Genomic DNA, 114,844 nt, shown 5'->3' on the forward strand with positions numbered 1-114,844 from the left:
CCGCCGACAAATAGATGAAAGCGAGCATGCAAGCCAAGCTCGACCAGTTGACACAACGTCTGGTCGAGCTTGATGGCCTATTGAGCCAGGGCGATGTGACCCGCGACCTGGACAACTACCGCAAGCTCACGCGCGAACATGCCGAGCTGGCGCCTGTCGTCGCGCAATATCAGCAGTATCGTCAGGCGCAAAACGATGTGGCCGCGGCCCAGGAAATGGCGTCCGATCCGGAAATGCGCGAGTTTGCCGAGGACGAGGCAACGAACGCGCGCGCCCGCATGGAAGACATGGAAGGCACGCTGCAACGCATGCTGCTGCCCCGCGATCCCAACGACGACCGCAACATCTATCTCGAGATTCGCGCGGGCACAGGTGGCGACGAATCGGCGCTTTTCGCAGGCGATCTGCTGCGCATGTACACGCGGTACGCGGAACGCCAGCGCTGGCAGGTCGAGATCATGTCGGCGAGCGAATCGGATCTGGGCGGTTACAAGGAGGTGATTGTCCGGCTGGTCGGCCAGGGCGCGTATTCGCGCCTGAAATTCGAATCTGGCGGCCACCGGGTGCAGCGCGTGCCCGCCACGGAAACGCAGGGGCGCATCCACACGTCCGCGTGCACCGTGGCCGTCATGCCGGAAGCGGACGACGTGGCCGACGTCGAGATCAATCCGGCCGACATTCGCATCGATACCTTCCGCGCCTCGGGCGCCGGCGGCCAGCACGTCAACAAGACGGATTCGGCCGTGCGGATCACGCACCTGCCCACGGGCATCGTCGTCGAATGTCAGGATGACCGCTCGCAGCATCGCAACAAGGACAAGGCGCTCAAGGTGCTGGCGGCGCGCATCAAGGACGCTCAACTCCGCGCCCAGCAAGCCAGGGAAGCGGCCACGCGCAAGAGCCTGATCGGCTCGGGCGACCGTTCGGAGCGTATTCGCACCTACAACTTCCCGCAGGGGCGGATGACGGACCACCGCATCAACCTCACGCTCTACAAGCTCGAATACATCATGGACGGCGATCTCGACGAGATGATCAATGCGCTCGTGACCGAGCATCAGGCGGAACTGCTCGCGTCGCTGGGCGAGGCAGCCTGATGACGCCGGGCACGCCCGAAGCCCGCCCCTCGCACCGGACGAAGACGGCCGATGGGGCAGCCGGCGCGGATGCCGCAACGGTTGCCGCGCTGCTTCGCGAGCCGGGCCTGCCGCCGATGGAGTCGCGCATTCTGCTCTCGCACGTGCTCGGCTGGACCCGCACGCAACTGATTACCCGCGACCGCGAGCCGCTCGCGCCCGAGACCGTCGCCGCTTATCGGACGCTGCATGCGCGTCGCGTCGCGGGCGAGCCCATCGCCTATCTGACCGGTACCCGCGAGTTCTTCGGCCTGACGCTCAACGTCAGCCCGTCGGTGCTCATCCCCCGCCCCGAAACCGAACTGCTCGTGGAACTGGCGCTCGCGCGGATCGAAGGACGGCGCGCCCCACGTGTGCTGGATCTGGGCACAGGCAGCGGCGCGATTGCGCTGGCCATCGCACATGGCCGCGCGGACGCGCAGGTCGTCGCCCTCGACCGTTCGGCTCACGCCCTGGCCGTCGCCCGCGACAACGCCCGCCGGCTCGGACTGGACGACCGCGTTCGCTTCCTGGAGAGCGACTGGTACTCGGCGCTGCCCGCCGATTCCTCATGGACGGCCCCGTTCGACATCATCGTTTCCAACCCGCCGTACATCGTTGCCGGCGACGAACATCTCTCGCAAGGCGATCTGCGCTTCGAGCCGGTCGACGCCCTGACGGATCACGCCGACGGTCTGGCGGCATTGCGCATCATCGTGGCCGGCGCGCCCTCGCGGCTGCTGCCGGATAGCTGGCTGCTGTGCGAGCACGGCTACCATCAGGCCGCGGATGTCCGGGCGCTTTGCGTTGCGGCCGGGTTCCAGGATGTGACGTCCGAGCGCGACCTCGCGGGAATCGAGCGCACGACCGGCGGCCGGCGGGTCTGAGCGGCGTCCGACGAACACGCCCGAAAACCGCTAAAATGCCGGATACGCCGACTTCCCGGCATCCCCACGGGCTTCCGATCATGACTACCCAGCAACGTATCCAGCAAATCGTCTCCGAACATCCCGTCGTCCTGTTCATGAAGGGCAACGCGCAATTCCCGATGTGCGGCTTCTCGGGCCGTGCAGTGCAGATTCTGAAGGCATGCGAAGTGGGCGATCTGTTCACCGTCGACGTGCTGCAAGACGACGAAATCCGCCAGGGCGTGAAGGAATTCGCCAACTGGCCGACCATCCCGCAGCTCTACATCAACGGCGAATTCATCGGCGGCTCGGACATCATGATGGAGATGTACCAGAGCGGCGAACTCAAGCAGATCATCGCCGAGCTCGCCTGATTTCGCGGCCGTTCCGGCGTTCACGCCGCGCCCGATGACGGTTTCGACGGGAGCTTCCCGAACGTCGGCACCCACGCGCCTGATCGTCGCCATTACGGGGGCGACCGGCGCGGTGTACGGCGTGCGTCTGCTCGAACGCCTGCGGGCGATGGGCGGTGTCGAGACGCATCTGATGGTGTCGGGCGCGGGCTGGCTTACGCTGCGTCACGAACTCGGGATGGAGCGCGCCACCGTGCAGGCACTGGCCGATCAGTACCATAGCGTGCGCGAGATCGGCGCCAATATCGCCAGCGGCTCGTTCGCCACGGCGGGCATGATCGTCGCGCCCTGCTCGATGAAAACGCTCGCGAGCGTCGCACACGGACTCTCGGACAACCTGATCGCCCGCGCTGCCGACGTCACGCTCAAGGAGCGCCGGCGTCTTGTCCTGATGGTGCGCGAAACGCCCTTCAATCTCGCGCATCTGCGCAATATGACCGCAGTCACGGAAATGGGTGGCATCGTCTATCCGCCGCTGCCTGCCTTTTACAATCGCCCGGAATCGCTCGACGCGATGGTCGACGACACCGTCGCCCGCGTGATCGATCTGTTCGGGATCGCGCCTCCCGCCGCGTCGAGCTGGGACGGTCTCGGCAAAGACATGGAAGCCTGAGGCGCCTTCGCGTCCGCCCGGCGCCCCTCACGCTCACCTCACGCCATCCACCCAACGTTGCAACGTATCGAGCGCGCCCTGCGTTTGCCCGGCGGCCGATTCCGGCGTTTGCACGCACAGTTCCAGCATGATTTCGTTCGGATCGAGCAAGTAGACGTGCTCGCCATCGCCATGGCTTTCGATGGCAAACGGCACCTCATGGGCCTTCAGGCGCGACTTCCAGCGCTCCAGCGCCTCGCGGTCGCATACGCGCAGCGCCACATGGTGGATCTGCGTCGCCGGTGTATCGGGATGATGTTCGGGGGCGAGGCCGTCGCAATTGAAGAACGCCAGCGCTTCACCCGGCGCGATCTGATAGCTCACCAGCAGATACGGCTTGCCCCACAGACGGCTCATGCCGGTCTGTGCGCCCGCGAGCGTGAACCCCATCACCTCGACGTAGAATCGGTGGGTGAGCGTTGCGTCGTAACTGGGGTACGCTACGTGATCGATCGCCACAGGTGACACAGGGGGGACACGTGCCGGGGATTCCTCGGCAGGGCGGGTATCTAGCACGGCCTGGTTCATCACGTTCCCCCGGATTGCGAAGTGGCGACGGCATTCGGGAAACTGCGTTTGTAGTGTAGTCCTGCAACCCGCGTGGCATCAACCGAGTGTCAGGAGAGCCGCATGGACTATAGTGAAAACGCCACACTTTGCGTGCCGGGCCGCATGCCCGCACGCGTCCCCCGAGTGGTGTGACAGGTTTGCGACCGGAGTTTGTCATGGAGACCGCCCTCTTCTCCCTTTCGCCTGTTGTCGTCTACGCCGTCGTGACGCTCGTATTCGTCATGCTGATACTTGTCGTGCCCGCCGGCGCGCGGTGGCGCAACGCCGCCTGGCCGACCGCCATGCCGCCGCTCTCGCCGCATCGTCCCGGCGACTTGCTCGGTACGCCGCGCACGCCCTACTGGCGCTCGCCAAGCGACACGCAGGACCTGCGTCGTCCGTCGTACTTCGCAACGTCTGCACGACGCGGTCGCCGTCCCGCCAGCTTTCTCGCACCCCGCGATCAAGAACGTCGCTGATCGCCGCCGGTCATCCCGGAACATCCGGCGCGCAAACAACGCTGCGCGCCGCAGCCTCCACGACCTTACGCCTTGTTACATCTGTAGTGCCGCCGTAGCACCGGCAGGCACGCTTGCCCCGTAAAATTCCACGCACGGATCGCGCGCCGGCCGCGCTTGCCTACCGCCCATGCGGGCACGACGAGCAAGCCCGGACGCTGGGATGGATGCCCGTGCGCGCGGGGAGCGACAAGTCAAAAAGGAGAACAGATGCAGCGCCATTTCTGGACCGCGACGGCGGCGATTGCGGGCCTCGCAGCCGCCATCACCTCGGGCAGCGCCTTCGCCCGCACCGACGTGTCGGTGAATATCGGCATTCCCGGCCCGGCGTTCGTGGCACCGGCACCGGTCTACGCACCGCCCCCGGTCTATGCCGCGCCAGCGCCCATGGTCATCGCACCGCCGCCTGTCGTGTACGGCCCGCCGCCGCGTTACTGGCGGGGTCCGCCGCCGCGCCACTGGCATCACGATCGCGGCTGGGACCGCCGAGGCTGGGATCGTCGCGACGGACATTACCACCGGTAAGCGCTCGCACACTCGCGGCAAAAGCCCCGCAAGGTCAAACGCCCTGCGGGGTTTTTTTCGTCCCTTTCCTTTCGTTTCATTACCCATGCGATGGACGCATGAAACCTCGACGATTTATCGCGGTTTTATGCGCCCTTATACATGGCTTCCCAAATTGCGCCCGATGCATGCGGTTAAAACGGCGAATACCTTGGCATTCTCATACTTCGGTATAAAAGCCATTTCATCGGAAGCCATAACCTCCGGCATCAATAACGATAGCAGCAACGGTGTCCGTAATAGCCTCCGTAGTAAGGCCGTTCGGGAACGATGACACAACCGGCGAGAGTAACGGCAAGCAACGCGGCGACGATTAACTTCATGATCTGACTCCACAGGGACGAACGCGAATCCGTTCGCCTTCTTTATATCGTCGCGCCTGCGGCAAGCCCATCACGCGTCTGTAAGCCGTGTAAGCGAAGGTTGCCAAAAGGGCAATGTGTCGCACTTTGTTACGTAACATGGCCGGCTTGGGGCCGTAACATCGATCGCCTCCGTTCGAACGTGATCGCTAGAAACCAGTCTTCATGCGGGTTTCCATCCCTCTCATCCGCTGGCATGCCGTTTGCATAGCCTCTGGCGTCGCCCTTTCAATTGCCCCGAAGAGTGCGACTTTGACTCAAACCCTCCTCCCGTTGCAGACACGGGAGGAGGCTCTTTTTCATCCTCTCTCCGATCCGTGTCGACACTGAATTCCGACTCGCGATTGCGACACTTTTCTGCACCGAGAACGTGCACGAAATTTCGTATTCTTATTCCATCTGAGCGTTTGAAATGTATCGACGCTATAACAGCGTCGACTTCCCATGCGTTTCATTTATCTTTAAAGCCTTATTGGATGCGGCTTTCGAAGCGATTTCGTTCGTTATCGACATAAACCAGTGCGGGTAGGCACCGATCTCAAGTTGCCTGTTTCGCTGTCGTAATCGCGTCTATAGAGGACTGCGTACTCAATTGCAAGGAACGCAGCATCCCTGTCGTGACGGCCGCACGACACGTGCCGGGGCAAACGTATCAAGGGGAAAAGTCATGGAAATCGCCACGCCTGAATTCCAGATGGAACAGCAGGAACTGCAGGCGGTCACCGCCGCACTCAATCGCGTGCAGGCCGTCATCGAGTTCGACATGCACGGGCGTGTGCTTCACGCCAACGAGAACTTCCTGCAAACGCTGGGCTACCGGCTCGATGAAATCCAGGGGCAGCACCATCGCATATTTTGCGATCCGGATTACGTCGCATCCGCTGCCTATCGCGAGTTCTGGGCCAAGCTCGGACGCGGCGACTTCGACACCGGGGAGTACAAGCGCCTCGGCAAAGGCGGGCGCGAGGTGTGGATCCGCGCATCGTACAACCCGGTGTTCGACGCCAACGGCGTGCCCTACAAGGTCATCAAGTTCGCCACCGACGTCACGACGGATCGCACGCGTCAGGCCGAGTTCGAAGGCAAGGTCCGCGCGATGGATCTCGCGCAGGCCGTCATCGAATTCCACCTCGACGGCACCGTGATTACGGCCAACGACAATTTCCTGAAAACGCTCGGCTATTCGCTCGACGAAGTGCGCGGCAAACATCACCGCATGTTCTGCGAGCCGGATTATGCGATGTCCACCGCCTATCGCGAGTTCTGGGCCAAGCTCAATCGCGGCGAATTCGATGCGGGCCGCTACAAGCGACTTGGCGCCGGGGCGCGCGAAGTCTGGATTCAGGCAACATACAACCCGATTCTCGATGCGAATGGCCGCCCGTACAAAGTCGTCAAGTTCGCCACGGACATCACGCAGCAAGTCGAACTCGAAGCCAGCGTGAAACGCCGCGCGGAGGAGGACCAGCGCAAGGTGGCGCTGCTGCTCGACACCGTGAACCGCGCTGCGGCCGGTGATTTGACCGGCGACATTGCCGTCGCGGGCAACGATCCCATCGATCAACTGGCGGGCGGCATTCGTCACATGATGGACGACCTGCGCAGCGTAATCGGCAAGGTGGTCAACTCGGCAGGCGAGTTTTCGGGTGCGTCGCGCGACATTGCCGATCGCGCCAATACCGTGGCGACAGGCGCTCAGGCGCTGGGGGCCACGGTGGAAGAAATGAACGCCTCCATCGAAGAATTGACGGCATCCATCAACTCGATTGCCGACAACACCAAGGGCGCCGACCAGCTTGCCAAGTCGACGCAACAGGAAGCCGAAACCGGCTCGCGCGCCATCTCCCGTTCCATCGAGGCGATGGAACTCATCAACAAGTCGTCGGAAGACATCAGCGAGATCGTGAAGGTGATCGGCGAGATCGCCGGACAGACCAACCTCCTCGCCTTCAACGCCGCCATCGAGGCAGCGCGTGCGGGCGAGCACGGCCTGGGCTTCTCGGTCGTGGCCGACGAAGTGCGCAAGCTCGCGGAGCGTTCGTCGCAGGCGACCAAGGAAATCTCGAAGCTCATCAACGAGTCGACCAGGCGGGTGGCGCAGGGCAGCGATGTGTCGCGTCAGGCAGGCGAGGCGTTCGAGAAGATCGTGAACGGCGTGTCGCGTACCACGCAGGCGATCTCCGAGATCTCATGTGCGGCCGAGGAGCAACTCGTCGCGGCGCGCGAAGTGAGCCTCGCGATCCAGCATGTGGCCGAAGAGACCGAGAAGTCCGCCGGGGCGTGCGAGACCATTGCCCAGGCGACGACGGGCCTGAACCAGGGCGCGCAGGAACTGGATCGCACCGTGTCGCGCTTCAAGGTGTGACGCCTGCACGGCATCACCCGGCACCATCGAGTATTACCCGGCGAGCACCGAGGGCGCACCCCGACCACGCTCGCCGGCATCAACGTCCGCCGTCCGCCAAGAGGGCCCGATATGGAAATCGAAGCCGAAGCCGACGCCGTCACGCAGCAAGCACTTCTGCGCGCTGTACATCGGCATACCGGCATCTCGATGAACGAGAAGAAGTGGACGATGTTGCAGGGCCGCCTGCGCCCACGCCTGCGTACGCTGTCGTTGCGCTGCTATCGCGATTACCTCGCGCTGCTCGAAAACACGCCCGACGAAATTCGCAACTTCGTGAATCTCGTCACGACAAACGAAACCACGTTCTTTCGTACCCCGCGCGTATGGGACTACTTCGCGCAACACTATCTGCCGCGTTGGCAGTCGGCGAATCCGGGGCGAACGTTCCGCATGTGGTCGGCCGCCGCCTCCTCCGGCGAGGAGCCCTACTCCGCGGCGATGATCTGCGAGGAATTCCGCGCACGGCATCCCGGCTTCCAGTATCAGATTCATGCCACCGACATTTCGAGTCAGGTGCTGGCCCTCGCGGTGGCCGGGAACTTCGGCGGACGCAGCATCGACGGGCTCAGGCAGCAGCGCCCGGCCATGCTCGCGAAGTATTTCCGTCCCGCTGCGGGCGGCTTCACTGTCGTGCCCGGGTTGCGAGCGCACATCACGTTTGCCGAGCACAACCTGTATCAGCGACTGGCATGTCGCGAGGCGTTCGATCTTGTCATGTTGCGCAACGTGTTGATCTATTTCGAGACGACGGATCAGGAACGAGTGCTGGAGCACGTACGTCGTACGCTTACCCCCGAGGGCGTGCTGATCGTCGGCGAATCGGAGTCGCTCTCGCGGCTCTCAACCGGCTATCGGTTCGAGCAACCGCTCATTTACCGTAATCAGGGGGCATCGAATGGGGCAGTCGCATGACATTCAGGTGTTGATGGGCGAAGTGCGCATCGGGCGGGGCGAAGATGTCCTGCGCGCCACGCTCGGCTCCTGTGTCGGCATCGGTCTGATGTGGCGCGAGCGGGGCCTGTACGGGCTGGCCCACTGCCTGCTGCCCGAAGCGCCGCAGCCTACGCTCGCCATCGGTGCGAAGTACGTCACGCAGGCGGTGCCGTCGTTGCTCGCGCTGATGAAGGCGGACGGCGCGCGGCGCAACGAGATCGAGGCCGTGATTGCAGGCGGGGGCAACATGATGCCCCATCAGCCACCGGCCCGGCATGGACTGATCGGCGTGGCCAACGCCAGGATGGCGCAGGCGCTGATCGCGCAGACGGGCATACCGATCGTGCACGTCGAAGTCGGCGGCGACGTCGGCCGTCAGCTCATGATCGAGTGCGCGCATCATGCGTTCGCGGTGCGCACTATCGGCTCGAACGGGGGGGCCGCGATGCCGCGTCGCCCCGCTCTCAGACTCGTGGGACGGGAATCATGAATGCAAGGACGCCCATGGCGGCGCAAGCAGACGAACCGTTGAGTGCATCCGCCGCATCGGCAGCACAGGCACCTGCCGCCGCCTCGCCGGCGCCGCGCTCGGCCCACGCCGACGACATCGAGGTCTTCGGCTCCTTTCATCTCGGCGACGTCGAGTTTGCACTCCCCATCGCGGCGTTGCAGGAAGTGGTGAACTACCCGGAACGCGTCACGCCGGTGCCGCTCTCGCCCGGCTTTCTCCTCGGGTTATTCAACCTGCGCGGTACGCTCATCCCCATCGTCGATCTCAAGCCGTTGCTGGCGATCGCCGGGAGCGCGTCCGGCAAGCTCGCGCCGGTGGCGCAGAAGATCGCCATCGTGGATGTCGACGGCGTGCGCGTCGGGTTGTTGTTCGACAGCACGAGCGAGATCCTGCGCGTGCGGGCGTCGCAACGTACCGGGTTCGAATACGATCCATCGTATGCGCTGCCGCAGGTGGTGTCGGGGGCGATCAAACTCGATGGCGGCGACCGTATCCTTCAGATCCTGGCGCCGGCCGCGCTCGTGCATATCGAAAACATGCCGCAGTTGCTCGCGCGTCAGGCGCTCACGGCACCGCAGCACCGCCAGCAGCGTCAACGCCTGCAATGTGTGTCGTTCACCGTCGAGCATTCGCGTCTGGCGCTGCCGATGGGGGCAATTCGCGAAATCATCCGCATTCCCGACTTGCAGAATTCCGCCCTTGCGAGCGTGTTCTGCGTGGGGATGTTGAACCTGCGCGGCACGGTCGTGCCGGTGATCGACTTCGCGCACTTCCTCGGGTTGCAGGCGAATCGTCCGGATCCGGAGGTGGTAGGCACGGCATCCGATCCGAGGCGCATCCTGATCGTCAAACAGGAAGACGTGCACTTCGGCCTGCTGGTCGATGCGGTGGACAGCATCGTGACGTACTACGCGGACGAGCTGCTGGCGATGCCGTCGTTCAGTGCGTCGCATGCGCAGCTGTTCTCGGGATGCATCGCCCGCGAGCCGGCGCACGACATCGTACTGCTCAATGCCGATGCGCTTTTCACCCACGCGCAGGTGGTCGAACTCACACGGGGACATCGCGAACTGTATCGCGAGACGGATCCCGCGCAGCGCGCCCATGCCGGCGACGCAACGTCGCACAGCTTGGGAGCGAAGTCCTCGCGTGGCACGCGTCACGCTTACGTGTCGTTCCGTCTGCAACATACGCTTGCGGTGCGTCTCGACCAATTGCGCGAGATCATCCACGATTCGCCGGACGTGATCCCCGCGCCGGGCGCACCGTCTTTCGTACGTGGCATGCTGAATCTCAGACGCGAGTTGGTGACCATCGTCGATTTGCGCGCGCTGTACGGCATGCCGCCGCAGGACGACGCTCAGGCGCGCAAGATTCTGGTCATCGAGCATGGCCGGGACAAATTCGGGTTATTGGTCGATGCCATCGAGAACATTGTGACGCTCGACGATACGGACAAGCTGCCTGTGCCCGCGATGCTGCTGGGACGCGCAACGCACGAGTTGCGCAACGACATGCGCGAGGCGGTCGAACTGCCGGCCTCGGACGGCGCGGCGCGCACGGCGATGCTGCTCGATTTGCCACCGCTCAAGATGCGGCTGGAGACGGCGCTGGCGCAATGAACGAAAGGAAGTGAGGCGAGCGTTCAGGAAGTGCCGGCGGTTCGCGAGCGCCGGCCGCAGGACCCTGCGGCGTGTCGGGGGGCACGCCGCAGGGGTAGTACCGGTGCGTTATCTCGCCGGGAGAATCAGATCACTTCGTGCCGATGAATATCGTGCGTGATGAAACCGCGCGCATCGCTCGGCATCGCGAGCCACTCGGGATTTGCCAGTGTGCGGCGCACGTCGTCGAGACCGCTCGCCCAGTGATCGAGCATCGTCGACAGGCCGAACTGGTAGTCCTTGTAGTGGCCCTCGTATTCCTTGTTGCGATAAATCAACTGGATCACGTTGTAGCGCTTGCTGCACGCGATTTCTTCGGCCGCATGGCACCACGGATCCCGGGCCCGCACATCCGCGGGCACACGATCGAGTATCTCCCGCAACACGCGACGATAATGCTGTGCGCGTTGAAGGTTGTCCGTAACCAACCGCGTGCGGCTCGAGAACTGAATGTCTTTCTGCCGGCCCGCGACATCGTTCAGGTTGTCCGGCAACGGTCCGCGCGCACTCCACAAGTCGACCTGAAACGCCAGCGTGTCGCGGCGCGGCGACGTGCCCAGCACCTCCGAGAGCGGCGTATTCGACACCAGACCGCCATCCCAGAAATACTGGCCGTCGATCTCCACCGCAGGGAACCCTGGCGGCAACGCGCCCGACGCCATGAAGTGCTCCGCGCGCAACATTTCACGCGTATTGTCGAAGTACACGAAGTTGCCCGTGTGCACGTTGACGGCGCCGACCGACACGCGAATCTCACGCGCGTTGATCCGGTCGAAATCGACGAACCGCTCCAGCGTGCCGCGTAGCGCCGACGTATCGTAGTAACTCGCATGCGCCGGGTCCCCCATGGCCGTGGGCAACGGTTGCGGCCAGCGCGGCGTGAAGAAGCCCTTCTGCCCCTCCATCAACGCCCGCCATGCCTGCCACGCGCTGTAGGCGACACGCCCCGACTCGGGGCCGTTGAGAATCGCCGCTTCGAGCGGCGCCGGCAGCGGTGGAAAAACGCCCGGCTCGCAGATCGTCCGCCAGAACGCTTCGAGCTGCGCCACCCGGCGCTCGGGCGCATTGCCGGCGATGACCGCCGTGTTGAGCGCCCCAATGGAAATGCCCGCAATCCAGTTCGGCGCAATACCCGATTCGTACAGCCCGGCGTATACGCCCGCCTGATAAGCCCCGAGCGCCCCACCGCCCTGCAAGACGAGCGCAACCGTCTCGTAGGGCGGCAGCTCGATGGCGCGTTTGGGGACGTTGGGCGGGTTGGCCGTCATGACCGTTCTCCTGAAGCTGACTGCTAACTGAAAGCGCGAAAACCGCCCCGGCGCGGGCGCGATCCACATCCGGCTCATTCGATGCACCCGATGCGCCCGATGCACCCGATGCACCCGATGCACCCGATGCGTCCAATGCGTCCGGTACGACAGTGGCCGGGGGCGGTGAGCGGCGCGTTACCGTCCGCGACGGCCGCGTCACTGCATGAACCAGCCGTGGCTCACCACGAACGACTGCCCGGTGAAGGCCGCGCTCGGGAAAGTGGCGAGAAACAGCGCCGTTTGCGCCACGTCTTCCACGGTCGTGAACACGCCATCGACCGTGCCGCCGAGCATCACCTTCTTGACGACCTCGTCTTCCGGGATGCCCAATTCCTTCGCCTGTTCGGGGATCTGCTTGTCGACGAGCGGCGTGCGCACGAAGCCCGGGCAAATGACGTGCGAGCGTACATTGTGCTTCGCGCCCTCCTTCGCCAGCACCCGCGCCAGCCCCAGCAGCGCATGTTTGGCCGCGACATAGGCCGACTTCAGTGGCGACGCCTCATGCGAATGCACCGACCCCATGTAGATGACGATGCCGCCACGGTCGTCCTTGTACATGTGCTTGAGCGCCGCCTTGGTCGTGAGGAACGCGCCGTCCACGTGAATCGCCTGCATCTTCTTCCAGTCGGAGAACGCGTAATTCTCGATGGGGTTGACGATCTGGATGCCCGCGTTCGAAATCAGAATGTCGATGGAACCGAACGTATCCGCCACCTTGTCGATGCCGCTGTTGACCGCGTCCTCGCTGGTGACGTCCATCGCCACACCGATGGCCTTGCCACCCGCCGCCCGGATTTCTTCCGCAACGGCGTCCGCGCCCTGCTGATTCAGATCGGCAATCGCAATGGCCGCACCGGCACGTGCCAGCGTCAGCGCTATCTCCTTGCCGATCCCGCTCGCGGCACCCGTCACCACGGCGACTTTTCCATTCAACTGATTCACTGACTGGCTCATTTGCACACTCCTGATTCGTCAAGATGGCGAGACATGCGACGCGCATGGACTTGCGCATGGCTTGCCGGACACTGGCTGAGGCCGCCGGGCGAACTGCCTGGGTCCGCCCCTGCCGCCGCACAAACAGAAAAGGCGCCTTGCGGCGCCTTTTCCTGCATTACCGCGCGATCGGCTTGTAGCGGATTCGCTTCGGTTTTGCTGCCTCCTCGCCGAGGCGTTTCTTCTTGTCGGCCTCGTACTCCTGATAGTTGCCCGGGAAGAACTCGACGTGCGAGTCACCTTCGAAGGCCAGAATGTGCGTGGCGATACGATCGAGGAACCAGCGATCGTGCGAGATGACCATCACACAACCGGCGAACTCGAGCAGCGCGTCCTCGAGTGCACGCAGCGTTTCGACGTCCAGATCGTTCGACGGTTCGTCGAGCAGCAACACGTTGCCGCCGGAGATCAGCGTCTTGGCCATGTGCAGACGGCCGCGCTCACCGCCGGAGAGCGATCCGACCTGCTTTTGCTGGTCCGAGCCCTTGAAGTTGAAGCGGCCGATATAGGCGCGCGACGGCGTTTCGTACTTGCCCACGGTCAGCACATCGGCCCCGCCCGAGATCTCTTCGAACACCGTCTTGGTGCCGTCGAGCGCGTCGCGGCTCTGATCGACGTAGGCCATCTTGACCGTCGGCCCGACCTTGATCTCGCCGCTGTCCGGCTGCTCGCGTCCGGTAAGCATCTTGAAAAAAGTCGACTTACCCGCCCCGTTCGGGCCGATGATGCCGACGATGGCCCCCGGGGGCACCGTGAAGCTCAGGTCGTCGATCAGCAGACGGTCGCCGAAGGCCTTCGACACGTTCTTGAACTCGATGACCTCGTTACCCAGACGCTCACCCACCGGGATGAAGATTTCCTGGGTTTCGTTGCGCTTCTGGTATTCCTGGCTGTTCAGCTCGTCGAAACGGGCAAGGCGCGCCTTCGACTTGGCCTGGCGGCCCTTGGGGTTCTGGCGTACCCACTCCAGTTCCTTCTTGAGCGCCTTCTGGCGGGCAGACTCGCTCGCCTCTTCCTGCTTCAGACGCTGCTCCTTCTGGTCCAGCCACGAACTGTAGTTGCCCTTCCAGGGAATGCCATGGCCGCGGTCGAGTTCGAGAATCCACTCGGCGGCGTTATCGAGGAAGTAGCGATCGTGGGTGACGGCCACGACGGTGCCCGGGAAACGCGTGAGGAACTGTTCGAGCCAGTCGACGGATTCGGCGTCGAGGTGGTTGGTCGGTTCGTCGAGCAGGAGCATGTCCGGCTTGGAGAGCAGCAAACGGGCCAGCGCCACGCGACGCTTCTCGCCGCCCGAGAGTACGCCGATCCTGGCGTCCCACGCGGGCAGACGCAGCGCGTCGGCGGCGACTTCCAGCGTTTGTTCGATGTTGTTGCCGTCGCTCGCGGCGAGAATGGCTTCGTACTTGGCCTGTTCGGCGGCCAGCGCGTCGAAGTCGGCGTCCGGCTCGGCGTAAGCTGCATAGATTTCGTCGAGCTTCGCACGGGCTTCCATGATCTCGCCCATGCCGCCTTCGACGGCTTCGCGCACGGTCTGCTCGGGATCGAGTTGCGGCTCCTGCGGCAGATAACCGATATTCAGGTTCGCCATCGGGATCGCTTCGCCCTCGATCTCCTTGTCGACGCCCGCCATGATCTTGAGCAACGTCGATTTGCCCGAACCGTTCAGACCCAGCACGCCGATCTTGGCGCCCGGGAAGAACGACAGGGAGATGTCCTTGAGGATGTGGCGCTTGGGCGGCACGATCTTGCCCACGCGGTTCATGCTGAATACGTACTGTGCCATTCGGCTTTCCTGATCCTGAAACGGTTATGACGGCTCACGCGCGAGCCAGATAGCGGCAAGTTTATCAAAGCCCCGCACGCACGGCATCGGGCACGTCGATGACGAGGTCCGCCCCCGCGTACGCACAACACGGCAATAGCCAACCTTCGCGCTTCTCGTCGCGCGACAGCCCGGGCCACTCGATCCGATACGTCACCGCGGCGCCCGTGCCCCCTGTGTTGCCCGTGCTGCCTGCGTTCGCCCGGCACAGACAGGCACGGCACGTTCCGTTGCGGCACAGACTCGGCAGCTTGATGCCCGCCGCCTGCGCGGCGAGCAGGATCGGCATGTCGGCCGGTGCGTCGAACTGCCAGCCGGCGGGCATCAACGTCACGCGGTGCGGCTTGCGCTCGGGGCGATCGCCGCCGCCATCGCGGCCTTCGACGGCGGGTGTTGTCTGGGGAGCGGCTGAAATGGAACTGTCCAAGGAAAAAGGCCCTAAAGACGAGGGGGCTGCGGTGATCGAAGCGCTATGCGGCGCGTGCGGCGCCAACGCGCTACCATAACCCACTTTCGAGTCCCGAAACCCATGTCCGACGCTGCCAACGACGCCCCCGCCAACACTATCGACGCCAAGCCCCATTCGACCGGCCGCCTGATCGATACGGCAGGGCTCGAAGCTGAGTTGCACAAGTTTGCCGATGCCCGCGACTGGCATCAGTACCACACGCCCAAGAACCTCGCGATGGCGCTGTCGGTCGAAGTGGCGGAGCTCGTCGAGATTTTCCAGTGGCACACGCCGGCGCAGGCCAACGCGGTCATGCGGTCGGACGAAGCGCGTCACGTCGAACAGGAACTGGCCGACATCGCGATGTATCTCGTGCGCCTGTCAATGGTGCTTGGTGTCGATCTCAATCGTGCGGTCGCCGAAAAACTTGTCATGAACGCGCAAAAGTATCCCGCGCCGCAGGCGTGACCGGGCGAAGCGCCGTCCCACACCCCGAATTCCCATCAGACAACGCTATGTCTCCATCTTCTCAAGCTTCGCAGGCCCCCACGACGCCCTCCGGCGCGGGGCACACGCACGGCAAGCCGTCGAAGCGCACGCTACCCGCACGTCCGCGCTGGCTGATGCTGGCGATCATCGCGTTGCTGCATGCCTATATCGGCTGGCGTCTGCTCACACCGCTGCCGGTCGCCGTGGGCTGGAAAGTGCTCGGCGGCCTGTGGCTCGCCGCCTCGACCGTGCTGATCCCGCTGGGATTGATGAGCCGCGCGATTCAGAAGGAACCGCTCGCGACATTGCTGACATGGGCCGGCATGACTGCCATCGGTGTGTTCTCGTCGCTTTTCGTTCTGACGCTGCTGCGCGACATCGTGCTCGGCGTGGCGATGGCCTTCTCCGCCCTCGACGCGCAGCTCGTCGCGCGCTCGGCGGTGATCGTGCTGATCCTCACGGCGGCGTCGACGATACTCGGCTTCTACAACGCGCGGCGCCTCGCGCGCGTGGTCGAGATCGACGTTCCCATCGCGGACCTGCCACCGGCGCTCTCAGGCTTCACCATCGTGCAGTTGAGCGACATTCACGTCAGTTCGACGATTCGACGCCGCTACATCGAAGCCATCGTCGAAGCATCGAATGCGCTCAAGCCCGACCTCGTCGCCATCACGGGCGATCTGGTCGACGGCGGCGTGCCGGCGTTGCGCGACCATATCGCACCGCTCGGACAGCTCGCTTCGCGCCACGGTACGTACGTCTGCACCGGCAATCACGAGTATTACTCGGGCGCGCCGGCCTGGGTGGCGGAGTTGCGGCGCATCGGCCTCACCGTGCTCGAAAACGAGCATGTGGTGCTCGACCATGAAGGCGCGTCGCTCACGGTGGCGGGGGTGACGGATTTCACCGCGCATCATTTCGATCCGGAAAAGCGCAGCGACCCGCTGGCGGCGGTCGCGGGCGCCCCGCAGGGTGTGCCGCGCGTGCTGCTCGCCCACCAACCGCGCAGCGCGCCGGCAGCCCAGGCGGCCGGATTCGATCTGCAACTCTCCGGACACACGCACGGCGGACAATTCTGGCCATGGATGTATTTCGTGCCGCTGCAACAGCCGTTCGTGCACGGGTTGCACCGGCTCGGCCGGCTCGCTATCTACGTCAGCCGGGGTACCGGCTACTGGGGGCCGCCGAAGCGGTTCGGCGCGCCATCGGAAATCACTCGTATCCGGCTGGTGCCGGGCAAGGCCTGACCCCATGAAGTCTCTTACGACCGGCACACCGCTGGAAACCGTGTCCGTGCGTTTGCGCGGCAAGATTCAGGGCGTGGGCTACCGTCAGGCGGCCGTTCGCGAAGGGCACCTGATCGGCGTGCGCGGCTGGGTGCAGGCGTTGCCTGAGGGCGACATCCTGGCCATGGTGCAAGGCACACCCGATCAGGTCGACAAAATGCTCGAATGGATGCGCCATGGCCCGCCGGGTGCGCGTGTCACGGAATTCGAGAGCGAAGTGGAGTACACGGGACGCCGTTTCGACCGTTTCGAACAACTTTGAACCCAGCGCCGGAGCCCTCGGACATGACAACGCCCATGCCCAGCACACGTCGTGCCATCGAGGACGATGCGCCGCGCATCGTCGCCCTGCTCGCGCAACTGGGCTACGAAACACCGCTCGACATCGTTCGCCGCAATATCGCGCTATCGGCGCTGGAGGGCGACGACGCCGCCTTCGTCGCCATCGACGAGAATGCTGAAATCGTGGGATGTATCGGATTGCACGCGCTTACCATGTTCCATCTGGCAGGGCGGCTGGGGCGCATCACTGCGCTGGTGGTGGAGGAAAGTGTACGGGGCTCGGGCGTCGGGCACGCGCTGATGGCGGCCGCTCACGCGTGGTTCAACGAGCGGGGATGCGAGAAACTGGAAGTGACGAGCGGCGACCACCGGGTCGCCGCGCATCGCTTCTATGCGCGCCATGGCTATGCCCGCGATGGGCAGCGCCTGACGCGCAAAAGCCAGACTTTGCCGCTGACTTAATTCTTGTGACGGTAGTTGATGCGGCCCTTGCTCAGGTCGTAGGGCGACATCTCCAGCGTCACGCGGTCACCCGCCAGTATGCGGATGCGGTTCTTCTGCATGCGGCCGCTCGCATATGCCACCACTTCCACGCCGTTTTCGAGCGTGACGCGAAAGCGATTGTCCGGCAGCACATCCGAGACGTGTCCGCTGAATTCGATCAGTTCTTCCTTGGCCAATATCGTGTCCTCTTGAAGGTGCCGCTCGCGAGGGGCGCAGCACCGGTGTTACTGTAAGTTCGTTCGCCAATACCGTCCCCGCACCCTGAATGTGGCGGGGGTGCACATCGAACGCCAAAAGGAGCCTACCCGGTGGACCGGCCCAGAAGGCATGCGGCGCACCGAAAAGCGGCGATGGTTCGAAGGAGCAAGGCACATTGCGGCAGTGCCGCAACGACGAGCAGTGCGTGTCGGGAGGGCGAAGACCCGATGGGTCCGCGTCATCGGCACAGCGCGTGATCCGGCTCGCAGGACAGAGCTGTCAGCGGCGCCGATAAAGCATTTCGCGATCGTCAGGCGATGATCGGCGAATTTTCGCCGATCCCGCTAGGATACGCCTTTCTCTGTCGCCCGTGTGGAAAAAATGCCTCGCGCACGCCCATTTGAGCGCTTTTGTCACCCGTTTGTGGCGCAATGCATCAATGAACGCCATTCGGCCGCGTTTGCCGGGCGCGCACGCCGTGTGAACTTGGATGTGACGCGCGGCGCGCACTCATCTATGCTGTAAGTACCCGTAGCCCGCAGGAGGAATGACCATGAAAACAGTCGCTCAGATCCTGAAGTCCAAACCGGTCGACACGGTGTACAAGGTACGCCCGACCGATTCGGTACTCGATGCCCTGACCCTGATGGCCGAAGCGCGGATTGGCGCGGTACTGGTCAGCGAAGACGACCGCGCCATCGTCGGCATCTTCACGGAGCGGGATTACGCGCGCAAGGTCGCGCTGATGGGCCGGACTTCGGTCGACACGCCGGTGCGCGATGTCATGACCTCCGCCGTGCGCTACGTCAGCCCCGAGCAGACCAATGAAGAATGCATGTCGCTCATGACTCAGCATCGCATTCGTCACCTGCCCGTCATGAAAGATGGAGAACTGGTCGGCCTGCTGTCCATCGGCGATCTGGTCAAGGCCATCATCACGGAACAGCAGTTCACCATCGATCAGCTTGAGAACTACATCATGGGCGGCAGCGCGGCGCTGGTCGGCACGTCGCCGTCCCGGCCCAGTTGAGTCGTCAATCGCCTCGACGGCGTAATCAGGGACGCGGCGCCTCATTCGAAGCGCCGTTTCTTTTTTCGCTACACGGTTCGCCCGAGATACGCCCACGGTTGCAAAACCGCAGCGCCGACGGAAAGAGAAAGAAGAGGATTTCCGTCCAACGAGGGCCTGCCTCAGAAATCTTCCGCATCGACGTCGTAGTTCGACGGTTCCCAGCGAATCGCCAGCAACGCGAGCAGGCCGATGGCGGGGGCGGCGGCGATCACCCAGAACACCTTCGTCGAGAGCGCTGCGGCCAGCACCGGGAACAGGAACAGCGAGACGGTCGAGCTCGCCCGCATGAGCGTCTGGTTGAAGCCCACGCCCACACCGCGCAGCGACGTGGGGTAGCTCAACGATGCGAACGTCATCGAGTGTGCCCCCGGGCCGAAGCCCTGACCGAGCAGGAACAACGCGAGGAAGCCGAGTGCCCAGGCGACCTGCGTCGCGCCGTCGGGCTTGCCTACGAGTGCCAGGCCGACGAGCGCCGCGAGCTGGAACGCGTAACCGGTCACCGTCAACTTCCATGCACCGACCTTCGGCACAAGACGTACCCCCAGCAAGCCCCCCGTGAAGGCGAACAGCAAATTCAGCGCCAGGGACATCAGAATCGTGGTGAGGATCGACTGTGCAAGGAAGCTGGCAATGATCACCGGTAGACCGAACGCCACTGCGTTATAGGCAAACGACGAAGCGACGGCGATCACGGTGGCGAGCGTGGTGCGGCGCAGATACACGCCCTTGAGCAGCTTGCCGTAATTGCTCCATGCCGCCGGACGCTTGGGCGCGGCGCGCTCGGCGTCGCCGGCCACCACGGCATCGATGCCATACGAACGCTTGAGAATCCTGGCCGCCGCGTCGAGATCGCCCTGATTGGCGGCCCACACCGGCGATTCGCTCATGTAACGGCTGCGAACGGCAATGATGGCCAGCGCAGGAATTGCGCCGAAGCCGAGAATGATGCGCCATAGCAGCGCGCTATGCGACGCGGGCAGTACCGAGTAGCACAGCAGCACCAGCAAATAAGACCCACATATGGCGGCGTACCAGGTCGGACACCACATGGCGACCCGCGCCGCCTTGTTGCCGCGCCCCTTGAGCTTGGAAAACTCCGCGAGAAACGCCATGGCGACGGGCAAATCGATGCCGACGCCCAGCCCCATCACGAAACGCGCCCCGGCGAGCACGTACTCGTTCGGTGCCAGCGCACAGGCGATGGCGGCAATCACGAAGCACAGCATGTCGGCCATGAACACCCGATATCGGCCGATGCGATCGGTGAAATAGCCGCCGAGGAATGCCCCCACGATCGCCCCGAACGTGATGGCCGAGGCCACCATGCCGGTGCCTGCGGGCGTAAGCTGGAATTCGCGGGACACGTCTTTGAGGCCAAAGGCGAGCGCGCCGAGATCATAGGCGTCGAGGAACACGCCGCCCAGGGCGATGGCCACGATCCAGCGGGCATTCGACACGCGCGCGCCGCCCTCGTTGACGAGCCGGGCGACATCGGCGGCGGAGCGGATGACGGCGGGACCGCTGCGCGCGGCAGCCGGGGCCGTGGCGCTCGGGAGCGCCGATGCGGCAGTAGAGAGGGAGACGTCGACTGACATGAGACTGAACGAGGAAAAAACAGGTACCAAAGGCCGCGATGTTACCGCTTGGTACTGCCAGCGCCCAAGTGCTTTGTGGTTATATGCTTAGACGATTCCACCGCCCCACACCACATTGATGTCGTTTAGCGCCAAAAATCTTCGCCAAAATCCCAAATTTCGAGAGAATCCCACTCACGAGTTAAGCAATCGCAGAGCATGACCCCACGTCTCGCCGGACGGGAATATGATCGAGGAATCCTTCAATTCGAAGGGTACCGGCGCGAAAACCCGCGTCATACGGGAGATCGCGCGGGAATCGCATCGTGACAGACGTCTTTACAGACGCTTACCTTTTCTTACAGCAAAAAGGTCTGCGGAACCCTACATTCCGCATCGTGGTCGCAACAGATGTGCCACATGGTGTACCAACCGGCGGGCGATGGCGACCGGGGCACACCGCGAAGAACTCACACCTCACGCTCACGAGGACGAAACAAAATGAAGATCAAAGCACTTACGGGAATCAGCGCGGCAATGGCCGCGGTCATGCTGGCCGGTTGCGTGGCTCCGGGCCAGCAATACGGCGGCTACCAACAGCCGGGTTACCAACAGGGCTACCAGCAAGGTTATCAACAGCCGGGCTATCAACAAGGGTATCAGCAGGGTTATCAGCAACCGCAGCAGCAAGGCGCCCTTTACGGCACCGTGCAGTCCATCGAACAACTGAACGGTCCGAACAACAGTCCGAACATTCTTGGCACGGTGCTCGGTGCGGCTGCGGGCGGTCTGCTGGGCAACACCATGGGCGGCGGACGCGGACGCACGGCGACCACCATCGCCGGTGCGGCCATCGGCGGTATCGCCGGCAACCGTATCGAGAACAGCATGGGCGAGCCGAACGTGCTCTACCGCATCACCGTGCGTCTGGACGACGGCCGTGTCGCCACGGTCACGCAAGCGCCGCCGCTGCGCGTGCAGCAAGGCCAGCGTGCCGCCATCGCCAACGACGTCGTGTATCCTTACTGAGCAGGACAGCAACACTGTCCGCCTGAAAACGAAGCGCCCGCCGGCACACTCGCCGGCGGGCGTTTTCGTTTCCGGCGCCGGAAACGATTCAGGGTTGACGGGGGACGCCCGGGGGACGGCGGCAGACCATAATTGATGCCGCGACGTGCGTCACACGCAAAGCGAAATTGACCTGCTAAGAACGTGTTTGCGATCTTCTGGTCATCCCTGATAATTCGAGGATGACGAGAAAGAAATACGCGAGTGACATAAGCCGAGAGAAGTTCTCGGAGATCGAGCCGCTGTTGCGCAGCGTGCGCCGGCGCACGAAGCCCACGACGGTGGACTTGTACGAGGTGTTTTGCGCGGTGCTGTATCTGTTGCGTACAGGTTGCCAATGGCGCTTCTTGCCCAGCGAGTTTCCCAAGTGGCAAACCGTCTACGCGTATTTCAGCAAATGGAGTCAGCCTGACCAGCACGGCGTGAGCGTGCTGGAGCAGGCACTCAAAAAATCAGGTTGGCGCGGCGCGCACAAGACAGGGACGCAGCGCCAGCACGACGTTCTTGATCGTGGACGCGCAGAGCGTGAAGAACACTGACACGGCAGCGCATAAGGGTTATGACGCGGGCAAGAAGGTGTCGGGCATCAAGCGTCATATTGCCGTAGACACGCAGGGCTTGCCGCACGCCGTGGCGGTAACCACTGCCGAGGTGACCGATCGCAAAGGAGCGTTGCTGGCGTTCGAGCACGGCAAGCCTCGCTTGGGACAGGTGCAAAGTGTGCTGGTCGATGGCGGTTACGTGGGCGAACCCTTCGCGCAGGGCGTGCGCGAGATCTTGGGCGAGCGGGTCACGGTGCAGATCGCCAAACGCAGCGAACTGCATACTTTCAAGGTCCTGCCGCAGCGTTGGGTCGTCGAGCGCAGTTTCGCCTGGCTGGAGAAGAACCGGCGCTTATGGAAGAACTGTGAGCGTTTGCTCAACACCAGCTTGCAGTTTGTCCATCTCGCCTTTTTGGCACTGCTGCTCAGGAGATCGTAAACCGGCTCTAAGATACGCGCGAAAATCGGTGCGACCATCGGAGGGCTCCCGCCGTTCCGGAACTTTGTCGAGTCCCTCAGTTACCGCTACCCTTCGAATTTCGTCATGTCGACTCAGACGACCTACCACCATCGGCTCTTCATGGCGATGGTCGGCGGCTTCAGCGCAGTGCTCAACGCGGGCGCTTTCTTCGCCGTCCTTCGGTTCAACGGTCACAACCCCGATACCCCTTATGGCCTGACGCTCATCTGCGCGCTCGGTGCCGCGGCATTCATCGTATTCGCCCGCTTCCATTTGCTCGCGAGCGCCCGCAATCTCGGCTGGATGCTCGGACGCGGCGCCATGCGCTGGTGCCGTCTGCTCATTACGGCCATCGTTCTGCTGTTCCTCACCTACGAAAGCACCGAAGACGTGCGCATGATGGTGGTCCAGTGGACGATGCTCGCGCTGCCGTTGCAGATGATCGGACTCGCGGTGCTGCGCGGCATGGCGCACAGCATCAACAACGCGCCCGGCAATCAGCGGCGCGCGGCATTCTTCGGTCTGGGACCGGAAGCGCGCAAGCTGAACCTGCGTCTGCAACGCTCGCCGATCCTCGGCATTCAGGTCACGGGTTATTACAACGACACGCCCGTCACGCCGGACGCCGGCGAAGTCCTCCCGCCATATCTGGGCCGCTACGCCGACGCCGCCGCGCACATTCAGTCGAACGCGTACGAGATCGTCTTCATCGCCATCGGTCAGCAGGACAACAAGGAACTCACCAGCGAAATCGTGCATCGTCTGTACGATTCCACGGCGTCCATCTATCTGCTGCCCGAGTTCAGCTTCCCCGGCGATATGCCGATGACGAGCACCGATATTGCAGGCGTGCCGCTGCTCGCGCTGCACGACATCACGGTGCAGGGCTTGCTGCGCATGATCAAGCGCGCCATCGACGTGGTCGGCGCATCGCTCATTCTGGTGCTGCTCAGTCCGGTCATGGTCGGAATCGCCATTGCGGTACGTCTCGATTCGCCCGGCCCGATCCTGTTTCGCCAGCGCCGTTACGGCGAGCGCGGCGAGCCCATCGTCATTCACAAATTCCGGTCAATGCGCGTGATTCAGCCCGAAGACGCCGCCGCTGCCGCAACCGGCGGGCTGCGTCAGGCGCACGCGGGCGACAGCCGCATCACGCCGATCGGCAAGCATCTTCGCCGAACGTCGCTGGATGAATTGCCGCAGTTGTTCGATGTGCTGGCCGGATCGATGAGTCTCGTCGGCCCGCGCCCGCATGCGGAGGAGCACAACGAAATGTACCGGCGCGTGATTCCCGGTTACATGCTACGTCACAGTGTGAAGCCCGGCATTACGGGATGGGCGCAGATCAACGGTCTGCGGGGCGAGACCGACACGCCGGACAAGATGCAGCGACGCGTGGAGTACGACCGTTACTACATCACGCACTGGTCGTTGTGGCTCGACATCAAGATTCTGCTCAAGACGATTCCCGCGATGGTCACCGGACGCAATGCCGTCTGAGCCACTATCGGGAAAAAGCAACTCATTCACGGCCGAGCGCACGCCACTGCCGCCAACAGATGCCGATGAACCGCCGGTCTTCGACGAGGTAACGACGCCACATGCGCCCCGGATCCTGCAAGATGCGGTACATCCATTCGCACCCGGTGCGCTGCATCCACTTCGGCGCGCGCTTCTGCACGCCCGCGGCGAACTCGATAGCCGCGCCCACGCACAGCATGACCCCGCCGGGCATGGTGCCGGCGTACGCCATCGCCCAGCGCTCCTGCTTGGGCATACCGAGACAGACGAAGATGAGGTCGGGGGCAAGCTCGCGCACACGCTGCGCGATCTCCTGTCCTTCGGCCCCCGCCGGATCGAACGTCATCGACGGGATCAGCAAGGTGAAGTCCAGGCCGGGGAAACGCTGCGAAAGTCCTGCCGACAATTGCGCTTCCTGCCCGGGACGCCCGCCGACGAAGACCGCCTTGCGGCCCGACGCTCGGGCGCGGTCGCACAGGGCGGGCAGCAGATCGGCACCGGTCACGCGCCCCGGCAACGGGCGGCCGAACAGCCGGCTCGCCCAGACGATCGGCATGCCGTCGGCGAAAAGGAAATCGGCATTGCGGTATTGCCGCTTGAATTCGGGCTGCGCGTCGAGCCGCACGATATGGTCGACGTTCGGCGTCACCACGATGCGCGAGCGCCCATCGCGAAGCGTCGCGGCATGCGCGAGCACGTCGACGGCCTGCGCAAACGGCACGGCGGCGATGTTCAGGCCGAACAAGGCGACGTTGGGCTCGAAGACTTCGCGAGCGCAGGCTTGGGGTGCGGCATTCAGTTCGGTGTCACGGCTCATGACCTATCGGGTTCCCCTAATCGAGCAAATCCATCGTTTCCCGCATGCCCTCGTCGTCCAGCCGTACCGGCGACGTTCCATGGCAGGCAAGATAGTAGCAGCGCGCAACCTGTGCGTCAGTGACGCGCGTGACGATAGGTTTCCCAACGTCTGCAAACCCGTTGCGGGTTACGATGCCCCATGATCCTCGACGCTCACGACATTCCTTCCGGCACCGGGCTGCAAGCCGATCTCTGCATTGCCGGTGCAGGTGCTGCCGGCATCACGCTGGCGCTCGCCCTCGAAGCCAGCGGGCTCGATGTGATCCTGCTCGAAAGCGGTGGCGATGCCCCGGAGCCGGCAGCCCAGCAGCTCTACGCCGGTACGGTGGAGGACGCACGCCTGCATCCGCCTGCCGAGAGCTATCGCGTGCGCCGCTTCGGCGGATCGACCACGTTGTGGGGCGGACGCTGCATGCCGCTCGATCCCATCGACTTCGAAGCGCGCGACTACATCCCGCATAGCGGCTGGCCCATGGGTATCGACGCGCTGATGCCGTGGTACGGACAGGCCAATGCGCTATGCGAAGCCGGCGAATTCGCTTACACGGCGGAGCAGGCGTTTCCCGATGCGTCGAATCCGTCACGTCCGATGATCGGCAACTTCGAAAGCGATCTGTTTTCGACGAATACGCTCGAGAGGTTCAGTTGTCCGACGAATTTCGGCGAGCGTTATCGTGCCCGTCTCGCGAAGGGACGCGTGCGTGTCGTCCAGCACGCGAATCTGTGCCATCTCCCGCAACGGGATGGCGCGGCGCGACTCGTTGGCCCGGCGCAGGTGAAGACGCTCGACGGCAAGACCTTCACGGTCGCCGCGCGCGCATACGTGCTGGCGGCAGGCGGCCTCGAAACCCCGCGCCTGCTGCTCAACAGCCCCGGTGCCAGCGGCCGCGGGCTGGGCAACGCGCATGACGTGGTCGGCCGTTACTACATGAGCCATCTGGCCGGGACCATCGGTACCGTCGACCTCTCGGGGGCCGCTTCCGTCTGGCACGGCTACGACGTCTCGGCCGAAGGCATTTACTGCCGTCGCCGGCTGGCGCTGCGGGCGCAGGCGCAACGCGCGCTTCGCGCAGGCAACTTCATCGCGCGTTTGCACCATCCGAGAATTCCCGATGCCGGGCACGGCAACGGCATCCTCTCCGCGCTCTATCTGGCGCGCCCGATCGTGCCGTACGAGTATGCCAAGCGTCTTTATGGCGATGCGCCGGGCGGCATCGGCAACTGGCTGGCCCACGCGCGCAACGTCGTCATGGACGCACCGAACACCGTGCGCTTTCTCACGCACTGGCTGACTCACCGCACGCTGGCCGCACGCAAGTTTCCATCCGTGATCGTCCGCCCTGCCAATCTTCGTTTCAGTCTCGACTTCCACGCCGAGCAGGTGCCGTACGAAAACAGCCGTGTCACGCTGGGCGACGAACGCGATACGCTCGGCATGCGACGCATTCACATCGACTGGCGCTACACGCCACACGACGTGGCGACGGTCACCCGCGCCCTCGCCGCCCTCGCGCAAGAGATCGGGCGCACCGGCGTCGGACGCTTCTCGTACGATCCGGCCGCGGTGGAAGCCGAAATGACGCGCTACGGTGCGTATGGCGGTCATCACATCGGCACGGCGCGCATGGGCAACGATCCGGCGACGAGCGTGGTCGATGCCGACGGCCGTCTGCACGAGGCAGACAATGTCTTTATCGCGGGCGCGGCCACCTTCCCGACATCGGGGCAGGCCAACCCGACACTGAGCATCGTGGCGCTCGCGTTGCGTCTGGCCGACCATTTGCGCTCGCGGGCCAACGTGACGGACCTGCCCTTGCCCGCACCCGCTGCGCCCCCTCGTTCTTCCCCTTCCTTTCCTTCCCTTTCCCGGTGATCCCCCGCGCCTCATGAAATCACGCATTCTCGTTACCGGCGCGACCGGGTTTATCGGCCGCCATATCGTCAACGCCCTTGCCGCCAGCGACTGGGCAACGCCCGTCGCCGCGTCGCGCCGCGCGAACCACGGCATGCGCGCTGTCGACGCGCTGTCGGCAGCGTCGCTGAGCGCCGCCCTCGCAGACGTCGATGGCGTGGTGAACTGTGTCGCCGGTTCGCCGGACGCCATCGTGGCGAACGCGCGTGCGTTGCGCGAAGCGCTGGACGCCCGAAGCACGCCCATCCCGGCCGTGCACTTCAGCTCGATGGCCGTCTACGGGAGCGCGGAAGGTCATGTCGACGAATCCGCCGCCCTCGCCGGCACCAGTCCTTACGGCATCGCCAAGGTCGAAGCGGAGCAGGCGCTCGCGGGATTGTCTTGCGTGACGGTGCTGCGCCCGGGCTGCGTCTACGGCGGCGGCAGCCCGCAGTGGTCCGGGCGCATTGCGGAGCTGCTGTGCGCGGGCCGCCTCGGCGACCTCGGCGCGGCGGGCGACGCGCACAGCAACCTCGTGCACGTGGACGATGTCGTGAAGGCGGCACTCGGCGCGCTGCGCCACCCCGAGGCAGGCGGACAGGCTTACAACCTCGCCATGGCCGACGCGCCGCGATGGAACGACTACTTCATCGCGTACGCCATGGCGCTGGGTGCAACACCGGTCAGGCGCATTGGCGGGCGTCGTCTGAAAATAGAAACGAAACTCGTCGCGCCCGCGCTCAAGATCGCCGAGATTCTGGGGCGCAAGATCGGTTTGAAGGGACTGCCGCCGCCGCTGCCGCCGTCGCTCGCGCGACTTTGGCAGCAGGACATCTGCCTCGATGCGAGCCGCGCCGCCACCACGTTCGGACTTGCGTGGACACCCTGGCGCGACGCCGTCAAGGCGGAAGCCGCCCGCGGCAGCGACCGGCTTAGCGCTTCACCAGACGCCCCGCCGTCCAGCGCCAGAGGACTGTGAACGGCGACACGCCCAGCAAACGGCGGGCCGCCCATGCGGCAGCGGCGCCATTTACGGCAATCGCCAGCGATGCGGCCACCGACGCCCCGGTGCTCCCGCCCATCGGCGCGAGCACCGCCAACCCCGCCAACAACACCACGACCGAAGCGGCATTGACCCGCATGAGGGCGCGCGTATGTGCCGTCATGCCGAGCAGTTCCGGCATCGCCGTAAAACAGGCCGCAGTGATCTGACCGAGTGCGAGCACGCGCAGCGCGCTTGCGCCGTCGTCGAAGCCGTGGCCGAACAGTCCGAGCAGGAACTGCGGGACGATCAGCATGCCGAGCGTCACCGGCAGCGCGAGGCACAGCACCAGTCCGATTGCCTGTGCCGCGCTGCGCTCCAAGGCCGCGATGTCCTGACGCGCGTACAGACTCGCGAATCGCGGCGCGGCCATGCCTGTCACGCCGCTGATCAGAATATTGACGACGAGTGCGAGACGCCATGCGAGCGCAAACAACCCGGTCTCGCGCGACGACGCAACGATCCCCAGCACAATGGCGGGGGCCGAGGTGATCAGCAGCTTGGTCAGTTCCAGCGAGAAGAGCGACAGGCCCGACTTCAAGAGGCCGAGCACCGCCGCATATCCCGGCTCTGCGGCGGTGTCATGCGCGCCGCGATGCGGCACCTCGCGCAGGGACCGCCGCAGCAACACCGCGCCGACGATGGCCGCGACGGTAAAACTCGCGGCTGTCAGAACCAGTGTATTGGCCACCGTCAGTCTGCCCGTCGCCGCCAACGGCGTTGCGGCCACGCAGAAGATCGCCGGCCACAGCCACGAATAAATCATCTGACTGAAGCCGACGCGCTGCAACCCTGCGAGCGCACCGGCCATGGCCGCGCCCAGGTTCTGCGGAACGAATGAGAGTGCGCCGAGCATGAGCGGCACGACCAGCGCCGGCTTGCGGAGAATGTCGTTGGCAAAGAGCGCCGCGCCGCCTGCCAGCAGAATCGAGATGGCCGCCGACGCGAGAAAGACATGCCACAGCGCGCGCCGGATCGCCGGACGCACCGCGCCGTATTGCCCGGATGCGACGTCCATCGCCAGTTGACGTGTGAGCGCCTGATCGATGCCCAGACGCCCGAAGCCCGCGAGCGCCACCATCGTGCTGAACACGATGTAGAAGTTGCCGGTCTCGACGACACCGAGCGCCGCAGCGATCAACAGGTGAAAGCCGTAGCGGCTGGGCAAGTCCAGCAGACGCACCCCGAGGCTGATCGCGCTGCCGCGGATCATGGAAGCGCCGGTCTTGCCCGACGGGGTCTGCGTCCGGTTCATTTCGATTCGCTCTACTCGTTCGACTTATTCGACTTACTCGACTCACACGGCTGGCGCACTCGTCTCGAAGGGCTCAGTTTGCCCGCCTGCGCAACACGAATAGCTTGACGCTCTGCGGCGGCAAGTCCGCATGCAGCTCGCTCCCGGCATAGGAGATGTCCGGTGCGCGTGTCAGTTCGTTCTCCACCAGTTGCCAGACTTCGCTCGTGCCTGTCCCGGCGAAGTTCGCGAGCGAGATCGTGGCTTGCGCCGCACGTTCGAGTTGCTTGTTGACGACGACCACGGTCAGCGCGCCGTCCTTGTCGCGCAGCGCCGCGAAGGCCGACACCGTGTCCGGATCGGGGACGGACGCCGACACGCTCGTCGATCCGAACTCACCGCCACGGCCGTCGTAATTGCGATACAGCTTGATCGCCTTGTAGACGGGCATCGACGGATCGAGCGTGCCCCAGCGCGTTGCCATGTCGAGTCTCTCGCGCCCGAAGATGCCCAGAATGTCGGCCTGTGCCGTCGCACCGTTCATGCGCGTGTCGGCGCCCCAGTTGTATTCGGTCAGCGCGATGGGAGTGCCCGGGTAGTAATACGTGTCGACCCATCGGCGCATCATCGGAATCAACGCCACCACGCTATTGATCCACGTCGGATCCTTGTAATTCGGGTCCCACAGATTACGTGTCGAGCGATTGCGCATGAGCGCGATGGCGGTCGAATTGCCGTCCGCCGGTTCTTCATACTCCTTGCTCTGCGGATAGAAATGCAGGCTGAAAATGTCGACCGGACGGCCGGCCTGCTTCCACTGCGTGAGCAACCACGGGATATATGGCATGCCGCCGGTTTCGTTCAACCGGTCCGGCGCCTGCGCGTAGCCGTGCGCAATCGAATGCTGCTGGTCGAAGCCGCTATACAGGTAACCGTTCCAGCCCCACTCTTCCGGCGCGAGCACTTTGGCCCCCGGATCCGCCGCTTTCACCGCACGCGAATACGCGATCACCTTGGCCGCGATCTCGCTGGCATGCGCACCGTCCGGATGCGAGTTGTTATGGATGAGTTGCCACAGACTCGGCTCGTTATCCATCGCGTAGTACTTCACCCCGCCCGCACGTGCGGGACCGAACTGCTGCACCAGTGCACTGACGCGAGCCTGCTGGCTGGCCGGATCGTCGGGTACGGTGGCGTCGTCCGGATCGTTGCGCACGGGCGTGCCGTCGCGCAGGATGCCGTTGCCCGCGTCGGTCATGCCGTCCACGTCGTGATTCTGTTGCGGACCGTACTTGGCGATGGAAAAGCTCGCCAGCCGGTCGCGCGAGCGCGAGAGCGTGGCCACGCGTCCGAGCATGGAAATGGTGATGATCGGCTGCGCACCGGCGGCCTGCGTCAGGGCGACGAAACGCTCGCCGAACTGGTCGTTGATGTCCGACGGATTGACCGGCAGGCTCTCGTAGTACCAGTCTCGCCCGGCATTGCGTGCGTCGAGCCGCCAGTTATACGCCGACGCACTGTTGCCGCCCGAGCGGTTAAGCGGCGCGCGCAGGTCCTGCAACATCGCCGTCGTACCGAAATTGATGCCGTAGATCAGCGGACTGATGGGGTGCCGATTGGCCCCCGCATCCACGGCAATAGCCACGCTCAGCGCTGCGCCGGGCGTCGCTTCGGTACAGGCCGCGGCCGACAGCAACACGGCGGCGCCCATGAGCTGGGTCAGGCGGCAAATCACACTGCGCACACTACGGCGCGGCAACACGCGCATGGAAGCTCCGGGGAACGGCACGATGGTCGAATCCGCCAGCACGCCAGATGTAGACGAAGATCGCCAGAATGACGGCCGTTTCACCGGGCGCCAGCGTGGGCGGGTAGAAGAACGACACCAGCAGTACGAAAATCAGATAGTCGTACAGCGCCCCGAGGAAATCGTCTTCGACCTGCGCGCGCAGACGGCGGAAGAAGAACAGGCCACGCAACTGGAAGCACAGAATGACGAACGCGCCGATCAAGCCGTACTCGAACACGATCCCGAGCCATGTGATGTCGGCCAGGAAGAAGAAGTGATGGAAGTACGTGGTAAGCGTGTCGCCGCTGGCCGGACTGATCGTCCCCACGCCGAACAGCCAGCGCAGCGAATCGTTGCCGAGAAAGCGTGTGGCGAGCAGCGCCGAGATGCGCCGCGTATCGAAGCCGGTCTCCGCACTCGCACTGAAAATCGTTGCCAGGTACCCCATCGAGAAAACGCTTGCCAGCACGAGCGGCGCGACGAGCATCAGCCCGATGCGGGCTCGCGGGCGCGCCCACACGAACGTGTTGATGACCAGCACCCCCATGATGCCGATGGCAAGCGCGCGGGATTTCACGATCAGCAGCGCCACCGCCAGGCAGATCAGCACGCTGACGAGATAGCCCACGTGGCGTTCGAAAAACGCGCGGCGATAGCAGAAAAACAACAGGATGAACGGGAAATACATCGACATGCGGATGCGATGTCCGCGGCTGTCGCTGGTAAAGAACGGCGCCTGTCCGAAAACGTACGTGTCCTTGTACCAGTCCGCCGGCACCAGCAGCCACATGAGAATCAGCGCGCCCACGATGACCGCGCCGAGAATCACGAAACTGCGCCCCAGCTCATGCAGCGTGGGCTTGAGCATCAGGAGCAGCGCCAGAAAGGAGAAGAAATACAGAATCGGCAGCAGCTTCACCTGCGCCGTCACACTGGTGAAGAAACTCTCATGGAAGTAAATCACCGCGGCAAAGCTCGGCACCATCACGAGCCACGCGAAGCTCACCAGCACTTGCCGCGTCATGGGAAAGCGCGGCTGAGCGCCAAGGCGCAGCACCAGCGGCAGCGTAAGAATCGGAAACGCCTTCGAGAGCGCCCACAGCGGATAGAGCGCCGTGATGTAGTGGAACGTCTGGCCGAACAACGGCAGGAGCGCCACGAGCACCGCGACAATGGCCGTGCGCGGCAAACCGCCCGAGAACACGGCCGGCAGGTCGTGCGTCTGGGCCGCGGATGAGTCGGGAGCGGCGGATTCCATTTCGAAGGCGGGCTGCGCGGCTGTCACGAAGCGGTTGAATTCGGTGGTTAGACTAGGCGAATTTGCCGGGTCGGATTCGACGGGCCGGTCGACGCGCCGGGCGGCCGCGCCTCACGTTCGGCGGCGCGGCGTCCCATCGTCGGACTGCCCGGCTGTCGGGCGATCAGAAACTGCGGGCGCCGTTGATGTCGTAGTTGACGTTCTTGTTGAACGGCAGCGCCTTGTTGATGTACTGGTCGACCCAGAGATCCACTTCGGCAATCGACGACTTCGGCACGAAGATAGTGTCGTTCGATTGCAGAACGATGTCCTGCGCCGGGTCGCCTTGCTGCGTGAGCGCCTTCACGTCGACCGTGCGAAGCATCGGACGGCCGTCCGGGCTGCGGCGAATCAGCACGATTTCGCCGGTGCGTGCGGTGTCGAGCAGGCCCTGTGCGGTGATGATCGCCTGCATGACGCTCATGCCCGGCGTAAGCGCGAGTTCGCCGGGCTTGCCGACCTCGCCCCCGACGAACACGTGCGCGGCGGTCTGCGTCACCGCGACCATGGCCATTGCGTTCGCGGTCATATGATTCGCGGCGAGGGCGCGGTTGACCGTTTCGCCGAACTGCGCGAGCGTCTGTCCGGCTGCCGGGAGATTGCCGGCAAACGGCATGGCGACGGTGCCATCGGGTGCGACACGGCCCTTGTAGTTGAGCTCGACGTTGAACGGCAGCACGACGGAAATATCGTCGCCAGCCAACAGCCGGTACGGGCTCGGTGTCGAATCGACCCAGGTCGCAAAGCGATCGGATTGCTGGTATTTGGTGTCGACCCAGGTTTGGGTGCAGGCCGTCAGCGTCATCAGCGCCAGTACGCAGGCCGGGCGGAGCATGTTCATGGGACAGATGGCACGAAGGCCGGGGTGGTTACACGGAGTTTGGACCGTACTCTAGTGCACTTCTCGCGTCTCGCCAAGCACGATGAATCGGCGCCGGATTTAGGATAATGGCGGTTTTAGGGGGACTTTACGGGGACTTTCTTGCGTAAGATATGCGCCTTGAAACCATGAAACATGGCCGGGCAACCTTTACGCTTCTTGCATCGCTATGGCAATTACGACTAGAACAAGGCCTGACCGGCACGCCGCGGTCGTCGACGTGACGATCCGGGATTATCTCAACACACTTTTTTATTACCGCAAGATCGCCACGACCGTGTTCCTCGCCATCGTGGCGCTCGGTGTGCTCGTCGCGCTGTTCGTGCCGATTCCGTATCGCGCCCAGGCCACGTTGCTCGTGCTCAACGCGGGGTACTACGACCAGACCAACAATCCGAACGGCGGCGTGTCGCTGCAACCGCCGCCCGGCCAGCTCAACGGCGTGGAAGCGCAGATTCTGTCGAGTCCGGAGCTTCACCGCGACGTCATCCTGTCGAAACTCGGCCCCGGCGCGACGGCGAGCGACATCGACCGTGAGTTGCAGAATTTCGAGAAGCGTCTGCACATCGAGCAGAACGACCTCGCGAACACCATCACGCTGACTTATTCGGATACCGACCCCAAGGCCGCTGCCGATGCACTCGCGCGCCTGCTCGACAAGTACTTCCGTCAACGCGCCTCGATCTTTACGTCGGGCCGCGTCAACCTGCTGGTGAGCCAGCGCGACGACGTGGGCAAGCAACTCGACAAGGCCGACGCCGATCTGCTCGCGTTTCAGAAAAAGCACGGCATCGTGAAGATCGACGACCAGACGTCGCGCGCCGTACTGCTCGAATCGCAGCTCGTGCAGCGCAAGCTGGAAACCGATGCGAAACTCGCGCAGGACCGCAGCGAACTGAAGTCGCTGCAAGGCTCCACCAAAGACGTGCGCTCGACGATTCCGATCTACACGGACGACTCCGAGACGAGCCGCGCGATCAACACGCTGCAAGGCTCGCTCAGCGAACTCGAGAACAAGCGTGCCGACTTCGCGTCGCGTTACATGGCGACGTCGCCGTTCGTCGTTCAGCTCGACAAGCAGATCGCCGACATGCGCGCGAACATCGCGAAGCAACGTCAGGAGATGATGACCGCAACGCGTCTGGGCCATAACAACTATTTCGACGTGGTGCAGGAACGTCTGGCCGTGCTCAACGCGAGCATCGCCGGCGGAATGGCGCAGCAAGCGGCGCTCGAAGCGCAGATCAAGGAAACGCGCGACAAGCTGCAAGGCATGAGCGACGTGTCGAGCCAGTTGAGTCAGTTGCAGGCGCGCCGCGACATTCTCGCGGACAGTTTCAAGGAACGTTCGCGCCAGGTCGAGTTGGCCCGCGTTCAGCAAGGTCAGGTCAGCCAGATCAACGGCACCAACGTGCGCGTGATTCAGGCGCCGTTCCCGCCGTCGCAGCGCAGTGTGTCGGCCAGTCTGCTGATCGCCGCGTCGATTGCCGCCGGGCTGCTGATTTCCGCGCTGACGGTGCTGATCCTTTCGAGTCTTCGTGAAACGTTCCTGAGCCCGGAACAAGTCGAGCGCGCCCTGCTGCTGCCGGTGGTGAACGCGCCGGTGATGTTGGGCGGCCAACGGGCCGGGGGTACCGGGACGTCGGGGACGTCGGGCACGGCGGCAGCGCCGGGGGTCGCGAACGCCGAAGCCGCCTATGCGCGCCCGGCGCATCTGGCCTATGGCCGGATGATTGCCGCGATCAACAGCAGCACCGACAGTCATGCCAAGGTGGTGATGGCCTTGTCGGCCGGCAAGAACGACGGCCTGGCGTCCGTCATTCAGGGGCTGACGAGCGAACTCGAACATCGCTCCGGCAAGCCGATCCTGATTCTGGACATTGCCTCCACACCGGACTCACCGATGTACGGCAAGCCGAACGCGCAGGGTCTGCTCGCGTGGCCGTCGAACGGCGGCACGGCGCTCACCGATGTCGCGGCATCCGGCATGGGCGACACGGGCGCCGACGGATCGGGCGTACTTTCGGATCTAGCGTTCACGCGCGTGGATCGCCACAACATCGTCGTGGCGCAACCGCGCAGCGGCGCGATTCCGTCGTCGTGGCAGCAGGTCACACGACTGTTCGATGCGCTGCGCGAATCGCATGATTACATCGTCGTGCACGCGCCGCCGTCGAGCCAGTCGTTCACCGGAATCGAAAACGCTTCGCTGGCCGATGCCACGGTACTCGTGGTACGCGCGGAAGCCACGCGCAAGCCGGTTATCGCGGGCCTCAAGGCACAGGTCGAAGATGCGGGCGGACGCCTCATCGGTGTGGCGCTCACGCATCGTCGCGGTTATATTCCGAGCTTCATCTACCGGTTCTTCTAGGCATCGGTTCAGACCACCATGCAACAAATCAGCGCGATCCTGCCGATCAAGACCCGGGGAAGGCACTACGCCGACAACATCGGCCGTTGTGACATTCTCTTCTCCTCGCTGCGTCACTTCACGACGCCGGACCTGTTTCATCGCTTCGTGATCGTCGTGCCGCACGACGAGGTCGAAGACGTGCGTGGCTATGCGCGCGCGTGGTCCGACTTCCCCATCGAAGTGATCGACGAATCGCAGTACATGGGCGCGTTCGACGACTTCTCACAGCGTCACCAGATTCGCAACTGGCATCGTCAGCAGATCATCAAGATCAACGCGCCGGAGTGGATCGAGACGGAATACTTCCTGATCTTCGATCCGGACTGTTTCGCGACACATCGCTTCGACTACGACTCACTGATCGTGAACGGACGCGCGATCACGCACCTGAAGGGGCGCAGCGTCGAGCCCTATTACTGGGAGGCGTCGGCCAAGCTGCTCGACGTCGAGCCGCATCTGGATCGCGAAGGGGTGTGGTGGACACCCGCGACGCTTTCGCGCTCGCTTTGCCTGTCATTGCAGGCGCGCCTCGCCGCCGTGCACGGCACGGACTGGAAGCGGGTGCTGCTCGCGAACTACGCCATCGACTGGACGGAATACACGCTGTACTGGCTCAACGCCGAGCGCGCCGGGCTGCTCGACAGGTACCACACACAAGCCGTGCCGCCACAGCGCACGCTGCACGCCGACGAGAGTGTCTGGTTTGCCGACAAGATGCAGGAATGGGACGCTGCGCATTATTTCGCCCCCCAGAGCGACGGGTTGTTCGCCGTGGTCCAGAGCAATACGAAAATTCCGCTCGAACAGGTGGTCGCGAAGCTCTCGCCGTATTTCCCCATCGAGATCCAGCCCTACGAGCGGCACGTCGATCCGGCGCTCAAGGGCGCCGAGTTATACTCGGCGGTCGTGCGCAAGGGGCTCAAGATGATGAAGAAGTTGCTGGGCAACGGCGCGGGCATCAAATAAGACAGGACCCGATTCGATGAGCGGTACGGGCAGCGCCAAGGGCCGGATGGCAGGTATCGAGATTCTGCGGTTTTTCAGCGCGTTCGCGGTGCTCGTCTGGCATTACCAGCATTTCTTTTTCCGGAGCGCGAGCGCTTCCATCGAGGTCGTGCGCGACACGCAGCCGCTCTACACGCTGCTGCATCCCTTCTATGAATTCGGATGGCTCGGCGTGAACGTCTTCTGGACGATCTCGGGCTTCATCTTCTTCAACCGCTATCTTTCGAAGATCGTCGCGCGCGAGGTCCGCGGCGGGCTGTTCTTCCTCAATCGCTTCTCGCGGCTGTATCCGCTGCATTTCGTCACGCTGATCGCCGTGGCGCTTTTGCAGGCCTGTTACGTGCGCGAAAACCACACGTTCTTCGTCTATCCGTACAACACGCCGTACGACTTTTTCGTCAATGTGATCTTCGCATCGGGCTGGCTCACGCCGTATACCGATTCGTTCAACGGCCCCGTGTGGAGCGTGTCGACGGAAATCGTGATCTATGTGGCGTTTTTCTTGCTGGCACGATTTTTCCGCATTGGACTGGTGTGGACGCTGTTGATCGTGTGCCTGTCGGCGGCAGCCGGGGGCCTGCTGATTCATCAGCAAATCAAGGGCAGCGGGTCGAACATCGTGTTCTGTGCCTTCTACTTTTTCATGGGGGGCGCGGTGCATCTTCTCTATGAGCGTCTGCGCGGCACGATCGAGGCGCATCGTGCGGCAACGATCGGCGCGTGCTGCGTGGCGTATGCGGGACTGTTCGCCGTATGTGCCATTTTCGGCGGGACGAAATATCTGGCCGCGACGATCGTCGCGCCGGTCTCGATCGTCTTGCTGCACGCCATCGAACCGTGGATACCGGCGCGGCTGGCGTCGCCCATCGCCGACCTGGGCAACACGACCTACGCGAGCTATCTCATCCACTTCCCGCTGCAACTCGCGACGGTGATCGGACTGCAACGGCTGGGGATGTCCAGCGCGACGGTTGCGATGAGCCCGTGGTTTCTGGCGGCCTATCTGGTCGTGGTATTCCTGCTCGCCCGGCTCGTCTATCGCACGCTGGAGGCGCCGGCGCAGACGTGGCTTCGGCGGCGTCTGGCCTGGCTCGGCGCACGCCCGGCGGCCGGCGAATCGGGCACGGCTCGATAAAGCACCGTCGCATCGCCGCATCGCCGTCACGCCTCAGCGCGCGGCGGCAACGTTCAGCGCGTGTTCAATGGTGATGATGGTGATGATGCGACCAGAGCGGGTCCATCGAGTCGACGAACGACGCGACGGCGTCTTTGTCGCCCGTCGCGTGACGCATCAGCTGACCGCATTTGCACCAGCCCTGATAGGGGGTGATGTGCGAGCACGCGGTCGTCTTCTGCAAGTACAGCGTGACGGGCTTGGCGCACTTGGTGCACTTGAATTTGAGGGTGAGGGCAGGTTTGCTCATTGGAAATCCACAATCCGGCGCGCGGCGGAGTCCGGCGGCGCAAAGGCGGCAAAGGCGGCAAAGGCGGTATTGTACCGGGTGTGGCGCTACGCCTGCGCAGGCGCCGGCATGGCGAATCGCGAGAGGCAAACCGTGGGCACACATTGGAATCGTCGGAAGCCGGCGGTAAACGCAAAAAGCCGGATGTCGTGAAGACATCCGGCTTTCCGTTGCCGAAACCGACGCCGGCCGACCTCGGTGTGAACTGCAAACCGCAATACCGCTGCCGTTGGATGGCGTCCCCTAGGGGATTCGAACCCCTGTACTCACCGTGAAAGGGTGATGTCCTAGGCCTCTAGACGAAGGGGACAAAAATCGTCATTCGTTTGGTGGAGGTAAGCGGGATCGAACCGCTGACCTCTTGCATGCCATGCAAGCGCTCTCCCAGCTGAGCTATACCCCCGCGCGAAGAGGCGTGACTATAGCGCATTTGCCGAAAACCCGCAACTCTCGGTGACTTCCGGCCCGGTGGCGGAGGCCCTTTACGGCGACTGCCCCGTCACCCGATACGAGTAGAATCCGCAACGCACGGCATGCGGCCCCGGCAGGGGCACGCCGTGTGCGGGTAACGGCCTTCGCCGCTACCGCAGTCTTCGACGGGACACACTCATGAAGAAAGCTGTCGCGCTGGCGCTGATGCTCGCCGCGAGTTGGGCGCATGCCGAGAAGATCGGCGACGTCAGTACCGCATTCAAATTTCTGGGACCGGATCACAAGATCGTCGTCGATGCCTACGACGACCCCAAAGTGCACGGCGTGACATGCTACGTCTCGCGCGCCAAGACCGGCGGCCTCAAGGGCATGGTCGGTCTGGCGGAAGACAAAGCCGAGGCGTCGATCGCCTGCCGCCCTGTCGGCCCGATGTCGTTCTCCGGCCCGCTGCCCCGGGAAGAAGAAGTCTTCTCCGAAGGCCTCTCCCCGCTCTTCAAGAAGCTGCGCATCGTACGCATGGTCGACAAGACACGCAATACACTCGTCTACCTCACCTACTCCGACAAGCTGATCGACGGCTCACCGCAGAACAGCGTGACCGCCGTGCCGGTGGATCGCGCGACGCCGATCCCGATCAAGTGAAAGACGTTCGCCGCGCGAGCGCCCTCAGCCGCGCAGCAACCCGAAGCGCCGGAGCTTCCGGTACAGCGTGTTACGACTCACCCCGAGACGACGTGCCGTGGCGCTGACTTGCCCGTGACAGGCGTCGAGGGCGGCGCGCAACGCCTGACGCTCCGCCGCCTCCAACGGCGCTTCCACCGCCGCCTCCATCACTTTCGTCGCTGCCGTCGTTCCCATCGCGCCCGTCGCTTCGCCCACGTACGCGCCGCCCGCCGCATCCGCCGCCCCGCCCACCGGCGGCATCATCGCGGCTTCGCGCAGCTCGGCCGGCAGATCGTCCAATGTGATCACCCCGTTCTCGCTCAGCGCCACGAGCGTTCGAATCACGCTGCGCAGCTGACGTACGTTCCCCGGCCACGTATAGCGGCATAGGCACGCACGCGCGGCGTCCGTGACATGCGTCGGGCTGTCGGGCGCTTGCACGCTCGCCTGCGCCAACAGGCGCTCGATCAGATCGACCTCGTCCTCGCGCTCGCGCAACGGCGGCACCGACACTTCCAGTCCATTCAGACGATAGAACAGGTCCTCGCGAAACTCTCGCTCGGCAATGCGGGCCGGCAGATCGCGGTGCGTGGCACTGAGTACGCGAATGTCCAGCGGCATGGGTTCTCCGCCGCCGAGCGGCGACACCATTCGCTCCTCCAGCACACGCAGCAGCCGCGTCTGCATCGCAAACGGCATATCGCCGATCTCATCGAGGAACAACGTGCCGCCATTCGCCTGCCACAGCTTGCCGTTCATTCCCTCCTTGCGCGCACCCGTGAAGCTGCCGCCCACATAGCCGAACAACTCGCTCTCGATCAGCGACTCCGGAATCGCCGCGCAATTCAACGCGACGAACGGCCCGCTCGCGCGCGCACTTGCCGCATGGACGGCACGCGCAAATACCTCCTTCCCGCTGCCCGTCTCACCCCGGATGAGTACCGGCACGTCGTGCGCGAATACGCGGCATGCACGCGAGAATTCGCGCGCGAGCGCCGGATCGGCGAAAGGCGCCACCGTCGGTTCGCGCGCCGTATCCGCGTGCGCCGGCATGCCCGGCGCGCCCGTCGGATTCGGCGCGCGGCGAACGACACGTGAGGGCGCGCGCAACATTGCCAGCAGCGGCTCGCCGGCGTTCGTGCGAATCGGCCAGCAGGCGGCCGGCGAGCGATGGGCTTGCGCGAACAACGTGTCGAGCGTATGCGCAAACCACCGGTCCACGCGCGTGCCCACGATCTCGTCGCGCGTTGCCCCCAGACAATTCAACGCGCTTTGATTCGCCGCCAGCACTCGCCCCGCGTCGTCGAACGCGAGCAGCGCCTGCGCGAAGCCGCCGAGGTGATCGGCCTGCTCCTGCAATTGCAATAACCACTCGTCGCGATAGTGCTGAAAGAAGTACTCGCTCTCCACGACTTTCGCTGACAGGTTGACGAGGGCGAGCGTATGAAACTGACTCTGGCGGGTGACGTCGGCCGTGGTCGACGACACGTCGATCACCGCGAGCAGATCTCCCTGCGGGGCGAAGACGGGGCTCGCCGTGCACGTCAGCGGCGTATGCAGCGCACGAAAGTGATCCTGCTGGCAGATGATGACCGGCGCGCGCTCCACGACACACGTGCCGATGCCGTTCGTACCTTCGCACGACTCGCTCCAGTCCGCGCCCGGCCACAACCCTGCCCGATGGAAGTCCTCGCGCGTGCCGTCGTGCAGTCGCGACTCGACGATCACGCCATCCGGAGCGGTCAGCAGCACCGCCTGACGCGGGTTCATCAACTGGCGCTGCAAACGCTCCAATACGGGCAGGGAAACGCTGCGCAACCGCTCCATGGCATTGCGCCGCTCGCGCAGCTGCGACGACGCCAGCACACGGGGCGACATGCGCGCGCCCGGATCGAGCGCGTACATGTCCAGACAGCGGCGCCAGGAGCTGGCGATATTCGGGTCCGTCGCCGCGGTTCCCGACGGCCAGTGGCCCTGCGCGACATTCAGCACACGGCGCGCGTGCGCAGCTTCATGAGTGGGTGGCATTGGTCGTCTCCCCCGTGCCGGATGATCCGTTGATCTCGTAGTCGTTCCCGAAGCATCTCCCATGCCGGGAGCGTTTGCAATGCGCGATGCCAATCGAAAAACGCAAGGCGATTGGTATCGCCCGCCCCGTGTCACGCCGGCGATACAAACGTGTCATCTCGTGAGACACCGGTGTCACGGTTTCGGCACACGACGCACTGCACAACGCGGCGCAAACACACGCCAATGCAAGCGCCTGCGAGGGTGGCCCACGAATTGCTTTGACGCCAGCAGCGCGCTCGGCAACGGCCGGCCGCCGACACAACGATACCCGGAGACACGACATGCGATACGCCCCACCCGGCACGCCCGGTGCCCTGTTGTCTTTGCAAGACCGTTACGAGAACTTCATCGGCGGCAAGTTCGTCGCGCCGGTCGAAGGGCGCTACTTCGTCAATACCTCCCCGGTCACGGGGGCGGTCATCGGAGAATTCCCGCGATCCAACGGTGCGGACATCGAGTTGGCGCTCGACGCCGCGCACGCCGCCGCAGCCAGGTGGGGACAAACATCCGTGCAGGCGCGCTCGCGCATTCTGTTGCAGATCGCTGATCGTCTCGAATCGCAACTGGAGCGCTTCGCCGTTGCGGAAACGTGGGACAACGGCAAACCCGTGCGCGAGACGCTCGCCGCGGATTTGCCGCTGGCTATCGACCACTTCCGCTACTTCGCCGGTTGCATCCGGGCGCAGGAGGGCACTGCCGCCGAGATCGACGCACATACCGCGGCCTATCATTTCCACGAGCCGTTGGGTGTGGTCGGTCAGATCATCCCGTGGAATTTTCCGTTGCTGATGGCCGCCTGGAAACTCGCACCGGCGCTGGCGGCGGGAAATTGCGTGGTGCTCAAGCCCGCCGAGCAAACCCCGCTGTCGATCACGCTGTTCGCCGAACTGGTCGGCGATCTGCTGCCGCCCGGCGTACTCAACGTCGTGCAGGGGTTCGGCAAGGAGGCAGGCGAGGCGCTCGCGACCAGCAAGCGTATCGCCAAGATCGCGTTCACCGGCTCCACGCCCGTCGGCAACCACATATTGACGCGCGCGGCCGCCAACCTGATTCCAAGTACCGTCGAACTGGGCGGCAAGTCGCCGAACCTCTTCTTCGAGGACATCATGCGCGGTGAGCCGGAGTTCATCGAGAAGGCCGCGGAAGGGCTCGTGCTCGGCTTCCTGAACCAGGGCGAAGTCTGCACCTGTCCCTCGCGCGCGCTCGTTCAGGAATCGATTTACGAGCCGTTCATGGAAGTGGTGATGAAGCGCGTCGAGCGCATCAGACGAGGCGATCCGCTCGACACCGAAACGGCCGTCGGCGCACAGGCTTCGCAGCAGCAGTTCGACAAGATCCTCACGTATCTCGATCTCGCACGCAAGGAAGGCGCGCAAGTGCTGACCGGCGGTGGTATCGAGATGCTGGACGGGCCACTCGCCTCCGGCTTTTACATCCAGCCGACGCTACTCAAGGGTGAGAACCGCATGCGCGTATTCCAGGAGGAAATCTTCGGCCCGGTCGTGGGCGTGACGACATTCAAGGACGAGGCCGAAGCGCTGGCCATCGCCAACGACACCGAGTTCGGTCTGGGCGCGGGTGTCTGGACACGGGACATCAACCGCGCGTATCGGATGGGACGCGCCATTCAGGCGGGACGTGTCTGGACGAACTGCTATCACCTCTATCCGGCACACGCGGCGTTTGGCGGCTACAAGAAGTCCGGCATCGGCCGCGAGACGCACAAGATGATGCTCGACCACTATCAGCAGACGAAGAACTTGCTGGTGAGCTACGACGTCAACCCGCTCGGCTTCTTCTGACATTCCGAGTCCTGCCTCTAAACCTGCGCAACCTTGTAGCAGATCAAAGACGCATCGCACGCCGGGTGCGATGCTGTCTTCAATGCATGCGAACAATGATTCCGGGCACCGCCGGCGCGCCGCAGCGCGCGCGGTGCATCGCTCACAGAACGGATAAGGAGCATGACCATGAGCACGACATTCTTCATTCCCAGCGTCAACATGATGGGCGTGGGCAGCCTTGACGAAGCGATCGCCGCCCTGCGCCAATACCATTTCCGGCGCGCCCTGATCGTGACCGACGCCGGACTCGCAAAGGCCGGTGTCGCCGGAAAAGTCGCCGAGCTGCTCGCGCGGCAGGACATCCAGTCGGTGTTGTTCGACGGCGCGAAACCGAACCCGACGGTCGCCAACGTCGAAGCGGGTCTTGCGATCCTCCGGCAGAATCAGTGCGACTTCGTGATTTCGCTAGGTGGCGGGTCGCCGCACGACTGCGCAAAGGGCATCGCCCTATGTGCGACCAACGGCGGCCACATTTCGGATTACGAGGGCGTCGATCAGTCGAAGAAGCCGCAATTGCCGCTCGTCGCGATCAACACGACAGCGGGCACCGCGAGCGAGATGACGCGCTTTTGCATCATTACGGACGAGAAGCGGCATGTGAAGATGGCCATTGTCGACCGCAACGTCACGCCGTTGCTGTCGGTCAACGATCCCGCGCTGATGGCGGCAATGCCGAAGGGCTTGACCGCGGCGACCGGCATGGACGCGTTGACGCACGCCACCGAAGCCTACGTCTCGACCGCGGCCACGCCGATCACCGACGCGTGCGCGCTCAAGGCCATCACCCTGATCTCCGGGAACCTGCGTCGCGCGGTCTCGCATGGTGACGACATGACGGCGCGCGAGAACATGGCGTACGCGCAATTCCTGGCGGGCATGGCGTTCAACAACGCGTCGCTGGGCTACGTGCACGCAATGGCACATCAGCTCGGCGGGTTCTACGATTTGCCGCACGGCGTGTGCAACGCGGTCCTGCTGCCGCACGTCGAAGAGTTCAACGCGAGTACGAGCGCCGCACGTCTGAAAGACATCGCGCAGGCGATGGGCGAGAAGGTCGAGGGGTTGAGCGACGAGGAAGGCGCAAAGGCCGCGATTGCCGCGATCCGTCGCTTGTCGAAGGACATCGGCATTCCGTCGGGACTGGCCGAGCTGGGGGCCAAAGAAGCCGACGTGCCCACGCTCGCGGCCAACGCCATGCAGGATGCGTGCGGCTTCACGAATCCGCGCCGTGCCGAACAACGGGAAATCGAAGAGATCTTCCGTCGGGCGTTTTGATGGGACGGCGTCTTCTCGTGGCGGGCGACACATTTTTTACATGTCGGCGGGCCGCTTGAACGACGCCGCTCGCCGACACTCGTCGCACATGCGTTCCCGGCAGTGTTAAAGGCGCGCGTGTCGAATCACGCCGTTGCCGTGGCGCCCGACAGCGCCTCCCTGCGGCGCATCCGCCACCAGATCAGCACGGCGACGAGGGCTTCGAGCGCCGCCACGACCCAGAGGCCGCCGTTGAAACTGCCCGTTGCGTCCTTGACGATGCCAAGCAGGTACGGCGAGCCGAACCCTGCCAGATTCGCAACGGAATTGATGAACGCCACCCCCATCGCCGCGGCACCGCCCGCCAGATAAGCGTTGGGCAACTGCCAGAACACGGGAATCGCACCCATCGTGCCCGACACGGCGATCACCAGACACAGGAACGCCGCCACACCGTTGCTGCCGGCGAATACCCCGACACCCGCCAAACCGCACGCCCCGACGAAGACCGGAATGGCGCAATGCATGCGCGCTTCGCGTCGCTTGTCCGCGCTGTATCCGATGGCGATCTGGAAGATTGCGCCGAACACGTACATCACACCCACGAGCAATCCGATGTGCAGCGGATTGCTCGGCCCCAACGCCCGAACGATGGTCGGCGCAAAGAACGAGAGCGTGGCGTTCGCGGCCACGATACCGAAATAGATACCGGTGAGCAGCCAGAGCTTCGGGCTGCGCACCGCCAGCATGAAGCTGTGCTCGCGCTTGCCCGCGTGCTTGCGGTCGACCTCCAGATCGGCTTGCAGCAGACGCTTCTCCTGTTCGGACAACCAACTCGCCTGCTCCGGCTTGTCGACGAGGAACCACACCGCCAGTACACCCGCGAGTACCGTCGGCACGCCTTCGAGCAGGAACAGCCATTGCCATCCCGCCCAGCCGTTCACACCGTGCATGCCATTGAGAATCGCGCCAGCGAGCGGTGCGCCCACGACCGACGACACCGCGGACGCGGAGATGAACCATGCAAACGCCTTCGCGCGCCGATGCGCCGGGAACCAGAACGTCAGGTAAAGCAGCACGCCGGGCTGAAAGCCCGCTTCGAACGCGCCCAGCAGGAAGCGCATCGCATAGAAATAGGCGGGCGAGTGCGTGAACATCATCAGCACGCAGATCGTTCCCCAGCCCAACGTGATGCGCGCGAGCGTGCGTCGCGCGCCGATGCGCAACAGCAGCCAGTTGCTGGGGATCTCCAGAAAGAAATAGCCGAGAAAGAAGATACCCGCGCCAATGCCGTATACCGTCTCGCTGAAGCCGAGATCCTGCTGCATTTGCAGCTTCGCGAAGCCGACGTTGACACGATCGATCCACGCGAGCATCCACAACACGAAGATGAACGGGATGATCCGCCACATGATCTTCCGGTAGATCGGGTCGAGCGTTCGCTGCGACGGATTCGCGAACGTGTGGCTCGCGTCGGCTGCGAGTGATGATGGCTGCTGGTTCATTTCAACTCCTCCCGGAGTGGCGTGGGTCGGCACGCGTTATCACAAGGTGTCGCAAACCCGCGTGCGTTGTTCTGAATTCGATGTCGATGTTCACGTTGGTGGGGCGGCGAGCCGGCTCGGGCACGCAGCGGCTTCTGGCGGCCTCAGGTGGCTTCTGGCGGCCTCAGGCGGCTTCGCCGAGACCGCCGGGCCCCATCGCCTGAAGCAGCGCGCGGCACGCCGCGGGCACCGGACCGATCACGGGAATCGAGAAGCGCTCGCACAGCGCCTGCGCCGCCTCTCCCAGCGGTCCGCCGCCGATCACCACGGCCTGCGCACCGTCGTCTCGAATGCACGCCTCGACGGCACCCGCAAGCCGGCTTTCCAACTGCGACGGCACATCGCCCAGCGCAAGCGGATCGCCCGTCGTGAAACGCGCACCGGTGAAATTCGCGCCGAGGCCGAGCGCGCGCACGTTCGCGACGATCGAGTTGGCCAGCAAAGGCGTGGTCGTGGCGATGCCAAACCGTCGGCCGCCCGCCCCCGCCTCACGTACGGAAGTCGCGCCGATCCCCACGACCGGCACGTTCAGACGCGCACGCAGCGCATCGATGCCCGGATCACCGAAGGCGCCGACGATCACGCCGTCCGCTTGCGCCGCCAGCGCCACGATTTGCGGGTCGTTCACGGCGTTCGCCGCCACCGCGAGGTCTTGCTCATCGACGATCATCGGTGCGCCGCGCGACACCGTCACGCCGACGACGGCCGGTGGCGACGTCGTCACGCCGGCGAAACAGGCTCGGGCGATGTCGACCATCATTTGCGTCGTCGCCGTCGACGTATTCGGGTTGAGGAGCAGGATACGAGTCATGAAATTCTCGGCGAGCCGGAAAATGTCGGAAGTCAGGAAGCGGAGGACGCCGTTGCATCCGCCGATGCGCGTGCCGTGGCATGGGCACCGGCGTCGCCGGATGCGGCCGGGCCATCGATCGGCTTGCCGAACGTCTCGGGAGCGAAGGTCAGCGCAATGGCGAATACGGCGTACATCGCAGCCATCATCGCGAACATGCCGCCAATGCCGTACTGATCGAAGACGCGGCCGGCGACCAGCGGCATGGCGGCGCCGGCCAGCGTGCCCAGCGCCAGGATGAAGGCCGTGCCGAATGCGCGAACCCGTGTCGGATAGAGTTCCGGCGCGTAAATCCAGAGGGACGTGTTGAGCAGCAGCACACAGAACTGGAACGCTGCGCCGAACGCGAGAATCAGCGGCTGCGACTTCGAGAGAAAGCCAAAGCACAGGCCGATCACGCAGGCGGCAATGGCACCGAGCGTCAGCACACGTTTGCGGGGAAAGCGGAAGCCGAAGTAGGACGCCGTGATTGCCCCGAGCAGGCTGCCCGACTGCATCACGATGGTGAACAGGAAGCTTTTGCTCAGCGTGTAGCCCTGCGCCATGAGGATCGTCGGCATCAGCGTGAGCACGGAGATTTGCGCACCGTAGGTCATGCACACAGCGATGCCCACTGCAGCGGTGCGACGCGCCAACGGCCCGACGAACACTTCGCGCAGGCGCACCCTCTCAGCCCGGTACGCACCGTCCACGGCTTCGCTCAGATAGCGCTTTCCCGCGCCGCCAGCGGCCTTGCCGAGCCTGCCCGACGCGAGAATATTGAGCACGCGGTTGGCCTCTTCCACCCGCCCTTTGGAGAGCAGGAAGCGCGGCGTCTCCGGAATGAATCGTCGATACAGCAGCACAAAGAACGCGGGCAGCACCAGACATCCGAACAGCCAGCGCCAGCTATCGGGGCCGGGAAAGAGCGCGAAGACGGCCAGCCCGAACGCCGGGGCGAGCATGTTGCCCAGCCCGCCGCCCGCGACGTTGATGGCCCCGACCGCCACGCCACGAAAGCGCGACGAGCAGAACTCCGCGAGCATCGTCACGGCAATCGAGATCTCGCCGCCCAGTCCGAAGCCGACGATGAAGCGTCCGGCGGCGAGCATGGTGTAGTTGGCGGCCAAGGCGCAGATCAGCGCGCCCAGCGTGAAGAGCATGAGATTGATGCTCAGCATCGTGCGACGTCCGTAGCGGTCGGCGATGTAGCCGGACCCGAGCCGGCCGAACGCTGCCGCGCCGAACGTCAGCGTGTTGAGAAAGCCGATCTGCGCGGCCGAGATACCCCAGGACTCGCGCAGCAACGGCCCGACCAAACCGACGGCGTTTTGCTCGAAGACGTCGAACAAAACCCCGAACAGGATCAGTGCGAGGATCTTCTTGTGTGACGGCGTCACCCCAATGTCGTCCAGCGCCCGTTCGAGCTGCTGCAACCTGGGTTCCGACGAGGATACGACCACTTCTGCGCCCATCGTAAAACTCCCTGCGCCGTATCTGGCGCCTTCGCGACCGATTGCCTCGCCCTCTGATGAACCTGTTCGGTTAATATTTTTTCAAATTATTTGTTTTTGAAAATTATTTTTCATATCAGGGTTTCACCCGACGAAGCGGACGTGCGACGTCCTTGCCCGGCGATGCCAATGACACGGAGCAATCGAGACAGCGCAATGAAGACGGAGGAGCGGCTGGGGAGCGGAGGAGGGGTTAAATCTCGTCGAGAGCGTCGTGGAATGCTTCGACGAGACCGAGATGACGACGCCCCGGATTGCCCGCAAGCGTCATCACCTGCGTGACGATGAGATGGCACAGGCCGGCCACGGCGGTGTGGTTGTCGAGCACGCCCGGTCCCTGAACGTCGCATTGCAACCACCACCTGGCGGGCGTCTTCGCGGACGCGTTGCGCTCGGTGATGTAGACGAGATTCGGACAGGCCTTCGCGAGTTGCGCCACGATCATCGGCATTTGACGCACGCGACGCCGCAGCGCGAAGACAATGACCATGTCGTCGGCACCGATGCCCGCGAGATGTTCGCCCAACGTCTCGCCTGCGCCCGGAATCACCTGTGCACTGGGAACGATCTGGAGCAACTGCCAGCGCAGATACATCGCCAACGGCAGGCTTGAGCGGAAACCGACGAGCCATACCTTGCGTGCGGCAAGCACGGCGGCGGCGATCTGTTCGATTTCAGTAGACGAGAGACGGCGGTACGTCGCGTCGATGTTCGCGAGGCTCTGCTGACGCTGCACGCCGACGAGGTCGTCGGCCACGGTGTCCGGTGCGGATGAGGTCGCCGCCATCGCGAGCGGCGAACCGGCACGTTGCTCCGAGCGCACATGCTTGCGCGCCTCGTCGAACGACTCGTATCCCAGACGCCGCACGAAGCGCGTGACGGTGGCATTCGAGACCTGCGCAAGCGCGGCAAGCTCCGACGCGGAGTACCCCGCGAGATCGCCGGGCAGATCCAGCGCGAATTCCGCCAGCCGCCGTTCTGAGGGCGAGAGCTGATCCAACTGGTCCCGGATACGTCCGACGAACGACTTCTTCACGTGAGATGCCATGAGCGTTTGCGTGGTGGTGGCAAGCGATTGCGACCGGCTATTGTCACCCGAATCCGGGTGAATCGCGAACTCACGCGGCAACGTCGGTCCGCGAGCGCCCCAGTCCCACCACCGCCTGCAAGATCGCCACGCGGGCCTGCCCCAGAATCTGGCCCTGCCATACCGGGTCGTCGAAGCAGAACGCGCTTTTCACCGCGCGGCGAATCGACCACGCCTGCGCGTCGGGTGCGTCCGGGTGCTGCCTCAGCCACGCGTCTGCACGCAACATGTGCAGCATGTCGATGAGTGCGACGGTGCCGTACTCGATGGCGATCGCCGTCACCTGCGCATCGGGGCGTGTGGTGCGCAGCGTGTCGAGCAACGGACCGCCGACGTTGGACGCCACCGTCGTTGCGTCGACGGGACTGGCGAGATCCGCGCCCCACCACTCGCGCGCGCGGGCCAACTCGGCCGCGTCGAGCGCACCCACGCAGATCTTCTCGCCATGTCCCGGCGGGCCAAGCCCCGTGTGGAAGTCGATCCAGCCGATGGCGTCGCAATGCGCGGCGTGCGTCTCGATCAGCGTGCGGATCAGACGCGTGCTCCATACCGGCGCTGTCCCGCCATAGAAGAGTCCGTCGGCGAAAGCATACTGCCCGATGGTCAAGGCATGCTGGTAGGCCGCCTCGCCATGTGTCGCGATGTAGTCGGCGATGGCGCGCACATTGTCGTCAGACGGCGGCCAAGTCGCAGGCACAAGCAACCGGTGCAGCTCGGCATAGTCCTTGTTGACCGGAAGCGGTTGCGTGAAGTCGATGCTGTTGCGGTTCAGGTCGACGTTATCCTCGTTCGTGCGCGACAACCACGAGAAACCATACGGATTGATGGCGTGAACGACGAGGACGGCCACGTCCGTGGCATCGAGACGCGCCTTCAATCCTGCGTCGCCGAGCAGTGCGATTTGCGCCGCGCTCCCGCAGAATCCCTCGACACCGTGCGTGCCCGAGGTCAGGATGAGCAGCCGTCGCGCCTGCGGCGAGCCCAGTCGCACGACGTCGGTCGCCAGGGTCTCGCCTTCACGTCCGGCGATACCGGGGACGACGTGGCTCGTTACCTCCACGTTCGCCCGTTGGGCGGCCGCGGCAAAGCGTTGTCGGGCTTGCAGATAGCTGTCGGAAAATAGCGACGGCGGTGACAGGGGATTGGCGGCCATCTCGCGTCACTCCGTCAGGAAGGCTTCGGTCAGACGCACCCAGTACGTGGCGCCGAGTGTCAGCACATCGTCGTTGAAGTCGTAGCTCGTGTTGTGCAGCATGCACGGACCGAGCCCGTGGCCGTGCGCCCGATGCTCGCCCGTGCCGTTGCCGATATACGCATAGCAGCCGGGACGCTCCAGCAGGAAGAACGAAAAGTCCTCGGCGCCCATTGTCGGATCGATCGGATCGACGACGTGCTCGCGCCCCACAATTTCCTTCATGACGTTGACGGCGAACTGCGTCTCGGCGGCGGTATTGACTGTCGGCGGATAGTTGCGCAAGAACGAGAACTCGACGGTGCAGCCGTAGGCCGCGGCGGTCGATTCGCAGAATTCGCGCATGCGCGTCTCGATCAGATCGAGGACTTCGAGGGAGAAGGTGCGCACCGTGCCGGCGAGCGTGGCCGTGTTCGGAATGACGTTGATCGCCTCGCCCGCCTGCATCTGCGTGATGGAGAGCACGGCGGCGTCGATGGGGCGCTTGTTGCGCGTCATGATGCTTTGCAGGCCGGTGCCGATCTGCATGGCCGTCAGCACCGGATCGATGCCGTCGTGCGGCATGGCCGCGTGTGCGCCCGTGCCTTTGACGACGATGCGGAACTCGTTGCTCGACGCCTGCGTGGCGCCGACGCGCGCACCGAAGCTGCCCGCCGCGAGGCCCGGCCAGTTGTGCAGGGCGAACACGGCATCGACCGGGAATTTCTCGAACAGGCCGTCTTCGAGCATGGCTTTCGCGCCGCCACCGCCCTCCTCCGCTGGCTGGAAGATGAATACGATAGTGCCGTCGAACGTGCGATGTTCGGCGAGATGCTGCGCGGCGCCGAGCAGCATGGCGGTGTGGCCGTCATGCCCGCAGGCGTGCATCTTTCCGGCGTAGGTCGACGCGTGCGCGAACGTGTTGAGTTCCTGAATGGGCAAGGCGTCCATATCCGCACGCAGGCCGATGACCTTCTTGCCCGTGCCGTTGCGCAATACGCCGACGACACCCGTCTTACCCAATCCGCGGGTCACTTCGATACCCCACGATTCGAGTAGTTTCGCCACGATATCGGACGTACGCGCTTCTTCATAGCGCAATTCCGGATGTGCGTGAATGTCGCGCCGGATGGCTTGCAGTTCGGTCGAGCGCTCAGCGATTTCGGGAATGATGGACATAGGAGTCGTCTCTCGATGGATGCCCCGGATGGTTTGCCGTCGACCGGGCTGCGTCGGCAGGTCGCACCATTGGACAAGGGGCAGGTTGGGGGGGGAATTCGGCGGACGCGCCGGCGAGATCCGCCGGCGGCCCTGATGAACGATGCGTTGATTCGATGTGTTGAACGTGGTGCGCCGTATGGGATGCGTTGTGCGATACGTTGTGCGATACGTTGTGCAAAGCCTCGTTCAGAGCAGCGGCTGACGCGAGCGGTCCTTGAGCAGCAGGATCGTGACAAGCCCCACAGCGGCACCGAACAGGCCGTAATACACGACGGCGAGCTTGTCGCCCGTCCATCCGATGGGCAGCGTGGCGATGGCACCGGCGAAGCCGCCGAAGATCATCACGGCGAAGTTATAGCCAATGGCCATCGACGTCGCACGCACCCGCGACGGAAAGAGTTCGCACACGAATGCGCAGTACGAGCCTTGAAAGAGGCCGAGCGAGAGCATCAGGCAGCATTGCACGAGGATCAGCATGGGCAGCGTCGGCACGTGGCTGACGGCGAGGAACAGCGGATACGCGACGATCAGGCTGATGAGCGCCGAAGCGGCCATCGGCTTCTTGCGGCCGATGGCGTCCGAGATGCGGCCCGAGGCGAACGTCCCCACGATATACGCGACGGCAGCGCACAGCGAGGCGATCACACTGCTCTTGAACGGAATGCCGAGCGACTTCGTCGCGTAGCTCGGCATGTAGTAGTAGAAGATGTACGTGCCGATAGTGCCGTAGACCGTGAGACCGAAGCCGGCGACGACCTGACGCCAGTGCACGGTAATCGATTCGAGGAACGGCGAGCGCTTTTCGGCGGGCTTGTTGCGGGCGTCCCTGAAGACGGGCGACTCGTCCAGGCGCGAGCGCACATACAGACCGACCGGCACGATGAGCAGACCGATGACGAACGGGATGCGCCAGCCGAACGCGTCGATCTGTTCCGGTGTCAGCGCTTGCGTGATGCCGACCGACACGATGGCGCCGAGCAGCATGCTGCAGGCCTGCGCAATCATCTGAAAGCTGCCGTACACACCACGCCGCTCGACCGGTGCGTGCTCGACGAGGAATGCGGTGGCGCTGCCGACTTCGCCGCCGGCGGAAAATCCCTGAAGGAAGCGGCCGATGAGCATGAGCACGGGGGCGGCCATGCCGATCTGAGCGTAGGTGGGCGCGAAGGCGATGACCGCGACACCGGCCGCCATGACGGAGATGGTCAGCAGCAATGCGGATTTGCGGCCGTGTTTGTCGGCGTAGGCGCCGAGGACGATGCCACCGAGCGGACGCGTGAGAAAGCCGACACCGAAGGTCGTCCATGCGGCGAGCAATGCGGCGGTCGGGTTATCGCTGGGGAAGAACTGACGCGCGATGTTGGCGGCGAAGAACGTGAACACGGTGAAGTCGAACCATTCGAGCGCATTGCCGATGGTGGACACCGCGATGATGCCGACGTCGATGCGTTTCCCGGATCGTTCGGAAACCGCGGAGTTTGCGGCGCTGTCGCGCCCAACCGAAACTTCCATGGGGATACTCCTCTTCTATGAAGTGTTTTCGTGGCAAGCCGACCGCACTCGCATCGCCTCATTCTGCTTGTGCCAAAAAATCAATAAAAGCTAGAATTTGTGGTCTGTCATCGCAAATTTTTTGATGAATTCAAGGGCGGATTTCGGGACGAATCGTAAGGGGGACGGGAGAGCTTGATGGTCTTGCGGCGTGCCTGTGAGACGGCTTCGGAGCGGGTTGTGCGTGGTGTGTGGGCGGTGGGGTCGGTGTGTGGGCGTCTTGCGGATGTCCGGCGTACTCCTTTGCAATACCGTGTCGGTCGCGCGGATCTTCTGTCGGTCCAATTGCCGGTCCTGCTGCGCAGACACCCCAGGGTTCCGGTGAATTTCGGCCACTATTGTTTCGGCCACTATTGGCGAGCGTGCTATGAGCAATTTGCGATTCATGAAGACATTCGCGACAGTGGCGAGGTACGGTTCGTTCGCTTCGGCTGCCGAACATCTCGCCATGACGCAGTCGGCGGTGAGCATGCAAATGCGGGCGTTGGAAGAGGAGTTCGGCCACCCGCTATTCGATCGCGTAGGACGTTCGGTCGCACTCAACGCGATGGGACGCGTGCTGCTGCCGCATGCGGAGCAACTGCTGGCGCAGTATCAGACGATGCGGATGCTGGCCGCAGGCATCGAATCGACGGCCGGTCCGGTGACGATTGGCGCGGTGGAGTCGGCAGTGAGCGCGCTGGCGCGCGCGGTGTCGCAGATCAAGCAGGCACAGCCGCATCTGGAGATATTGATTCAGACGGCGCGCTCGATCGAACTGACGGCGAAACTGGATGCTGGTGAAATCGATTGCGCGGTGTTGGTGGAACCGTCGGGCAGGCGTCCGGCAGGGGTGCGATGGACGCCGCTGTATCGGGAGCCGTTGGTGCTGTTGGCGTCGTCGGCGTTGAAGTCGGCGCCGGTGACGAAGTTACTGGAGACGGAGCGGTTTTTGCGTTTCGACCGGACACAACGCACCGGGACGCTGATTGATCGCGCGGTGCGACGTCAGCACGTGAAAGTCAGCGACTTTCTGGAATTGACGTCGATTGAAGGAATCGTGGCGTTGGTGCGCCAACGTGTAGGGATTGCGGTTGTTCCGATGCTCAGAAGCGCAACGTGGGCACATGAAGACGCGTTGCGGGTGATCCCATTGCCCGGTGTGACTGAGCAACGGAGTATCGGACTGCTGGAACGGACACGTCACGACAAGATGGGGATTACCGCGACGATTGCGCAGCAGGTGATGGCGCAGGGGTGAGGACAACGGGCTCTGGTGATATCGCCGCTCCTCACGAGACCAATTTGCGTGAGACCAAACGAGCGGCCTGCCGCTGCGCCCTTACCTGAGAGGGGGCATCTACCGGAATCAGGGGAAATGATCGAGGGAGTTTGGTCGTCAGCGGCTCTTCATGACGAGTACTCACCGCAAAAAATGGGCCCTGAGGGATTCGATCACTGCCGGTTTCCCCTAAAATCCCGGCGCAGTTCTCCAATATAAGAAGCTAGGAAATCCGCTTCCGCTGAGGAACGAGCGAAATACCTCAATCTAAAACGCCAATGCCGCGCCGAAATCATTAGTACCGCTCGCAGCCAACGCCCCCCGTTGAATCGTCGAGCTAATGAGGAGGATCCAATACAAGGCGTGCGTCCACCCCGCCACCTCGTGCTTTCTCGATACACCTTAGCCAATCGCCCCATGCAGCGGGATCAGCGGTTGTCCCATCTGCGAGCAGACTAAGATCACCTAGTAATGAACCGAGTTCGTCAGATTGGGTTCTTTCATATAGCTCGACCAAGAATTCATACATCGCCAGATACGCTACTTTGATAGCGACGCTATCCGTTTGAATGTTCACTTCGTTGCCTTCGATGGTCCAGTTGCGGGATTAAATATCTTTGTGTGGCATCTAGGCCACCATTCTGAACTCAATTCCGGGGGAGTGTTCGAAATGACGTTGAGTCAGGCACTCCCGGAAAATAGAACGTCGTCGCGACTGGTTGCAGCGACGCGGGCAAGTTGGAGATCAGCACCTGCGGAGAAACCGGATCGAGCGTCGCGCCCAATCCGCCCACCACATAGCTCGGGCCGTTTTGCTGGCCCACGGCGCCCGTGAGGATCGACGGAATCGCTATGTCCGCTCATCTTCAAACGCGCTGATACGCGTTTTCGGGCGAGTTCAATTCACGCCGTACAAAGCGCTCCGAAGCAAATCCTGCTTTTTAGCCGACGTCTCAGAACTGAAATCGTTGTCTGGCAATGTCAGCGCCAAGATTCCATGTTCTAGAGGTCGAATCCAATTTCGATAGAGTTCTTGGAATTGCAGTTTTCGCTCCGGCCCCACACGCTCCCAGAATAGATCGCTCAACCACATCCTGGGTAAGCGCGAATTTCTCCGCACGTAGTATTTAGCAGACGGTCCGGGCAAGCTGTGTCCGCAGAAATAATTGTGGACACAGCCCATGACAGATCTCAATTCAGACCTCACCCTGACCGTCACCTGCGTCGGTCGCAACGGCAAGCGGCGCTACGATGCGGAGTCGAAGCGGCGCCTGATCGAAGCCAGCCTGCAACGCGGCGTGTCGGTGGCGGGGCTGGCACTCAAGGCCGGCGTGAACGCGAACCAGCTGCGGCGATGGATCCGGCTGTATCAGGAACGTGGCGGGCGGGTCGGCCTGTCAGGCCAGCGAATCGCGCCGGTGCCGACCACCCCATCAAGCTTTATCCCCGTCGTCGAGATCCCCCACGGCTTAGCGCCGGCCAACGTACCTGCTTCAGCATCGACACCCCTGTCGCCGTGCACGCCGATGCGCGCACAGTTGACCGTCGAGATGCCCAACGGGGTCACACTGCGTCTGGACTGCACCGAACACGATGGGCCGCTGTTGTCGGCCATGATTGAGAGCCTGGGGCGTTGCGATGTTCGAGCTCGACGCTAAGCTTACGGTCTACCTTCATCGTGATGCCATTGACTTCCGAAAGTCAATCAACGGCCTAGCGGGCCTGGTCGAGGCAGACGGGATGGACCCGTTTGGCTCGGCGCTCTACGCGTTCAGCAATCGGCGCCGGGATCGCATCAAGCTACTCGGCTGGGGTGGCAATGGTTTCTGGCTGTTGATGAAGCGGCTCGAAGAAGACCGTTTCGTCTGGCCGCGCCGACCGCAGGCTGTCATGGAGCTCACCACCGAGCAACTGCACTGGCTACTTGAAGGGATTGATATCGAAGCGGTACGCCGGCACCCTGCACGGCAGTATCGACACGCGGGTTGAGGCGGATGCCTCGTCTGTTACAAATTCGGTAAACCCATGGGCGCTGGCATTTCGCTATCGTGAGCGTCATGTCAGCCCAAGACGCTACCGCCGATCTGCCGCCCGAAGTATTGGCCTATATCCGCCAGCTCGAAGCGAACAACCGCGAACTAAAGGCGAGCAACCAGCAGTTGGCCCAACGCGTCGAACAGCTCGAGGAGTTGTTCCGCCTCGCACAGCTCAAGCGCTTTGCCCCCAGCAGCGAGAAGCTCAAGGATCGCGTGTTCGATGAAGCGGAACAGGCGGCAGTCGCCGAGCCCGTCGAGGATGGTCCGGACGGCGTATTCGCGTTGCCCGATACCGCGCTACCGGCCAGCGACGCACCCCGCCCTGGCAAACGAGGCCGCAAGGCTCTGCCGGCCGACCTGCCGCGCACGCGCATCGAATACGATCTGCCGGATGACCAGAAGGTTTGCCCGTGCTGCCAACATGCGCTACATCGGATGGGCGAACAGACCTGCGAGCAACTGCATATCGAGGTCAAGGCTTCGGTATTGCAGCATGTGCGCTTCAAGTATGCATGTCGCCATTGCGAGCGGCACGCCGAGCAGACGCCCATCGTGATTGCGCCCATGCCGGCGCAACCGCTGCCGGGCAGCAACGCGAGTCCGGCGATGATCGCCACGGTAATGACAGCCAAGTACGCGGACGGCACGCCGCTGTACCGCATGACCGAGGCACTGGGCCGCTCGAACATCGAGATCAGCCGCGGCACGCTCGCTCACTGGGTCATCCGCCCCGCCGAACTGCATCTGTCCCGGCTGTACGACACCTTACGCGGCACACTGCTCTCGCAATCGCTGATCCATGGCGACGAGACCACCGTGCAGGTGCTCAAGGAGGCGGGCAAGAACGCGCAGAGCCAGTCCTACATGTGGGTCTACCGCAGCGCCGAAACCTGCGCCGAGCCGGTGGTGCTGTTCGAGTATCAGCCTGGGCGAGGCCAGCAGTATCCGCAAGCCTTCCTGAAGGGCTATGCCGGCACGCTGATGACCGATGGTTATAGCGCATGGCGCACGCTCGGCAGCGTGACGCAGCTCGGTTGCATGGCCCATGCGCGCCGGGCGTTCGACGAGGCGTACAAGGCGCACAAGAAACCGGACGGTCGTGCGCGCCAAGCGCTGGAATTCTTTAAATCGCTGTACCAGGTCGAAACGCTCGCGCGTGGCGTGCTACCTGAGGGAGAAACCCGGACGGGCTATACGTACCGATTGCGCCAGGCACACAGTGTGCCGTTGCTCGATGCATTCGGCGTCTGGCTCGATGAACAGGCTCCGCAAGTTCTGCCGGAAAGTCTGACCGGCAAGGCGATCAGCTATGCGCGGAACCAATGGGATTATCTGCGACGCTATGTCGAGGACGGTGACGCGCCGATTGACAACAACGTGATCGAGCGGGATATCCGGCCGTTTACCACGGGACGCAAGGCCTGGCTGTTCAGCGATACCGTCGCCGGAGCCAAGGCCAGCGCGATCGTCTACAGCTTGATGCTGACGTGTCGTGCCTGCGGTGTCGAGCCGTATGCGTATCTGCTACATGTGCTCACCGAGCTGCCGCAGCGCGCGACCAATGCCGATATCAGCGATCTCTTGCCGTTCAACTTCGCCAAGTCGCATGGCGCTTCCGCTTCGGTCTGATCACTCGGCGGTGTGGGTTAATTCGCGCTTACCATCCTGGACCCTATGGCTTCGACGTAGCCACTGCGAAGCACCCAACGCCCAGGGTTGATGGAGACATCAACAATTTCCATTTCAAGAGGTGGAGGCAAACCGTTTGACCTCTTTCGAAGGTTCGAACAATCGCGTCCGGCAAGTTCATACTCGTATGGGTCCGTCACGTTCTGCCACCGGTTGTACTCCGAATCAGACACCCATGCTTGTACGAACCCCTTTCTTGCCGTGAACGAGCCAAGCCATTCCTCCCATTCTCGTGCCACTCCCGGGTAACGCTCTTCCACTTGTATGAAGCAGTGTCCGAAGGATGCCGCGACCCCATATTGAAATACAAACTGTTGTGACACCAACTCTCCCCATGGACGCATATCACCAAAGCGCCTGAGAACTTGCGAGCTAGTAAGCACTTCGTCACCAAAACGGAGTTCAACATGGCTTTCGCTCCGCTCCGCGATCCGAAGCAAGGTTCTTATGGCCTGCCCCGGGGAGATCGAACCCACTCGCGCTTCGAAATCAATCCCGCTTTTCTTACCTCGCTCATCCGGCTGACTTTGAGCGTGAGAGTCTTCCGCTAACGCAAAGACCATTTTCAGGACTTGGGCTCTTGACCTTATCTTCATTGGAATACCTTAATAAACACGGCGTTACCACGACTTTGACCGTCAGTGACTAACGACTGATTTGCAGTCAACCCAGAAATGCAATACGCAATTCAGGCGGAAAGGTCTATCCCGGATCGAGATTAGTGCGCCAACATTTAAGGGTTGCGGTTGTCCCTATGCTGAAAATCGCGGCTTGACCGCATAAATACCCCGCTGCACGTACTCCCTTATCCGGTGTCACCGAGCAGAAGTATCGGACTGCTGGAACGGACGCGTCACGGCAAGATGGACCTTACTTCGGCGATTGCGCAGAGTGATTATTGAGGGATGTAGAAGCGGTCGATCACATCCGAACAGATCACGTGTCAAAGCGAACTGAGCACATCGACTTGGCAGCCCTAGCTCCAAGTCGAGATCCGACTTCTTCCAAGTAAGGCATGCACGCTTTTACCTTTTTCTTCTATTTCACATAGAAAAACCTCGAAGCAAGTCCCACTTCCCGGCTTGCACTTCGAGATTGGAAACGGCATCCAACGTGTAAAACCATTATCTCAAGACTTACCAAGTACAAGCCTTGTAAAGTGGCGCGCGATAGAGATTCAAACGACGACCACCGACGCCAATCCACCTAACAGCGCTTGAGCACTCTCAGAGACAGTAGCCTGACTGCAACGGCGAAGGTCAGGTATTCGGTCATCATAAGAATTACTGGGAAGCTTCGAATATGCGGTCTAACTCCTGATAGGCACTGGATGCGACTGAATCGAACTCGCCCGGCAAGATTTCGACAGTCTTTACGGTTACACCGGCATCTTCGGAATAAATAATTTTAGAAATATCTTCAGCATCCACAAGATAAATATTCCATCTATTAAAAATATCTAAATTTGGGCAAATATCAAAACAAGCTGGCGAGATATCGGGGGGAATCGAACTTACCATATTTAAATCACTTTCACTAATAGAATTCTGGATCACATGAAAAACCGCTATCTCGTCGCAAAATACCAGCGACGGGGCTTCACGTTTTCCTGCGTCGCCCACGATGTATCGCATCGAAAACAGCACATCTCGCAAGGAGACCCCTTCGTCGAAGTTTCCGACTTGCTCGCCAGCAATCCAATAGCAGAATTTTCCGAACATCCACGCATCGCCCGGGTTTTCGTTCAATTCAAACTCGATCCCGAGCCGTGCTTTGTCACCGAATAGCATGTTCACTTCCCCAGAATTTTTAGAACACTTGGAGGAACCTTTGAAGAGGGAATTGTGCCGCTGAAATGCACCGTTCCTGCATTGTCCGAAAAATATTGATAATAGCCTGTCTTCCCTAGGGCATACCAAGTTCCCATACCTCCGCGCACCGCGCCATCCTCGTATGCGACACGGGAGTCTGCTGGCTCCGGCGTTTTTTTGGGGTTGTACAGTGGACTACCTTTATCGTGCGCTGGGTTAGTCTCATATGCGGGTTTCACCCGTGCATCCACATTCGACGGGTTGTAGGGATCATCCGATAGCACCGGACTTGGGGTTTTGTTGTCGGAACCCTTTGAGAGGATCACGTTGTCCGGAATGTCCCCTGGCATTCCGATCATGCTTCCCGCCTCTACACCAGTTCCCCCTCCGGCGCCGGCTCTTACACTGACGCCGCCAGCGGTGGGCGTATTTCCGCTCCCCCTCCAACGACAGCGTTTGCCCCGTTAGCCACACCTTGGAAAAGTAGGTCGATCGATGGTTCAGACATCTTTTTCTTGGCGCCAGCGATCATTAGGCTAGCAAATTGGTCTCTCGCGGCAATAACTACTGGATTCCCTGGCATACCGGGCATGAGGATATACAGCAGTGTCGTCAGCGTGTTTGCCAACCCTCCCTTCACCGCATCTGCGGTATGTTCTGCGCTTCCCGCATCATTATTCAACGCCTGATTCTGTGCCCAGAACGCCCCTGCCGACGGATCCGCTCCTGCGAAGCCCGAGAACGTCGCTCCCATCAAGCCCGAGAGCATTGAGAGTGCCCCCAGTTGTCCGCCGTTGAGTGGCGCACCGCTCGGATCTATTGCCTTGATGAAATCCGGCGTGAACGCTGCACTTGCGGCCGCACCAATCGCTCCGCCGGCACATCCATTTCCAGAAGCCGCACTTCCAGCACATCCCAACGCTGCGTGGGCCGTAATCGAAAGCAGGTCCTTCCCGAGTCCTTCTCCAAATACGCCGCCGACCTTTGCCTCGCCAATCTGAAACGCCAACGCGGCACCCAAATTGCTGATACCACTCGCCTTCAACGCATCAAGAAAACTCCCGCCCTGAATCGTCGACTGCACCCCTGCTTGAATCACGGACTGGCCCAGAATCGCCATGCCCTGTGTCAGCCATTGCCCTGCCGTCGCAGCGCTTGCCTGGTTGACGGCACCGTCCACGAATGTCGGTTTCACCCCCGCGAGACTGCTCAGGCTGTTTGGCGATGCCGTCGTCGAGAATCCGAGTCCATCCGCGCTCGAATACGTAATGCCGTTCAACAACCCCGCCGTGATCGCTGCCGACAACCCCGTCTTCAACACCCCACCGAAATCCAGCGTACCGTTGAACATCACCTGCGTGATGGTCGAACTCGTCATGGCGGTCAGTGCTGCGCTTGCCATCACGTTACCCAGTCCGCCCGCAACGAATGTCCCCGCCGTCGTGCCAAGTTGTGCCGCGATCATTCCCGAGAACATCGGGCCAAGTGCGGCACCGGTCATGGCCGCGGCCATGATCATCCCCACCTGCTGAATCCCGAAATTCCCGCCCTGCTTCACGAACTCCGTGTGCAGGTCGTTTTGCAGCGTCTGCTGGATGAAGTTCTCGCCCAACTGACTCGCGACACCCGCGATGAACGCTTGCGTTGCTCCCTGGTCGATTTCGCCGTTTTGACCGAGAAGTTGGAGCGCGCCGCCGATCTGGTTGAACTGATCGACGTTCAGCGTCAGCCCGCCCGCCGCCGCGCTCATGAAGCCGCCCGGCTGCACCACCGTGCCCGTCGTCTTCAGGTAGCCCGCGTCCTTGATGTAGCTCCAGATCTCGCCCACGTCGACCACGTTGGCGCGGTTCGTCAGCGTGCCGGTGGTCACCGTGAGCGTCCCGCCTGAGGTGATCGCGCCCGTGTTCACGATGCTGCCGCCCGTGGCCGTGCTGCCGAAGTTCAGCGACAGCTCGTTGCTCGCCAGAATCTGACCGCCCGCCGACAGCGCCGTGAAGTTCTCCGGCAGATACACCTGCGGCATCAGGGCCGTGACCGTCGGGCACTTTGCGTTGCCCGTCGCGGCACATCCCGGCTGCGGCACCGTCTGCTCGACGTACCACAGCATCGGTTGTGACAGACCCGCGATCTGCTCAGGCGTGAGTGCTTGCCCCAACTGGATGTTGTTCGCCTTCGCGTACTCCACCGCGTTGCCGTACAGCACGAGCTTTTGTTGGTCGTTGACCGTCAACTGCGACGTGCTGTCCGTCGACAACCCGTTGATGAAGCTCGCCTTGCCCGTTTGCATCAGGGCTGCTTGTTGCAGTTGGATGGCTTCTTGCTGCGGTGAGAAGTAGAACGTCGTCGTGCTCGGTTGCAGCGACGCGGGCAAGTTGGAGATCAGCACCTGCGGAGAAACCGGATCGAGCGTCGCGCCCAGTCCGCCCACCACATAGCTCGGGCCGTTTTGCTGGCCCACGGCGCCCGTGAGGATCGACGGCCCCGTGCCGCCCAAGCTCGCCGGAATCGTCAGATTCAGACCGCCATTCGCGGGTGCCAGGCTGATCACTTGCGGCGGATTTCCCACTTGCGGCGTATATGTGTTCGCCGTCGTGATGCCGTTGACGAGACTCGTGCCGCGCCCTCCCGTCGCCATCGGCCTATTCGAACGATTCTTGTTCGAAGATTAAAATATTTACAAAACAGACATTGACCGCTTGCCTCCAGATACTAACAGTATTTGTATAAATAAATTTTAAATCTAATATCAAATATAAAACTATGGTGACGGAAACTTAATTAACGCAGAAAAATCCACCTTCCAAATATCCAACTCAAAAAGATCGCCAAACTGGTCAACGTTCACCGCAACCGAAATTTGCACACCATCCATATCCACGTACTCACTTTCCACAAGCTGCCCTCCAAATTTACGATTTCTCGCATTTTTGTTAATCAATCTCAAACTTCCCATTCCACCATCCAACATCTCTTCAACCGAGACATCCCCCATTGAATCAATCAAATAATTTTTTCTATCGACACTGATATCCGCACGAGAAATCAAATCACGTAACAGAGCATACTCCACGTCATATAATTTTCTACAAACTCCCATCATGACCTCGGAAAAGTTATTCTCCCAACGTTTATCTTTCCGTTCGGAAATTTGAACGCGCTATAGTTGAATTCAATGCCATTCACATGAACGGTACCCTTGTACAGACCGTCGGGCAACATTCGACCAATTCTGCCCAAGTCATCAGCGATAGATTGTTGGACAGCCACAGCATCGTAGCCACCATCAATCACGTGACGGAACGCATGATCATTTTGGTTTTTATTCGAGCCAAATTGGAGATATGACAAACCTCCATGTTCTCCCTTGCCTTCCGCACCAAGGCCAGTCGACGCCCCGCCATCCGATGCGTCATTCCCGTCGTTTGACGAGAGACTCCAGTTTCCGGGAGCCCCTGCACTACCACCCGCGACTACGGGCGGTGCGACCGTACACGTACCATTGGGCAAGCACGTGACCACCGGAGGTGACGCAACTACACTCCCACTCGTGGGAGGAGTTCGGTCGTTTTCCTGCACCAGCGGATTCGCGTCTGCCGGAGGCTTCTCACCGGACTGCTGACGCTGTGCGAGCAAGAACTGACGGGTCAACCACTCGCGGGCTTCCGAGCGCCAATTCACCAGCGAAATTAGCGCGTTCGCAAGCTTCGATGCAAGCCCACTTCCCCCGGGGTGCTCTTCTGCGTTGTTTGTCGCTTCGTTTTGGGCCCAGAATGCGCCAGCATTCGGATCCGTACCAGCGGCCCCTGCGCCAAGTGCACCAGCGAGTCCAGCAAGCGTCGTCAATGCCGCGCGTTGCGCCGGATCCAATGGATGATCGCCAGTGCCCAACGCACGGATCAGGTCCGGCATCAACGCTGCGCTGACACTCGCCCCAATCGCCCCTCCCGCACAATCACTTCCCGATGCAGCAGCACCTACACATCCCAGAGCGGCATGGGTCGCAACATAGGCTAACCCTCCCGGCAATCCATCACCGAATCCGCCCGCGCTATTCATCTCGCCAATCTGGAACGCCAATGCCGCGCCGAGATTATTGATACCGCTCGCCTTCAACGCATCAAGGAAGCTCCCTCCCTGAATAGCCGATTGCACCCCCGCCTGAATCACCGACTGGCTCAGAATCGCCAGCCCTTGCGACATCAGCTTGTCAGCCGTGCTGACAACCGCATTGCCAGCCGTCCCCCCGACATAACTCGGATTCACACCGGCCAGGCTGCTCAGACTGTTGCCCGCACCGCCCACCGTGGTAAAGCCAACGCCATCGCCCGCCGTGTACGTAATTCCATTGAGCAAGCCTGCCGTAATCGCACTTGACAGCCCACTTGTCATCACCGAGCCGAAATCGATCGATCCCGTCGTCACCAACTGCGAGAACGCCGAGCTCGTCATGGCAGTCATTGCTGCGCTCAACGCGATGTTGCCAAGACCCGCACCGATGGCCACGCCTTCCGCCGTGGTTCCGGCTGCTGCCATCAGTGCCGCCGTACCAGCCTCAACGCCCGCTAACTGCCCCACCATCGTCGAGAACATCGGCCCCAGCGCCATCGACATCGCCACAGCCCCAACGATCATCCCCACCTGCTGAATCCCAAAACTCCCGCCCTGCTTCACGAAATCCGTGTGCAGGTCGTTTTGCAGCGTCTGCTGGACGAAGTTCTCGCCCAACTGACTCGCGACACCCGCGATGAACGCTTGCGTTGCCGCCTGGTCGATGTCGCCGTTTTGACCGAGAAGTTGGAGTGCGCCGCCGATCTGGTTGAACTGATCGACGTTCAGCGTCAGTCCGCCCGCCGCCGCGCTCATGAAGCCGCCCGGCTGCACCACCGTGCCTGTCGTCTTCAGGTAGCCCGCGTCCTTGATGTAGCTCCAGATCTCGCCCACGTCGACCACGTTGGCGCGGTTCGTCAGCGTGCCGGTGGTCACCGCGAGCGTCCCGCCTGAGGTGATCGCGCCCGTGTTCACGATGCTGCCGCCCGTGGCCGTGCTGCCGAAGTTCAGCGACAGCTCGTTGCTCGCCAGAATCTGACCGCCCGCCGACAGCGCCGAGAAGTTCTCCGGCAAATACACCTGCGGCATCAGGGCCGTGACCGTCGGGCACTTTGCGTTGCCCGTCGCGGCACATCCCGGCTCCGGCACCGTCTGCTCGACGTACCACAGCATCGGTTGTGACAGACCCGCGATCTGCTCAGGCGTGAGTGCCTGACCCAACTGGATGTTGTTCGCCTTCGCGTACGCCACCGCGTTGCCGTACAGCACCAGCTTTTGTTGGTCGTTGACCGTCAACTGCGACGTGCTGTCCGTCGACAACCCATTGATGAAGCTCGCCTTGCCCGTTTGCATCAGGGCTGCTTGTTGCAGTTGGATGGCTTCCTGCTGCGGTGAGAAGTAGAACGTCGTCGTGCTCGGTTGCAGCGACGCGGGCAAGTTGGAGATCAGCACCTGCGGAGAAACCGGATCGAGCGTCGCGCCCAGTCCGCCCACCACATAGCTCGGGCCGTTTTGCTGGCCCACGGCGCCCGTGAGGATCGACGGCCCCGTGCCGCCCAAGCTCGCCGGAATCGTCAGATTCAGACCGCCATTCGCGGGTGCCAGGCTGATCACTTGTGGCGGATTTCCCACTTGCGGCGTATATGTGTTCGCTGTCGTGATGCCGTTGACGAGACTCGTGCCGCGCAGCGACACCGACTGCCCCACCACGTTACCCACGTTGACGATCTGCCCGCCAGACGTCAACGTCAGGTTCGGCGCCTGAATCGTCGCCGCGATGTTGCCCACCGGCGTCGGCGGGTTGATCACGCCACCCACGCTGTTGTACGCGTCGCCATACAACGACGAACACTCCGCCGCGCTGCCGCAACTCCACACGTCGTGACGCTTGTCCGACTCGAACATGCCCGTCTCTTGTACCCAGTGCGAGTGCCAGTAGGCATTGAGCGTCTGCGCGCTGTTGACCACCGGGCCGCTGACGTTGATCGTCGCGTTAAGCCCCGCCGTGATCAGACTGCCGACGTTCGTCAACGACCCCGCGTTGATCGTCAGATTGTTCCCCGCACCGATGATCGACGAATTGCCCGACTGCTGGTCGACGTACGCCTCGCAGTAGCTCTCCTTGTAGCCACCCGCCGTCATGCAACCGGCGTACTTCTCGAGCTTGCCGTAGTTCTCGTGAACCTGCACCGGCGGCGGCAACGTGTTGGTGATGCCGCCTGCAACGTTCAACGTCAGGTTGTTGCCCGCAAGAATATTGCCCGACGTGTTCGTCAGCGAGTCGGCTGCTGTCGTGCCCGTGGCCGACGAGCCGACGCCGCCAATCACGAGATCGTGACCCGCGATCAGATCGCCATACTTGTTGTTGATCGTGCCCGCGGCAATCGTCAGGTTGTTACCCGCGATGATTGCCGCGTTGTTTTGCGCATAGGTGAACGAGGTCGTGTTGGGGTTCGCGCCACGAATTTCGTTGCCCTTGTAGCATGCCGCGATGCTTGTGCCCGGTGCACATCCCGCCTGGTCCGTGAACTGCTGCGTATTGCCGCCCTGATTCGTTAGGCTCGCGGCGGTGATACTGACGTTGTTCTGCGCATAGATCATGCCCTCGTTGACGAGATTTCCCCCGGCAATGCTCAGGTTGTTCGCCGCCGTCATCAGGCCAAGCGACGACGACCAGTTGATGCTCGACGTCGACGTTGGTGCCGCCGAATTCGCGTTGATCGTGAAACGCACGTCCGGCGACGCACCGGTCGGGCCGTCCTGCTGCGCGGGCGTCATGACGAAATCGCCAAGCGAATTGATCTGATTCAGAAACGCCGTGTACTGCCCCTGATCGACCCAGTTGACGACATTGCTCGTCGTGGTCGGAACGATGGCGCCGTTCGCCATCGAACCGACGTTGAGCGTCAGATTCCGTCCTGCGCCGATCTGCCCGCCCCGGTTCGAGAGGTTCGCCGTGGTGATGGAGATGTCACCGCCCGCCACCATGCTGCCCTTCTCGCCCATCTGCAAAGTGGAACTGGTCTGATGGACCGTAGGCAGAGCAACCGCAACGCTGGCCTGCGCGCCAAAGATCGGCGTCGCACTGACCTTCCAGTACGTATAGTCGACGTAGCCATCCCCGCTAGGGCGCGACCCGGTGAGCTTGTTCAGATAGAAAACGCCGCTGCCGATGATCGGATCGGAAACGCCCGTTGTGCAGACGTTGGGCCCAAGCCATACGCAAGTCTGCGACTCCCACGGATTCGCGCCGACAGGCTTGCCCTGTGCGGTCGCCCCCGTTGGGGAAAGCAGATCGCCAAGCGTAGCGCTCGCAGTATGGTTGACGGCGGAAGGCGTTCCCGGGTCTCCCTCGCTGACATTGATACGCGGCCCATCGTAGGCAACCCAGTCGCGGCTGCCGACCAGCCCGCTCCACAGCAAAGACGGATCGGTGATCGTGGTGTCGGTCGTCGTCAGACCCGCCCCCGCCGCCTGATCGTTGATTACCGCCCCGGCATTCACCGTCAGATTGTTCCCCGCGATGATCGTGCCGCCGACGTTGTTCAGCGTGCCCGGCATCGAGAAGGTGATGTTGCCCGCGGCTTGTGTCTTGGCGCCCGTGTTCGTGAAGTTGCCGCCACTCATGGCCAGATTGCGGTTCGCCTCGATCAAACCGCCATTGACGACATCGCCCGTGAGCGCGAGATCGCGGTCGGCATGGAGGGTAGCGCCAGCGCCGTTGATCATCGCTGCGTTCACCGTCACATCGCTGCCACCGATCACATTGCCGAGGTTCGTGAACCAGCCCCGGCTCGACAGCGTCAACGCGCCATTGCTTTGAATCGTCCCGCTGTTGATGAACGACGCCAGGCCCGTGAGCGACGTGCTCGCCCCGCCCAATTGCAACATCCCCGAGTTGTTGATGACGTTCGCCGTGATCGACATCGTGCCGCCGGCTTGCAGCGCGCTGCCCGTCGCATCGAACGTTGCCGCGTTCATCGCTGCCGTCAGATTTCGCGTCGCCGCAAGCTCACCGCCCGCACTCGTCACGGTTCCCGCACCGTTGACGGTCAGCGACAGGTCCGCGCTCGCGGGCGTCGCGCTCGTCACATCGCCCGCGAGGATCATGCCGCCGTTATTGTTCAGTCCATTGACGTTCAGCGAGATGCCGCCAGCGCCGAGCATCGTACCGCCATTGGTCAGCGTGCCGCCCGCCGTGACGGACGTCGTGCTGCCGTTCAGCAGCCCGGCATTGGTCACGTCGCCGCTCGACGTGAGCGTCAATGCCTTCGTCGACGCCAGTTGCCCACCCACCTGATTGACGATGCCGCCCGCGTGGATCGACAACGCACCGCCGCTGAGCACCGATGCCCCCGCCGAGTTCGTAAACGTTCCCCCGCCTGCATCGAACGACGTAGCTCCGTTGATCAACGCGAGACCGTGCGTGCTGATCCACTGCGTTGCCGTGACGTCGAGCGCCCCGCCCACGATCATTGCGCCCGTATCGACGCGCGCGCCGGAGAGCTTCGCGTCATTGGTCACGAAAAGCTGACCACCGCTGGCATCCAGCGAACCGGTCGCCGTGGCGATAAAGGCCTTCGACGCCGTCGTGGTGCCGTTGACGACAACGTTGCCCCCGTTCAGCGTCATGTCGCCCACGACGGTATTCGTGCCGCCCAGCGTAAGCGTCTGCCCCGCGTTCAGGGTGACGGCGCCGTTGCCGGAGACGTCCGCTACGTTCAGATTTCCGCCCAGCGCGGCAAGGGATATCGCGCCCATGCCCGACACGCCCTGCAATGCGCTCAGGTGCGTCGCAGCAGTGGCATCGAGCGCACCGCCGACGAGGACCTTGCCAAGCGTCAAACTACCCGTGGCACTCGCGAGCGAGGCCTTGCCCATCGACGTCAGTGCGCCGAGCGACGTGTCGCCCTGCGTGGCAATCTTCACGTCGCCTGCGGTGTCCACGCTCCCGAGCGTCAGCTTGCCGCCCGACGTGATCGTGACATCCTTGCCGAATGTCAACGCACCATTGTGCGCACCGTCCGCGCCGGTGATGTCGCCGCCCGATTGGAGCGACGCGCTTCCCCTGCCGATCAGGTGGTCCGTGATCGCCATCGTCGTGCCCGCGATCAGCAACGTGTCGCCGTTGACCTGCGCCTTGCCCACGCTCAGTGCACGGCCCGCGTTCGCCGTGAGATTCGTGATGGCGGTGATCGGGCCACGCAACGCGAGATCGCCTTGCGCCGTGGTGAGTGCAATGTCCTGATTCGCCGACAACGCGCCGTCGATGCGCAGGTCGCGCGTGGCGTTGACGGTAACGCCCTCGCCCGCCGTGACCGCGCCGCCGAGCGTGACGTCACGCCCCGCGCGCACGGTCAGGCCGTTGCCCGTTGCGATGTCGCCAGCGACGCGAACGTCACCGGTTCCACCCGCGGTCAATGCCGCCGATTTTCCTGCCTGAATCGCGCCTGCCGACAGGTCGCCCGCCGTCGTCATCGTCAACGTGTCGCCCGCGACGATTGCGCCGCCGACCTGCGTCGCATTGCCGGAGATGGTCGTCAGACCGCCATTGCCGAACGTCAACGACGTCGCGCTCAGGTTGCCGCCGGCACTCAGCACACCGGCCACGGCATCCGCGACTACGCTACGCACATTGCCAAGCGTCATGTCGCCGCCGGAGGTCAGGCGCACGAGTCCGTTCGCCATGGTGTCGCCCTGCATCGTCAGCGACGTACCCGCATTGACGGCGAGATTGCCCTGCGCGCCGACGTTGCCAGTCGAGATGGCACCGCTCGCCGCGGTCAGCGTGATATCGCGTTGCGACGCCGCGTCGCCCTGGAGGCGAATGCCGCCCGACGTCGCAGTGAGCGCGACGCTATCGCCACCCACGGTCTTGCCGGTCACCGCAACGTCGCGCGCGCCGGTCATCGTCACGGTGCCGAGGGCGATGGCATCGCCACTTACCGTAACGTCGCCGCCGCCCGCATTACCGTCAGCCATCACCGCAAGGGCCTGCGTGGCCTGCACGTTATGCAAGCCGACGTCGTTTGCAGCATGCATGTCGACGTTCCGGCCGGCCAATGCGCCTGTGAGCGCCGTATTGCGGCCCGCCGTCAACGCGACATCGCCGCCGAACACCGTGGCGCCATCGCCGTTGATGTCATTGCCGGCGCGTAACGTGCCGATGCCTTGCACGGCCGTCTGGCCGGACAGCGTCAGATCGTTCGCCGCACTCGCTCGCAGATCGCCCTGAATGTTCAGCTTGCCGCCGAGCGACGCGTTGCCCGCACTCGTCGCCAGTAATGTGCCGGCCGTGGTCACATCGCCGCGGATCGCAAGGTCGCCGGTGCGCGTAAGCAGCGAGAGATCCCCCAACGTGAGGGCGGTTCCCGTGACCGAGAGATTGCGCTGCGCAATCAGCTCGCACGCCGCACCACATGTCACGCTGCCGGTCAGCAGGACGTCGCGCGCCGCCGTCGCGGTGAACGCGTTCGGCGACGACACGGCACCGTTGAACACGATGTCCCCCGGGCCACCCAATGTGCCCGCCATGCCGGTGGTCACGACTTTCACGCCCGCGGCCGAATTGAGCACGCCGAGCGTTGCGTTGCCGCCCGCCGTCACGTCGATGCCGTTCGCCTGCACGCCGCCCGTGAGTGTCGTGTCGCCGGAGGAGGCCAACGTCGCCGTGCCGGTGAAGACAGCTTTCCCGCTGCCATCGCCCGCGTCGAGCAACGACCTGTCCGCGCTCAGACTGGCATTGACGCCAACGAGCACCGCGCCGAGCTGCAAATCCCGCCCGGCGCTGACGGTGATGTCTTTCAGTGCGCTTGTCGAGGCCCCAAGAACGATGTCCTGCGCCGCGCCGACGAACAGATTCGACGAACCGCTGATGCCGCCGCTCGCCCGAACGCTGCCGGTCTGGGCCGCCAGACGCGCATCTCCAACCGACTGAACCGAGCCCGCGACGTTGAGGTCGCGCTGCGCGTCGAGTGTGGTGGCACCACCGCCCCCGAGCACCCCGTTCACGAAGATGTCGCGTGCTGCTTGCAACGCCACGGTACCCGGCGCGCCGGACTCGCCGTTGACGGTGATATCGCCGCCGCCCGTCAGACCATGTGCCGTGAGCGCCAACGCCCCGGTCGACTGCGCATTCCCGACCGTGAGGCTGTTCCCTGCGGTAATCGCCACGCCACCGCCCTGCAGAAGGCCGCGCTGGTCGACGTCACGTGCTGCCGTCACATCGAGCCTGCCCGTGAACGAGGCCGCCCCGGTGCCGGTTACATCCCGGCCGGAGACGACGCTTCCCGTTCCCTGTCCGGCGAGCGTGCCGGCGATTACCGTGTCGCGGCCCGAGGTCAGCGCCGTGTTGCCTGCCACGGCGGTTTCGCCGCCCATGACGACATCCGTGCCGGCGGCAACGCCGAGCTGATTGCCCGCGCTCAGCGTGCCCTGTTGCCTGACGCTGCCTTGCGCGGCTGTCAACGCGATATCTTTCGCGGCCTGAATCTTGCCGGTAATGTCGACGTCGCGTGCACCCGTCAGGGTGGCGTTGTCTCCCGTCGCCAAGTCGCCCGCCACGGTGACATCTCGCGCGGCGGTAACGTCGACGCCGCCGACGACCTTCGACGTGCCGTTCATCACCGCATCGCCGCCACCGGCATTCCCGCGCGCCGACACGGAAAGCGTGCCGTTCGACGTGACGCTGGATACCGTCGCGCTGTTGCCCGCCGTCACCGTGACGCCATTACCCTGCAACACGCCGGAGAGATTGACGTCGCGACCGGCGGTGAGCGTGGCGCTGTCGGCAAACGCCGATGCGCCCGCACCGGCGAGATCGCGCCCCGCTTGCAAAACGCCGCCCAGACCGACCAGTGCGCCGTTGAGCACGATGTCCCGAGCGGCGCTCACCGAGGCGTTGCCGATGGCGCTCGTCTGCGGTGCGGCCAACGTCACCGTCCCGCCTGCGGCCAGGGCGAGCTGGCTGTTGGTGCTCAGATTGGCCGTCGTCGTAAGATCGCCGGACGCCGCCGTCATCGCCACGTCGCCGACAGCGCTCACGCCGCCGTCAAGCTGGATGTCGCGCTGAGCGGTCACGACGAGTTTGTCGCTCGCCGCGATCTTTCCCGTCGTGGTGACGAACACGTCGCGCGCGGCATTCAACGTTGCCACACCGAACGACGCGAGCGGCCCCGTCACGCGAATGTCGCCGCTGCCACCGAGACCGTTTGCAGTGACATCCAGCGTGCCGGTGGTCTGGATGCCGCCAAGCGTCACAGCATTACGACTCACGACGACGAGATTCGCCGTCTGCAATGTGCCGCCGAGTGTGGCGTTGCCGCCCGACGTCAGCAAGGCGTTGCCGAGGAAGTGCGCGCCGCCGCCGATGTCGAGGTTGCCGCCTGCATCCAGCGTGCCCGTGCGTTGTCCGGAAACGTTGCCCGACACACGCACGTCGCCACCCGCTTGCACGCCGACATCGCCCGCCGCCGTGGCGCTGCCCGCGATGTCGAGCGACGTGCCTGCGTTCGCCTTCAGGTCTGCGCTGGCTTCGATGGTGCCCGGCACCGACAGCGCGTTGCCCGCGGTGATCGACAGCGCCTGCGCCGTACCGGCCGTTTGAAGCGTTCCGGCAACGGTCACGTCGCGCGAAGCGTTGAGCGTCAATGCATCGCCACCGGCTGCCGTGCCGTTCACGAGAACGTCGCGCGCCGCGGCAAGCGCCGCCGCGCCATAGAACGAGACCTTGCCTTGCAGCGCGATGTCACCCCCGCCCGCGTTGCCCAGCGCAGTCAGCGTCGCCGTTCCGGTGCTCTGCCCATCATTGAGCGACAGGCTGTTTCCGGCGGCGACGTCCAGCGCACCGGCCAGCAACGCGCCGCTCAACGAAACGTCACGGCTCGCGCGCAGCATGGCAGCCGTACCGAAGGCGAGCTTGCCTTGACCGGTGATGTCCGTGCCGGCGCGCAGCGTCGCATCGGTCTGGCCGAGCAGCGTACCGTCGACGTTCAATGCGCCGTTCGCGCTCAGCCGCGCCGTCTGCGTCGAGGCGATATCGCCCTGCACGTCGAGGTCGCCCTTCGAGGTCATGTCCAGTTGCGCACCGGACGCGAGCGTGCCGTCGACGCGGGTATTGCCCCCCGATTGCGTGGCTACGCCGCCGTGCCCCGTCAATCGGCCGCCCTGCGCGACCTGAAAGTCACCGCCCGCCGTGATCGAGACGGCGCCGGTCGCGCCGGTGCTGTCCGTCACGAACACGCCCTGCGCCGACTTCGCGACCAGTGCGCCTGCGACCGTCACTGGCCCGGTGAGGCGAATGTCGCCTTGCGCCACGTCCTGCGTCGCGAGCGACAGATCGCCGCCGACCTGCGCTTCCCGAAGCACGAGCGTTTTGCCCGCGCTCAGCGTGGCGCCGTCATTGGCCTGGATGTTGGCGAGCGCGAGATGGCCGCCCGCGCGCACGTCCATCGCCTTGCCCGACTGAAGCGCGCCTGTCGACGACACGTCGCCGGCCGCTGTCAACCGGTAGCCCGCCTCGCCAAGTCCCGTGCCCGTGAGCGCCACGTTGCCCGAACCCGTCATCTGCACCTGCTGCTGCGCCGCGTGGTTCGCCACCGTCAGATCGCCCCCGGACGAGAGCATCAGGTCGCCCGCCGTCGACGCGAGATCGCCAGCCATGCGCACGCCGAGGCCGGCAGTGGTGCCGATCACCTGAATCTGGCCAGCGGTCATCGCGCCGAAACGTGTGGCGTCGATGGCGAGGGCCTGCGCACTCCCGGTCGCGCTCTGCACGGCCTGCGCGGTATTGGCGGCGCCGTTCGCGCTCGTGGTGTAGCGTGTTCCCGTGCCATCCACGGCGCCGGTCGACACCTGCTGATTCCCCGTGATGACGTTGATGCGTGTGCCGGCGTACAGCGGTGCGTTCACGCCGACCGTCTGCCCGATCAGATCGATGGCGCCGACGGTGCCCTCGATGCCGCTGCCGGGACCGTTCACGCCGGGGTTGCCCTCAAGCTGAATGTGACCGCCGGTGACGTTGTAGCCGAGCGCGGCGGCATTGGCGAAAGTCGTGGGCGTGCCGCCGGGGCCGGTGAGGAACTGTGGCGTGCCGGTGGTAAGCGTCACGCCGATGGTGTTGGTGAATCCGGCACCGCGCACGGCGATGCCGTTCGGGTTCGCGATGACGACCGTGGCGGGCGCACCGAAGACTTCCAGCGGGCCATTGAGCGCGCTGGCGTAGGCGCTGCCGGACGACGTCACCTGATTGACGATGGTGCTTGCGGTGCGGCCCGACAGATTCGGGTTGGCCGCGATGGCGCCGCCGTTGAGCGACGTGCCGTTGAGCAGGCTGTTATTGAGGATCAGCCCCGCCGCGTCGACGTTGAAGCTTTGATACTGGTTGAGGGAGATGCCAGCGGCATTGGGCGCAGTAATGTTGACGACAGGCACGCCGGCCCCGCTCGTGGTGATCTTCGGCGCAAAAACGACGGGGGCCGTCGGGTCGGTGATCGGCGCGGCCGACGCCTCGCGCATGCCCACGTGAAACCGCAGCGTGGCGAGCGCGCGCATTACGGCGAGCGCGGTATCGTCGACGCCGCCGTGATTCGCCGCCAGCTCTCTCGCCGCCGAGCGGCTCAGTTCGAACGTCACCGAGATCGGGCTGACGAGTAGAGTCATGGCAACGCACGCTGCAATTGCACGCTGCCACAGGCGAATCGACGGCGTCTCGCTGGGGAAGCAATTGTCCGCCGCGTCGTCGGTGCGCACCGATCGACGTGTCGTTTCCCCAGCTTCGATGAACTCTCGCGAAGTTGCCTTCATGACGTGCCCTGTTCGTTTATTGGACGTGCGTTGCCCGAAGCCGCCGTGGCGCACACGGCGGCTTCCTGCCTGCGATTTGCAGTGCGTGCGGTGAAACGACTACGGTTACTGCTGAATGCGCGCGTTCTTGACGAGCTCGCCGATGACCTGTGCGGTCGCCTTCTCCATCGCCACTTGTTCGAGTTGCTTGCGCAGCAGCGGCGCGCTGTCCTCGAACTTCGGGATCTGCGTGGCACGCCTGTCGTCCATGCGCAGAATCCAGAACTGATCGCCGACCTTGAGCGGCTCCGCGGATACGCCGCCCTTGGGCAGTTTCACCAGCGCTTCGGCAATCGGCTGCGGCCAGCTCTGCGTATTGCCCGCCGTGATCGGCGTCTTGAAGGAAACCCAGTTCAGTTGGCCGCCCTGCGCGGCGTTGGGGCCCTGACTGTACTGACGTGCCAACGCGGCGAAATCGTTGCCCTTCCTGAGTTCGTCGAGCACGGTCTGTGCGACGGCGGGATCACGCACCGCGATGGCGCTCGCGTGGTATTCGTTCTCGCCGAGTGTCGCGACGACCGCGTCGTACTTGGCTTTGACGTCCGCGTCGCTGACCGGCGCGGCGTTGAGATGCTCGGCCATGTACGCGCGCGTGACGATCATCGTCTTCGCCGCTTCGAGCGCCGCCTGCACTTCGGGGCGCGCTTCATAGTGTTGCTTTTGCGCTGCCTGTCTGAGCAGCTCGTTGGCGATCAACTGCCCCTTGAACAACTCGCGCAATTGCGGACTGTCGGGCTGGCCGCTCGCCTTGACCATCGTATCCACCGACACTTTCGGGATCGTCACGCCGTTGACGCTGGCAACCGCGTCGGCGGGCAGCGGCCTGGGTGCCGTCGCCCTGCCGTCGGTCCTTGCATCGGTCCTTACATCGGCCTTGCTGTCTGTCTTGGCCCCCTGCTTTGCCGCCATCGCGGGCGGCGCCACGCTCAACGCGGCGAACACACTCGCAGCAACCCACATACGGCTGAACTTCGCTTTCATCGATCCTTCTCCCGCAACGTTGGCGGGCCTTGCGAACCGGATGGCCGCAAGCCCCGTATCTTCTGAACTCATCCCGCCCAGTTGAATGTGACGAGCACGACACTGCCTTTCGGTCCCAGCGACGATGGCTGCACCAACGCGCGGCCCGCCATCAGTTCGCCGGAGAACGTCTGCCCCCGGAACTGCCACTGCGCACGCGCGCCGACGCCCGCGCCCACGAGAGCCGGCCAGCCCGCCTCGGCGACCAGATGCGCCTTGCCGCCGTCGAGGAACAGATACGGCTCCCAGCGCAAGCCTTGCCAGAGCGGCGCGTTGGTCCACACGGCTTCATTGCGCACGTAAAAGCCGCTGTCGCCCGCGATACCGCCTTGCAGGAAGCCGCGAACGGAATCGGTTCCGCCGAGGAATATCTGCGCATTGCCGAAGAGCGCCACGCCGCTGTACTGGCCGGTGAGCGTGGTGCGCCAGGTCCAGTACGTCGGGCCAAGTCGGGCGAGCGGCATTTGCACCGTTGCGCTGGCGTCGAGCTTGGTGAACTGGGCGTGGGCGTCTTGCTTCTGAATGCCATCGAAGTCGCGCGTGGCGTCGAGCCACGGCAGGCCCTGCGAGATGCCGAGCGACGCGGTGAGTGCGCCCGGTTGACCGTTACGCGCGAAGCGCCACAGGCCCGAGACGCCAACGCGCAGGATCGTGAGGTCCTGGGGGGAGAGCGGGATGTCGTTGACGTCGCGCTCGGTGGAAAGTTTGGTGAGCGTTGCGTCGAGACTCACGCGTCCCGACGACGAGCGCGTGAGCACGGTGTTCCAGCCGAAAATCTGGCTGAGTGTGCGACCGTACAGCAGCGCCGTGCCCCCGATGATTTGCTGGTATTCGGAAAGTGCGGCGGTATAGCTGAACGTCTGCCAGCCGTAGGGAACGGCGGCCGATACCACAAGCGCATTGCTGTCGCGCGTTCCCGTATAGGCGAGGCTTAGCGACTCCTGCAAGCCGATGACGTTGCCGGCCTCGATGGACGCCCGCGTGCGCCATCGTCCGGTCGTGGTACTGCCGTAATTGTCGATGCCGACGTTGTAATTCAGACGGCTGCCGAACGGGTTCCGGATCGCGACGACGGACTCCCCCGCAGCTTGGCCCGGCAGTATCTGGATCTGTGCCTGATTGCGCCGCAAGCGGTTGATCTGGTCGACGCCCTGTTCGAGCGCGGGCAAATCCAGCACGTCGCCCACCGAGGCCGGGAACGCCCACACGGTGCCCGCATCCGTGAGCAACCCGCCCCCGTCACCCGGTTTTCCTTCGCCCGAGGGGCGCAGCGCGCCGCCATTCAACGTGAAGCCGCCGATGCGCCCCGCGACGACGGTGATCGCCAACGTGCCGGAGGAGAGGTTTTGCGGCGTGGCCAGATAGGCACGCGTGGTGATGAGGCCGTGCGCGACGAACGCTTCCGTGAGCCGGCGCAACAACAGGTCGATGCGACGTCTGCCGAGTTGCCTGTGCAGAAATGGCTCGACGATGCGATCGAGGTGCGACTGGCGAAGCACCGTGTCGCCCTTGAAGACAATATGGTCGATGCGAAAGGTCGGCTCCGGATCGGGGAGCGATTCGACGTCCGCGTCCGCCGGGAGATCCGGCACCTGCGATACGGCCGACGGCGCCACCTCGATTTGCGCGGGCTGCTGGTCGAGTTCACGCTGCAACGCGCGGTTGCGCTGCTCGTCCAGCAGACGCTGCGCCGGATCCTGCTGCGGCGTGATGCCGGACGGCAGCACCGGCACCGGCGGAAGTCCCGGCGGCGTTTGCGCAAGCGCGCCGTGCGTCGTCCACAGGGCCGCGAGGGAGGTGAGGGCGAGGCACACCCGCATCCAGTTGTGCGCCGTCATAGGCCGAACCACGTCGTCAGACCGAGATGCGTGCCGATGCGCGCCGGCTCGCGGTAAGGCACGTAAGCCGTCTCGATGCCCTGTGCCGCGCGTACCCCCTCCGCCCCACTGATGACACCGCCCTTGACGACGCCACGCCCCGTCAGCACGACCTCGCCCGACGCAGCGGAGAACAGGCCCCCGTCGTTCTGTGCGTAGATGGCCGCCCAGTGGTTGCCGAACCACGCCTTGAGGCCGCGCGTGCCGTTGTAGGCGGTGTAACCGACCAGCCCCTGGGCGGTGACGAGCGGCGCGTCTACGGTCAGGTTACCGCCCCACGCAATCACGTTGCCGCCGACGTTGCTGGCGCTTTGACCGGCCCGCAGCGTGATGCTGCCCGCCGCCTGCATCTGGCCCCCGAACGAGGCCGTCGTGCTCGACGCTTCCGCCTTGCAGAAGATGAAGCATGAGCGCCGATACGACGCCTGCCCGGCCATGACGGCCTGATTGAGGAAGTCGTTCGTCGCGGTGACGCGAATGTCGCCGCCATTGGTCAGCACGGTGCCGCCGTTGTTGATCACGTTTCGCCCGGAGAGCGTGACGTTGCCCGCATCGGCAATGATGTAGGAGAGTTGGCCCGGCGCCGGAATCGTGCCGTAGTCCACCGAGAATCCCTCGTCCCGCGTCGAGAAAAGGAGCCAGCGCCGACCGCTGTTGGCGTAAGCACTCGCCACGCCGCCATTCGCCCCTTCGGCATGCGAAATGACGTTGCTGAGATCGCCCTGCGCCTGCATCGACACCGACTGATTCGATTCGACGCGTGCATTCAAATTGACGATGTCGCGTGCCGCGCGCATGACGACGTCGTCGTTCACGCCGAAGATCACGCCGAAGGCACCGTTCGGATTGGCGGGATCGGAGGTGTTGGTGATGGTGCCGGTGGCGTTCAACGTAATCGCGCCCATCGACGCGGCCAGCGCCGGATCGCGCGTGACGCCCTGAATCAGGCTGCTGACGTTGGTAATGTCGCCTTGACTGTCGATCACGATGCCGCTGCGCGACGACACCAGTGTCGACTGCGTTGCGCCCGAGTTGGCAATCAGCACACCGCGGCTCGAAAAGCCGATCGAACCGCCAGTGAGGATCGCAGCGCCGCGCATCGTTGTCTGCCCTGCCGACTGCCACGACAGGTTGTTCGCGACGTTGATCCTGCTCGACGGCGCCAGCAGCACGTCGCCAGCGGACGTCAGAGAGAAGTCGCCGGCGGTGGCCATCATGGCACCCGCGTGGCGAACGCCCGCGCCGAGGTCGGTCGTCAGTAACTGAATACGCCCGGAGGTGACGCTGCCGGCGGGCTCGATGTCGAGCGCGATGGCATTGGGATCCGACTGCTGGCGGTTCGCAAGGCTGACCCAGTCGTTGTTGTTGTCGTCCGGAGAGAAGCTGGTATTGAGCGTGACCTTGCTGCTTCCCGCGATCACGCGAACGTATGCCGTTGGGGAGGAGAAGTCGTTGGTGATCGGCGCGCTGACCTTGACCGTTCTGGCGATGAGCTCGAGACCGATGAGCGTGCCCGCGAGGCCGCCACCCGTAACTTCGATGGAGCCCTGGCCGGTATTGAGTACGACGTTGCGCTGGTACAGGCCGGGCGCGACGAGAACGTCACTGAACGACACCTGGCCGGTGCTGAGCGCGACGTGGCCCGTGTTGACGAACGATCCGCCGTTGACGGTAATGCCGTTGGGATTGGCAAGCACGACATTCGCGCGCGGGCCGGCCACGGCAATCTGCCCCTGAATCAGGCTGGGGGCGGTGCCCGTCACTTCGTTGACGATGGTCCGTGCATTTACCCCTGCGTTGTTGAGGGTTGCGCCAGCGCGCTCGACGTTGAAGCTGGTGTAAGTGTTATGCGAGACACCGTAGACGGGGGCTGCGATCGCGACGTTCTGACGTCCGTCGGCGCCAACGGTGACGGTCGTAGCCGTGCCTCCGTCGGGCACGATACCCGCGGCGTGGCAATGCGCGGCCGTGGCGATCGCCGTCGCCAGGCCGTACCTGAACACATGTCGAAACGTCTGAAACCGATGAATCCCCGAACTGCGTGTGGTGTGCCCGTCAATCCCGCCGGCCAACGGCGAGACTTCGCGCGTCGATTGCCAAGGCATCTGATCTTTCGTTTGTCGTTGTCATACTGCTCGTCACATCCGAAGGCCACATCGGACGAGGCGTGTCGCCGCGTCGTCAGCGTTCCCCGAACGGCACTCGCGCACCGGCTATCGTGTCGTGCCAGCTTTGCGCGAATGCCGCCCCCTTCGAATTCCCAGCCGGCGAGAACCGGCCCAGACAGAGCATTACGGAAAGAAGTGAGCGTTTCTTTAAAGAAAAGATGATTTTTTTAGGAAACCGACGTAATGACACAGCCGGATCACGCCGCCTCGGCGCACGCCGCGGCCATCCGTGCGGCAGCCTCTTGCAGCGCCGGGACGAAGCGGCGCTCGGCTTCGGCGCGACTGACTGCCTGATCCAGATAGATGACGTTCAGGCTCGCCAGCACGCGCCCTCCGGCCTGGATTGCCACCGCCACCGCGCCGATCTTGCGCTGGTCCAGCCAGTCGCCGTGGTTCGAGCCGAAACCGTCCTCTCGCGTCTGGCGCACGAGATTGCGAACGAATGCGTCGTCGTTGGCGAAGCGTTGCTGCAACTCGCCGCCCGCGCCGGTACGCAACAAATCGAGAATGTCTTCGCGCTCGGCGTCCGGGCACATGCAGAAGTAGGCGCGGCCGGCCGCCGTGAAAAGCATGGGCAAGCGACGCCCCACCATGGCTCGGTGAAACGACAGGGGACTGAACCGGTGCGTTGTCTCGCGGATGATCATGGCGTCGCCGTCGGGCGTCGTGAGGTCCGACGGCCATACGACACGCTGCATCAGTTGCCCCATGATCGGCGGTGCCACCGTCGCAATTCGTTCGTCGTCCGTAAAACCTTCGCTGAGCGAGCGCACCGCCAGCGCCAGACGAAACGTATCGTCCGACGTACTGCGCCTCACGAATCCGTCCTCCAACAACGTTTCCAGCAGCCTGCGCACTGTCGTGCGATGCAGTCCCGTCGCTTCGCTCAACTGCTGTGCCGTGGCGCGCCCGCGCTCCATCGCATTGAGCGCCCGCAATACGAGCAGCCCACGCGACAAGCCGCGCACATTCGGGTATTTGCTCATAAGAAAACCTTTTAAATCAACGTTGTGCATTCTATGCACATTTCGCTGAAATTGTTGAGGGCTTTTTTCGACGTGCCTAGACTCGTCGAAAAATCACAGAGCTAACGGAGACCCCCTCCTTTGTGCACGAGCGACGCCCGCAAAGGCGCATCGCTCGACGGCCGATACCAGCCAACGATTGGCGGTCGATACGAGCCGCCATTGAATCAACGAACGCAGCACGTCATTCGAACGCGCCGGACTGGCGCGAAGGGGCGCGCTCGCGCTCAGGAAACGTAGGAGCGAACACATGACTGCATCCGTCAATGCACCGCACGCCCCGGCCGACATCGCGACAGACGTCGCCATCGTCGGCGCCGGCCCGGTCGGACTAATGATCGCCAACATCCTCGGCATGCAGGGCGTGCGCGTGACGATCGTCGAGAAACTTGAGCGGCTCATCGACTATCCGCGCGCCATCGGCCTCGACGACGAAGCGCTGCGAGTATTCCAGGCCGTCGGGCTCGCCGACGCCCTGCTTCCGCACACGACGCCCGACCACTGGATGCGCTTCATGACGAGCGACGGGCATTGCTTCGCCTCCATCGAACCGCACACCGACGAATTCGGCTGGTCGCGCCGCAACGCTTTCATCCAGCCGCTCGCGGATCGCGTGCTGTTCGAAGGACTCGACCGGTTCGCGCATGTGAACGTGCTGTTCGGTCACAGCGTCGAAGCGCTCGCGCAGGATAACCGCGGCGTGACCCTGACGGCGCGCACCGCCGAGGGCGCGGTACGGACCGTGCGCGCCGCCTACGTCGTGGGCGCCGACGGCGGCAACAGCCAGATCCGTCGCATGCTCGACGTGCCGTTCGAAGGCCGCACGAAGCCGAATCAGTGGATCGTCGTCGACGTCCGTAACGATCCGGTGGGCACGCCGCACGTTTATCTGCATTGCGATCACAAACGTCCCTACGTTTCGGCTGCGTTGCCGCACGGCATTCGCCGCTTCGAATTCATGGTGATGCCCGGCGAAACCGAAGCGGAACTCTCGAAGCCGGAGAACATGGCCGCACTGATTCGCAAAGTGGTCGCGCATCCGGACAAGGTCGATTACATCCGCAAACGTGTCTACACGCACAACGCCCGGCTGGCGCGGACCTTTCGCGTCGACCGTGTGCTGCTGGCGGGCGACGCCGCGCACATCATGCCGGTGTGGCAGGGACAGGGCTACAACAGCGGCATTCGCGACGCCAACAACCTCGGCTGGAAACTCGCGATGGTCGTCAAGGAGCAATGTTCGGCGCGCCTGCTCGACACCTATACGGCGGAGCGCCGCCCGCATGCGCGCTCGATGATCCACCTCTCCGAAGTCGCAGGCGACATCTTCGCGCCGACCACGCGCTTCGGCGTGCGGTTTCGCGACGCCTTCGTGCGCAGCTTCAACCTGTTTCCGTCGGTCAGGCGCTATTTCGTCGAGATGCGCTTCAAGCCGATGCCGCGCTACGAGCAAGGCGTCGTGCTGCTTGCGCCGCCCCGGCACTCGGGGGGATGGCTCGCCCGTGTGCTGGAGCGCTCGGGCAACTCCGCGCCCGGGCGTCTGCTGGGCCTGATGAGTCAGAAGCGGGATTCATGGCTGGGGCGGCGTGTGTATGGACGTGATCCGCTCGTCGATTCGCCGGTCGGGCGTCTGTTCATTCAGCCCAACGTGCGCACCAGTCACGGCGACATCAAGCGGCTGGACGACGTCATCGGCAATCACTTCGCCGTGCTGGGATGGGGGTCGGACCCGACCTTCGGGCTGACGCCGCAAGCACGCGCCGTCGCCGAGAAGCTCGGCGTGCGTTTCGTGCTCGCCAAGCCCGACGTGCAGATGGCGCATACGGACGACGTTCCCGCAGGCGTCATTGCGATTGGCGACCCGCTCAATCGTCTGAAGGACTGGTTCGCCGTACGCGCGCAATCGGTCGTGCTGCTGCGCCCGGATCGCTTCGTCGCCGGCGTCTGCGCACCGCAGGAAGTCTCGGACGCGCTCGTCGAACTCGCCAGCAAGGTCGCGCTGGCCGAAGACCCGGTCCGCCTGGTGACAACCACCGCGGCATGCGCACGCACCGATGCCCCCGTCACATCGCCCAAAGCCGTTGGAGCCTGAGCATGCCGATTCATCTCGAATGTATTTCTCACACGCCGTTGCACGGCTACTTCGATCCTGCCGACGACGTCGTCTCCGAAGTGAAACGGGTGCAGGAACAGGCTCGCGAACGCGTTCGGGCGTTCGATCCCGAACTTGTCGTGGTGTTTGCGCCGGATCATTTCAACGGCTTCTTCTACGACGTCATGCCCTCGTTCTGCATCGGTGCCGCGGCCACGGCCATCGGCGACTTCAACAGTCTGGCCGGTACGCTACCGGTGCCGCCGCAAACGGCGCATGCGCTCACCGAAGACGTGCTGGCATCGGAGATCGATGTCGCACTGTCCTATCGCATGCAGGTCGATCACGGCTGCGCCTATGCGCTTGAAGTCCTCACCGGCGCGCTCGACGCCTATCCTGTGGTGCCGGTGTTCATCAATTCCGTGGCCCCGCCAATGGCGACGCTGCGCCGTGCGCGCCTGCTGGGCGACGCCATCGGCCGCCATTTCGCACGGACGGACAAGCGGGTGCTGGTCGTGGGCTCGGGTGGTATTTCCCACGAGCCACCGGTGCCCGAACTGATCGGCGCCACCGAAGAGGTCGCCGAGCGCCTGATCGCCGGACGTAATCCGTCGCCCGAGTCGCGCGCGGCGCGACAGGCCCGCACGGTCGCCGCCGCGAAGGCCTTTACGTCGGGCGAGAGTCACCTGCATCCGCTCAATCCGTCGTGGGATCGCGCATTTCTCGAATTGCTCTCGAGCGGCCATTTGCGTGACGTCGATCAGATCGATAACGACACGATCACACGCGAGGGCGGCAAGTCGGCCCACGAAATCCGTACCTGGGTCGCCGCATTCGCAACACTCGCGGCCTACGGCGACTATCGCGCATCGGTCGATTACTACCGCGCGATTCCCGAATGGATCGCCGGGTTCGCCGCCATGCATGCCATGCCGCATGCGTCCCTGGCCGCAGCAGCATAAATCCCGAGGAGCCATTCATGCCGAATTCCCCATTGATTCAGACACTGGCGCACCGCCTGCGTGAAGCCGAATCGTCGCGCCGGCCCGTCGCGCCCGTGCGCGGCGAGATTGCACTCGACGACATGGCCAGCGCCTATGCCGTGCAGCAGTTCAACGTCGACGCACGCGTTAGCAGCGGTGAGCGCATCGTCGGCCGGAAGATAGGACTTACGTCGCTCGCGGTCCAGAAGCAACTCGGCGTGGACCAGCCGGACTTCGGTGCGCTCTTCGCGAGCATGGCCTACGGCGACTCACAGCCGGTGCCGCTCGCGACCCTCATTCAGCCCAAAGTCGAAGCCGAAATCGCGCTCGTGCTCGAACGCGATCTGACGCACGGCAAGCATACGTTTGCCGACATCCTGCGGGCCACTGCGTACGCCGTGGCCGCCATCGAGGTCGTCGACAGCCGCATCGAGCAGTGGAACATCCGCTTCGTCGACACCGTGGCGGATAACGCCTCCAGTGCGTGTTTCGTGCTCGGCAGCCGGCCGGTGAAGCTCTCCGGCATCGATCTGGCGGCCTGCGCCATGACCCTCTCGCGCGATGGCGAAGTGCTCTCGCGCGGCAACGGCGCGGCGTGTCTGGGCAACCCGCTGAACGCCGCCGTCTGGCTTGCCGACCGCATGGCGCAACTGGGTACGCCGCTGCGCGCGGGCGACGTCGTACTCACCGGTGCGCTCGGCCCGATGGTGCCTGTCGCCGAAGCGGGAACGTTTGTGACGGAGATCGAAGGAATGGGCAGCGTACGGGCCGTTTTCGCCTGAAGCATCGGCGCAGCGTCAGCGTCGTATATGAAGACAATGGAGACAAAGCAATGAACGCATCGACAACGCATCACGCAACGAGCCCCAAGGGCAACCTCGCCACCATCGGCCTATGTCTTGCCATCGCACTGCTTGAAGGCCTCGACCTGCAATCCGCGGGCGTGGCGGCACCGCGCATCGCCAAGGAATTCGGACTCTCGGTTGCGCAAATGGGCTGGGCGTTCAGCGCCGGCGCCATCGGCCTGCTCCCGGGCGCGGCACTCGGCGGGCGCCTTGCCGACCGATGGGGACGCAAGCGTGTCCTGATGCTGTCGGTCGCCTTGTTCGGGATTTTCTCGCTCGCCACCGCGCACGTCTGGCATTTCGAGTCGCTGCTGACGGCGCGCTTTCTGACGGGTCTCGGCCTCGGCGCTGCCATGCCCAACCTGATCGCACTGTGCGCGGAAGCGGCACCGGAGCGCCAGCGAAACACCGCCGTGGGGGCGATGTACTGCGGCATGCCGTTCGGCGCCGCGCTGGCTGCCGTCATCGGCATCGTCAGCCCAAGCGAAGCGGGCTGGCGTCATGTCTTCTACGTCGGCGGTTTCGGCCCACTATTGATGGTGCCGCTGCTCGGGCTGTGCCTGCGCGAATCGGCGCAGTTCGTGGCAAGCCGGGTGGCACGCACGGCCACCGTCGCCGCCAGCCAGAGCGCAAGCACGCCCAGCGTGACGCACGCGCTCTGGCGTGAAGGCCGTACGCGCACAACCGTGGCGCTTTGGACCAGTTATCTCGGCACGCTCATCGTGCTGTACTTCCTGATGAACTGGCTGCCGTCGATGGTGGTGGCGAACGGACTGTCCCGCGCGCAGGCCGGCGTTGCCATCATGATGTTCAACATCGGCGGGGGCATCGGCGCCATCGGCATTGCCAATGTGATGGACCGCTTCTCGCCTCGTCTGACGGTGATCGGCATGTATGTGGGCATTGCGCTGTCGTTGGCGGGTCTGTCGAGCGCCATTGGCGCGCTGACGATGGCGGCGGGTGCGTTTTTCTGCGGACTGTTCCTCGTGGGCGGCCAGTCGGTGCTGTACTCGATGGCGGGGCAGGCATATCCCACGGAAGTCCGGGGCACGGGGGTGGGGGCGGCAGTGGCCATCGGCCGCCTCGGGTCGATTCTCGGGCCCCTGATTGCCGGTCAGTTGTTCGCGCTCGGACAAAGCGCGTCGATGCTGGTGTCGTCGAGCATTCCGTTGATCGTGGTCGCCGCGATTGCCGCGCTGACCGTGGTCGGCACCTTTGCACCGCGTCTCGTCGCGGGTGTCGCGCAGCCGGGACGCTGAACCGTCGTCGTCCGGCTTGCGCGCCGACTCGGGGCAGCACGATCCACATGCCGTCGCGACTGCCCTTATTCTCATTCTGGTTTTGAATCAGCAACATTCGTAGAGGAAGTCATCATGACAGCAACCCAACCGGCAGCCGCGACGCTCACGGAAGCGTCGACGAGCCGTTTTGTCACCGTTCGCGATGCGGACACCGAGTTCCGAATTCACTACAACGACGCCGGCAGCGGCGAGCAGACCGTGGTGATGCTGCATGGCTCGGGGCCGGGAGCGACGGGATGGGCCAACTTCAACCGCAACGTCGCGCCGCTCGTCGATGCGGGTTATCGCGTGTTGCTGGTCGATTGTCCCGGCTGGGGCAAGAGCGCGCCGGTGGTCAACACGGGTTCGCGCTCGGAATTGAACGGGCGAGTGTTGAAGGCGGTGCTCGACGCACTGGATATCGAACGCGTGCACATCATCGGCAATTCGATGGGCGGCCATAGCACGGTTGCGTTCGCGCTGTCGAATCCCGAGCGCGTTGGCAAGTTGATCCTGATGGGCGGTGGCACGGGTGGTCCGAGCCAGTTCGTGCCGATGCCGACGGAGGGCATCAAGTTGCTCAATGGTCTGTACAAGGAACCGACCATCGAGAATCTGAAGCGCATGATGAACGTGTTCGTTTTCGACGCCAGTTCGATCACGGACGACCTGATGCAAGCGCGCCTCGATAACATGCTCGCGAGCCGCGAGCACCTCGAGAACTTCGTGAAGAGTCTTGCCGCGAATCCGAAACAGTTCACGGACTATGGGGCTCGCCTGGGCGAAATCACCGCGCCGACGCTGATCGTCTGGGGCCGCGAAGACCGCTTCGTGCCGATGGACGTCGGTCTGCGTCTATTGGCCGGCCTGCCCAACGCGCAGTTGCATGTGTTCAACCGCTGCGGCCACTGGGTCCAATGGGAACACGCCGACGCCTTCAACCGCATGGTCATCGACTTTTTGAAGCATTGAGCGAGGCCAGGCGGGCCGTTCGTCCACAACGTGCGCTTTGGCGGTGATCTCGCAGATCACCGCCTCGTATTGCTTGCGATGAAGTCGTTTGCATAGCCGACCTCATCGTGCTTTGGCCTGTTGTCAGAATCGGGTCAGAACACCAACGCGCGCGATTGTCTGGCTGGGGCCGCTCGATGTGCCGTCCGGCTCGACAATACCGCTTATCAATGCCTGAGCGTTGGCATTCGTGCGCTGATACACCACCTCCGTGTAGACCTTTGTACGCCTGGACAGGAAGTCGTTGAGGATCGTAGAGATTTGGTGTGCGTGGTTGTTGTCCGGATGGCCGTTGCCCTTCATGTACATGTCATCGATACCCGCCTGCATTTGCGGATCCCATTGATAGGTCACGCCGACTTGCCCTTGGGCGGCGGCCGCGCCATTGGCGGTTGGCATAGCCGAAGACGTCGTAGTCCTACAGGTCTGCCGCGCGGTGAATTGCCTGTCCTTTTGCCGTCGATCGGAATCTTCCGGGGCTAACGCCAGCATTGCGTTTAAACGCAATGCTAAATGCGGTGTCGGACAAATACCCGATCTTTGTCGCAATCTCCGTGAGCGACTCGTCGGTATCTTTCAAGGCGGTTCGGGCCAGCACCATGCGCCAGCGGTTCAGATACTCCAGCGGCGTCTCCCCGACACGCTCGCGAAATCGGTTGGCAAACGCGGTTCTCGACATCGCGACAGTACGGGCCAGACTATCGACTGTCCACCGCTTGTCCGGCGCCTCATGCATCGCTGACAGTGCCTTGCCGATCTTTGCATCGGACAACGCACCGAGCCAGCCGGCCGGCTCGGACGACTTGCCGAGGTAAGCGCGCAGAAGATGCACGAGCGCGAGCGCCGCGAGACTGCTGCGCGCTACCTCGCCCCCAATGTGCAGGTCACTGGACTCCAGCCGCAGCAGGCTCAGGACATGAGCGAGCGCGCCGGATCCCACATTGCTGGCACGCAGATGAATCAATGGCGGCAGGTGGCGTAGCAGAACGTCGCTTACATCATTCTCGAACGTGAAGCGGCCGCTGGTCATACCAACCGCTACGCCTTCGCCGTCGCAGTAATGACGCGCGATACCGTCCGCACCACGACGACTGCGCACAGTACTCACGCCGTCCCCCGGTCTGCATGCCGGATCGCTTGCCACATGAAACGGACGGCCATCCGTCAACAGATAAAAATCCCCTTCTTCCAGCCGGATCGGCGCGTCGCCGTCGGGCCAGAGGTAGACCTGCCCTGACAGCACACTGCCGAACTTGATGTGCTTGTACGCCGGGAAACGAAGGGCCCACGCGCCCTGCCCCTCGAACCGTGAAGACAGCGCGCTACTCACGCGCAATGTCGAGAGCACATCGGAAAGCGCGTCCATTTTGTACGATCCAATAAGAATTTTGTATTTTTGATAATAGTAAATACTGACTGCAAACGCCATCATTGCCTTCATGACGGATCAATCGATGACTCGACCAAAGGAAAAGCGATGAAAGCGTGGGAACTCGAAAAGCTGGGGGGCGCGCTGCGTCTGGTCGACAAGCCAGTGCCGGAAGCGCGTCCGGGAAGTGTCGTGGTGCGGATGGAGGCCTCGGCCCTGATGTCGTACATGACGCCGTACGTCGAGGGAAAACTGCCGATCTATCATGCCCCCGACAAACCGTTCGTTCCCGGAGGCAACGGTGTCGGCGTGGTCCACGCCGTCGGCGCGGACGTGTGGCATGTCCGCCCGGGGCAACGGGTTGTCATTTCGTCGTACATCGTTGCCCAGGAAAACGTGGAGGAGCCCGGGCAGTTTCTGCTCGGTGTGACCGCGATGGGCGCGATTGCCGAAAAGATGCAGAACGACTGGGCCGACGGAACTCTTGCCGAATATGCGCTGGTGCCAGCGACCGCGATCACGGTGGTCGACGACCTGCCTGACGTCGATGTTACGGAGCTGGCCACCACCACGCGGCACTTGGTGCCATACGGCGGGTTGTTGCGTGGCCGGTTGACCGCAGGTGAGACCCTCGTCGTCTCCGGGGCGACGGGCGCCTACGGCACCGCCGCGGTGCTCGTGGGCCTTGCCATGGGCGCGGCGCGTGTGGTTGCCGTCGGGCGCAACGCCGATGCCCTGAGTGCGCTCGCCTATGTGGGTGGCCCGCGTGTCGTGCCTGTCGCGGTCAGCGGCGACATCGCGGCCGACGCCGCGAAGATTCGCGAGGCGGCCGCGGGCGGCGCACATCTCGCGTTCGACATGGTGGGCGGCGCCACGGACCCCAACATGACGCTGGCGGCAATGCGTAGCCTGCGCTACCAGGGGCGTCTGGTGTTGATGGGCTCGATGACAGCGCCGCTGCCGCTTTCTTATCTCGAACTGATGATGAACGGGTGGGAGGTGATCGGAAATTTCATGTACCCCCGTCACGCCTATCGACGCTTGCTCGACCTGATCCGATCCGGACAGATCGACCTGAGCGTCCTTCGTCCGCAGGTCCTGCCTTTGTCGGAGTTACCACAGGGGATGGCGCTGGCGGGTCGGGCGAGCAACTTCGAATGTGTTGTGATGCAGCACGGGGGGTGAGCCATGCGAATTGTTCGTCAGGCGTTCCGGCTATATGTGACTCCGCAACAGCTCGACGCCACAATCACTTTCTACGAGAAGCTCCAGACGACGACCTGCGCGCTGCGCATCACGCTGCCAAGCGCCGGCATAACGGTGGCGGTTGTCGGCGGCTTCATCATTCTCGGCGGTGAGCGCGAAGTCATCGCCCCGATCTGCCACGTTAGCGCCGTGCTGACGGTCGACTCGCTGGATGCCGCCCTGACGTCTCTCGTCATGCAGGGCGCGCAGATTTTGAATGCGCCGCATGACAGCGCCGCGGGAGGCCGCAATCTGGTCGCGCAACATCCCGACGGTCTGATTGTCGAGTACTACGAAGCCCCCGAATCGGTGGCACAGCTCACAGATCATTAGGAAACGATCATGAGCACACGACAACATCCTGTCGACTCGGGAAGGTGGCGGCCGCAGCCTTCGGCCTTGGTCGATCAGTGCGCAGATCATCTGGCGTGAGCAATGAGACGGGCATGTAAGAGCCGGTTTACGATCTCCTGAGCAGCAGTGCCAAAAAGGCGAGATGGACAAACTGCAAGCTGGTGTTGAGCAAACGCTCACAGTTCTTCCATAAGCGCCGGTTCTTCTCCAGCCAGGCGAAACTGCGCTCGACGACCCAACGCTGCGGCAGGACCTTGAAAGTATGCAGTTCGCTGCGTTTGGCGATCTGCACCGTGACCCGCTCGCCCAAGATCTCGCGCACGCCCTGCGCGAAGGGTTCGCCCACGTAACCGCCATCGACCAGCACACTTTGCACCTGTCCCAAGCGAGGCTTGCCGTGCTCGAACGCCAGCAACGCTCCTTTGCGATCGGTCACCTCGGCAGTGGTTACCGCCACGGCGTGCGGCAAGCCCTGCGTGTCTACGGCAATATGACGCTTGATGCCCGACACCTTCTTGCCCGCGTCATAACCCTTATGCGCTGCCGTGTCAGTGTTCTTCACGCTCTGCGCGTCCACGATCAAGAACGTCGTGCTGGCGCTGCGTCCCTGTCTTGTGCGCGCCGCGCCAACCTGATTTTTTGAGTGCCTGCTCCAGCACGCTCACGCCGTGCTGGTCAGGCTGACTCCATTTGCTGAAATACGCGTAGACGGTTTGCCACTTGGGAAACTCGCTGGGCAAGAAGCGCCATTGGCAACCTGTACGCAACAGATACAGCACCGCGCAAAACACCTCGTACAAGTCCACCGTCGTGGGCTTCGTGCGCCGGCGCACGCTGCGCAACAGCGGCTCGATCTCCGAGAACTTCTCTCGGCTTATGTCACTCGCGTATTTCTTTCTCGTCATCCTCGAATTATCAGGGATGACCAGAAGATCGCAAACACGTTCTAAGAGACCCACAAGGTCGCCGCGTCCGCACGAAACAGCCGCCACTTAGAGGTTCATCTACCGCGCGGCATTCTTCAACAACAACGAATGCCGTTCGTAGAGGATTGATCTAAACGTAGAACAAAAAAAGCGGGGCCCATCTCTGGGATCCGCTTCGGTATTGGTGCGGCTGCAGGACTCAAACCCGGCGCCTGATGATTACAAAGCCCTGAAGAAATCTTTTGAAATCAACAATGCCCCCCGTATTTTTGTTCTACTTCGCACGTAATCGCAGCGGCCGCAAGTGCACGCCTGTCCGTGCGGCGGAAGCCGATTGTAGAACGGGGAGACGCGTCGGCCGTGCTTCAATCGTCCTTGCCAACGAGTTAGCGGAAGTCTCTACCGGCGACTTCTAAATTGTTTTTGGTTGTAATAGGTCGTCGGACGATCGAAGACCCGAAGCGCCAAATTGCTTTTGCGTCTCCGACGACGAAGCAGCCGACGCAGGCGGCTTAGAATCGATAATCTTTTGAACGGTATACATCCCAATCCCAAAATTAGCTGGGGCGTTTAGGATTTCAACGGTGCTTGATAGGTTCGCAAACGGTAACCAGACATCGCTCGAAAATCTCCGTGGTTCCTGAGTGAAAAAATTGTTTGCGGAGCGTTTTAGCCAGTATCTCGCCCCGGCGCAAAGCATTGGGTGTGGGGGAGGGATACGCATCCGGCGGGGCATACGCCATGAACGTTTTCGATGTCTACCGACACATTTCGAGAGTCGACGCATCGGAAGATTTATTCGGAAGTTGCTGAAACTCAAGGCCCGATACTGCTGCGATGATGGATCTAGCCAACTTATCGGCTAAATCCACGCAAATCACAGGAGACCTTGATGAGCATTTCAAATGACGGAAAGGGCTGTGCAAATGGAGGAGAAGGTGGATTCGACATCCCCGAGACACTGGCACGCGAAGGGCATGTTGTCTGGTTCTACGAACACAGGAAGTACCTTGGGTTCGTGTGGGATGAGTCCGCGAAGGAGATAAAGAAGGCACCGGTTACCGATCCCGAACATGCGATCTACTTCGACACGTTCGCGCACGCCGTAGTCTCGTCTGACCGATTGGCTAGTCCCAGCGTCATTCTTTATTCGCCGGGCAAAGGATTGCCGCCTGAGGTGAAGGGGTAAGCTCTACGGGGCCGTCAAGAACGGCGGTCCCCGCACGCCACTCTCCGTAGTCTGCGGCAGGACTTCTTAGGTCAAATCTTCAGTCCGAACTACATACTTCACTCACCAAAGCCTAGAACGAAGCCGATATTTGCGAGGTAGTTTTGGATACGGCGCCCATTTCCTGCGACGCGCCGATGAAGCCGTCGAGGGCCTTCAACCTCTTAACCATTTAAGTGCCCCCCGCTTACTCGCTTCAGTGAGGGATTAAGTGGCAAAATTTTTGAACACGAGTGCAACAAACTATTTTCTTGAGGAGTTGATCAAAGAAGCCGTTGACCGAGTGATTCTGATCAGTCCGTTCCTTAAGCTCAATGACCGAATAAAAGAGCTACTTGCAGACAAGAACCGTCTCAAAATTGACGTTAGGCTCGTCTACGGCAAGAGCGAGTTGCAGCCCCCGGAGATCGAATGGCTTAAGGAACTTACCTACATTCGCACTAGCTACTGCAAAAACTTGCATGCCAAGTGCTACATAAGCGAAGAATTATGCGTCGTTACGAGCCTAAATCTCTACGAATTTAGTCAGATCAATAACAACGAGATGGGGGTGCTCATTCGGAGATCGGAAGACGCAGACTTATATCGAGATGTGTATGAAGAGGCTCAACGAATAATTCGCATTAGCGAAGAAGTACGTATCTCACTCGAGCGCCCCAACGGAGAAGTCGTCGAAGATGTGCGGCCAGATAACAGCATCGCCGGGGGAGTAATAGCGAAGCTCACTTCGTCCAAGCTTAGTAGGCGCCTTGGAATACCGACGAACGAACTTTTGGACCGGGCTGTGAGTGCTGGGTACTTTGATTTGATAAACGGTGAGCATGTCCTTTCTGCTCTGGGTGAAAATTCCGGCATAGTGTTCGTGCCGAAATCCCGCCACGGTGCTTACTTGTAATAGCCTAGACTAAATCTGACAGCTGTCGGTTTCTCCCGGGGCACAGCGTTGTTCGTCGCATCCAGTGACGGCAACGTTGCGGTCCCTGAACCGCAAGGAGTCCACCATGACGCAAGATCAGAAAGTCATTCGTGCCAAAGTCGGAATTCTCGAGCTAGCCCGCCAGCTCGGTAATGTCAGTCAAGCGTGTCGCGTGATGGGCTATTCACGCGACAGTTTTTACCGATTCAAAGAACTGTACGAGACGGGCGGCGAAGCCGCCCTGCAGGAAATCTCTCGGCGGCGCCCGCAGCCCAAGAATCGCGTGGATCCGCAGGTCGAAGCCGCAGTGGTCGAGCTGGCCCTGGAGTTGCCCGCGTACGGCCAGATCCGCATCGCCAATGAGGTGCTCAAGCGTCATGCGCTGCACGTCTCGCCTCAGGGCGTGCGCAGCATCTGGCTACGTCACGACCTCGAGACCATGAACAAACGCCTGACGGCGTTGGAGGCCAAATCTGCGCAGGAAGGGCTGGTGCTCACCGAGACCCAGCTCGCCTCGCTCGAGCGGGCCAAGCTTGAGAAAGAAACGCACGGCGAATTCGAGTCAGAGTGTCCCGGCTACTGCGGCGCTCAGGACACCTTCTACGTCGGCACGCTCAAAGGGGTGGGCCGGGTCTACCAGCAGACGTTCGTCGATACCTACTCGAAGGTCGCATTCGCCAAGCTCTACGATCGCAAGACGCCACTGCCGGCGGCTGATCTGCTCAACGACCGCGTTCTGCCCTTCTTCGATAGCCACGGCATCCCGCTTATGCGCATCCTGACCGATCGTGGCACCGAATATTGCGGTAACCCCGAGCATCACGAGTATGAGCTCTATCTGGCGGTGGAAAACATCGACCACACCCGTACTCGGGCCAGGTCGCCCCAGACCAACGGTATCGTCGAGCGGTTGCACAAGACGATGCTCAACGAGTTCTATCGCATCGCCTTTCGCAGGAAAATCTACGACTGCATCCCCGCACTGCAGGCCGACCTCGACCACTGGCTTGACGAGTACAACACGCGGCGAGAACATCAAGGTCGATGGTGCTATGGCAAGACGCCCATGCAGACTTTCCTCGATTCTCTCTCGCTCGCCAAGGAGAAACTCATTCCTCATTCAGCTGCCGTGACCGCTTAATCCTTCCGACTACCTGTCAGATCAAGTCTCAGCTAATACAGCTTACTTTCTATGGCCTGAGAACTTCACGATCTAGTCCTGAAGACGCGTGACGATGAGAAGCTAATGGCTTCTCATCGTCACAAACGCTTCCGTCTTTTTCGTCCCTTACTCATCGCGCCAGGCAAATCCTCGCCCCTTAGAAAGCGGAAGTATCTGCGCAGAACGCTTATTCGCCGCCGGTCGTTCCGTTTCTCTTGCTCGGGGTCGGTTTCGACATAGCAAGTCCCATCCTCCGTAGTGCTGCTTGGTCTTCTCGATGGCTGTGACGATAGTTATCGAGTAGTGCCCTCTCGTCCGGGGAAAGATTGCTCTCTACGGCTACAGCGCGGGCCCCTGTAAGGACGTATTGCACGTCCACGCCCAGGCGGGCGACAGCGCTTAGATATCGAGCATCTGGAACTCTTCTCCCACTCTCATACGTCGTCTGCGCACGCCTAGTCACACCTCCTGCTAAGGCGAACTCCTCTTGATTCAGGCCTAGGCGCTTGCGCTCGTCTCTCAAGCGGTTGCCGACGTCTAACATCTCGGACATATCCCATATCTATGAGATCAAACGATCTCTATACTTTTACATGAGAGCAATTGTTCTCAATATCAACTGGAGACCATTGCATGACCACCAAACCAAAACTCACCATCAGCTACAAGGACCTAGACGACGGCTACGTCCGCACAACGCTAACCATCTGCGGCCCGTCCAACCTCCGTACGAGGGAGGCCCGACTGGAACAAGCGGAGCGCGTGTGGGGCATGGTTCTTCACAGCTACGGCGCGAAAAACGATGACAGTCCCGTCGAGATCATCCCGTCCGAGGCAGTCCGTCACTAACCTCCCCCCATCTGAGGGCCACGCTATGACCAGCAAACAGAAACTCACAATCCTCGACGTCACCCGACGCGAGGGCATATCCACTAAGACAGGCCGTCACTACGACATGCGTATCGCGGAGTGCGTTCTCTGGCAGAACACGAGTGAAGGTGAAGACGCCGTAGTCGGCACCATCACGCTCCCCGATACCCTCAAGGACGCAGGCAAAGGCGAATACCTCGCGGACTTCATCCTTATGCGGTCGATGGAGGGTCAGCTTGTTCCCCGCCTCGTCGCATTGCAGCCCTACGGCGACGGCACCCGCCCCTCAGCCCCGGTCAAGAAGCAGAAACTCACCATCCTTAGCGTCGTCCGCCGTGAGGGCATCTCCAGCAAGACGGGGCGCCCGTACGACATGCGCACCGCGCAGTGTGTCCTCTGGCAAGCGACGCCCGACGGCGACCGCGCCGTTGTTGGCACAGTTCCACTGCCTGAAATCGCCAAAGAAACCGGCAAAGGCGAGTACTTCGCAGAGATGGCGATGGCGCAATCGATGGACGGCGCTCTAGTTCCGCGCATTGTAGCGTTGCAGCCCTACGTAAGTAGTACACGCCCGACCGCCACACCGAAAGCTGCGGCCGCTGCTGCTGCGTAATTTGCGTCATCTCACGTCGTCCAATTAAGCGACGACCACCTGTAGTTAAATCCGGCCCCCCGCCAGGTTCTTTGCACCGTCACCGCAGGAATGCCGTGATGGGATTGGGGGTTGCGATGCTTCACCAACTGTCTCTCGATCTGTTCGGCGGCTTTTGCCCCGCACGAACTAAGCAACGGCGTATCCCGCGCCCTCCCCTCGCTTCACAACGTCCGTGGAGACAACTGCGCCTCAAGCTGTACCTGCGGCGTCTCATCAAGGCCGGTAAAGGCTTCATCTGGACACGTCCTGACGGCATCCAGTTCGTCTGCAAAACCATGCGTTCGCTCATCGCGCGAATCATGGATTACGACGGCCATTTGATCCCCGCAAGCATCCGCGCCGCGATGAACAAGTCGCGCACGCGCCGGTGATTGCCGCAACCGCATAGGTCCCGATATGACAGCCCCCACGACCGAACTCGTCAACCGCACCGTGACCGCCACCGACGGAACGTGCATGTGCATTGCGCGCGTCGGCGGACTCAACGTCCCCGATACCGAACGCTTCGCCCGCATGCTTGAAGCATCCGCACTGCTGTACGAAACCGTGCAGGTGCTTGCCGGTGCGCTTGATCTCGCCTACGAGGCGCACGAACTGGCGCAACCGGCCTGCTCCAAGTTCGCGTGGCAGATCCTCAAGAACATCAATCGCGGGGGCTAACGGTGACGAATCAATCGATGCAGCTGCTGACCTGCAAGCCCCTTCGCAACTCGATGACGACCACACCGCTGGACCGTCAGCTATGCCCGCCGGAGAACGGTCAGCAATTCGCCATCACACGCGTTACCCAGATCGCACCGAGTACCAACGAAACGCCGCTAGACACCCCACAGATGGCGGGTTTCTGGACTTTGGCATTCACGATGGTTGTCGGGTTGTACGTCGTGAGTGCTCATTTGGGCGCAATTCTCGGCTTCATACGCCGAGGATAAGCCAGCGCGCCGGACGCATTCCGGCATCACTCGAAGGAGAAAACCATGAAAGAAAAGCTTGAACGTCTGAAGGCAATCGGAGGCCGTGCAGGTGTTGCCGCCGTGATGATCGCAACGCCGTTTGCTGCACATGCCGAAGGTGGCGGTGGTAGCGGCGCTGTCGACCTGAGCGCGATGACCAACTCAATCAGCTTCGCTCAGGTCGGCACCGCAATTCTCGCTGTGGCGGCCAGCTTGGCGCTGATTTATGTCGGCGTTAAGGGCGCGAAGATCGTACTCGGGTTCATTCGCGGTTGATGAACGGCAAGTGAGGTAGGGAAGCGATCCGGACGCTTCCCTTACCGACGCCTGCGCTCAAGAGGCCCCATCCAAAGGGAAATGACCATCATGACCAATAGCGCTACCGCAAAGAACACGGTTGTCGGATCAGTGGTGATCTGCTCCCACAGACCTTTGATTCCGCCCACCAGCATTTGAAGATAAGGATTCTGCATATGGAACACCTCCTTGTAAGTGATCTCGCGAGCATGCGGCTCGCCGAATTCATGAACGCGTTCATCGGGCCGGTCTGCTTCCTATCCGCAGTGATGACCGTATCCCTGTTGGTGACGACCAAAGGCCTTGTATGGCTAGCGGATCTAGCCCTGAATCTTGCCCGGGCTTGCATTACGAGTCGAATGAGCGCCTCGCGTCGACAGACTGCCGACGACGACGCTGGCTAGTTTTCGATTCGCTGCAATCGCTTTCGAATTTCAACCTCAAACGTACCCGCGAGGCGACGCTATGCCATCTCAAGAACTCTGGAACTTGACGTTTTTTGCATGGGGATTGGTGTGCGGGTGGGCGGTCGTCACGGGCCTGCGGGGGTAAAGATGAAAAAGGTACTGCTCGTCGTGCTGATGATTGCGCTTCTCTCGCAGCAAACGGCGAGTTCATTCGTTCCGCCCCCGGCCGCCAGTTGGCTGTTTAACCGTTCAATCGCGAGCATCATGCGCGAAGTCGCTAAACGTCGGGGTATCGCCGCTGCTGATCCGAGAATCGCAGCAACCGAAGCGGCGATGTCCTCGGAGTTGACGGCTCTGAATGTCGCCGGCACCGGTGTAGGAATCGGACTTAGCGTGCTCGGAGCACCCGTGTGGCTGACCATACTCGCTGGACTTGGCATCGTTGCAGGTGGATCTGCGATAGTGGCCTACTTGGGAAAGGACAAGATTAGGATTTCTGCCGATGAGCGCGACCGCGTACGTATTCAAGTTCCGCGCGACCAGCAACCCGGAGTTGAAAAAGCGTCATACCCGGGCCTTAGCGGAAGCGGCTTCGAGGATCATTGGAGCGTTGCAGCGGCGAATGCGGGCTTCCGTGTCTACAGACGCAGAGGCTGCATGCCTGGACCATGCGCACGATTTCCGCTTGAGAGCGACTCGATCGGCACCTATCAAGGCGAAAATATCTCGGTCCATTTCGCAGGAATGTCTGACGTAGTTCGGTTTATCCGATTCATGTCGGATCGCTTTGATGGGGAAAACGCGTTTACCGCCGTGCGCTTTCAACCAGCGTTTGACGTCGATGGCAACTTGGTGCAAATAGCGTTTGAAGTCACCCGAAATATCGTTGAAAACAAATGTCGTCCCTGCAAGCTGGGAAAGCCGGGAAAACCGGACAAGCCTGATGGGTCACTGTGTTACGAAATGCTGGGCGTACCGGTCAAACCTGACGAGGCATGGTGTCCCGAACAGGTCAGGAGGACTGAAACCGAAGTGCTCGGTCAGTACGACCTCCGGTGGCCGGGTGGCAGTTTTTTCGCATTGCAAAGCGTATATGAACGTGAGCAGCCGAGCACGGCCCAGAACTGGTATGACAGTTTGGAGCGCGCCTACGTTGGCATTCCAAAGAACATTCACGGCGCGAGAATCGGCAGTGAAACTCTAGCCAAAGTCGCTGATAGCGCGTGGCGTCGAGCAGCGTCTCGCCCCGATTACGAAGGTTTGCCCTACAGTGCCACTGACCCTGTCACAACGGCTGACGTCGACCCATGGGCAAAAGCCAATCCCGAAGCGGTCCCCCTCATTGAAGACCTGTTTCGCCCCGCAAATCGTCCGAGGGAGCGAAAAGTTATCATCCGCGAGACGATAAAACCCGAGACGCAAACAGGCACCGAAACGGAAACTAAAGTCGATCCGACAACGGGACCGAAAACGGAAACCGACACAAAGACGAAGCCGGAATCCCAGTTGACTAAAGACGTCAACGTCGTCAATCGCCCGACTGTCGACATCGGCAGCCCGGTCAAGGTTGATCTCGGCACAGCCCCGCAGGTCGCAACACCAACACTCGAAGATCCTCCTACGGCGGCCATGATCCTAGATCCAATCCTGAAGCTCGCGCCGGGCTTCAAAGACTGGAAGACGCCGAAATACAAAGCGCAATGTCCTCGCCCGTCGTTTGAACTTTTCAATAAACGGATTCGCATGGACGCGATGTGCGATCTCGCGGAAAAGTACCGCCCGATGATCACCGCAATCATGCTCGCGGTGTTCGTGCTGATCGCCGCCGCTATTGTTCTCGCCGCTTGAGGTCACTATGTCGAGTCTCTTCGAAGTTCTTCTCTCGGGACTGAACACGACGCTTCAGTTCATCTTCCGTTCGGTCGTCATCAAGTTCGCCATGTTCTTCGGCCTCTGGTATGTGACGACAGAGTTCGTGGACGTTATCAAGGGCAGTGGCCTGCTACCCGACGCCAATGCCCTCTCAAGCGCACTTGGGAGCCTTCCGCCTGGCGTCTGGTACTGGCTCGAATTGCTGGCGGTGCCGCAGGGATTGCCGATAGTGCTTGCGGCGATGGGGAATAAGTTCGTCATTCGCCGTATCCCAATGTTGGGCTAACTCATGGCTATCAACGCGTACACGGGCTTGATGGGGTCCGGCAAAAGCTACGAGGTTGTGAGTAGCGTCATTGTGCCCGCCGTGATTGCTGGACGCCGCGTGGTGACGAACATCGACGGCATACAACCCGACCTCATTCGCGAATACTGCATTGACGTTCGCAAAGCCGACGCCAATGCGCTGGGCGAAATCGTCCCGGTGAAGAACGATGACGTGACGCGCGACAACTTCTTTCCGGACGAGGCAAACCCCGAGGCCGAAACACTCGTTAAACCGGGGGATCTCGTTGCAATCGATGAGGCTTGGAATTTCTGGTCGGTCGGCAACAAACTCAAGCCCGAGCATATGCGCTTCTTCCGTATGCATCGTCATTACGTCCACCCGGAGACCGGGGTCGCGTGTGACGTGGCGCTCATGATTCAGTCAATTGGTGATTTGCACCGCCAACTGCGTGCGGTGGTGGAAGTCACATTCGTCACGAAGAAACTCAAGGAGCTTGGTTTAACCCGGAACTACCGCATTGAGTTATATGAGGGCGGAAAGGTCACCAAGTCGAACCGAATCGACATCTTTACCAAGCGCTATAGCAAAGCCATATTCCCGCTGTATCAGTCCTACGCTGGCGGCAAGGGAAAAGAGCGGTCGATAGATCGACGTCAAAACGTCCTCTCGAACAAGCGTCTTTGGTTCACCGTCGGCCTTATGCTGGCGGTCGGCACGATGAGCGTTCGCTTCCTAATTGGCTACTTCAATGGCGGATTTGCGGGTGCCAAAGCGCCGCAAGAAATCGCCTCATCAACAACCGCTCAACCTGCCCCTCATGACGCGGGCGTGGCAGGTCGTCCTGACGTACCGGCGTTTAGTGGTGAATGGCGCATCGCTGGCAGCTACAGCGTCGGCAACGAGCGCTATGTCGTTGTCGCAAACAACGATGGCCGATTGCGAGTTGAGTCGCCTTCCGTTTTCAACCTTGACGGCATCGCACGAATCGGAAGCATCGACGACCAGCGGGTGACGGTATGGTCGGGCGGCAAGTCATCGTCGTACATGGGGGGCATGCAATGAGACTCAGCGTCCTGTTGGGAATGCTTTCGCTCTCGTTGTCCGCACTCGCCACGGAAGCAAAAACGGCTCCTGCGCCCATCGATTTCTCAGGCTTCAAGGCTGAGGAGGAATATTCGCCGCTGGACTATTCATCGCGGCCGATGCTTGAGGCAGAACAAAAGCAACGTGCCAGGAGCCGGACACGCATCCCTCCGCTCCCCGGCAAGACGAGCGGCTCGTTTGATTTCCAGCTTGTGAGCGTCTCCCAACTGGTAACGCTTCTCTACGGCGAAGCGGTCAAAACTCCGTACGTCATCGCTCCCGAGGTGCTTCAGGACCAACGTCTTGTCTCATTCCGCTTCAACACCAAAAACGGCGATTTGAAAGCGTTTCTTTCGCTGTTTCTAGACTCCCTAGGCTTTGGCGTCGAAACGCGATCTGGTGTTGACTTCGTCTTCAAGCGGCGAGACGTGGAAGTTGCCGTCGAGCCTGACCGCGACACCTTCGTTTATCACCCGAGATATCGGGACACGGCTTATCTATCGCGCCTTGCAAGCCCACTTTTTCAGGGGCGATTCACCGTCAATCGAGAGATTGCAGCGCCTGACAACGCAAGAGTCGGAGGTGAAGTCACGCCCGGCTCTGCTGCGTCGCTGATTGACCAAAGAGGCGACACATTGCTTTTCCACGGCACGCCGACCGAAATTACGGCACTTAAGCGCTTGCTACCCCAACTCGACACGCCCATGGGCGAGGTCAGTGTGCGTGCTGCGGCATATGAGGTGGTCAATAGCGTCGAGCGCGGCTCGGCCTTTCAACTCGCCCTAGATCTGCTCTCGAAGGGGTTGGGAATCGAAGTCACGATTGACGGCGACAAGTTCGGAAACGCGATTCGCCTGAAGGCGGGTGATTTCTCCACCGCCCTCTCTGCGCTCTCCAAGGACTCCCGCTTTCAAGTCATTAACAGCCCGAACCTGCGTATTCGGTCCGGGGCTAGAGGTCGGCTGACCGTCGGCCAGAAAGTCCCTGTCCTGAAGTCCGTGAGTTACCCGCGCGGTGGCGGCGAACCTGTTCAGTCGGTCGAGTACCACTCGTCAGGCGTCATCTTTGAGTTGTCCCCGACCGTCAAAGATCGAATCATCGATTTGCGCGTCACTCAGCAAATCAGCGACTTCGTGAAAACGACGACCGGCGTCAATAACTCTCCGACGTTGAATACGCGAGAGGTCAGCACCGAAATTAGCCTGCATGACGGTGACGTCATCCTCATGGGCGGTCTGACGACGAACAAGAGCACCGACAACCGCACGGGACTGGCCTTCCTGCCCCGCTTTCTCGACAGCCATAGCGACGCCTCGTCCAACACCGAAATACTCCTGATGCTCCAGGTCGAACGTGTGAGGACAACTAGCGTCGGGAGTGTCGGCGCCGACGTCGAAGCTGAGGGTGCCCACGAGCCGAACCGCGAAGTCCGGGCCGATGACGCGCGGCCCAGCGCGCCCCGCGCGACCGAGCAGCGGGTAGTACTGCGGACGTCCGCCGAAGCGCCAACGTCGACCACACATCCCCTCACTGAAAACCGCCTCGCCGTCAGCCCAGTGCGTGAAGTGGCACTGACGCCAGAGAGGGAGACGCGCCGCGCTGCCCCCGCCGCCCGCAGGGGCGAGGACGGCGGGGGCGCGCGAAGCGCGCCCCTAGATTTATATCAGTAACACTTAACGTACAAACACCCGGCAAGGCCCGCCAGCAAAGCCAAGAACACTCCCCCCCGAAAAAGAGAAGGCCCCGAACGCAGCAACGAACGGGGCCAGCACATCAACACGACAATCAGGAGTTGCCATGCTTGAGAACAGTGTAGACGACTATCCCTTCCGCCGTGAATGGGTCATCGGAGGTCGAGATTTTGGTGAGGGTCTGCATGAGATCAACGCCACCCGATTCGACCGGTACATGCGCGCTCAGTCGCTGTATCGAATCCCGAAGGCAAAGCGCGGGGATTCGGAGAAGAAAGAAGACAACCGGCTTGCGTCAGCCAAACGTGCCCGGCGACATGTGAGGCTGCGCTGTAAAGCCATGCAGGCGGACAGGATGATCACTTTGACGTATCGGGAGAACATGCAGGACAAGGACCGCCTCAAGCACGATTTCGACGCCCTACGCCGCCGCTTGGGGAAGTTTCTGGACTTTCAGTACATCGCAGTCCCCGAACGGCAGAAGCGCGGTGCATGGCATATCCACGTGGCTGTGAGAGGCCGACAGAACTATCGGGTGCTTCGCGCCATTTGGCACTCCATCGTCGGCGCAGATAACGGCAACGTCGACGTGCGCAATCCGTTCCGCCAGAAAGGTCTGCGTCACAAGCTGGCCGGATATCTGAGCAAGTACATCACGAAGGACTTTGCCGAGCACGAGATGAACGAGAAGCGGTACTGGACCAGCAAAGGGATCACAGTGCCGGAGCGCCAACCCATCGCGCATATCCTAAGCGATGACCCCGTGAAAGCCATCGTGACCGCTTTCGAAGCAGCTGAGACCGCAGGCGCAAGTCTTGATCACTGTCAGGTGTACTGGAATCAGGATCTCGGGTGTTTGTGGTTGGCGACTCGGGAGAACTAACATGGCGAGTATGTTCTTATCCCCGCCCGAATTGGAAACACTGACCGGGCGTAAAGTGAAGTCAAAGTAGGTGGAAGCGCTGCGCCGGATGGGCCTTCCTTTCTTCGTCAACGCTTGCGGCCGTGCAATTGTCGCTCGCTCCGCCGTCGAAGGGAGGTCGGACTCCTCGCACGACAAACGATTCGTCGGCCGTGGCGGCTGGCATCCTTCCGTTCTCGGAGGCTAACCCGTGGGGCGTCGACCGACAAAGAACCTCCACTTGCCGCCGCGCTTGCGGCTCAAGAAAACGTCACGAGGCAAGACCTATTACTACTACGATATGGGTGGTAAGCCACGACGGTGGCTAGCGCTCGGCGGGGATTTTGTGGAGGCGCTTCGCCGATATGCAGACCTTGAACAAGGTAATCGAACGACGCAATCGCTGGTGACCTTTCGTCATGCCGCAGAACGGTATCTGAAGGAGGTTTTTCCACATAAGGCTGTGGCAACTCGACGAACGAACACATTGCAGTTAGAGAAGCTATATCAGTTCTTTGATTCCCCGCCTGCCCCGTTGGACGAAATTAAGCCTATTCATGTTCGCAAGTACCTGGATTGGCGAAAGTCATCGCCGGTTGCAGCTAACCGCGAGATTGCTTTGTTTTCACACATATTCAACAAAGCCCGAGAGTGGGGAGCGACCGACCGCCCAAACCCATGTGCAGGAGTTCGCAAGCACCGTGAGACAGGGCGAGATGTGTACGTCGATGACAGTTTGTATCATGCAGTTTGGCAAGCGTCGGACTGGCCGTTGCGCGAAGCAATGGACTTGGCCTATCTGACAGGGCAACGTCCTGCAGACGTACTGAAGATGGACGAGCGCGATATTCGCGATGGAGTGGTGATTGTTCGCCAAAACAAGACCGGCGCGCTACTACGCATTGAAGTTGTCGGGCAACTGGCGACCCTGCTTGAGAAGCTGAAGCAAAGAAAGGCTGGGCACAATCCGCGATCAACCCGGCTGATTGTGGATGAATGCGGTAGGCCGCTAAGTCAGTCTGCATTGCGATTCAGATTCGACCGGGCGCGTGAGACGGCCGGAATTGCGAAAGCGGAATTCCAATTCCGTGACTTACGTGCAAAAGCAGGAACCGATAAAGAGAGTGCAAGCGACCTGAGAGGTGCGCAATCTCTACTCGGTCATGGAAGCGTGGTTATGACCGAGCACTACATACGAAAACGTGGAAGAACTACGACACCGACAAAATAGCAAACGATAGCGTCCGTTTGTAGAACTATGCTAAGTCTGTAGAACAAAAAAATGCGGGTCCCATCTCTGGAACCCGCATGGGTATTGGTGCCGGCTGCAGGACTCGAACCCGCCACCTGATGATTACAAATCAACTGCTCTACCAGATGAGCTAAGCCGGCGAAGTCGTGTATTGTAACCGATTCACTGGTCACTGCGACTATCTGTTGATGTGAAATCGTCTGCTTTCGCTGTGTTTCACGCGCGTTGCCTTGCGCATCGCGCTCGTGCAGCGTTCTCTCGACTTACTTCACTACCTTCAGGCGAGCACGTCCGGCGTTGCCGCCTGCCGTACCGTTGCCACCCGGGCGCGTCGGATCGGGGTCGTCTTCACCCGTCTCCTGCGCCGGCGGCACCGCTTCCAGTTCGGGACTCTCGTCCACAGACGCCTGCTTGTCGACCGGGAATGCCATCCCCTGCCCATTCTCGCGAGCGTATATCGCCAGCACGTTCGGCACCTGCACTTCCACTTTCTGTGAAATACCGCCGAAGCGGGCGCTGAATTCGATCCAGTCGTTGCCCATCTGCAGTCCGCTCGTGGCGTCGAAACTGATGTTCAGCACGATCTCGCCATCTTTCACGAACTCACGCGGAACACGGGTCCGGGCATCGACATGCACGGCCAGATACGGCGTGTAACCGTTGTCGGTACACCACTCATACAGCGCGCGCAGTAAATAAGGCTTGGTAGACGTTTCAGGCATATAACCAACGTTTCCCGCCACGAAACCCGCCCGTCACCCTCGACAGGCCGGCCCCGCCAGCGGGCAAATCAACGTATTAGCGACGCATGACCTTTTCGGACGGCGTCAGTGCTTCAATGTACGCCGGACGGCTGAAAATCCGCTCGGCATACTTCATCAACGGCGCAGCATTCTTCGACAACTCAATGCCATAGTGATCCAGACGCCACAGCAACGGAGCAATCGCCACGTCGAGCATCGAGAACTCCTCGCCCAACATGTACTTGTTCTTCACGAAGATCGGCGCCAACTGCGTCAGACGATCACGAATCGACAGTCGTGCCTTCTCGTGATTCTTTTCCGCCGCCTTGCCCTTCTCGTTCTCAAGCGCGCTCACGTGAACGAACAACTCTTTCTCGAAATTGAACAGGAACAGACGCGCACGCGCACGCTGCACCGGATCGGCCGGCATCAGCTGCGGATGCGGGAAACGTTCGTCAATGTACTCATTGATGATGTTCGATTCGTACAGGATCAGGTCGCGCTCGACAAGGATCGGCACCTGACCGTACGGGTTCATCACCGCGATGTCTTCCGGCTTGTTGAACAGATCGACGTCACGGATCTCGAAATCCATGCCCTTTTCGAACAAAACCAGCCGGCAACGCTGGGAGAAGGGGCACGTCGTGCCCGAGTACAAAACCATCATAGCGCGTCTTCCTTAAAAACCAACGGGGCCGGGGCGGGAAACCGACGCTTCCCAAGCCCTGGCCCCGTCGTACAGACGTTATTTTACTTCACGTCCTTCCAATAGGCCGAATTCAGGCGCCAGGCAAGTACCGTAAAGAGTCCCAGGAACAACAAAACCCATACGCCCAACTGCCGGCGCGTTCGCTGCGCCGGTTCCGACATCCAATCCAGATAAGATACCAAATCCGCCATGGCAGAATCAAATTCCACCGGCTTCATCGTCCCCTGCGTGATCTGCACGAACTGCGCCGGGCCATGCTCCGCCCCCTCCACATGCTTCAGACTCCGCTGCCCCTGCAACTGCCAGAACGGGTTCGGCATACCCACATTGGGAAACGCCAGATTGTTCCAACCCGTCGGACGCGTGTCATCACGATAGAAGGTACGCAAGTAGGTGTATAGCCAATCGGTGCCCCGGGCGCGGGCCTCGACCGACAGGTCGGGCGGAGCTGAGCCGAACCACTCCTTGGCATCCGCCGCGCGCATGGCGACAGTCATGGTCTCGCCGATCTTGTCCGTCGTGAACAGCAGATTGTTCTTGACCTCCGTCTCCGACAGCCCCAGATCCTTGAGACGCGAATAGCGCATCGACGCCGCCGAGTGGCAGTTCAGACAGTAGTTCACGAACAGCTTCGCGCCGCGTTGCAGCGACGCCAGATCGTCGATCCGGCTGGGCGCCGTGTCCAGCGCCCCTCCCTCTTCGGCCATGGCCGGCGCCGCGAAGCCACTCAGGAGCGCCAGGATAAGCAACAGTTTTCTCATCTTGATATTCCTAGTCGTCGTTTGAGTGCGCTCAATGCGCCGCGAAAGTCACGCGATCCGGTACCGGCTTGAAGGTGCCGCGCTTGCTCCATAGCGGCATCAGCCAGAAGAAACCGAAGTAATACAGCGCACCGACCTGCGAAATGGCGGTCTTCACGGGCGTCGGCCCCTGAATCCCCAAATAGCCCAGCACGAAGAAAACGACGACGAGAATACCCAGCAGCACCTTATGGAATCCCGGACGGTAACGGATCGACTTCACAGGGCTATGGTCCAGCCACGGCAGGAAGAACAGCGTCACCACCGCGCCGCCCATAACCACCACGCCCCAGAACTTGGCTTCCGTCAGGAACATGAACAGCAACAGCAGGACCACACCGCCCGACGCAGCCACCTTGGTCGTCGCCGCCGCGCGGCCCTTGATCCACCAAACGCCCGTCACCAGTACCGCCACGCCCATCAGCACATACTTGAAGTCGTCGGTCGTGGCACGCAGCATCGAGTAGAACGGCGTGAAGTACCAGACCGGTGCGATGTGCGGCGGTGTCTTGAGCGGATCGGACGGAATGAAGTTGTTCGCTTCGAGGAAGTATCCGCCCATCGTCGGCGCGAAGAACACGATCGCCGAGAACACCATCAGGAACACGCCCACACCCATGATGTCGTGGACCGTGTAGTACGGATGAAACGGAATGCCGTCGAGCGGTTTGCCGTTGGCGTCCTTCTTGTCCTTGATTTCGACGCCGTCCGGGTTGTTCGAACCCACCTCGTGCAGCGCGATGATGTGCGCGACGATGAGCCCGATCAGCACCAGCGGAATCGCAATCACGTGGAACGCGAAGAAGCGGTTCAGCGTCGCATCCGACACGACGTAGTCGCCACGAATCCACAGCGACAGGTCCGGGCCGATGAACGGGATTGCGGAGAACAGGTTCACGATCACCTGTGCGCCCCAGTAGGACATCTGACCCCACGGCAGCAGATAGCCCATGAACGCTTCGGCCATCAGGCACAGGAAAATCAGGCACCCGAACACCCACACCAGTTCGCGCGGCTTGCGGTACGACCCGTACAGCAGCCCGCGGAACATGTGCAGATACACCACGACGAAGAACATCGAGGCACCGGTCGAGTGCATGTAGCGGATCAGCCAGCCCCACGGCACTTCGCGCATGATGTACTCGACCGACGCGAATGCGAGGTTGGCGTCGGGCTTGTAGTTCATCACCAGAAAGATGCCGGTGAGGATCTGGATCACCAGCACCAGCATGGCCAGCGAGCCGAAGAAGTACCAGAAATTGAAATTCTTGGGCGCGTAATACTCGGACGCGTGGTCCTTCCAGAGCTGTGTGAGCGGAAACCGGCGATCGATCCAGCCCAGCAAGCCCGTCGTGTCGACCTGTTTGTCGGCGGCCATGATTACGCTTCTCCTTTTTCGTCTTTACCGATCACGATCCTGGTGTCGCTCACGAACATGAAACGAGGCACGTCGAGATTCACGGGCGCCGGCTTGTTCTTGAAGACGCGACCCGACATGTCGTAGGTCGAACCGTGGCAAGGACACAGGAAGCCCGGGTCTTTGCCCAGAGCCAATTCGGCGCCCGCCTGATACGGCCCGGACGGAATACAGCCCAAATGCGTACATACGCCAATGACGACAAGGAGATCCTTGTGTTCGGCTCGCGCCCGAAATTCGTTGTTCACGTATTCGGGTAGCGGGAAGGTGAACGTCAGCTTGGAATCCGGATCGGCCAGTTCCGACGTCACTTTGGACAGCGAAGCCATTTCTTCCGGCGTCCGGCGCACGATCCAGACCGGAAGGCCACGCCAGGCAACCGTCATCTTTTCGCCCGGCTTGAGCGCGCTGACGTCCGCCTCGACGGGCGCTCCGCCAGCCTTGGCGCGCTCCGAGGGTTGGAGGGAACTGACGAAAGGAACGAGTGTTGCAACGCCGCCCACGCCTCCAGCTACGGACGTTGCAATCAGCAGGTTCCGGCGGTTGCTGTCGACGGCACGTTTCTGATTGTTACTCATCACAAGCCCCACACGGTTGAATTTGTATTTCCGTCAACCTTAAATCATACGCGAGCGTAAATGCCTGAAACAACGGCAAAACGCCCCTGTCTCCTAGTGGTTTTCGCGTATTTTCAAAGGATTAACGTACCCTGCGGGTGGCTACCGCCCACCCGGGGTTTCGCTATTGGGATGCTGCACGAGAACCGCTATGATCGCCGCTTTCGTTGACGCGTGCACGACATTTAGTCATCATTTTCCCTGTCTCGCCCCGGTGACATCGTGCGCGGCCTGTGGCAATCGCGTGACATCGACGGTCGTTGATCGGCGTCACCGTTGCCCTCGTCCAGAGACCCGCATGAGATTACCGGTCAATCAATGCCAATTCGAGAGGACCGGTGCAGCGATGCTCCCCCGGCCACTCATCAAAACAGCGGAGGAATGGCATGAGCTTCATGTCGGAATTCAAGGAATTTGCCGTCAAGGGCAATGTGATCGATCTGGCCGTCGGTGTGATTATCGGCGGGGCCTTTGGCAAGATCGTCGATTCGGTCGTCAAGGACCTGATCATGCCGATCGTCGGCGCCATCTTCGGCGGCCTCGATTTTTCGAGCAAATTCATCCTGCTCGGCGCGATTCCGCCTGACTTCAAAGGCAATCCGACGTCTTATGCCGACCTGACCAAGGCCGGTGTCGCCGTGTTCGGATACGGCAACTTCATCACCGTCGCCCTCAATTTCCTGATTCTGGCGTTCATCATCTTTCTGATGGTCAAACAGATCAACCGCCTCAAGCGCCCCGCACCGGAAGCGCCGGCCGCGCCGGCACCGACCCCGGAAGACATCGTTCTGCTGCGCGAAATCCGCGACAGTCTCAAGAAGCAGAACGGATAAGCGCCGATAACGCGACACCCCGCTCAGGCGGGGTTCGGCAGGTCGAAGAAGCGATGTTCGAGCCCGAAGCGGGCGGCGACATGCTCGCCAACCGCTTTCGCGCCGCCACGCTCGGTCGCATGATGCCCTGCCGCCAGATACCCCACCCCGCTTTCCAGCGCGAGATGCTGGGTGGGTTCGGACACTTCGCCGCTGATATACACGTCCGCCCCCGCGGCGATCGCAGCTTCGAAAAAGCCTTGCGCGCCGCCCGTGCACCACGCCACCCGGCGCACGTGCCGGCCCGGATCGCCCAGCACAAGGGGCTGGCGCCCCAATTGACGTCCGACGTGGGCCGCCAGTTCGGCGAGCGTCGTCGGTTGCGCGGGTGCGCCCAGCCAACCGAGCTGATCGGGACCGAAACGGCCGCCATCGTCGGCAAATCCGAGCCATTTTCCGAGCTGCGCGTTGTTGCCGAGTTCCGGATGCGCGTCGAGCGGCAGATGGTAGGCGAACAGATTGATGTCGTTACCGATCAGCAAGCCGAGGCGCTTGCGCTTCATCCCGGTAATGCGGGCGTCTTCGTTTTTCCAGAAGTAGCCGTGGTGGACGAGGACGGCGTCGGCCCCCCAGTCGCGGGCGGCTTCGAGAAACGCCAGACTCGCGCTCACGCCGGAGGCGATTCTGTTGATCTCGTTGCGCCCCTCGACCTGTAGGCCGTTCGGGCAGTAATCGCGAAATTGCGCGATTTGCAGGGTATCGTTCAGATACAATTCCAGTTCAACACGATTCATATAGGTCTCGCTCTTTCATGCTCAGACGCTTCTGGCTACTGTTCGCGCAAGCGGTCACCGTGCTGCTTGCGTTGCTCTTCATCATCGCCACTCTCAAGCCTCAGTGGCTGCAACGCCAGGGTTCGTTCGGCAAGCAACTGGCCAATCCGATCATCGCCTTGCAGGAAGTCGCACCCAGCCTGTCCGACAAGCCGGCGGCCGGCTCGTATGCGGACGGCGCGCAAAAGGCCATGCCCGCGGTCGTCAGCATCTTTTCCAGCAAGGAACAAAAGCAAAATCGCGATCCGCGCCTGGATGATCCGCTGTTCCGCTACTTCTTCGGCGACGGCGGCGGCACGGTGCGTCAGGATCCGGTGTCCAGCCTCGGTTCCGGCGTGATCGTGAGCAGCGAAGGCTATATTCTCACGAATCATCACGTGGTGGACGGCGCCGACGAGATCGAAGTCGCCCTCGCCGACGGCCGCAAGGCCCGCGCCAAGCTGGTCGGCAGCGATCCCGAGACCGATCTGGCGGTCCTGAAGATCACCCTCGACAATCTGCCCGCCATCACCCTCGGACGCATGGAGCAGGTGCGCGTGGGCGACGTGGTGCTCGCCATCGGCAACCCGTTCGGCGTCGGCCAGACGGTCACCATGGGGATCATCAGCGCGCTGGGCCGCAACCACCTCGACATCAGCACCTTCGAGAACTTCATTCAGACGGATGCCGCCATCAACCCGGGCAACTCGGGCGGCGCGCTGGTCGACGTGAACGGCAACCTCCTCGGAATCAACACGGCGATCTACTCGCGCAGCGGCGGCAATATGGGCATCGGTTTCGCGATTCCGGTATCGACGGCCCGCTCGGTGCTCGAGAGCATCATCACGACCGGTGGCGTCACGCGCGGCTGGGTCGGGGTCGAGCCACAGGACATCACGTCCGATATCGCCGAGTCGTTCGGGCTTCAGCAGGATTCGGGCGTCATCATCGCCGGTGTGGTGCAGGGCGGGCCGGCCGACAAGGCGGGCGTCCAGCCGGGCGATATTCTGGCGAAGGTGAACGACGAGTCCATTCGGGATACGACCGAACTGCTCAATGTCATCGCGCAGATCAAGCCGGGCACACAGGCCAGGCTGCATGTCACGCGCAAAAAGAAGGATCTCGATCTGACCGTGACGATCGGCAAGCGGCCGCCCCCGCCCAAGCGCCCGGTGCAGGACGACGAGGACGGCGGCGAAGAGAACAACGCCGACTGATCCCCGCCCGACCGGCAAGACGGGCACGTGGTAAAGCAAAAAAGCACGGGGTTCAATCCCGTGCTTTTTGTTTTTGCGGCGCCCTTACGTATCAGGACGTTGCCTTGCCGTCCTTCTCCGCGTCAGCTTGCTGTCCCTGTTTGACGAACAACCTTGCGGCCACCAGCCCCAGCTCGTAGAGGATACACAGCGGCACGGCCAGCAGCAGTTGCGAGAGGATATCCGGCGGCGTCACCACTGCGGCGAGCACGAACGCGCCGACCACCACATACGGACGAATCTGCTTGAGCTTGTCGATGCTCACCACGCCCATGCGGGCGAGGACCACGACGACCACCGGCACCTCGAAGGTCACCCCGAACGCCATGAACATCGTGAGGACAAAACTCAGGTAGTTGTCGATATCGGTGTTCATCTCCGCGCCCAGCGGCGCGTTGTAATGCGCAATGAAGTGGAACACCGTCGGAAAGACGAGGAAGTACGCGAACGCCATACCGATCAGGAACAGCGTATAGCTGCTCACGACCAGCGGCATCACCAGCTTCTTCTCATGTTGATACAGCCCCGGCGCAATGAACGCCCACACCTGATACAGCACGATGGGCAGCGCAATCACGAACGCGACCATCAGCGTGACCTTCATCGGGACGAAGAACGACCCCGTGATGTCGGTGACGATCAGCTTGCCGTCGGCGGGCAGCGATTGCGTGAGCGGGCGGGCGAGCAGCCGGAAGATGTCCGGTGCCCAGTAGACCAGTGACAGGAACACCACGATCACCGCCATACCCGCGCGAATGATGCGGTTACGCAACTCGACCAGGTGCGAGATGAAGGTCTCTTCGGCGCCCCCGTCGGGGATTTGTTTCTCGTCGCTCACGTCGACTTATCCAGGAATGAAGCCGGCACAGTGCCAGATGGCGGGAAGTTCGGCACGGTTATGTCCAGTAGCGTCTTCGAGGGTCTTGGGCGAACCTCAGAAGAACTTGACGGGTCGACGCAGCTTGGCCGGTGTGTGACGCGCCACGCGCGCCGCCCCCGACTGCACTCGCGTTCGCGTCGTGCTGGCTTGTTTGAACCAGATGGGCGTCGCGGACCGGCGAACACGCCAGTTACGGCGCTTGGCCGACGCGCGAATGCTCGACGTCACCACCGGCTCGGAGAGATAGCTGTCGGAGTACCCGGTCGCGGCATCGGTGCCGCCGCCGGCGATCTCGCTCGACGACGTGCCCGTCGCGCTCGCCCAGGCCTCATTGAGCGACGCCTCCTGCTCATGCAACTGCTTCTGAACGGTGTTCTGCGCGCTGCGCGCCGCGTCCTCGAACTGCGAGCGCATGTTGCGCAACTCGTCGAGTTCCATCTCGCGACTGACCTCGGCCTTCACGTCGTTGATATAGCGTTGTGCACGGCCGAAAAGGGCGCCCGCCGTGCGGGCCACCTTGGGCAGACGCTCAGGACCGATCACGACCAGCGCCACCACGCCGATCAACATCAGTTTGGAAAGACCGAGATCGATCATGTCGACGCCGGCTTAGCCTTGCTTGTGATTGCTCGCGTCCTTGGCCTGCACGTCGATGGTGGTCGAATCGCGCAGTTCCTTGGCAGCCGCCGGGTCGTCCTTGGTACCGGAAGTGCTTTCCCCTTCCTTCATACCGTCCTTGAAGCCCTTGACTGCCCCACCGAGATCACTGCCCATGTTGCGCAGCTTCTTGGTGCCGAAAACCATCATCACGATCACCAGCACGATCAGCCAGTGCCAAATACTCAACGAACCCATGACCACTCTCCTTGCGTTTGCTGACCTCTGCCGCGTCGCGGCGAGGTTTCGTCCAGCGCCCCCGCCCGCGGCACTCAAGCCTGCGGCGCGGTGCGCCATGTTTGCCCCGTGTGCCGCCACCCTGTGCCCCATTGTGGCACATTGCGCGTCACGTCCAGCATCGTAACCGGGCACGACACCGGGTAGAAATAAATGTTTCGTGAAACCTTTTTCGATGCGCAAGCGGTGCATGTTCCACCGGATTGACGCAGCAAGCCGTCGCGTTATTCCGAAGGCTGCGGACTTGCGGCAGCCCTTACATGCGCTTCCACGGCCGCGGCCCGGCCAGAATGTGCAAGTGAAGATGATAAACCTCCTGACCGCCCCCCGGCCCGGTGTTCATCACCACACGAAACCCGTTGCCCTCGACGTTCAACGCATTGCCGTCGAACCGATAGCCCTGCTCGGCCGCGAGCTTCGGCGCGAGGAGCATCATCTTGCCCAGCAGGGCCTGGTCTTCAGGCTGGCAGTCCTGCAACGTGGCGATATGCCTGCGCGGCACCATGAGCAGGTGCAGCTCGGCGGCGGGATTGATGTCCTTGAAGACAACGACGTCGTCGTCGGCGTACACCTGCGCGCTCGGAATCTGCCCGGCGATGATTTTGCAGAAGATACAGTTGTCGTGCGTCATGCGTGTGTCTTCCTCTCGTATTTTTTCGATGGATCGACGCGTCGCCGCAGCCCTCAGGCGCGCGCCGCGTACATGGGTTTGCTGTCGTTCAGATAAAGCCAGCCCTTGACGATTCGGTACAGCGTCCAGATACCGAGCACCCACAGAATCGCGAAGCCGATGAACACGATGGCGAGCGCCACGCCCAGCACAGCCCACACCACCGACCACCAGAAGGTGCGGATCTGCCAGGTGAAATGCGAGGCGTAGAGTGTGCCGGCCGCGTCGTCGCGCTTGACGTAATTGATGATGATGGCCACGATGGCCGTCACGCCGCCCGTGAGCCAAAACAGCGCATAAAGGGCGTAGAGCACGTGCGTGAGCTTGCGCAGCGCGCGCTCCTGCTCCTCCGTGGGAGCATTCACGACATTCGGCGTGTTGATGGTATAGGGGTGGCCCGTGCTGCCGGTGCCGTGCGGATCGTTCATGTGGCGTCTCCTTTTGAGCGCCTGCACGCCGTGTTTCGGGGGCGGCAGGCAAGACCGCGATCAGTCCGCGTGTTCCCCGCGCGTGCCGCGTTGCGCTTTCTCGACGAGCCCCGACAACCCTTCTCGGCGAGC

General features: G+C 62.4%; 102 protein-coding genes and 3 tRNA genes (2 of these 105 running past the window's edge). 55 read left to right on the forward strand and 50 right to left on the reverse strand.

The window, feature by feature from the left end; genetic code table 11:
• From hemA to AB870_RS20480, 5 genes are all read left to right on the forward strand, one after another.
• Positions 1–14, forward strand: partial view of a glutamyl-tRNA reductase gene (hemA, locus tag AB870_RS20460; RefSeq protein ID WP_047906096.1) — the 3' portion only. Its footprint begins 1,273 nt before the window's first position; only the last 14 of its 1,287 coding nucleotides appear in the window; the start codon falls outside the window, past its left edge; it ends in the stop codon at positions 12–14.
• On the forward strand, positions 15–1,097 hold the full coding sequence (prfA, locus tag AB870_RS20465) for a peptide chain release factor 1 (protein ID WP_047906097.1): 1,083 nt from the start codon (positions 15–17) through the stop codon (positions 1,095–1,097).
• Positions 1,097–2,002: a peptide chain release factor N(5)-glutamine methyltransferase gene (gene prmC / locus AB870_RS20470; protein WP_084663945.1), complete on the forward strand. Its 906-nt coding sequence runs from the start codon at positions 1,097–1,099 to the stop codon at positions 2,000–2,002. The genes prfA and prmC overlap by 1 nt, the downstream gene beginning before the upstream one ends.
• 80 nt (positions 2,003–2,082) lie before the next feature.
• A complete protein-coding gene (gene grxD / locus AB870_RS20475) occupies positions 2,083–2,397 on the forward strand; it encodes a Grx4 family monothiol glutaredoxin (protein WP_047906098.1) in 315 nt (104 codons plus the stop codon).
• Between the two features lie 34 nt (positions 2,398–2,431).
• Entirely contained in the window at positions 2,432–3,049 is a 618-nt protein-coding gene (locus AB870_RS20480; protein ID WP_047906099.1) for a UbiX family flavin prenyltransferase, read from the forward strand.
• 33 nt (positions 3,050–3,082) lie between these two features.
• Here AB870_RS20480 and AB870_RS20485 read toward each other — a convergent pair whose 3' ends face one another.
• A complete protein-coding gene (locus AB870_RS20485) occupies positions 3,083–3,547 on the reverse strand; it encodes a VOC family protein (RefSeq protein WP_047906100.1) in 465 nt (154 codons plus the stop codon).
• Between the two features lie 266 nt (positions 3,548–3,813).
• Between AB870_RS20485 and AB870_RS20490 the strand changes: the two genes are divergently transcribed.
• The 6 genes from AB870_RS20490 (at position 3,814) to AB870_RS20515 (ending at position 10,554) form a co-directional block, all read left to right on the forward strand.
• On the forward strand, positions 3,814–4,116 hold the full coding sequence (locus tag AB870_RS20490; RefSeq protein WP_047906101.1) for a hypothetical protein: 303 nt from the start codon (positions 3,814–3,816) through the stop codon (positions 4,114–4,116).
• 249 nt (positions 4,117–4,365) lie between these two features.
• Complete coding sequence (locus tag AB870_RS20495; protein ID WP_047906102.1) at positions 4,366–4,680, forward strand: hypothetical protein; 315 nt, start codon at positions 4,366–4,368, stop codon at positions 4,678–4,680.
• A gap of 1,068 nt (positions 4,681–5,748) precedes the next feature.
• Positions 5,749–7,446, forward strand: a complete 1,698-nt coding sequence (locus tag AB870_RS20500; RefSeq protein WP_047906103.1) for a methyl-accepting chemotaxis protein — start codon at positions 5,749–5,751, stop codon at positions 7,444–7,446.
• Between the two features lie 111 nt (positions 7,447–7,557).
• Positions 7,558–8,400 carry a CheR family methyltransferase gene (locus AB870_RS20505; RefSeq protein ID WP_047906104.1) on the forward strand — a complete coding sequence of 281 codons (843 nt, stop codon included), beginning with the start codon at positions 7,558–7,560 and terminating at the stop codon, positions 8,398–8,400.
• A complete protein-coding gene (locus AB870_RS20510; protein WP_047906105.1) occupies positions 8,384–8,911 on the forward strand; it encodes a chemotaxis protein CheD in 528 nt (175 codons plus the stop codon). Before AB870_RS20505 ends, AB870_RS20510 begins: the two co-directional genes overlap by 17 nt.
• A gap of 14 nt (positions 8,912–8,925) precedes the next feature.
• Positions 8,926–10,554, forward strand: a complete 1,629-nt coding sequence (locus tag AB870_RS20515; protein WP_053059461.1) for a chemotaxis protein CheW — start codon at positions 8,926–8,928, stop codon at positions 10,552–10,554.
• Positions 10,555–10,679: 125 nt separating this feature from the next.
• On the opposite strand, the gene AB870_RS20520 is transcribed toward AB870_RS20515, so the two are convergent.
• The 4 genes from AB870_RS20520 to AB870_RS26485 form a co-directional block, all read right to left on the reverse strand.
• Positions 10,680–11,861, reverse strand: a complete 1,182-nt coding sequence (locus AB870_RS20520; protein ID WP_047906106.1) for a DUF3734 domain-containing protein — start codon at positions 11,859–11,861, stop codon at positions 10,680–10,682.
• Positions 11,862–12,059: 198 nt separating this feature from the next.
• Positions 12,060–12,845, reverse strand: coding sequence for a 3-hydroxybutyrate dehydrogenase (locus tag AB870_RS20525; protein ID WP_047908492.1), 786 nt, complete (start codon positions 12,843–12,845; stop codon positions 12,060–12,062).
• 169 nt (positions 12,846–13,014) lie between these two features.
• Positions 13,015–14,682, reverse strand: coding sequence for an energy-dependent translational throttle protein EttA (ettA, locus tag AB870_RS20530; RefSeq protein ID WP_047906107.1), 1,668 nt, complete (start codon positions 14,680–14,682; stop codon positions 13,015–13,017).
• 64 nt (positions 14,683–14,746) lie between these two features.
• Positions 14,747–15,046: a 2Fe-2S iron-sulfur cluster-binding protein gene (locus AB870_RS26485; protein WP_047908493.1), complete on the reverse strand. Its 300-nt coding sequence runs from the start codon at positions 15,044–15,046 to the stop codon at positions 14,747–14,749.
• A gap of 204 nt (positions 15,047–15,250) precedes the next feature.
• On the opposite strand from AB870_RS26485, the gene AB870_RS20540 reads away from it, so the two are divergent.
• The 4 genes from AB870_RS20540 (at position 15,251) to AB870_RS20555 (ending at position 17,688) form a co-directional block, all read left to right on the forward strand.
• Entirely contained in the window at positions 15,251–15,637 is a 387-nt protein-coding gene (locus tag AB870_RS20540; RefSeq protein ID WP_084663951.1) for a nucleotide pyrophosphohydrolase, read from the forward strand.
• A 155-nt stretch (positions 15,638–15,792) separates the two neighbouring features.
• Positions 15,793–16,905, forward strand: coding sequence for a metallophosphoesterase (locus AB870_RS20545; RefSeq protein WP_047906108.1), 1,113 nt, complete (start codon positions 15,793–15,795; stop codon positions 16,903–16,905).
• 4 nt (positions 16,906–16,909) lie between these two features.
• Positions 16,910–17,206, forward strand: coding sequence for an acylphosphatase (locus tag AB870_RS20550; RefSeq protein ID WP_047906109.1), 297 nt, complete (start codon positions 16,910–16,912; stop codon positions 17,204–17,206).
• 23 nt (positions 17,207–17,229) lie between these two features.
• Positions 17,230–17,688 (forward strand): GNAT family N-acetyltransferase, encoded by a 459-nt coding sequence (locus AB870_RS20555; RefSeq protein ID WP_047906110.1) that lies wholly within the window; start codon positions 17,230–17,232, stop codon positions 17,686–17,688.
• Here AB870_RS20555 and infA read toward each other — a convergent pair.
• Complete coding sequence (infA, locus tag AB870_RS20560) at positions 17,685–17,906, reverse strand: translation initiation factor IF-1 (RefSeq protein WP_039393473.1); 222 nt, start codon at positions 17,904–17,906, stop codon at positions 17,685–17,687. The genes AB870_RS20555 and infA overlap by 4 nt on opposite strands.
• 575 nt (positions 17,907–18,481) lie before the next feature.
• Between infA and AB870_RS20565 the strand changes: the two genes are divergently transcribed.
• Positions 18,482–18,958: a CBS domain-containing protein gene (locus tag AB870_RS20565; protein ID WP_047908495.1), complete on the forward strand. Its 477-nt coding sequence runs from the start codon at positions 18,482–18,484 to the stop codon at positions 18,956–18,958.
• Positions 18,959–19,119: 161 nt separating this feature from the next.
• Here the strand turns inward: AB870_RS20565 and AB870_RS20570 are convergent, their stop codons facing one another.
• Complete coding sequence (locus AB870_RS20570; protein ID WP_047906111.1) at positions 19,120–20,595, reverse strand: MFS transporter; 1,476 nt, start codon at positions 20,593–20,595, stop codon at positions 19,120–19,122.
• A gap of 480 nt (positions 20,596–21,075) precedes the next feature.
• On the opposite strand from AB870_RS20570, the gene AB870_RS20575 reads away from it, so the two are divergent.
• The 3 genes from AB870_RS20575 to AB870_RS20590 all read left to right on the forward strand — a co-directional run bounded on the left by AB870_RS20575 (position 21,076) and on the right by AB870_RS20590 (position 24,144).
• Complete coding sequence (locus AB870_RS20575; protein WP_047906112.1) at positions 21,076–21,603, forward strand: glycine zipper 2TM domain-containing protein; 528 nt, start codon at positions 21,076–21,078, stop codon at positions 21,601–21,603.
• A gap of 221 nt (positions 21,604–21,824) precedes the next feature.
• Positions 21,825–22,623 (forward strand): IS5 family transposase gene (locus AB870_RS25750; RefSeq protein WP_418303967.1). Its coding sequence is split into 2 segments (ribosomal slippage): positions 21,825–22,096 and positions 22,095–22,623, totalling 801 coding nucleotides; the frame shifts between segments, so codons are not numbered across the junction.
• A 105-nt stretch (positions 22,624–22,728) separates the two neighbouring features.
• The gene (locus tag AB870_RS20590) at positions 22,729–24,144 is read left to right on the forward strand and encodes an undecaprenyl-phosphate glucose phosphotransferase (protein ID WP_237169996.1); all 1,416 of its coding nucleotides are present in this window, start codon (positions 22,729–22,731) and stop codon (positions 24,142–24,144) included.
• 22 nt (positions 24,145–24,166) lie between these two features.
• Here the strand turns inward: AB870_RS20590 and AB870_RS20595 are convergent, their stop codons facing one another.
• On the reverse strand, positions 24,167–24,982 hold the full coding sequence (locus tag AB870_RS20595; RefSeq protein ID WP_084663953.1) for a WecB/TagA/CpsF family glycosyltransferase: 816 nt from the start codon (positions 24,980–24,982) through the stop codon (positions 24,167–24,169).
• A 180-nt stretch (positions 24,983–25,162) separates the two neighbouring features.
• Here AB870_RS20595 and AB870_RS20600 point away from each other — a divergent pair, with 180 nt between their 5' ends.
• The gene (locus AB870_RS20600; protein WP_047906113.1) at positions 25,163–26,896 is read left to right on the forward strand and encodes an FAD-dependent oxidoreductase; all 1,734 of its coding nucleotides are present in this window, start codon (positions 25,163–25,165) and stop codon (positions 26,894–26,896) included.
• A 13-nt stretch (positions 26,897–26,909) separates the two neighbouring features.
• Positions 26,910–27,893, forward strand: coding sequence for an NAD-dependent epimerase/dehydratase family protein (locus tag AB870_RS20605; protein WP_064674880.1), 984 nt, complete (start codon positions 26,910–26,912; stop codon positions 27,891–27,893).
• Here AB870_RS20605 and AB870_RS20610 read toward each other — a convergent pair.
• The 4 genes from AB870_RS20610 to AB870_RS20625 all read right to left on the reverse strand — a co-directional run bounded on the left by AB870_RS20610 (position 27,847) and on the right by AB870_RS20625 (position 33,117).
• Positions 27,847–29,211 carry a lipopolysaccharide biosynthesis protein gene (locus AB870_RS20610; protein ID WP_047906114.1) on the reverse strand — a complete coding sequence of 455 codons (1,365 nt, stop codon included), beginning with the start codon at positions 29,209–29,211 and terminating at the stop codon, positions 27,847–27,849. The two genes, AB870_RS20605 and AB870_RS20610, sit on opposite strands and share 47 nt — an antisense overlap.
• A gap of 73 nt (positions 29,212–29,284) precedes the next feature.
• On the reverse strand, positions 29,285–30,958 hold the full coding sequence (locus AB870_RS20615; protein ID WP_053059462.1) for a glycoside hydrolase family 44 protein: 1,674 nt from the start codon (positions 30,956–30,958) through the stop codon (positions 29,285–29,287).
• On the reverse strand, positions 30,936–32,237 hold the full coding sequence (locus tag AB870_RS20620; RefSeq protein WP_053059463.1) for a hypothetical protein: 1,302 nt from the start codon (positions 32,235–32,237) through the stop codon (positions 30,936–30,938). Before AB870_RS20620 ends, AB870_RS20615 begins: the two co-directional genes overlap by 23 nt.
• Before the next feature lie 163 nt (positions 32,238–32,400).
• On the reverse strand, positions 32,401–33,117 hold the full coding sequence (locus tag AB870_RS20625; protein ID WP_053059464.1) for a polysaccharide biosynthesis/export family protein: 717 nt from the start codon (positions 33,115–33,117) through the stop codon (positions 32,401–32,403).
• Between the two features lie 208 nt (positions 33,118–33,325).
• On the opposite strand from AB870_RS20625, the gene AB870_RS20630 reads away from it, so the two are divergent.
• Genes AB870_RS20630 through AB870_RS20640 form a run of 3 tightly spaced genes read left to right on the forward strand, consistent with a single transcriptional unit; the run spans position 33,326 to position 37,709 of the window.
• Complete coding sequence (locus tag AB870_RS20630; protein WP_084663955.1) at positions 33,326–35,527, forward strand: GumC family protein; 2,202 nt, start codon at positions 33,326–33,328, stop codon at positions 35,525–35,527.
• 18 nt (positions 35,528–35,545) lie between these two features.
• Positions 35,546–36,535, forward strand: coding sequence for a DUF6492 family protein (locus AB870_RS20635; protein ID WP_047906116.1), 990 nt, complete (start codon positions 35,546–35,548; stop codon positions 36,533–36,535).
• 16 nt (positions 36,536–36,551) lie between these two features.
• Entirely contained in the window at positions 36,552–37,709 is a 1,158-nt protein-coding gene (locus AB870_RS20640) for an acyltransferase family protein (RefSeq protein WP_064674881.1), read from the forward strand.
• 64 nt (positions 37,710–37,773) lie between these two features.
• Here the strand turns inward: AB870_RS20640 and AB870_RS20645 are convergent, their stop codons facing one another.
• From AB870_RS20645 to AB870_RS20655, 3 genes are all read right to left on the reverse strand, one after another.
• Entirely contained in the window at positions 37,774–37,998 is a 225-nt protein-coding gene (locus tag AB870_RS20645; RefSeq protein WP_039393487.1) for a hypothetical protein, read from the reverse strand.
• A 273-nt stretch (positions 37,999–38,271) separates the two neighbouring features.
• Positions 38,272–38,347, reverse strand: a tRNA-Glu gene (locus AB870_RS20650).
• 17 nt (positions 38,348–38,364) lie between these two features.
• Positions 38,365–38,440, reverse strand: a tRNA-Ala gene (locus tag AB870_RS20655).
• A 206-nt stretch (positions 38,441–38,646) separates the two neighbouring features.
• On the opposite strand from AB870_RS20655, the gene AB870_RS20660 reads away from it, so the two are divergent.
• Complete coding sequence (locus AB870_RS20660; protein WP_047906117.1) at positions 38,647–39,111, forward strand: CreA family protein; 465 nt, start codon at positions 38,647–38,649, stop codon at positions 39,109–39,111.
• A gap of 24 nt (positions 39,112–39,135) precedes the next feature.
• Here AB870_RS20660 and AB870_RS20665 read toward each other — a convergent pair whose 3' ends face one another.
• Complete coding sequence (locus AB870_RS20665) at positions 39,136–41,160, reverse strand: sigma-54-dependent Fis family transcriptional regulator (protein WP_047906118.1); 2,025 nt, start codon at positions 41,158–41,160, stop codon at positions 39,136–39,138.
• Between the two features lie 323 nt (positions 41,161–41,483).
• Between AB870_RS20665 and exaC the strand changes: the two genes are divergently transcribed.
• Entirely contained in the window at positions 41,484–43,004 is a 1,521-nt protein-coding gene (exaC, locus tag AB870_RS20670) for an acetaldehyde dehydrogenase ExaC (protein WP_047906119.1), read from the forward strand.
• Positions 43,005–43,172: 168 nt separating this feature from the next.
• Positions 43,173–44,321, forward strand: coding sequence for an L-threonine dehydrogenase (gene yiaY, locus AB870_RS20675; RefSeq protein ID WP_047908503.1), 1,149 nt, complete (start codon positions 43,173–43,175; stop codon positions 44,319–44,321).
• Between the two features lie 125 nt (positions 44,322–44,446).
• On the opposite strand, the gene AB870_RS20680 is transcribed toward yiaY, so the two are convergent.
• The 7 genes from AB870_RS20680 to AB870_RS20710 all read right to left on the reverse strand — a co-directional run bounded on the left by AB870_RS20680 (position 44,447) and on the right by AB870_RS20710 (position 53,178).
• Positions 44,447–45,805 carry an MFS transporter gene (locus AB870_RS20680; protein WP_047906120.1) on the reverse strand — a complete coding sequence of 453 codons (1,359 nt, stop codon included), beginning with the start codon at positions 45,803–45,805 and terminating at the stop codon, positions 44,447–44,449.
• A gap of 163 nt (positions 45,806–45,968) precedes the next feature.
• Positions 45,969–46,655 carry an aspartate/glutamate racemase family protein gene (locus AB870_RS20685; protein WP_047906121.1) on the reverse strand — a complete coding sequence of 229 codons (687 nt, stop codon included), beginning with the start codon at positions 46,653–46,655 and terminating at the stop codon, positions 45,969–45,971.
• 32 nt (positions 46,656–46,687) lie between these two features.
• A complete protein-coding gene (locus AB870_RS20690; RefSeq protein ID WP_047906122.1) occupies positions 46,688–48,148 on the reverse strand; it encodes an MFS transporter in 1,461 nt (486 codons plus the stop codon).
• 232 nt (positions 48,149–48,380) lie between these two features.
• On the reverse strand, positions 48,381–49,235 hold the full coding sequence (locus tag AB870_RS20695; protein WP_047906123.1) for a MurR/RpiR family transcriptional regulator: 855 nt from the start codon (positions 49,233–49,235) through the stop codon (positions 48,381–48,383).
• A gap of 70 nt (positions 49,236–49,305) precedes the next feature.
• Positions 49,306–50,427, reverse strand: coding sequence for a M14 family metallopeptidase (locus AB870_RS20700; protein WP_047906124.1), 1,122 nt, complete (start codon positions 50,425–50,427; stop codon positions 49,306–49,308).
• Between the two features lie 6 nt (positions 50,428–50,433).
• A complete protein-coding gene (locus AB870_RS20705) occupies positions 50,434–51,624 on the reverse strand; it encodes a M20 aminoacylase family protein (RefSeq protein WP_047906125.1) in 1,191 nt (396 codons plus the stop codon).
• Positions 51,625–51,852: 228 nt separating this feature from the next.
• Positions 51,853–53,178 (reverse strand): MFS transporter, encoded by a 1,326-nt coding sequence (locus tag AB870_RS20710; RefSeq protein WP_047906126.1) that lies wholly within the window; start codon positions 53,176–53,178, stop codon positions 51,853–51,855.
• 406 nt (positions 53,179–53,584) lie between these two features.
• Here AB870_RS20710 and AB870_RS20715 point away from each other — a divergent pair, with 406 nt between their 5' ends.
• The 4 genes from AB870_RS20715 (at position 53,585) to tnpC (ending at position 58,143) form a co-directional block, all read left to right on the forward strand.
• Positions 53,585–54,457 carry a LysR family transcriptional regulator gene (locus AB870_RS20715; RefSeq protein WP_047906127.1) on the forward strand — a complete coding sequence of 291 codons (873 nt, stop codon included), beginning with the start codon at positions 53,585–53,587 and terminating at the stop codon, positions 54,455–54,457.
• Between the two features lie 1,202 nt (positions 54,458–55,659).
• Complete coding sequence (tnpA, locus tag AB870_RS20720) at positions 55,660–56,136, forward strand: IS66-like element accessory protein TnpA (RefSeq protein WP_047905282.1); 477 nt, start codon at positions 55,660–55,662, stop codon at positions 56,134–56,136.
• On the forward strand, positions 56,117–56,467 hold the full coding sequence (gene tnpB, locus AB870_RS20725; RefSeq protein ID WP_047905283.1) for an IS66 family insertion sequence element accessory protein TnpB: 351 nt from the start codon (positions 56,117–56,119) through the stop codon (positions 56,465–56,467). The genes tnpA and tnpB overlap by 20 nt, the downstream gene beginning before the upstream one ends.
• A 68-nt stretch (positions 56,468–56,535) precedes the next feature.
• Complete coding sequence (gene tnpC / locus AB870_RS20730) at positions 56,536–58,143, forward strand: IS66 family transposase (RefSeq protein WP_047905284.1); 1,608 nt, start codon at positions 56,536–56,538, stop codon at positions 58,141–58,143.
• Between the two features lie 1,343 nt (positions 58,144–59,486).
• On the opposite strand, the gene AB870_RS20735 is transcribed toward tnpC, so the two are convergent.
• The 9 genes from AB870_RS20735 to AB870_RS20770 all read right to left on the reverse strand — a co-directional run bounded on the left by AB870_RS20735 (position 59,487) and on the right by AB870_RS20770 (position 80,954).
• Positions 59,487–59,993, reverse strand: a complete 507-nt coding sequence (locus AB870_RS20735; RefSeq protein WP_047906128.1) for an Imm42 family immunity protein — start codon at positions 59,991–59,993, stop codon at positions 59,487–59,489.
• 2 nt (positions 59,994–59,995) lie between these two features.
• Complete coding sequence (locus tag AB870_RS26490) at positions 59,996–60,373, reverse strand: hypothetical protein (protein WP_157112395.1); 378 nt, start codon at positions 60,371–60,373, stop codon at positions 59,996–59,998.
• Between the two features lie 41 nt (positions 60,374–60,414).
• Positions 60,415–62,649, reverse strand: coding sequence for a DUF637 domain-containing protein (locus AB870_RS20740; RefSeq protein ID WP_053059467.1), 2,235 nt, complete (start codon positions 62,647–62,649; stop codon positions 60,415–60,417).
• Between the two features lie 123 nt (positions 62,650–62,772).
• On the reverse strand, positions 62,773–63,111 hold the full coding sequence (locus AB870_RS20745; RefSeq protein ID WP_047908506.1) for a DUF6984 family protein: 339 nt from the start codon (positions 63,109–63,111) through the stop codon (positions 62,773–62,775).
• Positions 63,111–74,864, reverse strand: a complete 11,754-nt coding sequence (locus tag AB870_RS20750) for a two-partner secretion domain-containing protein (RefSeq protein WP_053059469.1) — start codon at positions 74,862–74,864, stop codon at positions 63,111–63,113. Before AB870_RS20750 ends, AB870_RS20745 begins: the two co-directional genes overlap by 1 nt.
• A gap of 105 nt (positions 74,865–74,969) precedes the next feature.
• A complete protein-coding gene (locus tag AB870_RS20755) occupies positions 74,970–75,884 on the reverse strand; it encodes a peptidyl-prolyl cis-trans isomerase (RefSeq protein ID WP_047906129.1) in 915 nt (304 codons plus the stop codon).
• Positions 75,885–75,952: 68 nt separating this feature from the next.
• The gene (locus AB870_RS20760) at positions 75,953–77,761 is read right to left on the reverse strand and encodes a ShlB/FhaC/HecB family hemolysin secretion/activation protein (RefSeq protein WP_237169997.1); all 1,809 of its coding nucleotides are present in this window, start codon (positions 77,759–77,761) and stop codon (positions 75,953–75,955) included.
• Positions 77,758–79,905 (reverse strand): filamentous hemagglutinin N-terminal domain-containing protein, encoded by a 2,148-nt coding sequence (locus tag AB870_RS20765; RefSeq protein ID WP_084663959.1) that lies wholly within the window; start codon positions 79,903–79,905, stop codon positions 77,758–77,760. Before AB870_RS20765 ends, AB870_RS20760 begins: the two co-directional genes overlap by 4 nt.
• Before the next feature lie 260 nt (positions 79,906–80,165).
• The gene (locus AB870_RS20770; protein WP_047906130.1) at positions 80,166–80,954 is read right to left on the reverse strand and encodes a DNA-binding transcriptional regulator; all 789 of its coding nucleotides are present in this window, start codon (positions 80,952–80,954) and stop codon (positions 80,166–80,168) included.
• Positions 80,955–81,243: 289 nt separating this feature from the next.
• Here AB870_RS20770 and AB870_RS20775 point away from each other — a divergent pair, with 289 nt between their 5' ends.
• From AB870_RS20775 to AB870_RS20795, 5 genes are all read left to right on the forward strand, one after another.
• Positions 81,244–83,085: a bifunctional 3-(3-hydroxy-phenyl)propionate/3-hydroxycinnamic acid hydroxylase gene (locus AB870_RS20775; RefSeq protein ID WP_047906131.1), complete on the forward strand. Its 1,842-nt coding sequence runs from the start codon at positions 81,244–81,246 to the stop codon at positions 83,083–83,085.
• A 2-nt stretch (positions 83,086–83,087) separates the two neighbouring features.
• A complete protein-coding gene (locus AB870_RS20780) occupies positions 83,088–84,047 on the forward strand; it encodes a 3-carboxyethylcatechol 2,3-dioxygenase (RefSeq protein WP_047906132.1) in 960 nt (319 codons plus the stop codon).
• A 17-nt stretch (positions 84,048–84,064) separates the two neighbouring features.
• On the forward strand, positions 84,065–84,850 hold the full coding sequence (mhpD, locus tag AB870_RS20785; protein WP_047906133.1) for a 2-keto-4-pentenoate hydratase: 786 nt from the start codon (positions 84,065–84,067) through the stop codon (positions 84,848–84,850).
• Between the two features lie 50 nt (positions 84,851–84,900).
• Positions 84,901–86,172 (forward strand): 3-(3-hydroxy-phenyl)propionate transporter MhpT, encoded by a 1,272-nt coding sequence (gene mhpT, locus AB870_RS20790; protein ID WP_047906134.1) that lies wholly within the window; start codon positions 84,901–84,903, stop codon positions 86,170–86,172.
• A 114-nt stretch (positions 86,173–86,286) separates the two neighbouring features.
• Positions 86,287–87,165, forward strand: coding sequence for an alpha/beta fold hydrolase (locus tag AB870_RS20795; RefSeq protein ID WP_047906135.1), 879 nt, complete (start codon positions 86,287–86,289; stop codon positions 87,163–87,165).
• A gap of 123 nt (positions 87,166–87,288) precedes the next feature.
• Here AB870_RS20795 and AB870_RS20800 read toward each other — a convergent pair whose 3' ends face one another.
• Together AB870_RS20800 and AB870_RS20805 are read right to left on the reverse strand one after the other, a co-directional pair.
• Complete coding sequence (locus AB870_RS20800; RefSeq protein ID WP_047906136.1) at positions 87,289–87,603, reverse strand: porin family protein; 315 nt, start codon at positions 87,601–87,603, stop codon at positions 87,289–87,291.
• Between the two features lie 19 nt (positions 87,604–87,622).
• Positions 87,623–88,570 carry an AraC family transcriptional regulator gene (locus AB870_RS20805; RefSeq protein WP_047908510.1) on the reverse strand — a complete coding sequence of 316 codons (948 nt, stop codon included), beginning with the start codon at positions 88,568–88,570 and terminating at the stop codon, positions 87,623–87,625.
• Between the two features lie 111 nt (positions 88,571–88,681).
• Between AB870_RS20805 and AB870_RS20810 the strand changes: the two genes are divergently transcribed.
• Positions 88,682–89,758, forward strand: a complete 1,077-nt coding sequence (locus AB870_RS20810; protein ID WP_047906137.1) for a zinc-binding dehydrogenase — start codon at positions 88,682–88,684, stop codon at positions 89,756–89,758.
• A 3-nt stretch (positions 89,759–89,761) separates the two neighbouring features.
• The gene (locus AB870_RS20815) at positions 89,762–90,151 is read left to right on the forward strand and encodes a VOC family protein (RefSeq protein WP_047906138.1); all 390 of its coding nucleotides are present in this window, start codon (positions 89,762–89,764) and stop codon (positions 90,149–90,151) included.
• Between the two features lie 127 nt (positions 90,152–90,278).
• Here the strand turns inward: AB870_RS20815 and AB870_RS25760 are convergent.
• Positions 90,279–91,077 (reverse strand): IS5 family transposase gene (locus tag AB870_RS25760; protein WP_418303967.1). Its coding sequence is split into 2 segments (ribosomal slippage): positions 90,279–90,807 and positions 90,806–91,077, totalling 801 coding nucleotides; the frame shifts between segments, so codons are not numbered across the junction.
• Between the two features lie 913 nt (positions 91,078–91,990).
• Here AB870_RS25760 and AB870_RS20830 point away from each other — a divergent pair.
• The 3 genes from AB870_RS20830 (at position 91,991) to AB870_RS20840 (ending at position 94,383) form a co-directional block, all read left to right on the forward strand.
• Positions 91,991–92,287, forward strand: coding sequence for a hypothetical protein (locus tag AB870_RS20830; RefSeq protein WP_047906139.1), 297 nt, complete (start codon positions 91,991–91,993; stop codon positions 92,285–92,287).
• A 250-nt stretch (positions 92,288–92,537) separates the two neighbouring features.
• Positions 92,538–93,221 (forward strand): phospholipase D family protein, encoded by a 684-nt coding sequence (locus AB870_RS20835; protein ID WP_047906140.1) that lies wholly within the window; start codon positions 92,538–92,540, stop codon positions 93,219–93,221.
• A 106-nt stretch (positions 93,222–93,327) separates the two neighbouring features.
• A complete protein-coding gene (locus AB870_RS20840; RefSeq protein WP_047906141.1) occupies positions 93,328–94,383 on the forward strand; it encodes an IS481 family transposase in 1,056 nt (351 codons plus the stop codon).
• A gap of 208 nt (positions 94,384–94,591) precedes the next feature.
• On the opposite strand, the gene AB870_RS25765 is transcribed toward AB870_RS20840, so the two are convergent.
• Positions 94,592–94,957 carry a helix-turn-helix domain-containing protein gene (locus AB870_RS25765; protein ID WP_335645721.1) on the reverse strand — a complete coding sequence of 122 codons (366 nt, stop codon included), beginning with the start codon at positions 94,955–94,957 and terminating at the stop codon, positions 94,592–94,594.
• Positions 94,958–95,037: 80 nt separating this feature from the next.
• Between AB870_RS25765 and AB870_RS20845 the strand changes: the two genes are divergently transcribed.
• The 6 genes from AB870_RS20845 (at position 95,038) to AB870_RS20870 (ending at position 97,158) form a co-directional block, all read left to right on the forward strand.
• Positions 95,038–95,253 carry a hypothetical protein gene (locus tag AB870_RS20845; RefSeq protein ID WP_047906142.1) on the forward strand — a complete coding sequence of 72 codons (216 nt, stop codon included), beginning with the start codon at positions 95,038–95,040 and terminating at the stop codon, positions 95,251–95,253.
• Positions 95,254–95,278: 25 nt separating this feature from the next.
• Positions 95,279–95,887, forward strand: coding sequence for a hypothetical protein (locus AB870_RS27475; protein ID WP_335645722.1), 609 nt, complete (start codon positions 95,279–95,281; stop codon positions 95,885–95,887).
• Between the two features lie 116 nt (positions 95,888–96,003).
• Positions 96,004–96,300: a hypothetical protein gene (locus AB870_RS20855; protein ID WP_047908514.1), complete on the forward strand. Its 297-nt coding sequence runs from the start codon at positions 96,004–96,006 to the stop codon at positions 96,298–96,300.
• A gap of 25 nt (positions 96,301–96,325) precedes the next feature.
• The gene (locus AB870_RS20860; protein WP_047906143.1) at positions 96,326–96,589 is read left to right on the forward strand and encodes a hypothetical protein; all 264 of its coding nucleotides are present in this window, start codon (positions 96,326–96,328) and stop codon (positions 96,587–96,589) included.
• Between the two features lie 17 nt (positions 96,590–96,606).
• Positions 96,607–96,861: a hypothetical protein gene (locus tag AB870_RS20865; RefSeq protein ID WP_047906144.1), complete on the forward strand. Its 255-nt coding sequence runs from the start codon at positions 96,607–96,609 to the stop codon at positions 96,859–96,861.
• A gap of 45 nt (positions 96,862–96,906) precedes the next feature.
• Entirely contained in the window at positions 96,907–97,158 is a 252-nt protein-coding gene (locus AB870_RS20870; protein ID WP_053059470.1) for a hypothetical protein, read from the forward strand.
• Between the two features lie 41 nt (positions 97,159–97,199).
• Here the strand turns inward: AB870_RS20870 and AB870_RS26495 are convergent, their stop codons facing one another.
• Positions 97,200–97,355, reverse strand: coding sequence for a hypothetical protein (locus AB870_RS26495; RefSeq protein ID WP_157112396.1), 156 nt, complete (start codon positions 97,353–97,355; stop codon positions 97,200–97,202).
• 378 nt (positions 97,356–97,733) lie between these two features.
• Here AB870_RS26495 and AB870_RS20880 point away from each other — a divergent pair, with 378 nt between their 5' ends.
• The 6 genes from AB870_RS20880 (at position 97,734) to AB870_RS25775 (ending at position 104,653) form a co-directional block, all read left to right on the forward strand.
• Positions 97,734–99,434 carry a hypothetical protein gene (locus AB870_RS20880; RefSeq protein WP_157112397.1) on the forward strand — a complete coding sequence of 567 codons (1,701 nt, stop codon included), beginning with the start codon at positions 97,734–97,736 and terminating at the stop codon, positions 99,432–99,434.
• Between the two features lie 7 nt (positions 99,435–99,441).
• The gene (locus AB870_RS20885) at positions 99,442–99,744 is read left to right on the forward strand and encodes a DUF2523 family protein (RefSeq protein WP_047906147.1); all 303 of its coding nucleotides are present in this window, start codon (positions 99,442–99,444) and stop codon (positions 99,742–99,744) included.
• A 3-nt stretch (positions 99,745–99,747) separates the two neighbouring features.
• Positions 99,748–100,809 carry a zonular occludens toxin domain-containing protein gene (locus AB870_RS20890; protein ID WP_047906148.1) on the forward strand — a complete coding sequence of 354 codons (1,062 nt, stop codon included), beginning with the start codon at positions 99,748–99,750 and terminating at the stop codon, positions 100,807–100,809.
• Positions 100,806–102,500 carry a type II secretion system protein GspD gene (locus AB870_RS20895; protein WP_064674882.1) on the forward strand — a complete coding sequence of 565 codons (1,695 nt, stop codon included), beginning with the start codon at positions 100,806–100,808 and terminating at the stop codon, positions 102,498–102,500. Before AB870_RS20890 ends, AB870_RS20895 begins: the two co-directional genes overlap by 4 nt.
• A 127-nt stretch (positions 102,501–102,627) precedes the next feature.
• Positions 102,628–103,404, forward strand: coding sequence for a rolling circle replication-associated protein (locus AB870_RS20900; protein ID WP_047906149.1), 777 nt, complete (start codon positions 102,628–102,630; stop codon positions 103,402–103,404).
• Between the two features lie 259 nt (positions 103,405–103,663).
• Entirely contained in the window at positions 103,664–104,653 is a 990-nt protein-coding gene (locus tag AB870_RS25775; protein WP_335645723.1) for a tyrosine-type recombinase/integrase, read from the forward strand.
• A gap of 85 nt (positions 104,654–104,738) precedes the next feature.
• Here the strand turns inward: AB870_RS25775 and AB870_RS20905 are convergent.
• From AB870_RS20905 to petA, 6 genes are all read right to left on the reverse strand, one after another.
• Positions 104,739–104,814: transfer RNA gene (locus tag AB870_RS20905), tRNA-Thr, on the reverse strand.
• Positions 104,815–104,937: 123 nt separating this feature from the next.
• The gene (locus tag AB870_RS20910; RefSeq protein WP_047906150.1) at positions 104,938–105,396 is read right to left on the reverse strand and encodes a ClpXP protease specificity-enhancing factor; all 459 of its coding nucleotides are present in this window, start codon (positions 105,394–105,396) and stop codon (positions 104,938–104,940) included.
• Between the two features lie 76 nt (positions 105,397–105,472).
• Positions 105,473–106,084, reverse strand: coding sequence for a glutathione S-transferase N-terminal domain-containing protein (locus AB870_RS20915; protein ID WP_044457268.1), 612 nt, complete (start codon positions 106,082–106,084; stop codon positions 105,473–105,475).
• A gap of 83 nt (positions 106,085–106,167) precedes the next feature.
• The gene (locus tag AB870_RS20920; RefSeq protein ID WP_047906151.1) at positions 106,168–106,887 is read right to left on the reverse strand and encodes a cytochrome c1; all 720 of its coding nucleotides are present in this window, start codon (positions 106,885–106,887) and stop codon (positions 106,168–106,170) included.
• A gap of 31 nt (positions 106,888–106,918) precedes the next feature.
• Positions 106,919–108,304 (reverse strand): cytochrome b, encoded by a 1,386-nt coding sequence (locus AB870_RS20925; protein ID WP_047906152.1) that lies wholly within the window; start codon positions 108,302–108,304, stop codon positions 106,919–106,921.
• Positions 108,305–108,306: 2 nt separating this feature from the next.
• A complete protein-coding gene (gene petA, locus AB870_RS20930; protein ID WP_047906153.1) occupies positions 108,307–108,921 on the reverse strand; it encodes a ubiquinol-cytochrome c reductase iron-sulfur subunit in 615 nt (204 codons plus the stop codon).
• Positions 108,922–109,346: 425 nt separating this feature from the next.
• Between petA and mscL the strand changes: the two genes are divergently transcribed.
• A complete protein-coding gene (gene mscL / locus AB870_RS20935) occupies positions 109,347–109,793 on the forward strand; it encodes a large conductance mechanosensitive channel protein MscL (RefSeq protein WP_044457272.1) in 447 nt (148 codons plus the stop codon).
• 23 nt (positions 109,794–109,816) lie between these two features.
• Here the strand turns inward: mscL and AB870_RS20940 are convergent, their stop codons facing one another.
• Positions 109,817–110,566: a Nif3-like dinuclear metal center hexameric protein gene (locus AB870_RS20940; RefSeq protein WP_047906154.1), complete on the reverse strand. Its 750-nt coding sequence runs from the start codon at positions 110,564–110,566 to the stop codon at positions 109,817–109,819.
• Between the two features lie 17 nt (positions 110,567–110,583).
• Between AB870_RS20940 and AB870_RS20945 the strand changes: the two genes are divergently transcribed.
• Positions 110,584–111,801, forward strand: a complete 1,218-nt coding sequence (locus AB870_RS20945) for a Do family serine endopeptidase (RefSeq protein ID WP_047906155.1) — start codon at positions 110,584–110,586, stop codon at positions 111,799–111,801.
• Between the two features lie 91 nt (positions 111,802–111,892).
• Here AB870_RS20945 and tatC read toward each other — a convergent pair whose 3' ends face one another.
• The 6 genes from tatC to AB870_RS20975 all read right to left on the reverse strand — a co-directional run.
• Positions 111,893–112,678: a twin-arginine translocase subunit TatC gene (gene tatC / locus AB870_RS20950; protein ID WP_047906156.1), complete on the reverse strand. Its 786-nt coding sequence runs from the start codon at positions 112,676–112,678 to the stop codon at positions 111,893–111,895.
• A gap of 96 nt (positions 112,679–112,774) precedes the next feature.
• Complete coding sequence (gene tatB / locus AB870_RS20955) at positions 112,775–113,317, reverse strand: Sec-independent protein translocase protein TatB (RefSeq protein WP_047906157.1); 543 nt, start codon at positions 113,315–113,317, stop codon at positions 112,775–112,777.
• Positions 113,318–113,329: 12 nt separating this feature from the next.
• Entirely contained in the window at positions 113,330–113,575 is a 246-nt protein-coding gene (tatA, locus tag AB870_RS20960) for a Sec-independent protein translocase subunit TatA (protein WP_047906158.1), read from the reverse strand.
• 295 nt (positions 113,576–113,870) lie between these two features.
• Positions 113,871–114,245, reverse strand: coding sequence for a histidine triad nucleotide-binding protein (locus AB870_RS20965; RefSeq protein ID WP_047906159.1), 375 nt, complete (start codon positions 114,243–114,245; stop codon positions 113,871–113,873).
• Positions 114,246–114,298: 53 nt separating this feature from the next.
• On the reverse strand, positions 114,299–114,712 hold the full coding sequence (locus tag AB870_RS20970) for a DUF4870 family protein (protein ID WP_237169999.1): 414 nt from the start codon (positions 114,710–114,712) through the stop codon (positions 114,299–114,301).
• A gap of 60 nt (positions 114,713–114,772) precedes the next feature.
• Positions 114,773–114,844, reverse strand: the 3' portion of a protein-coding gene (locus tag AB870_RS20975; protein ID WP_047908518.1) for a phosphoribosyl-ATP diphosphatase. 294 nt of this gene lie beyond the right edge of the window; 72 of the gene's 366 nt are visible here — the last part of the coding sequence; the start codon falls outside the window, past its right edge; its stop codon occupies positions 114,773–114,775.

Source organism: Pandoraea faecigallinarum, from assembly GCF_001029105.3.
In the GTDB taxonomy this organism is placed as follows: Bacteria; Pseudomonadota; Gammaproteobacteria; order Burkholderiales; family Burkholderiaceae; genus Pandoraea; species Pandoraea faecigallinarum.

Excerpts from the sequence above, each read along its gene's own strand:
- AB870_RS20805 (WP_047908510.1), bottom strand. The coding sequence starts at position 88,570 with ATGGACGCGCTTTCCGATGTGCTCTCGACATTGCGCGTGAGTAGCGCG.
- tnpC (WP_047905284.1), top strand. The coding sequence starts at position 56,536 with ATGTCAGCCCAAGACGCTACCGCCGATCTGCCGCCCGAAGTATTGGCC.
- AB870_RS20865 (WP_047906144.1), top strand. The coding sequence starts at position 96,607 with ATGCAGCTGCTGACCTGCAAGCCCCTTCGCAACTCGATGACGACCACA.
- prmC (WP_084663945.1), top strand. The coding sequence starts at position 1,097 with ATGACGCCGGGCACGCCCGAAGCCCGCCCCTCGCACCGGACGAAGACG.
- AB870_RS20840 (WP_047906141.1), top strand. The coding sequence starts at position 93,328 with ATGACGCAAGATCAGAAAGTCATTCGTGCCAAAGTCGGAATTCTCGAG.
- AB870_RS20510 (WP_047906105.1), top strand. The coding sequence starts at position 8,384 with ATGGGGCAGTCGCATGACATTCAGGTGTTGATGGGCGAAGTGCGCATC.
- AB870_RS20705 (WP_047906125.1), bottom strand. The coding sequence starts at position 51,624 with ATGTCCATCATTCCCGAAATCGCTGAGCGCTCGACCGAACTGCAAGCC.
- AB870_RS20575 (WP_047906112.1), top strand. The coding sequence starts at position 21,076 with ATGAAGATCAAAGCACTTACGGGAATCAGCGCGGCAATGGCCGCGGTC.
- AB870_RS20735 (WP_047906128.1), bottom strand. The coding sequence starts at position 59,993 with ATGCTATTCGGTGACAAAGCACGGCTCGGGATCGAGTTTGAATTGAAC.
- AB870_RS20550 (WP_047906109.1), top strand. The coding sequence starts at position 16,910 with ATGAAGTCTCTTACGACCGGCACACCGCTGGAAACCGTGTCCGTGCGT.
- AB870_RS26485 (WP_047908493.1), bottom strand. The coding sequence starts at position 15,046 with ATGCCCGCCGGCTGGCAGTTCGACGCACCGGCCGACATGCCGATCCTG.
- AB870_RS20610 (WP_047906114.1), bottom strand. The coding sequence starts at position 29,211 with ATGAACCGGACGCAGACCCCGTCGGGCAAGACCGGCGCTTCCATGATC.
- AB870_RS20695 (WP_047906123.1), bottom strand. The coding sequence starts at position 49,235 with ATGGCATCTCACGTGAAGAAGTCGTTCGTCGGACGTATCCGGGACCAG.
- AB870_RS20860 (WP_047906143.1), top strand. The coding sequence starts at position 96,326 with ATGACAGCCCCCACGACCGAACTCGTCAACCGCACCGTGACCGCCACC.
- AB870_RS20660 (WP_047906117.1), top strand. The coding sequence starts at position 38,647 with ATGAAGAAAGCTGTCGCGCTGGCGCTGATGCTCGCCGCGAGTTGGGCG.
- AB870_RS20710 (WP_047906126.1), bottom strand. The coding sequence starts at position 53,178 with ATGGAAGTTTCGGTTGGGCGCGACAGCGCCGCAAACTCCGCGGTTTCC.
- AB870_RS20750 (WP_053059469.1), bottom strand. The coding sequence starts at position 74,864 with ATGAAGGCAACTTCGCGAGAGTTCATCGAAGCTGGGGAAACGACACGT.
- AB870_RS20810 (WP_047906137.1), top strand. The coding sequence starts at position 88,682 with ATGAAAGCGTGGGAACTCGAAAAGCTGGGGGGCGCGCTGCGTCTGGTC.
- AB870_RS20970 (WP_237169999.1), bottom strand. The coding sequence starts at position 114,712 with ATGAACGATCCGCACGGCACCGGCAGCACGGGCCACCCCTATACCATC.
- AB870_RS20515 (WP_053059461.1), top strand. The coding sequence starts at position 8,926 with ATGGCGGCGCAAGCAGACGAACCGTTGAGTGCATCCGCCGCATCGGCA.
- AB870_RS20605 (WP_064674880.1), top strand. The coding sequence starts at position 26,910 with ATGAAATCACGCATTCTCGTTACCGGCGCGACCGGGTTTATCGGCCGC.
- AB870_RS20940 (WP_047906154.1), bottom strand. The coding sequence starts at position 110,566 with ATGAATCGTGTTGAACTGGAATTGTATCTGAACGATACCCTGCAAATC.
- AB870_RS20630 (WP_084663955.1), top strand. The coding sequence starts at position 33,326 with ATGGCAATTACGACTAGAACAAGGCCTGACCGGCACGCCGCGGTCGTC.
- AB870_RS20635 (WP_047906116.1), top strand. The coding sequence starts at position 35,546 with ATGCAACAAATCAGCGCGATCCTGCCGATCAAGACCCGGGGAAGGCAC.
- AB870_RS20690 (WP_047906122.1), bottom strand. The coding sequence starts at position 48,148 with ATGGGCGCAGAAGTGGTCGTATCCTCGTCGGAACCCAGGTTGCAGCAG.
- AB870_RS20910 (WP_047906150.1), bottom strand. The coding sequence starts at position 105,396 with ATGCCTGAAACGTCTACCAAGCCTTATTTACTGCGCGCGCTGTATGAG.
- AB870_RS20615 (WP_053059462.1), bottom strand. The coding sequence starts at position 30,958 with ATGCGCGTGTTGCCGCGCCGTAGTGTGCGCAGTGTGATTTGCCGCCTG.
- AB870_RS20480 (WP_047906099.1), top strand. The coding sequence starts at position 2,432 with ATGACGGTTTCGACGGGAGCTTCCCGAACGTCGGCACCCACGCGCCTG.
- AB870_RS20600 (WP_047906113.1), top strand. The coding sequence starts at position 25,163 with ATGATCCTCGACGCTCACGACATTCCTTCCGGCACCGGGCTGCAAGCC.
- AB870_RS26490 (WP_157112395.1), bottom strand. The coding sequence starts at position 60,373 with ATGATCGGAATGCCAGGGGACATTCCGGACAACGTGATCCTCTCAAAG.
- AB870_RS20555 (WP_047906110.1), top strand. The coding sequence starts at position 17,230 with ATGACAACGCCCATGCCCAGCACACGTCGTGCCATCGAGGACGATGCG.
- ettA (WP_047906107.1), bottom strand. The coding sequence starts at position 14,682 with ATGGCACAGTACGTATTCAGCATGAACCGCGTGGGCAAGATCGTGCCG.
- AB870_RS20815 (WP_047906138.1), top strand. The coding sequence starts at position 89,762 with ATGCGAATTGTTCGTCAGGCGTTCCGGCTATATGTGACTCCGCAACAG.
- AB870_RS20925 (WP_047906152.1), bottom strand. The coding sequence starts at position 108,304 with ATGGCCGCCGACAAACAGGTCGACACGACGGGCTTGCTGGGCTGGATC.
- AB870_RS20665 (WP_047906118.1), bottom strand. The coding sequence starts at position 41,160 with ATGCCACCCACTCATGAAGCTGCGCACGCGCGCCGTGTGCTGAATGTC.
- AB870_RS20640 (WP_064674881.1), top strand. The coding sequence starts at position 36,552 with ATGAGCGGTACGGGCAGCGCCAAGGGCCGGATGGCAGGTATCGAGATT.
- AB870_RS20900 (WP_047906149.1), top strand. The coding sequence starts at position 102,628 with ATGCTTGAGAACAGTGTAGACGACTATCCCTTCCGCCGTGAATGGGTC.
- tatA (WP_047906158.1), bottom strand. The coding sequence starts at position 113,575 with ATGGGTTCGTTGAGTATTTGGCACTGGCTGATCGTGCTGGTGATCGTG.
- AB870_RS20780 (WP_047906132.1), top strand. The coding sequence starts at position 83,088 with ATGCCGATTCATCTCGAATGTATTTCTCACACGCCGTTGCACGGCTAC.
- AB870_RS20915 (WP_044457268.1), bottom strand. The coding sequence starts at position 106,084 with ATGATGGTTTTGTACTCGGGCACGACGTGCCCCTTCTCCCAGCGTTGC.
- exaC (WP_047906119.1), top strand. The coding sequence starts at position 41,484 with ATGCGATACGCCCCACCCGGCACGCCCGGTGCCCTGTTGTCTTTGCAA.
- AB870_RS20520 (WP_047906106.1), bottom strand. The coding sequence starts at position 11,861 with ATGACGGCCAACCCGCCCAACGTCCCCAAACGCGCCATCGAGCTGCCG.
- AB870_RS20505 (WP_047906104.1), top strand. The coding sequence starts at position 7,558 with ATGGAAATCGAAGCCGAAGCCGACGCCGTCACGCAGCAAGCACTTCTG.
- AB870_RS20885 (WP_047906147.1), top strand. The coding sequence starts at position 99,442 with ATGTCGAGTCTCTTCGAAGTTCTTCTCTCGGGACTGAACACGACGCTT.
- AB870_RS20760 (WP_237169997.1), bottom strand. The coding sequence starts at position 77,761 with ATGACGGCGCACAACTGGATGCGGGTGTGCCTCGCCCTCACCTCCCTC.
- AB870_RS20755 (WP_047906129.1), bottom strand. The coding sequence starts at position 75,884 with ATGAAAGCGAAGTTCAGCCGTATGTGGGTTGCTGCGAGTGTGTTCGCC.
- AB870_RS20565 (WP_047908495.1), top strand. The coding sequence starts at position 18,482 with ATGAAAACAGTCGCTCAGATCCTGAAGTCCAAACCGGTCGACACGGTG.
- mhpT (WP_047906134.1), top strand. The coding sequence starts at position 84,901 with ATGAACGCATCGACAACGCATCACGCAACGAGCCCCAAGGGCAACCTC.
- AB870_RS20680 (WP_047906120.1), bottom strand. The coding sequence starts at position 45,805 with ATGAACCAGCAGCCATCATCACTCGCAGCCGACGCGAGCCACACGTTC.
- mhpD (WP_047906133.1), top strand. The coding sequence starts at position 84,065 with ATGCCGAATTCCCCATTGATTCAGACACTGGCGCACCGCCTGCGTGAA.
- AB870_RS20890 (WP_047906148.1), top strand. The coding sequence starts at position 99,748 with ATGGCTATCAACGCGTACACGGGCTTGATGGGGTCCGGCAAAAGCTAC.
- grxD (WP_047906098.1), top strand. The coding sequence starts at position 2,083 with ATGACTACCCAGCAACGTATCCAGCAAATCGTCTCCGAACATCCCGTC.
- AB870_RS20795 (WP_047906135.1), top strand. The coding sequence starts at position 86,287 with ATGACAGCAACCCAACCGGCAGCCGCGACGCTCACGGAAGCGTCGACG.
- petA (WP_047906153.1), bottom strand. The coding sequence starts at position 108,921 with ATGAGTAACAATCAGAAACGTGCCGTCGACAGCAACCGCCGGAACCTG.
- AB870_RS20500 (WP_047906103.1), top strand. The coding sequence starts at position 5,749 with ATGGAAATCGCCACGCCTGAATTCCAGATGGAACAGCAGGAACTGCAG.
- AB870_RS20800 (WP_047906136.1), bottom strand. The coding sequence starts at position 87,603 with ATGCCAACCGCCAATGGCGCGGCCGCCGCCCAAGGGCAAGTCGGCGTG.
- AB870_RS27475 (WP_335645722.1), top strand. The coding sequence starts at position 95,279 with ATGACCAGCAAACAGAAACTCACAATCCTCGACGTCACCCGACGCGAG.
- AB870_RS25765 (WP_335645721.1), bottom strand. The coding sequence starts at position 94,957 with ATGTCCGAGATGTTAGACGTCGGCAACCGCTTGAGAGACGAGCGCAAG.
- AB870_RS20870 (WP_053059470.1), top strand. The coding sequence starts at position 96,907 with ATGAAAGAAAAGCTTGAACGTCTGAAGGCAATCGGAGGCCGTGCAGGT.
- AB870_RS20595 (WP_084663953.1), bottom strand. The coding sequence starts at position 24,982 with ATGAGCCGTGACACCGAACTGAATGCCGCACCCCAAGCCTGCGCTCGC.
- AB870_RS20540 (WP_084663951.1), top strand. The coding sequence starts at position 15,251 with ATGTCCGACGCTGCCAACGACGCCCCCGCCAACACTATCGACGCCAAG.
- tatB (WP_047906157.1), bottom strand. The coding sequence starts at position 113,317 with ATGATCGATCTCGGTCTTTCCAAACTGATGTTGATCGGCGTGGTGGCG.
- AB870_RS20590 (WP_237169996.1), top strand. The coding sequence starts at position 22,729 with ATGTCGACTCAGACGACCTACCACCATCGGCTCTTCATGGCGATGGTC.
- AB870_RS20495 (WP_047906102.1), top strand. The coding sequence starts at position 4,366 with ATGCAGCGCCATTTCTGGACCGCGACGGCGGCGATTGCGGGCCTCGCA.
- AB870_RS20645 (WP_039393487.1), bottom strand. The coding sequence starts at position 37,998 with ATGAGCAAACCTGCCCTCACCCTCAAATTCAAGTGCACCAAGTGCGCC.
- AB870_RS20830 (WP_047906139.1), top strand. The coding sequence starts at position 91,991 with ATGAGCATTTCAAATGACGGAAAGGGCTGTGCAAATGGAGGAGAAGGT.
- AB870_RS20685 (WP_047906121.1), bottom strand. The coding sequence starts at position 46,655 with ATGACTCGTATCCTGCTCCTCAACCCGAATACGTCGACGGCGACGACG.
- mscL (WP_044457272.1), top strand. The coding sequence starts at position 109,347 with ATGAGCTTCATGTCGGAATTCAAGGAATTTGCCGTCAAGGGCAATGTG.
- AB870_RS20700 (WP_047906124.1), bottom strand. The coding sequence starts at position 50,427 with ATGGCCGCCAATCCCCTGTCACCGCCGTCGCTATTTTCCGACAGCTAT.
- tnpB (WP_047905283.1), top strand. The coding sequence starts at position 56,117 with ATGTTCGAGCTCGACGCTAAGCTTACGGTCTACCTTCATCGTGATGCC.
- AB870_RS20570 (WP_047906111.1), bottom strand. The coding sequence starts at position 20,595 with ATGTCAGTCGACGTCTCCCTCTCTACTGCCGCATCGGCGCTCCCGAGC.
- AB870_RS20745 (WP_047908506.1), bottom strand. The coding sequence starts at position 63,111 with ATGGGAGTTTGTAGAAAATTATATGACGTGGAGTATGCTCTGTTACGT.
- yiaY (WP_047908503.1), top strand. The coding sequence starts at position 43,173 with ATGAGCACGACATTCTTCATTCCCAGCGTCAACATGATGGGCGTGGGC.
- AB870_RS20765 (WP_084663959.1), bottom strand. The coding sequence starts at position 79,905 with ATGCCTTGGCAATCGACGCGCGAAGTCTCGCCGTTGGCCGGCGGGATT.
- AB870_RS20965 (WP_047906159.1), bottom strand. The coding sequence starts at position 114,245 with ATGACGCACGACAACTGTATCTTCTGCAAAATCATCGCCGGGCAGATT.
- AB870_RS20945 (WP_047906155.1), top strand. The coding sequence starts at position 110,584 with ATGCTCAGACGCTTCTGGCTACTGTTCGCGCAAGCGGTCACCGTGCTG.
- AB870_RS20920 (WP_047906151.1), bottom strand. The coding sequence starts at position 106,887 with ATGAGAAAACTGTTGCTTATCCTGGCGCTCCTGAGTGGCTTCGCGGCG.
- AB870_RS20490 (WP_047906101.1), top strand. The coding sequence starts at position 3,814 with ATGGAGACCGCCCTCTTCTCCCTTTCGCCTGTTGTCGTCTACGCCGTC.
- AB870_RS20775 (WP_047906131.1), top strand. The coding sequence starts at position 81,244 with ATGACTGCATCCGTCAATGCACCGCACGCCCCGGCCGACATCGCGACA.
- AB870_RS20740 (WP_053059467.1), bottom strand. The coding sequence starts at position 62,649 with ATGGCGACGGGAGGGCGCGGCACGAGTCTCGTCAACGGCATCACGACG.
- prfA (WP_047906097.1), top strand. The coding sequence starts at position 15 with ATGAAAGCGAGCATGCAAGCCAAGCTCGACCAGTTGACACAACGTCTG.
- AB870_RS20845 (WP_047906142.1), top strand. The coding sequence starts at position 95,038 with ATGACCACCAAACCAAAACTCACCATCAGCTACAAGGACCTAGACGAC.
- tnpA (WP_047905282.1), top strand. The coding sequence starts at position 55,660 with ATGACAGATCTCAATTCAGACCTCACCCTGACCGTCACCTGCGTCGGT.
- AB870_RS26495 (WP_157112396.1), bottom strand. The coding sequence starts at position 97,355 with ATGCAGAATCCTTATCTTCAAATGCTGGTGGGCGGAATCAAAGGTCTG.
- AB870_RS20895 (WP_064674882.1), top strand. The coding sequence starts at position 100,806 with ATGAGACTCAGCGTCCTGTTGGGAATGCTTTCGCTCTCGTTGTCCGCA.
- AB870_RS20855 (WP_047908514.1), top strand. The coding sequence starts at position 96,004 with ATGCTTCACCAACTGTCTCTCGATCTGTTCGGCGGCTTTTGCCCCGCA.
- AB870_RS20545 (WP_047906108.1), top strand. The coding sequence starts at position 15,793 with ATGCTGGCGATCATCGCGTTGCTGCATGCCTATATCGGCTGGCGTCTG.
- AB870_RS20625 (WP_053059464.1), bottom strand. The coding sequence starts at position 33,117 with ATGAACATGCTCCGCCCGGCCTGCGTACTGGCGCTGATGACGCTGACG.
- AB870_RS20620 (WP_053059463.1), bottom strand. The coding sequence starts at position 32,237 with ATGGAATCCGCCGCTCCCGACTCATCCGCGGCCCAGACGCACGACCTG.
- AB870_RS20880 (WP_157112397.1), top strand. The coding sequence starts at position 97,734 with ATGAAAAAGGTACTGCTCGTCGTGCTGATGATTGCGCTTCTCTCGCAG.
- AB870_RS20770 (WP_047906130.1), bottom strand. The coding sequence starts at position 80,954 with ATGAGCAAATACCCGAATGTGCGCGGCTTGTCGCGTGGGCTGCTCGTA.
- AB870_RS20715 (WP_047906127.1), top strand. The coding sequence starts at position 53,585 with ATGAGCAATTTGCGATTCATGAAGACATTCGCGACAGTGGCGAGGTAC.